The following is a 93,934-nucleotide window of genomic DNA, read 5'->3' on the forward strand; positions in this document are numbered from 1 at the left end:
TGGTCTTGTTTCCCTTTTTTTCCCCCTCCCTCTCCCTCTCCATTGTGTCCCACGCCCCCCCCCCCCCCCCCCCCCCCCCCCCCCCCCCCCCCCCCCCCCCCGGGACCGGGGTGCCGGTCAGCCGAAGTTCACGTCGCTGCACAGGTAGTACGTCTGGTCCATGTGCGAGGCCTTCCAGATCGTGTAGACGACGTGGTGGCCCGTACGGCCCGGGGCGCTGACGTCGTCGATCACGTAGTTCTGGCCCGGGGCGTAGCGGCCGGTCTGCTTGACCAGCTGCAGGTCGCTCCAGCGCAGTGCCTGGGTGGCGGGGTTGAAGCCCTGCTTGGTGACGTAGACGAGGAAGTAGTCGGCGCCGTGGCCGGCCTGGTCGAAGAGCTTGACCGTGAAGGTGCTCGCGACGTTCGTCGTCTTCCACGCGCCGACGGCGTCCAGGGCGTTGTAGCGGCCGCCTTCGGTCCGGCCGCCGCTGCACAGCTGCCCGTCGGGGATGGCCGCCTGGTGGTTGCCGCCGACGCCGTTGCGGTAGAGGCCGTTCCAGTTCCACATGGCGTTCGGGTTCGCCTGCCACGCCTGCCAGCACATGGGGTCCTGCTGCTGCATGGCCGGGTTCATGTGGTCACTGCCCCAGCGTAACCAGCAGCCGTAGTTGCGGGACGCCGGGTCGACGACGGACCCATGCGCCGAGGCGGTACCGGACCAGGGGACCAGGGCGAGCAGCGCGGCGGAGAGCAGGGTGAGCAGGTGCACCGTCCAGCGGGGGTGGCGGCGCGGACGGCCCGCAGTACGGGCCGGGCTGTCGAGATCACGACCAGTCATGTGTGCGGCTCCATCTTCCGGTTGAGTGGGGTTCCGGGGTGGATGGGAGCGCTCCCAGTCCTGGTGTACCCACCGCCGCACGGCGGAAAACCCGACGGCGTCCACCGCTCGTGGCCCGGTCAACGCCCCTCGCGTCCGAGTCCGGGCTGCCCGACGGCGAGGGGCGCGCGTAGGGTGGGCCGATGGAAACCGTCGATCTCGGCGCGTACGGCGAGGAGTTCAACGCCGACCCCTATCCGTACTACGCCAAGCTCCGCGCGAGCGGGCCCGTCCACCACGTCCGTACCCGCCTCGGGCACGAGGTGTGGCTGATCGTCGGCCACGCGGAGGCGCGGGCCGCGCTCGCCAACCCGAGGCTGTCCAAGTCGCCCGCCACCGCCGGTCTCGAGAGAATGCTCGACGAGCAGCTCATCGGGCCGCACCTGCTGGTCGTCGACCCGCCCGACCACACACGGCTGCGGAAGCTGATCGCCCGTGAGTTCACCGGGCGGCGCGTCGAGGCTCTGCGGCCGCGCGTTCAGGCGATCACGGACGACCTGCTCGACGCCATGGACGGACCCGAGCGGCGTGCCGACCTGGTCGACGCGCTGGCCTTCCCGCTGCCCATCACCGTCATCTGCGAGCTGCTGGGCGTGCCCGCCGCCGACCGCGCCCGCTTCCGCGCCTGGTCCACCGAGATCGTCGCCCCGACCGGAGCGGACCCCGAACTCCACGCCGTCCAGGCCCTCGGCGCCTACCTCGACGAGCTCATCGAGGACAAGCGCTGCTCCGGCCCCACCGACGACCTGCTCTCCGCGCTGCTGCGCACGCGCGCCGAGGACGGCGACCGTCTCTCGTCCGCCGAACTCCGGGCCATGGCGTACCTGCTGCTGATCGCGGGGCACGAGACGACCGTCAACCTCATCTCGAACGGGGTCCGCGCCCTGTTCGCCCACCCGGAGCAGCTCGCCGCGCTCCGCGCCGACTTCGGGCTGCTGGACGGCGCGGTGGAGGAGGTGCTGCGGTACGACGGGCCGGTCGAGACCGCGACGGCCCGCTTCACGCTGGAGGCCGTGCCGGTCGGCGACACCGTCATCCCGGCCGGCGCCTGCGTCCTCGTCGGCCTCGCGGCGGGCGACCGCGACGCGGCGAGGTTCCCCGACCCGGACCGCTTCGACATCCGCCGCGACACCGGCGGCCACCTCGCCTTCGGCCACGGCATCCACTACTGCCTGGGCGCCCCGCTGGCCCGCCTGGAGGCCCGCATCGCGCTCCGCGCCCTGCTGGAACGCTTCCCGTCCCTCGACCTCGACCCCTCCGCCGGGCCGCTCGACTGGCTGCCCGGCCTCCTCATGCGCGGCGTGCGCCGCCTTCCCGTCAGGTGGTGACGAACCAACCCATGAGCGGATTCGACCTCGACCTCGCCCGGAAGGCCCTCGACGGCCAGCCGTTCAGCCGGCTCCTCGGCGCCCGCATCACCGCCTTCGGCGACGGCGCCGCCGTCCTGGAGCTGGACATCCGCGAGGAGCTCCACCAGCAGAACGGCTTCCTCCACGGCGGAGTCCTCTCGTACGCCGCCGACAACGCCCTCACCTTCGCCGCGGGCGCCGCCCTCGGCCCGGCCGTGCTGACCGCCGGCTTCTCCATCCAGTACGTCCGCCCCGCCACCGGCCGTACCCTGATCGCCCGGGCGTCCGTGGTGCACGCGGGCCGGCGGCAGGCGGTGGTGCGCTGCGACCTGCTGACGGTCGATGGGGAGGGCGGGGAGGAGACGCTCTGCGCGGTGGCGCAGGGGACGGTGCTGTCGGCCGCCAAAACGGGTGGCTGACGCGCGGCAGCGCGCGGCTGGAGAGCGTGACGCCGAGGTGATGCTCTTCGCCGAGTGGCGTACGGCCCGGGTGTGCGGCGGATGGCCAACGTCACTCAGTGGGTGACGGGGAAACCAGCCCAGGCGAGCAAGCGTGAAGTACGGGCTCAGCGGATGTACCTGGCGACGGTGGGCGCGGTCGGTCTGGTCGGCCCGGCGCCGGTCTCGTTGCGCATGTCCGCGATCTCGAAGCCGGCGCACCCTGCGTAGTGCTCCAGCTCGCGGGGGAACAGAACCCGGCGCTGGATCAGCAGGCTCAGGACTTCGGGCGTCGCCGCCCGCCGCCCCCACCCGCCGCCTGCGAGAGCCGCGTTGTCAGTGGTGCCTTCCTACGTGAGGACCGGCCAGGCCGAGTACCAGGCGGAGCGCGTCGATCCGCAGCCGGACGGATGCGAGAGCCTGCAATGCAGGGGGACACCAGGACGTCAACCATCAACGACGCCTGGCATACCGGCGCGTACGGGTTGGCCATAGTGACGGTCGCCTCAGGTCGACTCCCAATGGCCCGCGTCTTACCGAGCCACTGTGCTTCTGCGCGGACGGCGCAGAGCCGTACGAGTTCGAACGCGGGGCCGCGATCTGATGGAATCTTTCTTCCGGCATGCGAGACGGCGAGTGTGATCAATAGCGCGTTTGGATGGGGGCCGGGTGCGTTAACTCGGGGTAAGCGAGCAGGGGTTGGCGGCCGACCGGTCAACTTGCTTTACCCGCCGCTTACTTGTGCCTAGTGTCCAGCGACTGTGTGCGGATTCGTACACGTGTCGCATTTTCCTCCAAGGGAAGGACGCGAGACTCGTGTCTCCATATGAAAGGCGGGCGTCGCGCAGACGCCTCACGCGGATGGCGGCCGGGGCCGCGCTGCTCTTAGTCGCCGAGACCGCACTCGTCGCGGGCGCGATCGTTTCCACAAGCGCCGCCTCCACGACCGGACCCGCTGCAGTGAAGCGGTCGCAGCCGTCGAAGGCGGACATTCTCGAAGCCGACTTGGCATGGGCCGCGAAGCACGCCAAGGGCTCGAAGGCGTGGGCTATCGTCGAGGCGAAGCGGACGGGGAAGGAAACCGTCGTCACTGACGAGACGACGCCCACCTCGTATACCGTCGCGAACCCGGACGGGTCGCTTACCACCGAGCTGACCCCAGGGCCCGAACGGGTGTGGCGGGGCGGGAAGTGGCAGAAGGTCGACGCCGCTCTGACCGTCGGGCCTGACGGTGGCGTCATGGCGAAGAATCACCCCAAGGGTCTACGTCTGGCGGGCAAAGGCGGCACCAAGGCGCCGTCTCTGGCCGCGGCCAAGGGCGCGAGCCCGAGGGACTTGGTGACGCTGGGGAGTGGCGACGAGGCGGTAACGCTTCAGTGGAAGGGCGGCCTCCCGGCGCCTGCGCTGGACGGCACGACGGCCCGCTACCGCGAGGCCGTGCCCGGGGCGGACGTGATCGTCGAAGCGACGCGTACGGGGTTCGAGCAGTTTGTGGAGATAAGGAAGCGTCCGACTGTCGGCGGATACTCGTACACGCTGCCGGTCAGGACTCCGGGCCTGACGGCGAAGGCGAACGCGGACGGGTCCGTATCGTTCACCGACAAGACGGGCGCCGTACGGGCGACGATGCCCGCGCCTGTCATGTGGGATGCGACTGTGGACGCTCGGTCGGGTGAGCACACTCGCCGAGCACGGGTCGGGATGAAGGTCGTGAACAAGGGGCGTGGCACCGTTGACCTGGTCGTCACCCCCGACCCCGGATTCCTCGCCGACCCGGACACCCGGTACCCAGTGACGGTGGACCCATCGACCTCCGCACTGGCGAACACGTTCGACACCTATGTGCAACAGGGTGAGACGGTCGACTGGTCGACGGACACGGAACTCGACTTCGGTAACCCCGGTACGAAGAACCCCGACGGCACCCCGCGGACGGCGCGGTCCTTCATCACGTGGAACACGTCGGCGATCGCGGACTCGCTGATCCTCGACACGAACCTCGCGCTGTACAACTTCCACTCTGGGAACGACGACTGCACCGCGCAGGGGTGGACCGTGTGGGACACCACCGCGTCGTCGACCGCCTCGCGTTGGACGGCACAGCCGACGTGGAAGCACGAGTATCACTCCTCCACGGAGACCAAGGGCAACCCGGAGTGCGGGGCCGACGGCTGGATCAACGCCGACGTCGATGCGCTCGTGCAGTCATGGGCCTCGGCGAAGGCGACCCGCGGCCATATGGGCCTGCGCGCCGCGAGCGATGACGTCCGCGGGTGGAAGCGGGTCAATTCCGCCAACAACACGGCGAACCAGCCGAAGCTCACGGTGAACTACAACTTCCGGCCCGAGACCGGCACCGCCCAGCAGGCCGGGCCGCCCTTCAAGTCGTATGCCGGTGTGTGGGCAGTGAACACGACCACGCCCATCCTGCGGGACAAGTTCGCCGACAAGGACGGCGACCTCGTCGACGGCACCTTCCAGATCTACGACGCGGCGACGAACACGCCGATCACCACACCGGTCGGGGACGGGGTGATCGTCTCCCCGTTCGTCAAGCCCGGCGAGTGGGCCGCCGCCACGGTACCCGCGGGCCAGCTCAAGAACGGCAAGACGTACAAGTTCCGCAGTTCCCCGTACGACGGCACGCATTACAACACCGAGTGGTCGCCGTGGCGGCAGTTCGTCGTCGACACCACCGCACCGGCGGCCCCGGCGAAGATCACTTCGACCGTCTACCCCGAGGGTGCGTGGACGACGAACAAGGGTGACGGCGCCTTCGACGTAACAGCTCCGTCCGGTGACGATGTCCGAGGCATCGAGAGCCGCACCAACGGTGGCGCCTGGACCACTGAGAAGCCCGCCATCGCCGGCCAGCCCACCACGGTTACGGGCACGCCTGTCGAGCGGGGCATGAACCGTACCGAGGGGCGTGCCATCGACCGGGCGGACAACAAGAGCCCGGAGAAGGTCTACGACTACGGCACCGGCAAGCAGCCGATCAGCGGCGACACCGCCATCCCGGACGGCGGAGCCAGCGAGGACCCCATCCCGGAGGAGGAGCCCTACGAGGCGGTAGACGTGCCCGAGAAGCAGCCGAGCCCGCATGGTGCTCCTCTGGAGCCCGGCAGCCGGGACAGTTGCTATAAGTCCGCAGATTCTGACATCGAGATGTGTCAGAGCCGTAAGTACGACGCCGGGATCGCAAGGGCGGCAATGGCGCTTGCGGCGCCCACTGACTCTCTCGTCCCCTGGTGCAATGATCCGTCGATCGGCGGATACACGCTCACGCGCCGAGAGGGCTGCCACAAAGTCGGCGTCGTGGCCGACTGGTGGCAGGTCAGCAACAACCAGCCGCCCAAGCACATCGGCACCGCCATCTTCCTCGTCCGTGAAGAGATGAAACTGGACAACAAGGGTGAGTGGCACCAGCGGAACTTCATCGCCCCACTTTCCATCGATGGTGCGCTGGGCACGGTGACCCTCGATTACTGGGACGCCACCTGTGGCGGTGACACCGTCTGCGAGCGGCAGTTCGTCGGCCCCGAGTTCACCGGACCCACGTCCTGGACCACCGTCTCGCCGGTCACCCAGCAGACCGTTCAAACCCGCAAGTTCACCTGGAAGACGGCCGCCCTCGGCACGTCCCAGGAGTTCGACCGGGGCAGCTTCCTCGGCTTCAAGGCGTCCGCTGCTCCTGCTTCGGTGAAGGTCACCGAGCCGAGCTGGGTGTTCTGGGACCAGATCCGTTGTGACCAGATGATGCCGAACCCGGCGTCTGTCGGCTGTGTCTTCCCCAAGTACACGCCGACGTTCGAGTTGAAGTACAAGTCCGCCGAGGGGGCGGCGCTGTACTACATGGAGATGCGCGACAAGCTCGACTGGCACCCTGGCAGCAAGGCGCACAACAGTCCGCTGCACCGCGAATTCGACTCGACCAGGCGAGACCGGAACCGCGCTGTCGTCTGCCCGGACAGCGGTCAGTACGCTCTGGTCCTGCATCCTCTGGCAACCGGCGACAGAAAGGGCACCCAGTGCGACGAGTACGCCTTCGCGGCCTCTAAGGAGAGCGGTGGGTCTCAGGCGGGCGTCAGCAACGGTACACAGTGTCTCCAAGCGTATGCCCGCAAGGACGCCGACGGCAAGTGGCGACTTTACGACGACCTGAGGCCGCCGAACACCGTACCCACCTACGCGGAGAAGTGCGCCCGCGCCACCATGGCCGGTGCCCAGAACGAGCGTGCCGGATCCCGCCTCGCGGGCTTCTACACCAGCCAGCGAATCCTGGACAATGATGCGTACTTCATCGATGTCCCCGGTCTGATCAGGCCGTAGCACGCGGTGACAGAAGCCCCCTCTCGCCAGCCTTCGGGAGGGGGCTTCTCGCTTCCTAGTCCCGGATCTTCTCCAGCTTCCAAATGAGGCATCCGGGCGAGCCTTCGTCCAGTCGCGGAACGCGCGAGTATTGGCGCGAGTACGGCATGGGGAGCCCGGACTCCAGGGACTCGGCCATCAGCCCGATCATCTCACTCAGACTTGTCCAGCGGACCGCGGTGACCTCATTGCCCTCATAGTCGATCTCGATGACGTTGCCGTAAGTGCTGCCGGGTCGGTGGTCGATGAGCAGGCTCTCTCCCGTGTGAGTACCGGCAATGGGCAGCCACATCGGGTTCGCCCACGGATCCAGAAGCCAGTGCTCGGGATTCTCTTCACGCTGCTCTCTGAACTCTTCGAGCATGTCCTCCATGTACTCGGGCCCGCCCTTGAGTACGTCAACGTCGTACGGGACATAACCGCCCGGCCAGACGGGGGCTTCGTACAGAGGGGCGCCGGCGTGGATGCCGAGCCACTGTACGAGGTGCGGGTGGAGCGGGTACGGGATGGCGTCCTGGAGGGACTGGATGGCCTCCGCCGAAGCAGGCGGGCGCAGTGCGGAAAGAGAACCCGCGCACTCGTGCTCCTGGAGCCAGGCCTCGATGCGTTCCCATGCGCGTATGAGATCGTCCATCAGCGCATCCTGACACGCGGCCATCAGAGCACCGACGCGATCTCCTCCAGCCGCACCGGCCGCCGCTCGCGGCGCGACAGTTCGCAGGCCTCGGCGATGCGCAGCGCGCGCAGGGCCTCGTGGCCGTCGCAGGGGTTGTCGCGGTCGCCGCGTGCCAGGCGGACGAAGGCGTCGAGTTCGGCTGCGTACGCCGGGGCGAAGCGTTCGAGGAAGCCCGGCCACGGTCTGTCGGCCGCTGGCGGGCCGAGGGGTTCGGTGGAGGTGAGGGGGGTGCGGTCGTCGAGGCCCACCGCGATCTGGTCGCGTTCGCCGGCGAGTTCCATGCGGACGTCGTAGCCCGCGCCGTTGCAGCGGGTGGCGGTCGCGGTGGCGAGGGTGCCGTCGTCCAGGGTGAGGAGCGCGGCCGCCGTGTCGACGTCGCCCGCCTCGCGGAACATGGCGTGCCCGGTGTCGGAGCCGGTCGCGTACACCTCGGTGACCTCGCGGCCGGTGACCCAGCGCAGGATGTCGAAGTCGTGGACCAGGCAGTCGCGGTAGAGGCCCCCGGAGAGCGGCAGGTACGCGGCGGGCGGCGGCGCCGGGTCGGAGGTGATGGCCCGGACGGTGTGCAGCCGGCCGAGCCGGCCGGCGCGCACGGCGTCGCGGGCCGCGCGGTAGCCGGTGTCGAAGCGGCGCATGAAACCGAGTTGGAGCGGGGTACCGGAGGCCTCGACCTCGCGCAGTGCGCGGAGGGTGCCGGGCAGGTCGAGGGCGATGGGCTTCTCGCAGAAGGCGGGCAGGCCGGCGCGGGCCGCGCGGGCGATGAGGTCGGGGTGGGCGGCGGTGGCCGAGGTGATCACGACGGCGTCCACGCCCCAGGCGAAGACGTCGTCGACGGTGGGGGCGGCGGTGGCGCCGGTGATGCCGGCGACCTCGGCAGCCCGGGCCGGGTCGGCGTCGGCGACCACGAGGGAACCGACCTCCGGGTGGCGGCTGAGCACTCCCGCGTGGAAGGCGCCGATACGTCCCGTTCCGATGAGTCCGATGCGCATGGCCCCCAAGGTGGGGCCGGGCTCGGTGCCATGTCAAGCGTTTGTCATGACAACCGGACTTCACGACTTTCCGTCATGATGCCAGGCGGCTACGCTCGGGCCGTGCCCAAGCAGACCCGAGAAGCCCGAGACATGCGCGGAAGCAGCGGACGCGGTGGCGGCGGCGGACGTGACCGCGGCGAGGCCGCCCCCGTCGCACGGCTTCCCCTGAGCGTCGACCGCACCAGCCCGGTCCCGCTCTACTTCCAGCTCTCGCAGCAGCTGGAGGCGGCCATCGAGCGCGGCGCGCTCACCCCGGGCAGCCTCCTCGGCAACGAGATCGACCTGGCCACCCGGCTCGGCCTATCCCGGCCCACCGTCCGCCAGGCCATCCAGGCCCTCGTCGACAAGGGCCTGCTCGTCCGCCGCCGCGGTGTCGGCACCCAGGTCGTACACAGCCAGATCAAGCGCCCGCTGGAGCTCAGCAGCCTGTACGACGACCTGGAGGCGGCCGGCCAGCGCCCCGCCACCATCGTCCTGACCAATCGCCTCCTGCCCGCCACCGCCGAGGTCGCCGCCGCCCTCGGCGTACCGGAGGGCAGCGACGTCCGGTTCCTGGAGCGGCTGCGGTTCGCGCACGACGAGCCCATGGCGCGGCTGCGCAACCACCTGCCGCCCGGCCTGCTCGAACCCGGTTCCGAGGAGCTGGAGGAGACCGGCCTGTACCGGATGATGCGCGGCGCGGGCATCACCCTGCATAGCGCCCGCCAGTCCGTCGGGGCCCGGGCCGCCACCGCGCTGGAGGCGGACCTGCTCTCCGAGGAGCCGGGTGCGCCGCTGCTCACCATGGAGCGCACCAGCTACGACGACACCGGCCGCCCCGTGGAGTTCGGCTCGCACATCTACCGGGCGTCGCGGTACGCCTTCGAGTTCCAGCTCCTGGTGCGGCCCTAGCCTCCCGCACCCGTGCCCGTGCCCGCACCCGTGCCCGTGCCCGTACATCACGTCGTCAGCGAGTAAGAATGTTCGGACAAAGTATTGACGGGTCGTCGCCACCGCCGTAGAAACGCACCCAGCCGCAACCGGGCGGCGCCGGGCACAGAAGGCGGACGACCACCATGCGAACCACCCGCACGGCGGCAGCGGCCCTGCTGGCCGCAGTCGTACTCACCCTCACCACCGCCGGATGCAGCGACTCCGGCGGCAAGAGCGCCGAGAACAAGCCCCCCGCCCCCAGCGGCGGCAACCCCGCCACCACCGCGCGCATGACCATCGCCATGGTCACCCACTCCGGCGAGGGCGACACCTTCTGGGACATCGTCCAGAACGGCGCCGAGCAGGCCGCCGCGAAGGACAACGCCGAGTTCCTCTACGCCGCCGACAAGGACGGCAAGGAACAGGCCCAGCTCATCGACTCGTACGTGGCGAAGAAGGTGGACGGCCTGATCGTCACCCTCGCCAAGCCCGAGGCCGTCAAGGCGTCCGTCGCCAAGGCCGTCGCCGCCGGCCTCCCCGTCATCACCATCAACTCCGGCGGGCAGCACTCCAAGGCCCTCGGCGCCCTCACCCACATCGGCCAGGACGAGAACGTCGCCGGGGAGGCGGTCGGCGCGGAGCTGAACGCACGCGGCAAGAAGAAGGCCCTGTGCGTCATCCACGAGCAGGGAAACGTTTCCCTCGAAGAGCGCTGCGCCGGCGTGAAGAAGACCTTCACGGGCACCGTCGAGAACCTCAACGTCGAAGGCACCAACATGCCCGCCGCCACCTCCTCCATCGAGGCCAAGCTCCAGAGCGCCGACGACATCGACGCCGTCGTCACCCTCGGCGCGCCCTTCGCCGCCGCCTCCGTCAAGGCCAAGCAGAGCGCCGGCTCCGGCGCCGAGATCGACACCTTCGACCTCAACGCGGCCGTCGTCGCCCAGCTCAAGGCCCGGCAGATCGGCTTCGCCGTCGACCAGCAGCCCTACCTCCAGGGCTACCTCGCCGTCGACGCGCTCCGGCTCCACAAGGACAACCTCAACGTCATCGGCGGCGGCAAGCCCGTGCTCACCGGCCCCGCCCTCGTCACCGAGAAGGACGCGGAGCGGCTGGAGGACCTCACCGCCCGCGGGACCCGATGAAAACCGGACACATCGCCATGACCGATACTTGCCCAGTCGTACGGCAAGGACAGCGAACAGAGCAAAAGGGGCACGGCGTCGTGGCAAGGAGTCCAAGGAACCCAAGGAGTCCAAGGAACCCAGGGAATCCAAGGAGTCCGAGGGGTTCGATAGGCCCAAGGGGCCCAAGGGACACGCAGGCGGCAGGAGCGGCGAAGCCCACCCAAGCACGCACCCGGGTACGGTCCCGGACCCGCGCCCTCCGCGCGGCCCTCGCCGCGGTGCTCGGTCTCACCCTCGCCGGCGCCCTCGCCGGCTGCAGCGCCACCGGCGGCAAGCGCGCCGAGGACGCCCGCAAGGCCGCCGCCGCCCAGGGCCGGGCCGCCGTGGACACCCCGCGGTGGACCATCGCCATGGTCACCCACTCCGGCGACGGCGACACCTTCTGGGACATCGTCCAGAGCGGCGCCAAGCAGGCGGCCGTCAAGGACAACATCACCTTCCTCTACGCCCACAGCGACGAGGGACAGCAGCAGGCCCAGCTCGTCGAGTCCTACATCGACAAGAAGGTCGACGGCCTGATCGTCACCCTCGCCAAGCCCGACGCCATGAAGGCGGCCGTCGCCAAGGCCGTCAAGGCGGGCATCCCGGTGATCACCGTGAACTCCGGTGCCGAGCAGTCCAAGGCCCTCGGCGCCCTCACCCACATCGGCCAGGACGAGAACATCGCGGGCGAGGCCGTCGGCGACGAGCTCGACCGGCGCGGCCGCAAGAAGGCCCTGTGCATCCTGCACGAGCAGGGCAACGTCGGCCACGAGCAGCGCTGCGCCGGCGTGCAGAAGACCTTCGACGGCGACGTGCAGAACCTGTACGTCGACGGGACCAACATGCCCGACGTCCAGGCGTCCATCGAGGCCAAGCTCCAGACCGACCGGTCCATCGACGCCGTCGTCACCCTCGGCGCGCCGTTCGCGGACGCCGCCGTCCAGGCGAAGAAGGCCGCGGGCTCCGACGCGGAGGTCGACACCTTCGACCTCAACGCCAAGGTCGCCGCCGGCCTCAAGGCCCGGCAGCTCGGCTTCGCCGTCGACCAGCAGCCCTACCTCCAGGGGTACGAGGCCGTCGACCTGCTGTGGCTGCACCGCTACAACGCCGACGTCCTCGGCGGCGGCAGGCCCGTCCTCACCGGCCCGCAGATCATCACCCAGCAGGACGCCGCCAAGCTCACGGAATACACGGAGCGGGGAACCCGATGACAGCGACCGCACCACCCGTACGGGACAAGGACCGCACGCCCTTCGGCGGTGACGAGCGGCTGCTGCGCACCTCACCGCTGCGCAGGCTGCTCGGCCGCCCAGAGCTGGGCTCCGTCGTCGGAGCCGTGGCCGTCTTCCTCTTCTTCGCACTCGCCGCCGACAGCTTCCTGCGCGCCACCAGCTTCGGCACGGTGCTGTACGCGGCCTCCACCATCGGCATCATGGCCGTGCCGGTCGCGCTGCTGATGATCGGCGGCGAGTTCGACCTGTCGGCCGGTGTGCTGGTCACCACGTCCGCGCTCATCTCGTCGATGTTCAGCTACCAGATGACCGCCAACGTCTGGGTCGGCGTCGCCGTCTCCCTCCTCGTCACCCTCGCCGTCGGCGCGTTCAACGGCGTCATGCTGACCCGCACCAAACTGCCGAGCTTCATCATCACGCTCGGCACCTTCCTGATGCTGACCGGCATGAACCTCGGCTTCACCAAGCTGATCAGCGGCACGGTCTCCACCAAGACCATCGCCGACATGGAGGGCTTCTCCTCCGCCCGGTCCCTCTTCGCCTCGCACGTAACCGTCGGCGGCGTCGACCTCAAGGTCACCATCCTCTGGTGGCTCGCCCTGGTCGCCCTCGCCACCTGGATCCTGCTGCGCACCCGCTTCGGCAACTGGATCTTCGCGGTGGGCGGCAACGCCGACGCCGCCCGCGCGGTCGGCGTCCCCGTCCGTACCACGAAGACCGGCCTCTACATGGGCGTGGCCTTCTGCGCCTGGGTGTCTGGACAGCACCTGCTGTTCTCGTTCGACGTCGTCCAGTCCGGCGAGGGCGTCGGCAACGAGCTGATCTACATCATCGCGGCCGTCATCGGCGGCTGCCTGATCACCGGTGGGTACGGGTCGGCCATCGGCTCGGCGGTCGGCGCGTTCATCTTCGGCATGACCAGCAAGGGCATCGTGTACGCCGAGTGGAACCCGGACTGGTTCAAGTTCTTCCTCGGGGCGATGCTCCTCCTCGCGACCCTGCTCAACGCCTGGGTCCGCAAGCGTGCGGAGGCAACGACATGAGCACCCCCCTCGTGGAGCTCGACGACGTCAGCAAGTACTACGGCAACATCCGGGCCCTGGAGGGCGTCTCCCTCGAGGTCCACGCGGGCGAGATCACCTGCGTCCTCGGCGACAACGGCGCCGGCAAGTCCACCCTCATCAAGATTGTCGCGGGCCTGCACGCCCACGACGGCGGCATCCTGCGCATCGACGGCGAGGAGACCGCCCTCGCCTCCCCGCGCGACGCGCTGGACCGGGGCATCGCCACCGTCTACCAGGACCTGGCCGTCGTCCCGCTCATGCCGGTCTGGCGGAACTTCTTCCTCGGCTCCGAGCCCACCAGGGGCGCCGGCCCCTTCAAGCGCCTCGACGTCGACCTCATGCGCGAGACGACCCGCGCCGAGCTGCTGCGCATGGGCATCGACCTGCGCGACGTCGACCAGCCGATCGGCACCCTCTCGGGCGGCGAGCGGCAGTGCGTGGCCATCGCCCGCGCCGTCCACTTCGGCGCGAAGGTGCTGGTCCTCGACGAGCCGACGGCGGCGCTCGGCGTCAAGCAGTCCGGGGTGGTCCTCAAGTACGTGGCCGCCGCGCGCGACGCGGGGCTGGGCGTGGTCCTCATCACGCACAATCCTCACCACGCGTATCTGGTCGGTGACCGGTTCGTGCTCCTGAAGCGCGGTGTGATGGCCGGCAGCCACACCAAGGACTCCGTCACGCTGGACGAACTGACCCGTCAGATGGCGGGCGGCAGCGAGCTGGAGGACCTCCGCCACGAGCTCGAACGGGCCCCGGCCCCGCACCCCGCCCCCTCCCGCGCCGACGCCCCCGCCACCCCCGGGTCCGAGGCGCCGTAACCCCGCCGCACCGCCGCCCCCGCCCCCGTACCTGGCAGAATCGGGGGCGGCGGGCGCCGTCCGCCGCCGGCTCCGGCGCCCCGCGCACCGCCCGGCCCACCCCCTGACCAGGGACGACAGGACACGTGAGCACGTACCGCGACCCCGCACACCGCGGCTCCGCCCGCGCCACCGTCCTGCGCACCGTCTCCGCCCGCGAACGCCGCTCCCACCTCACCGCGCCCCGGGTGCCCACCGTCGGCATCGACATCGGCGGTACGAAGGTGATGGCGGGCGTCGTCGACGCCGACGGCACCATCCTCGAGCAGGTCAAGACCGAGACGCCCGACAAGTCCAAGAGCCCCAAGGTCGTCGAGGACACCATCACGGAGCTGGTCCTCGACCTCTCCGACCGGCACGACGTCCACGCCGTCGGCATCGGGGCGGCCGGCTGGGTCGACGCCGACCGCAGCCGCGTCCTGTTCGCCCCGCACCTCGCCTGGCGCAACGAGCCGCTGCGCGACGCCCTCCAGGCCCGCCTCGCCGTCCCCGTCATGGTCGACAACGACGCCAACACCGCCGCCTGGGCCGAGTGGCGCTTCGGCGCCGGCCGCGGCGAGGACCACCTCGTCATGATCACGCTCGGCACCGGCATCGGCGGCGCCATCCTGGAGGACGGCCGGGTCAAGCGCGGCAAGTACGGGGTCGCCGGCGAGTTCGGGCACATGCAGGTGGTCCCCGGCGGCCACCGCTGCCCGTGCGGCAACCGCGGCTGCTGGGAGCAGTACAGCTCCGGCAACGCCCTGGTACGGGAGGCCCGCGAGCTCGCGGCGGCCGACTCGCCGGTCGCGTACAACATCATCGAGCGCGTCAAGGGCTCCGTCCCCGACATCACCGGGCCGCTCATCACCGAGCTCGCCCGCGAGGGCGACGCCATGTGCGTGGAGCTGTTCCAGGACATCGGCCAGTGGCTCGGCGTCGGCATCGCCAACCTCGCGGCCGCCCTCGACCCGTCCTGCTTCGTCATCGGCGGCGGCGTCAGCGCCGCCGACGACCTGCTCATCGGCCCCGCCCGGGACGCCTTCCGCCGCCATCTCACCGGCCGGGGCTACCGCCCCGAGGCCCGGATCGCCAAGGCCCAGCTCGGCCCCGAGGCCGGCATGGTCGGCGCCGCCGACCTCGCCCGGCTCGTCGCCCGCCGCTTCCGCCGCGCCAACCGCCGCCGCGTCGAACGCCACGAGCGGTACGAGCGCTACGCCCAGGCGCTCCGCGGCGCCCGCTCCACCGAGGAGCCGCAGCCATGACCACCCTTCTCGACCAGACCGCCCCCACGCCCGAGCCGGCCTCCGGGCGCCCCGCCGCGGAGGACCGGCGGCACATGATCCGCCGCCGCTGGGTGACCGCGGTCGTCATCGCCCTGCTCATCGGCATCCCGGCCGGCTACCTCGTCATCTCCGCCGAGCAGAGCCGCGACAGCGGCCGCGACAAGCAGGCCGAGTCCTCCGCCACCGGCCTGCGCGACAGCTGGCCGTCCAAGATGAAGCGCCGCGTCTTCGAGGTGCCGATCCCCGGCAACGCCACCGACGTGGCCTACTTCGAGACCAGCAACTGGAAGTCGAGCCGGCTGTACGTGCAGTTCACGACGGACGCCTCGGGGCTCGACGACTTCCTCCAGGACGTCGGCAGCAGCCGTTCCGAACTGGTCGCGGACCAGATCACGATCGGCGAGCGCGACGCCGACACGGTCGGCTGGAGCTTCCCCGACGCGCACGACTGGGCCGGAACCACGCACCGGCGGCCCGACCCGCGACCCACCCGCGACATCACGGTCGACCTCACCGACCCGGCCGCCCCGCGCGTGTACGTCGTCTCCACCGCGACCCCGTGACCAGGCCGCCGCGCGGCTACGAGCGGGGGATCTGGCAGGCCCCGCTGCCTTCCTGGCCCTTGGGCGGCGGGGCGCCCTTCGGCCAGGCGAGTCCGACGAAGGTCGGCCGCTCACCGCGTACCTCCGGATCGAGCCTGACCACGGCGACGGCCTTGTTGTAGGCGTTGCCCTTGTTGTCGATGCAGATCCAGCCGCTGACCCCGTCGACCTTGTGCACCCCCCGCAGGGCGTTCCAGTCGGTGCCGATCTCCCGCAGGGTGGGGATGTAGCCGCTCTTGCGGCCCTCCGTGTGCAGCCGGATCCCCGCGATGGCGGTCTTGGCGGAGTCGTGTACGGACACGGTGCGCGAGTCGTAGATGTCGGCGGGCCCGATCGGCCCGACGGGCGGCGGCGCCGCCAGCCGCCGCATCAGCTCGCGGACCACGGCCGGTGAACCGCCCGTCTCGGGCGGCCGGGGCTTCCTGCTGAGCCAGCCGTCGGGGTGCGAGACGGACGTGTACAGGACGGTCACCTTGCCCTCCCAGCTGCCCCCGTCCCCGCGCAGGCCGCGCAGGGCGTCCCAGTCGAGCTTCCGGTCCGAGTACAGCGTGGACGCCCCGGACCCGCTGACCACCGTGAACGGCTCCGCCTTGCACGGGCGGTTCCTGGCCAGCTCGTTGAGGAACTGCCGCAGATGGGTGGGCCGGCCGGCGAAGTAGACGGTGTTGACCTGCGGCCGCAGCACGCAGATGTCCGTGGCCATCCGCTTGAACTCGCCAGCCAGCGCGCCCTCGGCGTCCGTCCCCTCGGATTCGAAGGGCATCGGCTCGTGCGGCGACTTCCGCAGCTTCCCCTCGTACGCCTGCAGGAGCGACTCGTTGTACGGGTCCGACGGCCTGGTGTCCTTGACCAGGATGGCGTGTTCGAGGTCCAGGTTCCGATCGAAGTGCACCAGGGCGTCCGCCTGGTCGCTGTTGGTGGGCGCGATCCGGGCGAACAGGGGATAGCCGGTGAACTCGTCGCCGGTGATGGGCCCGCCGACGACCGGGATCTTCTTCACCTTGGTCAGGTACGCGATGGCCTCGGCGGTCGGCCGCACGCTGAGGTCGAAACCGAAGACGGTACGGAGGTTGTGCTTCTTGTCCGCGGCGAGGGCGGCCACCTGGTCGGCGACCGGCCGCCACTGGTCGCGGTCCTTGCCGGGGTTGGCGAGGACGAGGCGGATCTTGGGCTGTTCGCCGCCGCTCTGTTTCTCGGACGTGGTGGCGCCGTTGGCGAAGTACTGCGCGATGTAGGCGCCCTGCACCTCGTGCAGGATCTGCCGCCTGACCGGTTCGTGGTCGGAGGTCATCGGGATCATCAGGGCGATGGTGACGTGCGGCTGGCCGTCGATACGGTCGTTCTCCTCCTTGATGCGCTTCATGACCTCGGCGAGGTCGTCCATGAAGGGCTTGCCGCCGCCGTCGCTGACCCCGATGCACTCGCCCTTGGCGGTGTGCAGGCCCGGGCCGCACGGGTCGGGGTCCTCGGGGCCGTACCGGTCCCACAGGAACCACGCGCCCACCAGCGCGAGGACCACGCCCAAGGCGAGCGCCGCCATGGTCACCGGGCCGTGCCCGGGCCTGACCGGAGTGTCCGTCACCGCCCCTCCCCTGAGGTGCTCGGCCGTGCGCCGGATGCCGCCTCCCGCACCGTCACCCGCAGCAGCCGCCGCTCGCGCACGTCGCCTTCCAGGCGCAGGGTCCAGGTGTTGAGGAGGGCTTCGAGCTCGTCGAGGGGCGCCGCCGTGAGCGGCGCGCCCGCGTCGTCGTCGCTCACCACCAGGACCACGGGATGGGTGGCCGTACGCCGCCCCACGACGCGGCGCAGGGTCCGGTAGGCGGCGAGGTAGGTGTCGAGGACGGCCCGGCCCTGCGCGTCGTGCACCCGCAGGAGCATCAGCGGGGGCTGGTTCCGGTTGAGCCGGCGCAGCAGGCCGTAGTGGGCGTCGATGTCCGCGAGGAAGGCGGCGATGAGGAACTCGTTGCGGTTCTCCACGCGGGCCGCCTCCGCCCCGGCCTCCTCCGCGCGGACGTCCTCCGGGTCGTCGGGGCGGGGCGGGCGGGGGCGGAAGAAGTGGAACAGCCGGATGGCGATCGCCTCCCGGTTGGAGAACGCGCCGCCCTTCTGCACCCTCAGGGCCCGCCCCCACCACCGCAGGGCCACCCGGTCGGGCCGCGGCCGCCCGGTCAGGAAGCGCACCAGCGTGGAGAGCATCGCCAGGAGGCTGCCGACCGTGCCGGTGCCCGCCAGCGGCACCTCGAGCTCGCGTAACAGCTGGTCCCGCTGCGGCGGCTCCTCCTGCCGCCTCCGGCTCAGATCGCGCACCAGGGCGCGGTGCGCGTACTGCAGCCGGTCCAGGCCGAGATCGGCGTGGTCGGCGGCCCAGGTGTGCGCGAGGAGCCCGAGGTGCAGGCGCGGAAAGGCCGGGGCCCGCCAACCGGCGGGCCCGCCCAGCCCGGACATCCGGGTCGACAGGTACCAGAAGGAGTCCGCGACCCCGTTCTCGACCGGGACCTCGGGCACGTTCACCGGCAGCCGCTCCGCGTACGTGTGGCGCAGGCTCCACAGCAGGTCGTTCTGCTGCGTCCGGTCGAGCCCCACGACCTCGATGACGGGCGGCCCGCCCTTGCGCCGCAGCCTGCTCCCCACGCTCGGCCGGTTCCGCGGCTCCATCAGCAGCCCGGAGACGACGCGGGCGAGGACGCGCTCGTACGTCACCCACTTCCCCCGTCCTCGCGGCCGCCCCACCGAAGCCCCATGTGCACCGGCAGCCCCGCGTTGTTGGCGGCCATGTGTATCCGGAGCTCCCCGTACTGGCAAGGGGGAGGGAGCCGAGGCTCCGGTGATTGGCGCGATCTGGTGCCTGTGCCGGGCGCCCCGCGCGGCCGCGAACGGGTGCCTTCCGCACGCTCACCTGACCTGCCGGGCAGGAGTCGTCGACGTGGTGTCGGTCAGCGGCTTCCGGGAGTAGGAGCGGAGCACGAGGGACGTGGTGACGGGGCCGTAACGGGCGAGTGCGTCGACGACTTCTTCGAGGCGCCCCGCCTGCGGGCAGTAGACGTCGAACAGGAGACAGTCCTCTCCGGTGACCCGGAGGGTGGAGACGATCTCGGGGGTCCGGGAGGCGAAGTCCAGCGCGCGTGCGAGCTGGGCGTGCGTGGTACGCAGCCGGATGACCGCCTGGATGTTCAGCCCGAGGGCTGCCGGGTCGACCACGGCTCGGTAGCCGGTGATGACGCCGTTCTTCTCCAGCCGCTGGATGCGTGCGCTGGCCGCGGGCTGCGAGAGTCCGACGCGGCGTCCCACTTCCGCGCCGGTCAATCGGCCCTCGGTCTGCAGCAGGGCGAGAATGTCCCGGTCTATCCGGTCGAGTGATTCCATCGTTGTCCGCTTCATTTTCTTTGTGATCACTTGCGTCACTGCCGCCGCCTCGATGCATGCCACAGAATCTGCGCCGGGTGCTCCCGTGATCGTAGGGAGCGGCGAGTGGAAGGGTGGTGGGCAGTGACCGCGTACGTCGTCATCCCGGGCATCGACGGCTCGGACGGGCAGCACTGGCAGACAGTGTGGGAGCGGGAGTGGGGCGCCTCGGCGGTGAGGATCTCCCCCGCCTCGTGGGGTGCCCCCGATCTGGATGACTGGGTCGACGCCGTCCAGGTGGCGTACGACGATGCTTCCCGGCGGGGCGGCCCGGTTGTACTGGTCGCCCACAGCCTGGGCTGCTGGGCGGCGGCGACGTGGCTGAACGGGAACCCCTCACGGCTGACGGGCGGCGCCTTCCTGGTCGCGCCGCCCGACCCGTCCGGGCCGGCGTTCCCACGCCAGGCGGCCGCGACGTTCACCGGGGTGTCGGCGCAACCGCTGCTGTGCCCGGCCCTGGTGGTGGGCAGCGACAACGACCCGTACTGCACTCCCGGGGCTGCCGCAGGCTTTGCGGCGCGGTGGGGGGCCCGGTGGCACCTGGCGGAGGCGTGCGGACACATCAACTCCGCCAGCGACCTGGGCCCCTGGCAGCACGGCCGTGCACTCCTCGACTCGCTGACCGAGGGGTGAGTCCCCGGAAGGGGGGGTCTCTCCGGATTCGCCGGACCCGCGACGGACCGGCGGTCTACCGTACCGGCGTGCCGCGAGGCCTGCCGCGGTCGTGTGAGGAGGAATCGTCCTGTGTCATCGCCCTGTGACCCCGAGTACGCCCCCGCCGGTGATGTGGGCGCAGCCCTCATGATGATCGACTCTCAGCTCAAGGCCGTCTATGCCGGCAGGACCGAGATCGACGCCGAGCAGCGCGAGTTGATCGATCAGTACACCGCGTCCCTGACGCGCGGGGAATTCCACGACCTGCTGGACGGCGCGTGCACGCTCATCTACATGTTCATGAGGTGGCTGCGGATGGCCTACGAGAACCACGGCAAGGACGTCATCGAGTACGTCGTGCCGAGCCTCGTGGACACCATGCGCAACATGCCCAAGAGCTTCCCTCCCGAGAACATCCCCACCATGGCGGGCCTGGTCATCGCGGCGGGCACCGGCCTGAGCCCCAGCCTCTGGCGCAAGCACCTCGGGGACTGGCCCCAGGAGGAGATGACCTCTCTGGAAGGCACCGCCGTCCTGCTTGCGGAGCACATCAACCGGATCACCGACGACCACGACTTCGCCACCCGGCTGATCACGGGAGCCCTGTCCCGCGCCGGCGAGGACTGACGCGCCCTCGGCGGCCGCAGGGCCGCCCCGGCTCGCCGCCGCGACAGCGGCCTCCGCAGGGCCCGCTTGTACCATGCCCAGGCAAACCGGACGCGGAAGACCCGCGTCCGGCGCTGGAACACGGGGAGGCCTGGCGGGTGCCCCACCCCCGGCCGTGGGAGATCGTGAGATGTGGGAGCGTTAGCGGGTGAGTACGACGAAGACCGAAACCCTGCAATACCGCTTTGACGGCCCGGAAGACGCCCCTGTACTGATCATGGGGCCGTCCCTCGGTACCACCTGGCACATGTGGGACCGGCAGATACCCGAGCTCACCCGCCAGTGGAGGGTCCTCCGCTTCGACCTGCCCGGGCACGGCGGTGCCCCCGCCGAACCCGCGTCCGCGGTCTCCGAGCTGACCGACCGGCTCCTCGCCACGCTCGACGGGCTCGGCGTCCACCGCTTCGGGTACGTGGGCTGCTCCATCGGCGGGGCCATCGGCACCGACCTCGCGCTGCGGGCCCCGCACCGGCTCGCCTCGCTCGCGCTGGTCGCCTCCTCGCCCCGGTTCGGCACCGCCGACGAGTTCCGCCGGCGCGGTGTGATCGTCCGCACCAACGGCCTCGACCCGATGGCCCGCACGGCGCCCGAGCGCTGGTTCACGCCCGGCTTCGCCGCCGCGCAGCCCGCCATCGTCGAGTGGGCCGTGCAGATGGTGCGGACGACCGACCCCGGCTGCTACGTCGCCGCCTGCGAGGCGCTCGCCGCCTTCGACGTGCGTGCCGAACTCGGCCGCGTCGGGGTGCCCACGCTCGTGCTGGTCGGCTCGGAGGACACCGTCACCGGCCCCGCCGAGGCCCGGACCCTGGTCGCCGGCATCCCGGACGCCCGCCTCGCGGTGGTGCCCGGTGCGTCGCACCTGGCGCCCGTGGAGCAGCCCGCCGCCGTCACGGACCTGCTGGTACGCCACTTCTCGACCTCCTGGCAGGACACCATGGCCGCCCTCGCGGCGCCGCCCGTGATGCCCGCCATCGCCGCCACGGCCCCGCACGCCGGGCCCCTCGCACCGCCCGCGCCCGCACCGCCCGCGCCCGTCGTGCCGGCGCCCGTCGTGCCCGGCGCCGCAGTCTCCGCCGCCGCGCCGGCACCCGCACCGGGTGCGCCCGCCGCCCCGGTCACCGCCGTCGCCGTGCCGCCCGCGGCGCCGGCCGCCGCGTCGGCCGGCCCAGTCGTCACCGCGCCCGTCGTCGTACCCCCCGTCGCCCCCGTCGTCACCGCCCCCGCTGCCGCCGCGGCGCCGGAACCGGCACCCGCCGGGCGGCCCGACCCGTACGACGCGGGCATGAAGGTGCGGCGCGAGGTCCTCGGGGACGCGCACGTGGACCGTGCCACGGCCGCCGCCGACGACTTCACCCGCGACTTCCAGGAGCTGATCACCCGCTACGCCTGGGGCGAGGTGTGGACCCGCGAGGGCCTCGACCGCCGCACCCGCAGCGTGGTCACCCTCACGGCTCTGGTCGCGGGCGGCCACCTGGAGGAGCTCGCCTTCCACACCCGCGCCGCCCTGCGCAACGGCCTGTCGCCCGCCGAGATCATGGAGGTGCTCCTCCAGACCGCCGTCTACTGCGGCGTCCCGGCGGCCAACTCGGCCTTCAAGGTGGCCCAGCAGGTGATCCGCGAGGAGACGACACCACCCGAGGCGTAATCGTCCGAGGCGTAAGAGGATGCCCTCATGGAGCCGAAGCTGAAGCTGACCAAGAAGTCCCACGCCTGCGTCCGGCTGGAGAAGGACGGGCGGACCCTCGTCATCGACCCGGGCGGGTTCAGCGAGCACGACGCCGCGCTCGGCGCCGACGCGATCCTGGTCACCCACGAGCACCCGGACCACTTCGACGAGGACCGCCTCCGCGCGGCCCTGGAGTCGCACCCCGGCGCCGAGATCTGGACGCTGCGCAGCGTGGCGGAGCAGATCTCGGCGGCCTTCCCCGGCCGGGTCCACACCGTCGGCCACGGTGACACCTTCACCGCGGCCGGCTTCGACGTGCAGGTGCACGGCGAGCTGCACGCCGTGATCCACCCGGACATCCCGAGGATCACCAACATCGGGTTCCTGGTCGAGGACTCCCTCTTCCACCCCGGCGACGCGCTCACCGTGCCCGACCGGCCGGTCGAGACGCTGATGCTCCCCGTCATGGCCCCCTGGAACAAGATCTCCGAGGTCATCGACTACGTCCGCGAGGTCAAGCCGCAGCGCGCCATCGACATCCACGACGCCCTGCTCACCGACCTCGCCCGGCCGATCTACGACCGCCAGATCGGCGCCCTGGGCGGTACGGTCCACGGCCGGCTGACCCCGGGGGACTCCACCGACCTCTGACGGCCGCCGCCGGGTCCGCCAGCGGCTCCGCCGCCGGCTGTCGGTGCCCCCGGTTAGGCTTGCCGTCATGCGCATCGCCACCTGGAACGTCAATTCGATCACCGCCCGGCTGCCCCGGCTGCTGGCCTGGCTGGAGAGCAGCGGCACGGACGTGCTGTGCATCCAGGAGACCAAGTGCACCGCCGAGCAGTTCCCCACCGAGGAGCTGCGCGCCCTCGGCTACGAGTCGTCGGTGCACGCGACCGGGCGGTGGAACGGCGTGGCCTTGGTCTCCCGGGTCGGCCTGGAGGACGTCGTCCACGGCCTGCCCGGCGGCCCCGAGTACGAGGGCGTCGCCGAGCCCCGCGCCATCTCCGGCACCTGCGGCCCGGTGCGCGTCTGGTCGGTGTACGTGCCCAACGGCCGCGAGGTCGCCCACGACCACTACGCGTACAAGCTGCGCTGGCTGGAGGCGCTCCAGGCGGCGGTCGCCGAGGACGCGGCGGGCCCGCGCCCCTTCGCGGTGCTCGGCGACTTCAACATCGCGCCGACGGACGACGACGTCTTCGACGCCGCCGCCTTCGAGGGCTCCACGCACGTCACCCCGCCGGAGCGCGCCGCGCTCGCCGGGCTGCGCGAGACCGGGCTCGACGACATCGTGCCGCGCCCGCTCAAGTACGACCACCCGTTCACGTACTGGGACTACCGCCAGCTCTGCTTCCCGAAGAACCGCGGCATGCGCATCGACCTGGTGTACGGCAACAAGCCGTTCGCCGACGCGGTCAAGGACGGCTACGTCGACCGCGAGGAGCGCAAGGGCAAGGGCGCGTCCGACCACGCACCGGTCGTCGTCGACCTCGACGTGTAGCGACATGTAGCGACGTGTAGCGACGCGTGGCCCGACGCATAGCGCGCGCCCTGTAGTGCCGCCGACCGGTTCGGTGCGACGCTGGTCGGTATGGACATCCCCTTCCTGGACACCTGGCGCAAGCGGCGCGGCGATGGGCGCGCCCCCTCCGCCGCGGACGGCGGCGACCCGGACGGCGTGGCCAACATGCTCGCCGAGTGCGCGCTGCTGCGCGCCAGGGTCCAGGAGTTGGGGGTCCGGCTCGACGACACCCCGCGCTCCCTGGAGGCGATCGACCAGCTGCCGCCGCGCTGGCGCGACGACCCGGAGGAGCTGCCCTGGCTCGGCAACGACGCGGGCCTGTACCTCGGTACGGTCATCGTACGGACGGTGCCCGGCGCGTCCTGGCACCTGACGCCGGCCGGCCATCCGGTGGTCACGCTCGCCTCCGGGCGGGAGATCCATGTCGTCGAGGCCGGGCTGGAGTGGGCGATGAGCGGCTCGCCCCAGTTGTCCCAGGTGTACGCCGAAGCGGCCGAGGCCTGACAGGGCATCGCTCTGTGTAAATACGGCTTTTGAGGCTTACGCCGTCTTTATGCGTGTCGGTAGTGTGAAGTCCCTTTCGCGGCTGGATAGTTTGCGCTGACCTCGACACAGCGAGCAAGGGGCAGGGCAGCGCATGGCCGTCGATCCGTTGATCGAGCTGCGGGACGTCAACAAGTACTACGGGCAGTTGCACGTCCTGCAGGACATCAATCTCGCCGTCGGCCGCGGGGAGGTGGTGGTGGTCATCGGCCCGTCCGGCTCGGGCAAGTCGACCCTCTGCCGGACCATCAACCGGCTGGAGCCCATCGAGTCGGGCACCATCACCCTCGACGGGGAGAAGCTCCCCGAGGAGGGCAAGGCCCTGGCCGCGCTGCGCGCCGATGTCGGCATGGTCTTCCAGTCGTTCAACCTCTTCGCGCACAAGACCGTGCTGGAGAACGTCTCCCTCGCCCCGATAAAGGTCCGTCGGCGCAGGAAGGACGACGCCGACCGCCGCTCCCGCGAACTGCTGGACCGCGTCGGCCTCGCCGCCCACGCCGAGAAGTACCCGGCGCAGCTCTCCGGCGGCCAGCAACAGCGGGTGGCCATCGCCCGGGCCCTCGCCATGGACCCCAAGGTGATGCTCTTCGACGAGCCGACCTCCGCCCTCGACCCCGAGATGATCAACGAGGTCCTGGAGGTCATGCAGCAGCTCGCGCGCGACGGCATGACCATGGTCGTCGTCACCCACGAGATGGGCTTCGCCCGCTCCGCCGCCAACCGCGTCGTCTTCATGGCCGACGGCCGGATCGTCGAGGACCGCACCCCCGAGGAGTTCTTCACCGCCCCGAGCAGCGAGCGCGCCAAGGACTTCCTCTCCAAGATCCTCAAGCACTGACAGGGGGTGTACGACGATGACGCGCACGCGACACGCCCTCGTGGCCCTCGTGCTGGTGCTGCTCGCCACCGCGGCCACCGCCTGCGGCAAGGACGGCAGCCCCCCGGTCAAGGGGCCGCAGCCCGATGAGCTGCCCGTCTACCGGGTGGCGACCGGCTTCCGGCTGCCCGACTCGCCGACCTGGAACCGCGCCAAGCGCCGCGGCCACCTGGTCGTCGGAGCCAAGGAGGACCAGCCGTACCTGGGGGAGAAGGACCCGGCCACCGGCCGCTACTTCGGCTTCGACATCGAGATCGCCCGGATGACCGCCGCCTCCCTCGGCTTCGACCCGGACACCATCGAGTTCCGGACCATCGCCTCCGCCAACCGCGAGACCGCCCTCCAGAACGGCCAGGTCGACTACTACGTCGGCACCTACACCATCAACGACAACCGCAAGAAGCTCGTCGGCTTCGCCGGGCCCTACTACATGGCCGGCCAGTCCCTCCTCGTCCGCACCGACGAGGACGACATCGAGGGCCCCCGGGACCTCGCCGGCAAGCGGGTCTGCTCGGCCGCCGGCTCCACCCCCTACCAGCGCATCGCCGCCGAGTACCCCGACGCCGACCTCGTCGCGTACGACACGTACGCCGTCTGCGTCGACAACCTGCTGACCTTCCAGGTCGACGCCGTCACCACCGACGACACCATCCTGCTCGGCTTCGCCGCCAAGGCCCCCGACGAGCTGAAGGTCGTCGGCAAGCCCTTCTCCGAGGAGCCGTACGGCATCGGCGTCCCGCGCTCCGACAACGCGCTGCGGTTCGCCGTCGACGACGCCCTCGCGGCCAACGAGAGGAACGGCAACTGGAAGAAGGCGTACGACGCCACGCTCGGCCTCTCCGGCGTCCCGGCGCCGAAGCCGCCGGCCATCGACCGCTACCCGGCGAGCTGAGGAGGCAGCAGTCATGGACGTACTGACAGAGAACTGGTCCGTCTACGGTGAGGGGTTCCTCGGCACCGTCGAACTCACCGTCTACTCCTCGCTCCTCGCGCTCGTGCTCGGCTTCGTCATGGCGTCGTTCCGCGTCGCGCCCGTCCGCGCGCTGCGCGCCTTCGGCGCCGCGTGGGTGACGGTCCTGCGCAACACCCCCCTCACCCTCCTCTTCTTCGCCGTCCTCCTCGGCCTGCCGCGCTTCGGGCTGGTCCTTCCCTTCACGCTCTTCGCGGTCATCGCACTCGGCTGCTACACCTCCGCCTTCATCTGCGAGGCGCTGCGCTCCGGCATCAACACCGTGCCGACGGGCCAGGGCGAGGCGGCCCGGAGCCTGGGCATGACCTTCAGCCAGACGCTGGGCAACGTCGTCCTGCCGCAGGCCTTCCGCACGGTCATCCCGCCCGTCGGCTCCACCCTCATCGCCCTCGCCAAGAACTCCGCGATCGCGGGCGCGTTCAGCGTCACCGAGCTCCTCGGGACGTACCGCACCCTCAACGAGCTGGGCTACAGCATCATCTGGACCTTCATCTGGATCGCCGTGGGGTACCTGATCGTCACCCTCACCATCAGCACGCTCTTCAACGTGCTGGAGAAGCGCTGGGGAGTCGCCCGATGACCACCACCGCCCTCTACGACATCCCGGGGCCCAGGGCCCGGCGCCGGCACCTCACCTACGGGCTGGTCGCCACCGCCGCGATCCTCGCCCTCGTCGGCTGGGTCGTCCACCTGCTCTTCGACACCGAGCAGTTCACGTACGCCAAGTGGAACCCGTTCGCGTACGAGGGCATCCAGGAGCTCCTGCTGCGCGGGCTGGGCAACACGCTCAAGGCGTTCGCACTCGCGGCGGTGCTGTCGCTCGCGCTGGGCGCGGTGCTCGCCCTCGGGCGCCTCTCCGCGCACCGGGTCTTGCGCTGGGCGGCCACGCTCGTGGTCGAGTTCTTCCGCGCCATGCCCGTCCTGGTGATGATCTTCTTCATCTTCGTGGCGCTGCGGGTACACCCGCTGCCCGCGCTCGTCGCCGGACTGACGCTCTACAACGGCTCGGTCCTCGCCGAGGTGTTCCGTACCGGCGTCAACTCCGTGGAGCGCGGGCAGCGGGAGGCCGCGTACTCGCTCGGCATGCGCAAAACGCAGGTGATGACGTACGTCCTGGTGCCGCAGGGCGTGCGCGCCATGCTGCCCGCCATCATCAGCCAGCTGGTGGTCGCCCTGAAGGACACCTCGCTCGGCTTCCTCATCACCTACGAGGAGTTCCTCCACGCGGGCAAGCTGATCGCGTCCAACCTCGACTACGATCTGCCGTTCATCCCCGTGGTGATGGTGATCTCGCCGATCTACATCGGGATGTGCATGCTGCTCTCCTGGTTCGCCACCTGGGTGGCGCGCAAGGAGCGCCGCAGCCCCAAGACCGAGGGAGTGGAGGTCGCACCGCCGTCCGAACCGGGGCCCCTGCTCCCCGGGAGGCCCGCCAAGCCCTAGAGGGCCAACCCCGCCCGGCAGCGGCCGGAGATCACTCCTCGCGCAGCGGCACCGACACGTACGACGGGTCGGACGCCGGCGAGGAGAAGGTCAGCCGCGCGCCGGACGGGTTGTGCTCGATGTACAGCGGGTCGACCGTGTCGACGACCAGCGCGAGCCGGTGGCCGGCCGGCACGTCGTACGCCGTGGAGAACAGCTCCAGGTCCACGGCGAACGGCTTGCCGGGCGTCTTGTCGTGGAAGGTGTACGGCGCGTTGCTGACCAGCTTGCCCACGCCGAGCGGGCCCACGTCGTAGAGGTACGCGACGAGGGTGCCGCTCGACGCGGTGCTGGTGACCGTGGTGTGCAGCTTCGCCGTGCCCCGGACGCGCTGGGCGGAGTCGTACCGCTCGGACTGCCATACGCCGGCGAAGGCGCGGGGGAGGAGCGGGATGGAGGCGACCGGCGGGAGCTTGAGGAACTGGTCGAGGGCGTTGGACAGCATGACGATGCCGCCGTTGGCGCCCGAGTCGACGTTCGCGTACACCTTCTGGCCGTCCGCCAGGGCGATCTTGCGCTCGGTCGCGCCGACCGACTTCCAGTCGGGGTAGCCCTCGTAGCCGCCGCCGGAACGGGACTTCAGCTGGACCGGCCGCTCCCGGTCGATGCCGTTGGCCGCGCCCTTGAGGTGGTGGTCGAACCAGCGGTGGGCGTTGGTCCAGGTGTCGTTGGGAAGGCCCAGCAGGCCGGTCGCCTCGGCCGTGGCGTGGTCGCCGGGGCGCAGCTCCAGGCGCTTGGGGCCGGTGAGCTTCTCGTAGAAGGAGGCGTACTGGTTGGGCGGGAAGATGGTGTCGCCCCAGGCGTTGCCGAGCATGATGGCGGTGCCGTTGGCGTTGAACCGGTCGAGGTACGTGACGGGGGAGCGCTTGGCGCCCCAGGCGATCATCTCGTCCTCGCGGTCCAGGTTGGAGGCGAGGAAGTCCTTGAGCGTCTGCTGGAGTTCGGCGCTGGGGCGGCCGGTGAGGTAACCGGTGCCGCCGAGCATCGCGGCGGCCTGGAGGTGCTGCGTACGGCCGCTGTAGATCGAGTCGATGAGGTCGGCCCAGCCGCTCATCGCCACCACGGCCTTGACGCGCTTGTCGTGGGCGGCGGCGAGCAGACTGATGCCCGCGCCGTAGCTGACGCCCGCCATGCCGACGCGCTCGGGGTCGGCGGGGGTGTGGGCCAGCGCCCAGTCGATGACCTTGGAGGCGTCGGCGACGTCCGGCGGGCCCGCGACCTCGATGTGTCCGCCGGACTGCCAGAAGCCGCGCGAGTTGTAGCTGACCACCACATAGCCGGCGTCGGCGAGCTTCCTCGCCTGGGCGAGGTACTCGATCTGGGGCATGGACCAGCTGGTCGGCAGCACGATCACCGGGTAGCGGCGGGTGCCGTCGGAGTCCGCGGGCGTGACCACGTTGGCCTTGAGCACGGTGCCGCCGTCACCGGTGATGTCGACGAACCGTATACCGCCGGTCGTCTCGGTGGCGGCGGCGGTGGGCGCGAACCCCAGGGCCGTTCCGGCCAGCAGGGCGGCCGAGGCGGCGCCGGTCGTCGTCGTGCGCAGGGCTGTACGCAGGGCGGTGCGCGGCTTTCCCACGGTTCGTTCCCCCATCGTCGGTCAACGCTTGAAAGGTGAACCGAAGGAAAACACGGCGGGCTTACCCGAAGTAACCCGTCGGTAAGTTACGCAGTGGTAACGATTATTGGACGACGTGTCAACGAGGGGCGCGGCGGGCCCGGCCGCTGGCGGTCAGCGCAGGGCGCTCTTCGCCTGCCAGTCGGCCCAGGAGAGGTTCCACTCGCCGTAGCCGTTGTTCAGCGCCTGGGTGCCCTTCGCGTCGCCGCCCGTCACCTCGAACGGGTCGCCGACCTGCACCTGCTCGTACAGCGACCGGGCGTCGGCGGTCGTCATGCCGAGGCAGCCGGAGCTCTTGTTGGCGTTGCCCATGTAGCGGGCGTTCCACGGCGCGGCGTGCGCGTACATCCCCGACCAGGTCAGCCGCATCGAGTAGTCGACCATCTTGTCGTACGCGTCGCCCAGGCCGACCGTCTCGGAGCGCATGTTGATCGTGCCCTCCTTCGACATCAGGACCGTCTTGCCGCGCCACGACGCCTTCTCGCCGCCCGGCGTGCCGCCCGACATGGGCAGGTCCTTCACCACCTGGCCGTCCCGCAGCAGCTTCAGCCGATGGGTGTCGAGGTCGGCCTTCACCACCTGGTTCCTGCCGATGGTGAAGGTCGTCGCGTAGTCGCGTACGAACCAGCCGCCGGACCCGCCGGTGTCGATGCCGTTCAGCTCCGCGTTCAGGGTGACCTTGGTGCCGGGCTGCCAGTACTGCTTCGGGCGCCAGTCGACCCGGTCCTTGCCCGACCAGTCCTGCATCCAGCCCCACGAGCCGGTGGTGTTGTTCGACGTCGTCACCTTGAGGTGCTTCTCCACCTCGGCCTTGTTCTTCACCGGGTGGTCGAAGACGATCGACAGCGGCTGGCCGATGCCGACCGTGGTGTTCTTGCCCGGGGCCAGCGTCAGCTTGTTCACCTTGCCGGCGGCGGCGGTGGTGAAGCCCGCCGTGGCCGTGCCGCCGTTCGCGTCCCGCGCCTGGACCGTGTAACCGGTGCCGGGGGCCGCTTTCCGTGCCGACGTCCAGGACTTCCCGTCGGCGGAGAGCGTGCCGGTGAGCGTGGCGCCCTGGGAGTCGGTGACCGTGACCTGCTTCAGGGTGCCCTCGGCGAGCGTGACGCGGACCGGCTCACCCGCGCGGGCCTGCTCGCCGGAGAGGTTCACCGAGATACGGGTCGCGGGCTTGGCGCCCTTGCCGCCGCCGTCATCGGCCTGGGCGGCGCCGGAGCCGCCCGAGCACGCGGTCAGGGCGGCCATGGCCAGACCGGCGGTACCGGCCAGGACGGCGGTGCGGAAGGGGCGGCGGCGCGGGCGGGTGCGGCGGAGCAGGGTCAACGGGAACCTCCGGTGCGATCTTTCGTCCCCGAGTGAGAGGGTGATCAGAGGCGACCGGTTGCGTTAAATCGGAAGATTTCCGCCCGTGCCGGATGTGACTTATGCCGCGGTTTCGCCGGCCGTCCGCGCCGCCCGCGCCGCCCGCGTCACATCGGCGACCAGCTCCACCACGTCGGGACCGTACGCCTCCGAATTGACCACCTTCAGCAGGAGCACGAACGATCCGTCGGCGCCGTACGTGCGCGTCAGCTTCTCGTGGTGGCGCACCAGGTAACGGGTGGCCGCCTGGTTGGTGATCGCGCGCTGCCCGCAGAAGAGGAACACCGGCCTCCGGCCCTCGCCCGCCGTCAGCCGGGCGAGGAGCGCGTACTCGCTCACGCCCGGGTCCGCGCGGTAGCGCTCGGAGCCGATGGTGAACAGCGCCCGGTCCTCGACGGGCTCGGGAGCCGTGGAGACCGAGAGGCCCGGCAGCAGGGTGCGCAGGTGCGCCTCCATACGGCGATTCGACCCCGGCCCGCCGACGCAGAATTCGGTGCGCTCGCCGAAGCCCTGCTGCGCCGAGTCGTGCGACACGATCCGCGCGTGGGCGCCGCAGTCCTTGATGAGCGCCGCCAGTTCGAGCAGGGCGAACACGTCGAAGCGCCGGACGGCGCCGTCGGTGCCCGCGTCGCGGTTGACGACGAGCAGGCACTCGGCGTTCCCCGGCAGCCCGAAGAAGGTCTGCTTGCGGCGGAGCCCACGGCGCCACAGGGCGGTGCGGGCCACCCAGCCGAGCCCCGCGCTGACCCCGGTGGCTATCACGCCGAGCACGATGTTGAGCACGTCGTCATACATGGGCGCGCAGCCTAGCCGCACCGTGTCGGCGGGGTCCTGGCGAGGGGCCCTCCCCGAAGTTACGCTCACCGGACGGTCGTTCGACGGTCGTCTGACTGGAGGTACGGATGCGTCGCACCACGGTACGGAACCTCTCGCTCGTCGCGGTCACCGCGACGGCCCTCACGGTCGGCGCGGCCGCGCCGCCGGCGCCCGCATCCGACAGACCGCAGCCCGTCAAGTCCCCGGTGGCGGTGGGGTACGGCGGCGCCGTCGCCAGCGTCGACCCCGACGCCTCGGCCGCCGGCATCGAGGTGCTGCGGCGCGGCGGCAACGCCGTCGACGCCGCGGTGGCCACGGCCGCCGCACTCGGCGTCACCGAGCCGTACTCGGCGGGCATCGGCGGGGGCGGCTACTTCGTCCACTACGACGCCAAGACCCGCCAGGTGCGCACCATCGACGGCCGCGAGACCGCGCCGCTCTCCGCCGACGCCTCGCTCTTCCTCGGCGCGAACGGCAAGCCCCTGCCCTTCGACGAGGCCATGACCAGCGGGCTGAGCGTCGGCACCCCCGGCACCCCCGCCACCTGGAAGGCCGCGCTCGACGCCTGGGGCACCAAGCCGCTGCGCGACCTGCTGAAGCCCGCCGAGCGGCTCGCCCGCGACGGCTTCACCGTCGACGCCACCTTCCGCGCGCAGACCGCCGCCAACGAGGCCCGGTTCCGCGACTTCCCCGCCTCCGCCGAGCTCTTCCTGCCGGGCGGCCGGCTGCCCGAGGTCGGCTCGACGTTCAAGAACCCCGATCTGGCGCGGACGTACGAGAAGCTGGGCCGGCACGGCACCGGGGCGCTGTACCGGGGCGAGCTCGCCCGCGACATCGTCCGCACCGTGCAGGACCCGCCGGTACGGGAGGGCGCCCGGCGCACCGTGAGGGCCGGGGACCTGACGGAGCGTGACCTCGCCCGGTACGAGACGGTGTGGCGCAAGCCCACGAAGATGTCCTACCGCGGCCTGGACGTCTACGGCATGGCACCGTCGTCGTCGGGCGGCACCACCGTGGGCGAGGCGCTGAACATCCTGGAGCGCACCGACCTGTCGTCCCTGTCCCAGGCCCGGTACCTGCACCGGTTCATCGAGGCGAGCCGGATCGCGTTCGCGGACCGGGGCCGCTGGGTCGGCGACCCGGCGTTCGAGGACGTACCCGTACGCGGGCTGCTGTCGCAGAGGTTCGCCGACGCGCGCGCGTGCCTCATCCGCGACGACGCCGTACTGACGAGCCCCCTCGCGCCGGGCGACCCGCGCCACCCGCAGCCGTGCGCGGCGGCCGGCACCGCGGCCCCGACGACGTACGAGGGCGAGAACACCACCCACCTGACGGCGTCCGACAAGTGGGGCAACGTCGTCGCGTACACCCTGACCATCGAGTCCACGGGCGGCAGCGGCATCACCGTGCCGGGGCGCGGCTTCCTGCTCAACAACGAGCTGACCGACTTCTCCTTCGCCCCGGCGAACCCGGCGGTCCACGACCCGAACCTCCCCGGCCCCGGCAAGCGCCCCCGCTCCTCCATGTCCCCGACGATCGTCCTCGACGGCCACGCCCGGCCGGTCCTGGCCCTCGGCTCGCCGGGCGGCGCCACCATCATCACCACCGTCCTGCAGACCCTGACCGGCGTGGTCGACCGCGACCTGCCGCTGGTCAAGGCCATCGCGGCGCCGCGCGCCAGCCAGCGCAACCAGACGACGACCGAGCTCGAACCCGCCCTCTACGGCAGCCCCCTGCGCACCGAGCTGGAGGCGCTGGGCCACCGCTTCCGCGAGAACCCCGAGATCGGCGCGGCCACCGGCATCCAGCGCCTGTCCGACGGCCGCTGGCTCGCCGCCGCGGAGACGACCCGGCGCGGCGGCGGCTCGGCGATGGTGGTCCGGCCGGCCCCATAGGGCCGGCCGTCCAGGCCGCTACCAGGCGACCGGCAGCGTCTGCGGCCCCCGGATCAGGCCCTTGCTCTGCCACACCATGTCCTCCGGCTCCACCGCGAGCCGGAGGCCGGGGAACCGGTTCAGCAGGCTGGAGAGCATCACCTCCGACTCCATGCGGGTGAGCTGGGCGCCCATGCAGTGGTGCGACCCGTGGCCGAACGCCAGGTGGCCCAGCTCGCTGCGGTCGAAGTCGAGCGTGTCGGGGTCGTCGAAGACCTCCGGGTCGCGGTTGGCCGCGAGGTACGAGGCGTAGACCACCTCACCCGCGCGGATCAGGACGCCGCCGACCTTCAGGTCCTCCGTGGCCACGCGCGGCAGGCCCACGCCGTTGCGGTGCGGGATGAACCGCAGCAGCTCGTCCACCGCGCGCGGCAGCAGCTCCGGTTCGGCGCGCAGCCGCGCCAGGTGCGTGGGGTGCGTGAGCAGCGCGTACACCATGTTGGCGCTGTTGTTGCGGACCGCGTGCGCGCCGCTGACCTGGATCGCGGTGGTGACGGAGACGGCCTCCTCCTGGTTGAGCTCCCCGCGGTCCAGGGCCTCCGCCAGCACCGTCGCCAGGTCCTCCCGGGGCTCACGGCGGCGCAGCTCCAGCAGTTCGTTGATGTACGCCGTCAGCTCCGCCTTCACCTGACGGCTGCGCTCCGGACCCGGCCCGGTCGACATGATCAGGTCGGGCCAGCCCGCCAGCCGCGACCGGTCCTCCTCCGGTACGCCGAGGAGGTCGCTGACCACCGACAGCGGCAGCGGCCCGTGGAGCATCGCCATCAGGTCCGCGGGCGGCCCGTGCCGCTCCACCTCGTCGAGCAGGCGGTCCGCGGTCCGCTGCGCCAGCGGGCGCAGCCGCCTCATGCCCTGCACGGTGAACGCCCTCGCGACCACCTTCCGCAGCCGGGAGTGGTCCGGTGGGTCGACGTAGTTGAAGCCCGCGCTGGACGCGACCTGGTGCGCCGTCATCCCGGTCGCCTTCGCCGTCCGCTCCACCAGCGCCCGCCGGCTGAACCGGGGGTCCGACGTCACCAGCCGGACGTCCTCGTACCGCGTCACGAGCCACGCCTCGCCCTCGCCGTACGGCAGGCGGATGCGGGCCACGGGCTCCTCGCGCAGCAACTCCTCCAGCAGCGGGTCGAACTCCAGGCCGGGCAGGTCGTCGATCGCCCAGAAGCGCGCGGGCGGGGTCTCCGCCGTGGTGGTCTGTGTCATCCCGGTGCTCGCTTTCCCGTAGGTCCGTTCAGGCCGGAGACATCTGTTCCCGGACCGGCCGTGGGCCCCCGCGGCACCCGGCGGGCTCCCCCCGGACGGACCAAAGGGAAAATAAACACACTTGATCGTATGAATGGGTGACTGTGTGTCGGATTGCCGTGGGACGGGCCGGTCCACCGGGCAAGGACGAGCTCGTCGGCACGAGCAGCCACAGGAGATCCAGGAATGCCCAGAACTTCCCGCACGTCCCGCGTCGCCGTGCGCGGCGCGTTCGCCGCCTCCGTCATCGCCACGTCCCTGACGGCGTTCCCCGCCCACGCCGAGGACGCCCACAGCGCCCTCCCCAGCCACCAGTGCACGGTCAACGGCAAGGCCGTGGAACCCGGCGAGCGCGTCAACGGCACCAGCCGGGACGACAAGATCGAGTGCGAGAACGACATCGAGAACGTCATCATCTGGGGCGGTGGTGGCGACGACAACATCCGGGTCAAGGGCCTCATCCTCGACTCCCAGGTGCTCGGCGGCGACGGCGACGACACCATCCAGACCAGCCACCTGATGCCGCGCCACGGCTACTCGACCGTCCGCGGCAACAGCGGCCACGACACCATCATCGTCGCCACCGTCCGCGGCACGGCCGACCACGGCGCCACCGTCTACGGCGACATGGGCAACGACCGCATCACCGTCGGCAGCGTCCACGGCGCCCCCGGCGACTACGCCCGCGGCGGCGGCCAGGTCTTCGGCAACGACGGCACGGACCGCATCTCCAGCGGGACCATCGACTTCGGCGGCCGGGTCCTCGGCGGCTCGGAGAACGACCTCATCGAGGCCAAGGCCGTCGGCCCCGAGGCCGGCGGCACCATCCAGGGCGGCCCCGGCGTCGACACCATCCACGGCACCAACAACTCCGTCCTCTCCGCCGGCCCCGGCTGGGGCGTCGTGGACGGCGGCCTCGACGTCGACAAGTGCAAGGTCGAGCACGCCGCGCCGGACCGCGCCCGCAGCACCATCGCCAGCTGCCCGTGAGGCGCTGACGCGACACACTCTCGCCCCCGGCCGGTGCACCGGCCGGGGGCGAGCCTGTGGAACGGCCTTCCGGGCGAGCCTTTCCGTGGCGGGGGAGGTCGGGGAAGATGTGGGCAGCATCCATCTTGAGACACCCCGAGCGAGGAGCCCCCACCCAGATGCCCCCCTCCGGATCCGCTCCCGATCCCGGCACCGGTACCGGCAACGGCCCCGGCCCCGCCGTCCACCGGCCGCCGACGATCGCCGACGTCGCCAAGGCGGCCGCCGTGTCCCGTACGACCGTCTCGCACGCCCTCAACGGGATGGGCAAGGTCGACCCCCGGACCCGGGAGCGCATCAAGAAGGTGGCCGCCGAGCTGGGCTACCGGCCGAACCTGCGGGCCCAGCGGCTGCGGCGCGGCGAGGCCAAGGCGATCGCCCTCGCCTCCTCCATGCCGTTCGCGGTGGCCGGCGGCCCCTCGCGCCTCGGGTTCTACATGGAGGTCGCCGCCGCGGCCGCCGAGCGGGCGCTCGTCCACGGCTACGCGCTCGTCCTCGTCCCGCCCGTGCGGACCGGCTCCCCGCTGTACTCCGTCGACATCGACGGCGCCATCGTCGTCGAGCCCGACCGGGACGACGTGGCCGTGGCGCAGCTGCGCGAGCGCGGCCTGCCGTACGTGGCGCTCGGCCGGCCCGTCGCGGCCGGCGACGAGGCGCCGTACGTCGACCTGCGCGCCGGGCTCGTCGCCGGCCTGCTCCTCGACCACCTGCGCGAGCAGGGCGCGCGCCACCCGGCTCTCATCGTCGGCGCGGGCGCGCGGCACTCCACCGTGGACGCCCGCGCCGCGTACGAACGCGCCGCCGCCGAGCACGGCTGGGCGCCGGTCGTGGCGACCGCGCCCGAGCAGGGCGGCGAGGAGGCCGGTTACGCCGCCTGCGCCGCCCTGCTCGCCGAGCACCCGGACGTCGACGCGGTCTGCGCGCTGGTGGACGTCTTCGCCGTCGGAGCCGTACGGGCCATCCGGGACGCCGGGCGCCGCGTCCCGGACGACATCATGGTCGTCACCCGCTACGACGGGCTGCGCGCCCGCACCTGCGAACCGCCGCTGACCGCTGTCGACCTGCACCTGGACCGGGCCGCCGACGACGCCGTCGAGCTGCTGCTCGGCCGGCTGCGCGGCGAGCCGACGGCGCCCGTCGCCACGCCCCCGGAGCCGCGGGTGATCCCTCGCGCCTCGTCCCTGCGCCGCACACCGGGTGTCGCACCGGGGGTCACACCCCCAGCATGAGCACCGCTCCGGAGACGAGCGCGAAGACCAGCACGAACAGCCGCATCCGGCGGGCGTCCAGCCGGTGGTGCACCAGCCGGCTCAGCCACGCCCCGGCCGCCAGCGCGGGCAGCAGCGCCGCCGCCCAGCCCAGCTGGCCCACGTCGCCGCCGCCCGTCGCGAACAGCAGCGCCAGCGACGCCACTTCCCCGACGAGGAAGCAGACGGCGACCGTCGCGCGCAGCTCCGCCGGCGGCCGGTGCTGGTAGACCAGGGCGAGCGGCGGCCCGCCCACCCCGGTCGCGGTCTCCGTCAGGCCGGTGACCAGGCCCGCGCCGACGTACGCGCCCCGGCCGGGCGTGAAGGCGGGCGCGGCGAGGCTCACCACCGCCGCCAGCACGGTCGCCGCCCCGACGAACAGGCCGAGCCGCCGGTCCGGGATCACCCACAGCAGCATCAGCCCGCCGGGCGTGGCCGCGAGCCGCGCCGCCGTGATCCAGCCCGCGCCGCGCAGGTCGAGCGAGGCGCGCTCGCGCCACGCCACGTACAGGTTGAGCGGGATCATCGACGCCAGGACGAACACGGGGACCAGCCCCGGGTCCAGCAGCCCGGCGACCGGCGCGACGATCAGCGCGAAGCCCAGGCCGCTGGCCCCCTGGACGAACGCCGCGACGGCCACCGTGACGGCGAGGACGATCAGTGTCTCCGTGCTCACGGCCGGGCCGCCCACCCCTCGGCGGCCGTCGGGTGGACGCGGGTCACCGGTGCCCGGAGCAGCACCTCCTGGGCCAGCTCGGCCGCCCGCCGCACCAGCGCCGGGCCGTCCCAGTCGACCGGCCAGCCGTCCCACAGCCGCAGCCGTCCGGCCACGAACACGGCGCCGATCTGGTCGCGGTTGCCGCGCCGCACCAGCTCCCACGGCAGGTCCCAGCTCAGCCGTAGCTCGGGCGTATCCACGTTGACCAGCAGGAAGTCGGCCGCGGCGCCCTCGGTGACCGTGCCCGTACGGGAGGCGAGGCCGACGGCGTCCGCACCGCCCCGGTTGGCGCGGTCCAGCCAGGTCCAGCCGCCGCCGCACGACGAGTCGCCGGTGGCGAGCCCGTACGTGAGGCGCTGCGCGAACTCGGCCGCCTCGGCCAGCCGGAACGCGTCGCCGCGCGTGCCGTCCGTGCCGAGCCCGAAGCGTATGCCGCGCTCCGCCATCGTCGTCGCCGGGGCGACGGCGTTGCCCTTCCAGGCGCTGGCGACGGGGTTGTAGCTGACCGCCGCCCCGCTGTCCGCGAGGAGCGTGACCTCGCGGGGCGTGAGCAGGGTGGCGTGCGCGGCGAGCAACTGCGGGCCGAGCGCGCCGACTTCGTGCAGGTACTCCAGTGGCCGCAGCCCGTGCTGGACCAGCGAGCGCTCCACGGCCGCCAGGTGCTCGTTGACGTGGATCTGCACGACCGCCCCCGCCTCGGCGGCCAGGCGCGCGGTACGGGCCAGGGCGCGCTCCGTCGCCGCCTCGGGCACGGAGACGGCGAGGGACGGGTGGACCAGCTCCTCGGTGCCGTACCGCGCCAGATGCTTCTCGGCCGCCGCCAGCGTGGTGTCGGTGTCGCCGTCGAGGTCGTTGCAGACCAGCCCGAGGACGCAGCGGATGCCGGCGTCCCGGGCCGCCGCCGCGACCAGCTCGACGTCGACGGACGCACGGGTGCCCGCCTCGGCGACGGTGGTGAAGCCGCCGCGCAGCGATTCGAGGGCGGCCAGCTTCGCCGACACGTACACCGCCTCTTCGTCGAGCGCCCCTTCGAGCGGCACCCACACGCGCCGGAAGATCTCCGACGGCTCACCGAAGGCGAGCGCGGCGCCGAAGCTCTGTGTGAGGTGGTGGTGGGCGTCGACGAACCCGGGCATCAGGACGTACCCGGGCAGCCGGACCGGCCGCAGGTGCGGATGTGTCCGCTCCAGCTGCTGTACGGGCCCGACGGCGCGGAAGGTGTCGCCCTCGACGACGGCCGCGTAGTGGTCCATCAGCCCGTCGGGCGTGAGGACGGCGTCGGGCGCGAGCAGCAGTGCGCCGCCGTCGTCGGTGCGGAGGCGGTCGGGGGTCAGGTCTCTCATCGGTCGCTTTCGGTACGCGTACGAGTACGGGCCAGGGACAGGGACTGGGGCAGGCGGACGTGGTGGAACAGGACGTTGAGGACGGCGGCGACGCAGGCGCCGACGGCGACGCCGCTTTCGAGGAGGATCCGGGCGTTCGGCGGGAAGCCGCCGTACACGCCGGGGATGAGGATCGGCAGCAGCCCGAGCGCGAGCGCGACGGCGCAGATGAAGGTGTTGGTGTGGCGGTCGAGCTGGGCCCGGCCGAGCATCTGCACGCCCAGCACCGTGATCACGGCGAAGACCACCATGGCCGTGCCGCCGACGACGGCCGACGGGATGACACTGATGGCGCGCGTGACGGGCGCGAGGACACCGATGAGGATCAGGACGACGCCCGCGGCGGCGGTGACGAACCGGCTGCGTACGCCGGTGACGCGGACGATGCCGATGTTCTCGCCGCTCGTCACCATCAGCGGCAGGCCGAAGAACCCGCCGACGAGAGAGGTGACCGCGTCACCGCGGATGGTCTTCGGCACGTCGGCCCTCTTGTCGATCTCCTTGCCGACCGCCTCCGCGTTGATCACCGTCTGGCCGGTGGCCTCCGCCATGGAGGCGAGGCTGTACAGCATCAGCGGCAGCGCCGCGATCAGGTTGAACTCCGGCGAGCCGAAGGGCAGCGCCTGGGGCAGGCTCACCAGGCCGCCCTCGGCGGCCTGGCCGAAGTCGACGCTGCCGAGGACGAAGGCGAGGACCGTACCGGCGATCAGGCCGAGCATGACGGCGAGCTGGCGCAGGACGCCGCGGAAGAGGGCGTAGAAGGCGACGGTGAAGCCGATCGTCGCCATGCCGAGGAGCAGGTTGGTGGGGTCGGCGAAGCCGGGGGTGCCGGGGCGGCCCGTGACGAGCACGGCGCCGACCTTCACCAGGTTGACGCCGACGATCACGATCATCGTGCCGATGACGAGCGCGGGGAAGAACGCGAGCAGGCGCGAGAAGACGGGCAGGACGACGAAGTAGAACGCGGCGGTGAGGATCACCGCCCCGGTGGCGGTGGGCAGGCCGTGCTGCTCGGCGATGGCGAGGAAGAGGATGAGCGGCGCGCCGCCCGGCAGCATGACGAACGGCAGCCGGGGGCCGAACTTCCAGGGGCCGAGCGACTGGATCAGGGACCCGATCCCGGAGAGCACGAAGGCGGCCGAGAGCAGGTTGACGGTCAGGCCGGCGTCGAGCCGGAGTGTCGCGCTCATCAGGAAGATGGCCGAGATGGGGGTCGCGGCCATGACGAGCACGTGCTGCACCCCGAAGAGCAGGATGCGGCCGAGGGGCCGGGACTCGTCCACCGGATGGACGGCGGTCGTGGCAACGGTCGTGGCGGTGGCTGCGGTAGCGGTAGCGGTAGCGGTTGCAGGTGCCGTCGCGGCGTCGGGGGAGGGGGCGGTGGCCTCCGGTGGCGAGGGGACGGGGGGCGTGGGGCGGGGACTGGACACGGGCGAGCTCCGTTCGGCGCACTCCGACATCGGCTGAGGTCCGGCCCGGACGGGGGCCAAATCGATTTGGCCAATCGATGTGGCGGTCAGTATTGGGACCCCGCGAGGGTCACGTCAAGAGATGCGGACGGATGGAATGCCGGGGGTGCGCACAGGGCGACGCCCGGGGACGTACGAGCGTCGTCGTCCCCGGGCGTGATCGTGCGCCGGATGCGGATGCGGATGCGGATGCGGATGTGGATGCCGGATGCGGTTACGGGTGCGCGTCGACCCCGTCGTAGCCGCTGCGGCTCATTCCCTCGTTGGCGGCCTCGATGAACTCGGCGTGCTCCACGCACAGGTAGCGCAGATTGCGCCAGCGGGGGAGGTACTCGGGGTGGTCGGCGAAGTGCTGGGCGTTGGCGACCAGCCGGTTCCACCAGTGGGGCAGGTTCTGGCGCAGGGTCTGGATGTGGCCGGGCTGGTCGTGCCGGCCCGCGACGATCACCCGTCCCCATTCGGAGAGCATGTCGGCCAGGTGCACCGAGTCCGACACGGTGATGTCCCGCAGCCGGACGGCGGCGAAGTGCCCGTCGCTGCCCTCCTCCTGGGCGGCGATCATCTCGGCCAGCCGCGCCTCCAGGAAGCGGCGCAGCGGGTCGACGTCCTCGTACCGCAGGTCGTCGGAGAATTCCAGCACCACGGCGGGTGCCAGCAGTTCGGACTCGGTCGGGCGCGTGGTCATGGCAGTACTTCCCCTCCAGCCCGACGGGCCGGCGCCGTGGCGTCATAAACACCGATTTGTCGCTGAGGACATGGGGAGGCTAGCCGACCCCGGAACCCCCGCGCAGCCGGTTCTGGAGGAAGTCCCCGGATCAGATGGCGGTCCGAAAGACCTTCCGCCCTTGCGCAGGGATCTCAGTCCGCCACCGCGAGCTGCACCCGGCTGTGGCGCGGGGTGTCGATCTCGTCCAGCAGCGCGAGCGCCAGGTCCGCGTGCGCGAGGTGGCCCGGACCATCCAGCACCCGGCCCACCGCCGTCCGGTAGCGGCCCGTGCGGGGGCCCGCCGCGTCCAGGTCCAGCGGCGGCACCACCATCAGCCAGTCCAGCTCGGGACCGGCGGCCGCCGTGAGCAGCTCGTACTCCGCGACATGGCCCTGCGCGAACCGCCGGTACGCCTCCGGGAAACCGGGTGCGTCCATCAACCGCACACCGGGCGCCGTCTCCAGGGTGGTGGCGATGCCCAGCACCAGCAGCCGCCGCACACCCGCCTCCGGCAGCCCGGCCAGCAGCGCCTTCGCCGCCGCCGTGAAGTGCTCCTCGGACGGCACGTCCAGGCGCGCCGAGGCGTTCAGAGCCGCGTCATGCCCCGCCGCGAGGCCGGCGACCGACGCCGGGTCCGCCACGTCGCCCCGTACGACCGTGACGGAACGCCCGCCGAGGTCCTGGTACTTGGCGGGGTCGCGCACCACCGCCGTGACCCGGTGGCCGCGTGCCACCGCCTCCGCCACGGCCGCCCGGCCGACCCGTCCGCCCGCTCCGAAAATGATGATCTCGCTCATGGGAGGACCGTAGGACGGGGGTGCCTGGTTACTTCAACGGTACTGGGCTAGCTTCGGGCGGATGAGAGAACCGTTGCCCGCCGACCTGTTCGACGACCCGTACTGCGTGGAGCGGGTGCAGCCGTTCCGGGTCGGCGACAAGTGGTCCGGTGTGGTGCTGCGCTGCCTTGAGGGCGGTCCGCGCCGCTTCTCCGAACTGCGCGTTCCGCTGCACTGGATCACGCCCAAGGTGCTGACGGAGACGCTGCGTTCGATGGAGCGCAGCGGGTTCCTGACCCGTACCGTCCACGACGAGAACCCGCCGAGGGTGGAGTACGAACTCACCGCTCTCGGCCGCTCGCTGCTCGGCCCGATGGACGTGGCGTGCGACTGGGCCAGGCGGTACGGCACCGGCGTCGCCGAGGCGAGGGCGGCATACGACGGCACCTGACGCGGGCAGGGCCCGCCCGCCCGGCCGCCGCCCCGGTGCGGGCCGGGGCTGCGGGGGCTTGGGCCTGCCCGGCGAGGCCGCTGACCGGGCGGGTGGTCCCGGTGGGCCCGGGAGCCCCGGGTTTTCGGGCGCGGGGGCGCGGGGCGCGAGGGTCTTCGGGGGCATGGCGCCGGGGGTCTTCGGGCGCGCGCCGGGTTCCGCCGGGCTCGACCCCGCAGTGCCCGGGCCCGCCGCCGCCCGCGAGGTGCCCGCTGCGAAGGCGTTCCGCGGGCTCCAGCCGCCCGGCCGCCCAGGCGGTCCGGTCGCCCGCCCAGCGCTCCAGCCGCCCGGCCGCTGCCCGGCTCGCCCGGCCCGGCAGCCCCCGCAGGACGCGTCCGCACCGGCATCCGCCGGGCCGCCCTCGACGGAGACGCCCTCGGCGAGACGCCCTCGCCCAGCCCACCCGAAAACGCCCGAAAGGCACCGAGTGTCGACCACTCGGGTGCGAAACGTGATCGACTCCGTCGGTTCACGGCGGCGGTCTTGCCCCGTGATGTGACGAGGCTTACGTTCACTGTCTACGCACCGCGTCTACGTGCGTAGAGACTCGCAGAGGCTCGTCGACGCCGTGCCGAAGGAGCAGCTCATGTCCCACATCGTGCGCGCCGCCCTCGTCCAGGCGACCTGGACCGGCGACACCGAATCCATGATCGCCAAGCATGAGGCGCACGCCCGCGAGGCTGCCCGGCAGGGCGCCAAGGTCATCGGCTTCCAGGAAGTGTTCAACGCCCCGTACTTCTGCCAGGTCCAGGAGCCGGAACACTACCGCTGGGCCGAGCCCGTCCCCGACGGGCCGACCGTCACCCGCATGCGGGACCTCGCCCGCGAGACCGGCATGGTGATCGTCGTTCCGGTCTTCGAGATCGAGAGCCCCGGCTTCTACTACAACACCGCCGCCGTCATCGACGCCGACGGCTCGTACCTCGGCAAGTACCGCAAGCACCACATCCCCCAGGTCAGGGGTTTCTGGGAGAAGTACTACTTCCGCCCCGGCAACCTCGGCTGGCCGGTCTTCGACACCGCCGTCGGCCGGGTCGGCGTCTACATCTGCTACGACCGCCACTTCCCGGAGGGCTGGCGCCAACTGGGTCTCAACGGAGCGCAGTTGGTCTACAACCCGTCCGCCACCCACCGGGGCCTCTCCTCCCACCTCTGGCAGCTGGAACAGCCCGCGGCCGCCGTCGCCAACCTCTACTACGTCGCCGCCATCAACCGCGTCGGCCAGGAGGAGTACGGCGACAACGACTTCTACGGCACCAGCTACTTCGTCGACCCGCGCGGCCAGTTCGTCGGCGACGTCGCCTCCGACAAGGAGGAGGAGCTGGTCATCCGCGACCTTGACTTCCGCCTCATCGACGACGTACGCCAGACGTGGGCGTTCTACCGCGACCGCCGCCCCGACGCGTACGACGGGCTGGTGAAGCCGTGATGGGCAACAGCACCCCCGACCTCCACGCCCGCCACCGGGCCGTCCTCCCCGACTGGCTCGCGCTCTACTACGCCGAGCCGATCGAGATCACCCACGGCGAGGGACGGTACGTCTGGGACGCGAGCGGCAAGCGCTACCTCGACTTCTTCGGCGGCATCCTCACCACCATGACCGCCCACGCCCTGCCCGAGGTCACCAAGGCCGTCACCGAGCAGGCCGGCCGGATCCTCCACTCCTCCACCCTCTACCTCAACCGCCCCATGGTGGAGCTCGCCGAGCGCGTCGCCCACCTCTCCGGCATCCCCGACGCCCGCGTCTTCTTCACCACCTCCGGTACGGAGGCGAACGACACGGCGCTGCTCCTGGCCACCGCGTACCGCCGCACCAACCAGATCCTGGCGATGCGCAACAGCTACCACGGCCGCTCCTTCTCCACCGTCTCCATCACCGGCAACCGCGCCTGGACCCCGACGACCCTCTCCCCGCTGCAGACGCTGTACGTGCACGGCGCCGTCCGCAGCCGCGGCCCGTACGCCCACCTCACCGACGCGGCGTTCATCGAGGCGTGCGTCGCGGACCTGGAGGACCTGCTCGGGCACACCGGCGAGGTCGCCGCGCTGATCGCCGAACCCATCCAGGGCGTCGGCGGCTTCACCTCCCCGCCCGACGGGCTGTACGCCGCCTTCCGCGAGGTGCTCGCCCGGCACGGCGCCCTGTGGATCGCCGACGAGGTGCAGACCGGCTGGGGCCGTACCGGGGAGCACTTCTGGGGCTGGCAGGCGCACGCCGCGAGCGGCCCGCCCGACATCCTCACCTTCGCCAAGGGCATCGGCAACGGCATGTCCATCGGCGGTGTCGTCGCCCGCGCCGAGGTCATGAACTGCCTGTCCGCCAACTCCATCTCGACCTTCGGCGGCTCGCCCATCACCATGGCGGCCGGTCTCGCCAACCTCTCGTACCTCCTGGAACACGACCTCCAGGGCAACGCCCGCCGCGTCGGCGGCCTGCTCATCGAGCGGCTGCGCGCGATCGGAGCCGGCGTCGCGTGCGTCCGGGAGGTACGCGGCCGGGGCCTGATGATCGGCGTCGAACTGGTGCGGCCCGGCACGGACGAGCCCCACCCCGAGGCGGCCGCCGCCGTCCTGGAGGCGGCCCGCGAGGCCGGACTGCTCATCGGCAAGGGCGGCGGCCACCACACCACCGCGCTCCGCATCGCCCCGCCGCTCACCCTGACCGTCGCCGAGGCCGAGGAGGGCGCCGCCATCCTCGAACGGGCCCTGCGCTCGCTCTGAGCCCCACCCGAACCAGCCGCCGAAGGGGGCCGCACCATGAGCAACACCCGCACCCTCATCCGCAACGGCCTCGTCATCACCGCCTCCGACGAGACCCACGCCGACGTCCTGATCGAGGACGGCCGCATCGCCGCCCTCGCCGCCCACGGCACGGACATCGCCGCCTCCTGGACGGCGACCGCCGAGCGCGTGATCGACGCGACCGGCAAGTACGTCATCCCGGGCGGCGTCGACGCCCACACCCACCTCGACTTCCCCTTCGGCGGCACCTTCTCCTCCGACGACTTCGAGAGCGGCACGCGCGCCGCCGCCTGGGGCGGCACCACCACCGTCGTCGACTTCGCCGTCCAGACGGCGGGCCACGCGCTGCGCGAGGGGCTCGACGCCTGGCATGCCAAGGCCGACGCCAAGTGCGCCATCGACTACGCCTTCCACATGATCGTCTCCGATGTGAACGAGTCCTCGCTCAAGGAGATGGACCTGCTCGTCGAGGAGGGCGTCACCTCCTTCAAACTGTTCATGGCCTACCCCGGCGTGCTCTACAGCGACGACGGCAAGATCCTGCGCGCGATGCAGCGGGCCTCCGTCAACGGCGGCCTGATCATGATGCACGCCGAGAACGGCATCGCCATCGACGTCCTCGTCGAACAGGCCCTCGCCCGCGGCGAGACCGACCCGCGCTACCACGGCGAGGTCCGCAAGGTCCTGCTGGAGGCGGAGGCCACGCACCGCGCGATCCAGCTCGCGCGCGTCGCGGGCGCCCCGCTCTACGTCGTCCACGTCTCGGCCGAGGAGGCCGTCGCCGAGCTCGCCGCCGCCCGCGACAAGGGCCTGCCGGTGTACGGCGAGACCTGCCCGCAGTACCTGTTCCTGTCCACGGACAACCTCGCGGAGCCGGGCTTCGAGGGCGCCAAGTACGTGTGCAGTACGCCGCTGAGGCCGCGCGAGCACCAGGCGGCGCTGTGGCGCGGGCTGCGCACCAACGACCTCCAGGTGGTCTCCACCGACCATTGCCCGTTCTGCTTCACCGGCCAGAAGGAGCTGGGCCGGGGCGACTTCTCGAAGATCCCCAACGGCCTGCCGGGCATCGAGAACCGTATGGACCTGCTCCACCAGGGCGTGGTCGACGGGCACATCAGCCGCCGCCGCTGGATCGAGATCGCCTGCGCCACCCCGGCCCGGATGTTGGGCCTCTATCCGAAGAAGGGAACGATCGCCCCGGGCGCCGACGCCGACATCGTCCTCTACGACCCGCACGCCGAGCAGGTCATCTCCGCCGAGACCCATCACATGAGCGTCGACTACTCCGCCTACGAGGGCAAACGGGTCACCGGACGCGTCGAGACCGTCCTCTCGCGCGGCGAACCGGTCATCGAGGACCGCCGCTTCACCGGCCGCGCCGGGCACGGCCTCTACACGCCACGCTCCACCTGCCAGTACCTGAACTAGGAGGCCGGGACAGTGGACTTCGGACTCGTCCTGCAGACCGACCCGCCCGCGTCGCAGGTCGTCGGCCTGATGCGGCGCGCGGAGCGCAACGGCTTCCGCTACGGCTGGACCTTCGACTCCGCCGTGCTGTGGCAGGAGCCCTTCGTCATCTACAGCCAGGTCCTGGAACACACCCGGAAGCTGACCATCGGCCCGATGGTCACCAACCCCGGCACCCGGACCTGGGAGGTGACCGCCTCCACCTTCGCCACCCTCAACGACATGTTCGGCAACCGCACGGTGTGCGGCATCGGGCGCGGCGACTCCGCGATGCGTGTCGCGGGCCGCAAGCCCAACACCCTGGCCCGCCTCGGCGAGGCGATCGACGTCATCCGCGACCTCGCCGAGGGCCGGGAGGCGCTCGTCGACGGCAAGCCGGTCCGCATCCCCTGGGTGAAGGAGGGCCGGCTGCCCGTCTGGATGGCGGCGTACGGCCCGAAGGCCCTCGCCCTCGCCGGGCAGAAGGCCGACGGCTTCATCCTCCAGCTCGCCGACCCCTTCCTCACCGAGTGGATGGTCGCCGCGGTACGCAGGGCCGCCGAGGAGGCCGGCCGCGACCCGTCCTCGGTCACCATCTGCGTCGCCGCGCCCGCGTACGTCGGCGACGACCTGGCGCACGCGCGCGACCAGTGCCGCTGGTTCGGCGGCATGGTCGGCAACCACGTCGCCGACCTGGTGAGCCGGTACGGCGAGCACTCCGACCTGGTGCCCGAGGCCCTCACCTCGTACATCAAGCAGCGCGAGGGCTACGACTACAGCCACCACGGCCGCGCCGGAAACCCGTCCACCGACTTCGTCCCCGACGAGATCGTCGACCGCTTCTGCCTGCTGGGTCCTCCGGCCGCCCACATCGCGAAACTGAAAGCGCTCAAGGCCCTGGGCGTCGACCAGTTCGCGGTCTACGCCATGCACGACGCCAAGGAAGCGACGATCGACGCGTACGGCACCGACATCATCCCCGCACTCACCGGATGACATGACCGGTGGGTAGAGGGGCGTGCCAAGGGAAGCGTGCGCCTTGCGTACGTGCTGGTGGCCCGACATGGACGCTTGAGCCTGACCACGGCCATGCCGTGGTCAGGCATCGTCACCTCGCGGTGGCCCTTGGCGACTAGGGTGCGTCCACGAGCACGCGGCCGTCGGCCGGGGTGCGCGCTGCGGCGCCGCCCCCGTACGCGTTCTCGACCCGCGAGCGTTCGGCCGCGTCGGGCACCGCGTTACGGCAGCTCGTACCGGCGCTGGAGCCCGACATCAGCTGCGAGCAGGGGCCGGGCTTGGTGTCCGGCAGGCCCAGGTTGTGGCCGAGTTCGTGGGCGACGATGCGGGTCTTGTCGTAGCCCTGGGCGACGGCCTGGCTGCCGAGTTCGACCCGGACCTGGCCGCCCGGCCGGACCGGTCCGAGCGTGGCCTGCGGCCAGCCGGTGGTGGCCACGATCACGATTTCCGCCCGACTGCCAGGGGCGGCCTTGACCAGCTTGACGTTGCCGACGTTGCCGTTCCATGCGGCGACCCCGGCGGAGATCGCCTGCTCCCAGCCTCCCGCTCGGCTGTCGTCGTAGCGGAGCGTGACCTGCGCGGTCACGCGCTTCGCCGTGGTGGGCTCGGCCGCGGATGCGGCGTGCGCCGCCGGTACCGCGGTCAGGAGCACCCCCGCCGCGGCGCCGGCTATACCCAACCGTAGATAGTGCACCATCACTGTCCTTTCTCACGTGGGGGCTCGGACCCTGCGGGGACCGAGAGGGGAGAACAAGTGAAGTGACGCGGGCATGCCAACTTGCGTGTTTCAGGTTGCCTGACGGCTCGTGACGTGACAATGCGCCGGGCCAAGGCGGCTGCGCTTGTTCCCCTGCGGGGGTGCCGGGTGCCGGGTGCCGGTCAGCCGTTGGAGGCCGCGGACCGTATCCAGTCGGTGTACGCGGCGGTTGCCGTGTACCGCGAGGTGGACTGCCGGTCACTGGTGGAGGCCACTCCGACCACGACGCCGCCGACCATCGCGGGCCCGCCCGAGTTTCCGCCGGCCGCGACTCCGTCGACGCCCTTCAGACCGAGCTCAGGGTGATGCGCGCGGCGGCGGCTGTGGTGCCGCCGTGCCGGCGGCGCCGGTGGTGGCGTGCGCGGCGGCGGTATACGCCGGGGCGCCGGCGGGAGTGGGGGCAGCGCTGGCCTGACCGACGGCGCCGAGGGCGAGCGTTGCGGCAAGCCCGGCGCCGCAGGCGGCTGCGCTCAGGGGGAGTTTGCGAACCTGCATGGTGGGGGGTCTCCTCGCTACGTTGACTCGGGGTAAGCCGAGTGCGGTGCGCGATGAGTATGTGCCCTGGAAATGGCGGCTGGGGAGGCTGCTAAAGCCCGATAGGCCAGTGCTATCAGGTGGCAAGGCGTCGTTGAACCTGAGGGTGGTTCGCAGCCGCCAACCTCTTGGCGGATGTTGAATGGCGACCTACTCTCGCCCCATGGATTTGGAGATACGGCATCTACGCGTGGTGACCGCCATTGCCGATGCCGGCAGCCTGCACAAGGCGGCACGCGTACTGGGAGTGGCCCAGCCGACCTTGACCGCGCAGGTGCGCCGAATCGAGGAGAGCCTCGGCGGGGCACTGTTCCTCCGGCTGCCCGGCGGCTGCCGCCCCACGCTGCTCGGGCACCAACTCCTTGCCCGGGCCCGGTCCGTGCTGGCCGAAATGGCACATCTGACGGCCGAGATGAGGACGGCCGCCAGCTCCGCTCAGGCGCCACAGCTGCGCATCGGCTCCACACCCACCGCCGTGTTGCCTCTGTGGACGCGGCGTCTGGGCGAGCGGTATCCCGAGGCCCACATGACCGCCCAGGCCGACGTCTCCTCCAACACGCTGCTGCGGATGGTCGCCGCCGGCCAGCTCGACGTCGCCTTCGTGCACGAGGTCGAGGGAACGAACCTGCGCGTACCGGACGGGATGCGGCTGGGGGTCTTCCTGGAACGCGAGCCCGCGTTCCTGTCCATCTCCGAGCGTCATCCGGCGGCCAGTCGGCCGACCGTACGGCTTCAGGACCTGGCGGACGAACAGTGGATGATGGACAAGGCAGCCGACGGCGAATGGGAGAACCTGTCCCGGGTACTTCTGGAAGCCGGTCTGACACCCAGGATCCTGCACGGCGACTACTCGACCAGCAGGCTGCTGGTCGCCGCCGGGCAGGCCGTCACCTTGTGCAACGCCACCGCGACCGGCGGCGGCGGCGCAGTGACCCGCCGCCTGGAAGGCGACCCGATCGGATACCGCTGGCTGCTGGCGGCACGAAGCGACGCCCAACTGGAAGCCGTCTATGACGACCTGCTCGCCGCCTACCGAGAGGCGGTGGAACAGGTACCGCTCTACAAGGCGATGGGCCCCCTCACCTTCGCACGCACACCCTCCCCGCCGCGTCCCTGACATCCCCTCCGCTCACCGGAGCCGATGAGAGGGCGTCCCTGGCGGCCGCGCCCGCTCGTTCCACGCTTCGGCGACGTACCGGTCACTTACCAGTAACACCGTCATCACGCAAAGTAGCCTGGCGATCACCGGTGTTTTACGCTCACGCCAATGGGCGCACAGTACGAGTTCAAGTTCCTGGGACCTCTGGAAATCCTGCGGGACGGCGTTCCTGTGAGCGTCGGGGCCATGCGTCTTCGGATTCTGCTGGCCGTCCTGCTCACTCATGCCGGCGGGATCCTCCCGGTCGACACCATCGTTGACCGGGTGTGGGGCGGCAACGCACCGGCAGGGGCACGGAACACCCTGCAGAACTATGTGCTGCGGCTGCGCCGCGCCCTCGACCCGGGTCTCATCCGTACCCACCGCCGGGGCTATGGCATTGATGTCGAACCCTCGGCACTGGACACGCACCGCTTCACCGCGCTCGCGCGGCAGGGCGGAACAGCCCTGGAGGCGGGCGATCCCGAGCGTGCCGCTGTCCTCCTGCGTGAGTGCCTCGGTCTGTGGCGTGGAGATCCTCTGTCCGATCTTCCGAGCGAGCTGTTCCAGGATGTCATCCCCGGCCTCGTCGAACAGCGCGCCCAGGTACTTGAGTTGCGGATCGAGGCGGACCTGCGCCGCGGACGTCCGGGCGACGTGCTGCCCGAACTGCGCGCTCTCACCGAGAGGGACCCCCTGCGCGAACGGTTCTGGGTTCAGCGCATGCTGGCGCTCTACCAGACCGGCCGCCAGGGCGAGGCGCTGGCCTGCTACCGCGAGGTCGCCACGCTGCTCGCCGACGAACTGGGCGTGGACCCCGGGGACGAACTGCGCGCGATGCACCAGCGCATCCTGAACGCCGCACCGGAGCTGGCCGCGGCGCCGGCCCGCACGCGCACCGCTGGCAACCTGCCCGCGGAGACCACGACCTTCATCGGCAGGGAGAGTCAGCTCGCCCGTATCCACCGGCTGCTGGAGCTGTCCCGGCTGGTGACGCTCACCGGCGTCGGGGGCGTCGGCAAGACGAGGCTCGCATTGCGCGCCGCGCGGCAGGCGGCACCCGGCTTCAGCGACGGCGTGTGGCTGGCGGACCTGGCCACTCTCTCGGAGCCGGACCTGCTGGACCGGACGGTCGCCGACGCTCTCGGTCTACGTGACCAGTCGGCCAGGCCCGCGGCGGAGGTGGTGGCCGACCACCTCCGCGACCGCAGCGTCCTGCTCGTCCTGGACAACTGTGAGCACATGGTCGAGGACGCCGCCGCCCTGTCCCTCCGGCTCCTGGGGGCCGCCCCCGGACTGCGCATCCTGGCCACGAGCCGCGAACGCTTCGGCGTGCCGGGGGAACACGTCCTGCTTGTGCCCGGTCTCTCCCTCCCCGGGCCGCACGGCACCGCACCCTCGGAGGCCCTGCGCCTGCTCGCCGACCGCGCCGCCGCCTGTGCCCCGGTCTCCTCCCAGGCGTACGCGGACAGCGCCCCGGCCGCCGAACTCTGTCGACGGCTCGACGGCATACCCCTCGCCATCGAACTGGCCGCGGTCCGCCTCGCCTCCCTGACCGTCGAGCAGGTCCTGGAGCGCCTGGAAGACCGCTTCCGGCTCCTGGCCGCACCCCGCGCGGGCACGCCCCATCGCCACCAGCACACCCTGCGAGGCGTCATCGACTGGAGCTACGAACTGTGCACCTCCGCCGAACGCCTGCTGTGGAACCGGCTTTCGGTGTTCGCCGGCAGTTGCGATCTGGAAGCGGCCGAGGCCGTGTGCGCGGGTGACGGCATCGCCCCCGAGGACGTGCTCGACCTCCTCACCGGCCTGGTGCACAAGTCGATCGTGGTCGCAGAGGACACCGGCGGTACGGCCCGCTACCGCCTCCTGGAAACCATCCGTCAGTACGGCATCAGCCGCCTTGAGGAAAACATCGGCGAGGCGACGGCGGTGCGCCTGCGCCACAACGACCATTACCACCGCATGACCGTCCGTGCCGCCACGGAATGGTGCGGGCCGGCAGAGGTCCCCTGGCTGCTTCGGCTGCGAGCCGAAGTTCCCAACATCAGAGCAGCCCTGGAATTCTGCCGCACTCACCCCGGACGGGCCGCCGTCGGCGTGGAGATCGCCATCAACCTCACCCGCACCCGCTTCTGGTTCTTCGGGTGCACCCCCAGCGAAGGGCGCCACTGGCTGGAGAGCCTCGCCGGCGCGCAGAGTGACCTGCCCGACGAGCTCGACGTCCTGGCCACCGCGATGAAGGCGTGGATCGCGTTGTGCCAGGGCGACCGTCCAGCGGCACGGAGGTTCGCCGAGCACTGCCGCCGAACGGCCGGGGCGCACTCCACGACGGCACCGGCTCTCTACATCGAGGGCGCCTACGACTTCTTGGTGCACGGCAGCCCCGGTTGCGTCGAGCGGCTCGCCCTCGCGCGTGACGGCTTCCGCGCGGCCGGGCTCACCGGTGACGCCCACATGACGACCATGCTCTGGGCCATGGCCGCCGCCTTCCTCAGCCCCCGGGAGACGGCATGGCACGCCTGCCGCGCATACGTCACCGAAGCCGAGGCGTACGGAGCCGAATGGGCCCGCTCCTGGGCGACCTGGTGCACCGGGCTGACGGAGGTCCTGCACGGCGACCCGGCCCGCGCCCTCGGACCCCTGCGGGACGCCCTGGGGAGGCAGCAGGCCATCGACGACAGCTGGGGCCCGGTCTGGACCGTGGAGACCATCGCCTGGGCCGTCGGCGCCTTGGGACACCACCGGCGGGCGGCGCGACTCCTCGGGGCCGCCGACCGGCTGCGCGGCATCACGGGCGTCGCACTGACAGGACTTCAGCCCTTCTACACCCTCCACACGCGCACCGAAAGCCTCGCCCAAGACGGCCTGGGCCCGGAGGCGTACAACCGGGAACGGAACCGCGGCGCCGCGGCCGACGACGGCATCGCCCTCGCCCTCACCCTCATCGACGAGGTGTCCTCATCCCACGTGACCGAGAAGTGACCGAAGTGATAGCACGCCTCGGCAAAGTGGTGGGCGTCCGGGGCGCAGTCGCGTCCCGGGTGCGCAGCAGACGAGGAGTACCACCCCGATGGCCCCCACCGCCCCGGACTTCGGCCCCCAGATCGACGACTACGCGCCGTCCGAGCCCGCACGCGTCTGCGATCCGCAGGCCAAGCCGGGGCTGCTCGACTTCCGCGACCTGGTGCTCGCCGCCTACCCCGGCACCAGCAGCATGGGGATCAGCCGCGCATGCGGGAACACCATCGACAGCGAGCACAAAGAAGGGCGCGCCTGGGACTGGGGCGTTGACGTCCACACCCAGGGGCACATCGCCTCCGATGTGATCGACTGGCTCCTCGCCACGGACCGGCACGGCAACCCCCACGCCCTCGCCCGCCGCTTCGGCATCATGTACATCATCTGGAACCGGCGTATCTGGGAGTCCTACCGCCCGAACGCCGGCTGGACCCCGTACACGGGAAAGAGTCCGCACACCGACCACGTCCACTTCAGCTTCAGCTGGGCAGGCGCCCGCAAGGAGACCTCCTGGTGGAAGGCCACGCCGCGGGTGGTGCGGGTGGGTGTGGGTGTGCCCTCGGTGGTGGACCATGGTTCGGGCATGGTCGTCTTCGGCGTCGACCCGTCTGGTGGGGTGGTGCACCGGTGGCAGAACGCGGCGGGTGGTGCGTGGTCGGCGTGGACCGGGCTGGGCCGGCCGCAGGGTGGCGCGGTGGGACGACCGTGGGCGTTGGTGGGACGGTACGGGAAACTCGTGGTGTTCGTCCGAGGCGCGGACGGGGCGCTGTGGCACACCTGGCAGTCGGAAGCGGGCGCTTGGGCACCTGACTGGGTGTCACTGGGCGGGCGCCTCGCGGGCGACCCGTCGGTGGTGCTGAGCCCGAACGGTGCCCTGTCCGTCTTCGCCCGTGACCCGGACGGCCGAGTGACGCACACCTGGCAACGCGGCCCCGAACACGGTTACGCGTGGAATGAGGCCTGGGCCGACATGGAGGGCTCGATCGCGGGCCGGTTGTCGGTCGTGGTGGGCCGCGACGGTGGCATGGTGCTGTTCGCTCGTGGCTCTGATGGTGGTCTGCACCACCGCTGGCAGTCCGGAACCGGGGGGCCGTGGTCCGCCTGGACACCCCTGGGCGGGCGGCTCGCGGGTGATCCCTCGGTGGTGCTCAGCCCGAACAACGCCCTGTCGGTGTTCGCCCGTGATCCGGACGGCCGGGTGACGCACACCTGGCAGCGGGGCGCCGAACACGGGCACACATGGAACGACGCCTGGGTCGACATGGAGGGCTCCGTGCTGGGCCGTCCGGTGGTGCTGGTGGGTCGTGATGGCGGCATGGTGCTGTTCGCTCGTGGCTCTGATGGTGGTCTGCACCATCGCTGGCAGACCGGAACCGGCGGGCCCTGGTCCGCCTGGACACCTCTGGGCGGACAGCTCAGCGCCGACCCGGCCGTGGTCCTCAACCCCAGCGGTGATCTGTCCGTCTTCGGGCGCGACCCGCACGGCCGGATGACCCACACCTGGCAACGCGGCCCCCAGCACGGCCACTCCTGGAACGACACCTGGGTCGACATGGAAGGCGACCTCGCCCCCGACCCCAACGACACCACGGCCGCCCTCCCGAGACCGGCTGCCGCCGAACCAGCCGCCCCGCTTCGCATCGTCCCCTGACCGGCCCCACCAGCTGTGTGCCGCGCAGGTGGGAGGCCCAGGCGGGCCAGGGGTCCTCCGTTCAGGGAGCCGGTGCCCGTCCCACGTGGAGCTCACACGACCGCCCGTAAAGCCATCTACCCATCCACCCATCCATCTCATTGCACAGGAGTCACCATGCGCATCCGACGCACCCTTCGCACCGCCGTCACCTCCGCTGTGATGACGGGGGTGTTCGTCCTCGGCACCGGAGTCGCCTCCGCCAGCAGCTTCCTCAGCTGGGAGGGTCCGCAGAACACCGGCAGGGCCAAGGAGGTCTTCGCCTGCGGCTGCAACAACATCGACCCCAACTTCCGCGCGGCGTACCGCTTCAAGCACACCGGTCAGGACGCCACCATGTACAACCAGGACAACTGCCAGGGGCAGTCGCACTTCACCTTCCACGGCAGTCAGGAGAGCCGGGACCCCTTCGGCTGGCGGAGCGTGTTCTTCCACTGCTGACCCGAGCCATCCCTCTGGTGGGTGCCCTGCCGGTCCACGGCCGGCAGGGCCACCCGCCGGCACCCGCGTCCTCACCCGCATCCACGGAAAGCAAGCGTCATGGGCCCCTGCCACGTTCCTCCCGACCGGGATCTCGAAGTCACCAAGACCGTCTACACCGTCGGTCGCGATCTAGGGGTTTCGGACAAGGTGATGCTTGCCGGCTTCGAAGCCGGGTGGGTCGAATCGCACATGAACAACCTCGACTGCGGGGACCGGGACTCTCTCGGCGTCTTCCAGCAACGTCCCAGTCAGGGCTGGGGAACCCCCGAACAGATCCGGCACGTGCCGTACGCGGCCGAGCAGTTCTTCACCCGGGCGGTCCGTGTCGAGCAGCGCTCCCCACACCTCACTGCCGGTCAGACCGCGCAGGAGGTCCAGCGCTCCGGCTTTCCGGCCCGCTACGACGAGGCAGAAGCCAAGGCGCGCGCCCTCCTCGACGAGGCCAAGCGCGCAGTCGGGGCACCGCCGCGGGTGGTGCGGGTGGGTGTGGGTGTGCCCTCGGTGGTGGACCACGGTGCGGGCATGGTGGTGTTCGGGGTCGACGCATCGGGCGGGGTGGTGCACCGGTGGCAGAACGCGGCGGGTGGTGCCTGGTCGGCGTGGACAGGGTTGGGCCGGCCGCCGGGTGGCGCGGTGGGACGGCCCTGGGCGCTCGTGGGACGGTACGGAAAACTGGCGGTGTTCGTCCGAGGCGCGGACGGGGCGCTGTGGCACACCTGGCAGTCGGAAGCGGGCGCTTGGGCACCTGACTGGGTGTCACTCGGCGGGCGCCTCGCGGGTGATCCCTCGGTGGTGCTGAGCCCGAACGGTGCCCTGTCCGTCTTCGCCCGCGACCCGGACGGCCGAGTGACGCACACCTGGCAACGCGGCCCCGAACACGGTTACGCCTGGCACGGTTCCTGGGTCGACATGGAAGGCGCCGTGCTGGGCCGTCAGTCCGTGCTGGTGGGGCGCGACGGCGGCATGGTCCTCTTCGCCCGCGGCACCGACGGCGGCCTGCACCACCGCTGGCAGACCGGAACCGGCGGACCCTGGTCCGCCTGGACACCCCTGGGCGGACACCTCGCGGGCGACCCGTCGGTGGTGCTCAGCCCGAACAACGCCCTGTCCGTGTTCGCCCGCGACCCCGAAGGCCGGATCACTCACACCTGGCAGCGAGGCGCCGAACACGGGCACGCGTGGAACGACGCCTGGGTCGACATGGGCGGCGCGATGGCGGGCCGCCCGATGGTGCTGGTGGGGCGCGATGGCGGCATGGTGCTGTTCGCTCGTGGCTCTGATGGTGGTCTGCACCATCGCTGGCAGACCGGAACCGGCGGACCCTGGTCCGCCTGGACACCCCTGGGCGGACAGCTCAGCGCCGACCCGGCCGTGGTCCTCAACCCCAGCGGTGACCTCTCCGTCTTCGGGCGCGACCCGCACGGCCGGATGACCCACACCTGGCAACGCGGCCCCCAGCACGGCCACTCCTGGAACGACACCTGGGTCGACATGGAAGGCGACCTCGCCCCCGACCCCACCGACACCACCCCGAGCCTGCCTTCTCAGGCGCTGTCGGAGGCACCCCAAACCACATCGGGACGCCAGTGAATGTGCTGGTCCAAAGGGCCGACAGGTCGTCAGCAAGGAAATCGAGAGGTTCACGGTGACAACGCTCAGGGGGAACTCATGTCGGCCGAGCCATTGATGGCGCTCGCGGGGGCGGGCGCGACCGCCCTGATCGGTGCCATGGCCACCGACGCATGGCAGGGCGTCCGGGACGGGATCGTCCGTCTCTTCGGGCGCGGCCCGGGAGGGCCCGAGCGCGGGGAGCTAGTCGCGACGCGGCTCGATGAGGACGCGGAGCTGATCGGACGAAGTACGGAACCGGGCAGTGCCGATGAAGTCCGGCGCGAACTGCTCCCCGTGTGGCGGCGTAGGCTCGTCGTCCTCTTGCAGGAGCAGCCGGACGCCGAGGGCGCTGTGCGGGAGCTGATCGAGCGTATGCGGGGTCGGCTGGACGGCGACCGTGAGGCGTGGGTGCAGCACAACACCGCTCACGACCAGTCCACCCTGTTCGCTGTCCAGGGCGGGAACGTCCACTACCACCACACAGCAGGGGGACAGCTGCCGCCGTCGCCCCCTGCCGAGGAGTGACCGGGTGGCCCTCCGGCGGCACGACGTACCAGGAGGTCCGTGCGGCGGCCGGGTTCGCGTACGGTGCCGTCGGTGCCGACATCCATGTCTTCGGTGACAGCACCCCCGTCTATCTCCTCTACGTACACGCCCCGGGTCCATTCCTGGTGGGCGACACCGCCTCCCTGCGTGATCAGCCCAGCCGAATGCTGGACGCGCGCAGTGAGGTGGTGCCCTTCACGGGCCGGGAGGCGCAACTCGCCGAGCTGCGGCGCTGGCGCGACGCGCCCGGTGAACTCGCCGTGCGCTGGCTGCACGGTCCCGGTGGCTCGGGGAAGTCCCGGCTCGCCGCGCGCTTCGCCGCCGAGTGCGCGGATGCGGGCTGGCTGGTGGTCGACGCCGTGCACGGCACGGACGGCCGTCCGCCCGCCCCGGGCAGCCAGGACCTGCGCACCGAGGGCCGTCCGGGCGTGCTGGTGCTGGTCGACTACGCCGACCGGTGGCCGCACGCCCACCTGAGCTGGCTGTTCCACAACACGCTGCTGCGGGGTCGCTGCCCCGCCCGTGTGCTGCTGCTGGGCCGCTCCGTACAGCCGTGGCCAGGCCTGCGGGCGCAGTTGCACCGCCAGCGCCGCGGGGTGGGCGTGTCGGACCAGGCGCTCGGGCCCCTCTCGGCCGAGCCGGGTGCGCAGGACGAACGGCGCCGGATGTTCGAGGCGGCGCGGGACGGCTTCGCCGCGCACTACGGGAGGCTGGGCCCGCTTCCGGCACCGGGGGATCTGTCCGGACCCGATTTCGGCCTGGTTCTCGCCGTACACATGGCCGCGCTGGTGGCGGTCGACGCCCGGGCGCGTGGCCGTACCGCGCCCACGGACCTGACCGGCATGACGGCGTATCTGCTGGACCGGGAGCATCTCGCCTGGTGCCCGGGGGCCGGACGCGGTGGGGACGACGCGAGTACGGAGCAGGAGGAGGGCCGGGTGATGGGGCGGGCGGTGTTCACCGCCGTGCTGACCGGGCCGATGCCGCGCGAGGACGCCCTGCCGCTGCTGGACCGGCTGATGTTCGAGGACCCGGCCGGCGTGATCTCCGCCCATGCCACGGGCTATCCGGCGGCACGCGCGTCGGACGGCAGGGTGCTGTGGCCGCTGCTGCCGGACCGGCTCGCCGAGGACTTCCTCGCCCTCAGCCTTCCGGGTAGCCCGGTGAGCGGCTATCCCACCGATCTGTGGACGGCCACCGCGACGCGCCGCGTTCTCGAGCGGGACGGTGGCGCCGCCCCGCCCTGGACACCCCGAGCGCTGACCTTCCTGACCGCCGCCGCCGAACGCTGGCCGCACGTCGGTGAGCGCGTGCTCTTTCCCTTGCTGCGCCGCGATCCGGCTCTCGCGGTCCGGGCGGGCAGCGCGGTGCTCGCCGCTCTGGCCGAGCTGCCGACGGTCGATCCCGGGGTCCTCACGGCCATCGAACCGGAGCTGCCGGCCGGCGACGTACGGGTGACCACGGGAGCGGGGGAACTGACCGCCCGGATCGCGGCCGACGAGCTCCAGCGGGCCGCGGGCCCGCTGGAGCAGGGCCGGGTTCGGTTGAGGCTGGGCAGGGCGCTTGTGCAGGCCGGTCGGCGTTCGGAGGGGCTGGTCCATCTGGAGGAAGCGGTACGGCTCACCGAGCGGGCTTTCCACCGCGACCCGGCGCTGCGCGTGGAGCACGCGCAGGCCGTCCTGTGCGTGGCGATGTCGTTCACCGCCGAAGCCGACCCCGAACGGGTGATGACCTGGGCACGGCGGGCCATCGGGCTGCTGCGGGCGTCGCCCTGTCGGGGGGAGGGCGAGAGCGAACGGCTGAGCACGCTCGCACGGGCGTACACCCTGTTCGCCGCGGTGTCCGCCGGCACTGGCGACGTGCGGGCCGCCCACGCCGCCGCGGCCGAGGCGGCAGCGGCCTACGACGCACTGCGCGAGCGGGATCTGTGGTCCGCGTTCAACTCCTTACCCGACCAGAACGACCTGGTTCGGCTGCGGAGCCTGCTGTTGGCCTCCGACGGACGACAGGACCTGGCAGTGGAGTTCAGTGCGATGTCGGTCGCGAACGCTCGCCAGTTGGCGCGGATGGGCCCTGCCCGGTACGGCGCCGCTCTGGCCGGCCATCTCGCGCAGCACGGCGACCGGCTGTGGGACGTCGGCAAAAGGCGGGAGGCGGTGGCCTCCCTGCTGGAGGCCGTGCACCTGCTTCGCCAGATCGCACGGGTGCGGCCCGAGGACCGAGAGAGTCTCGCCGGAGCACTGGAGCGGACAGCCGACCTGCTGATCGCCCTCGGGCGGTGTGAAGAGGCGGTACCGCTCCTTGAGGAGGGCCTCGCCCTGTGGCGGGCCCTGGCCGCGGACGCCGCCGCGCGAGGAGACCGGGCGGCGGCCGCCGAGCACGAGGACGGGGCCGCCCGGGCACTGCGCCGCCTTCGGCGGCAGCACGCACCGTCACGGGGGCGGGGCGGCAGCGTCAGGGGTTTCGCGGCAGAGGGCCGGCGGCTCGTGCGCGAGGGGCAGCGGGAGCGGCTGTGGGAGCTGATCCGTTCCCAGCCGGTCGCCGACGCGGTCCGGCTCGCCCACCGGTTGCCCCGGCGTGCCTGGGACTTGGCGGTGCGCGGCGGCCCCGGGGACCGTGAGCCGGCCGACGTGCTGCTCTCCTGGCAGCCGCGTGCCGCTGCCCACGCGGTACGCGAAGCCCTCCGCGACGCGGTATGGGTGCCGCCCTGGCCCGGTGCGTCCGGTGCGTGCGGTGCGTGCGGTGCGTGCGGTGCGTCCGGTGTGTGCGGTGGCGCGGATGTGGCGTTCGCCGTGGCCGGCGAGGCGTGCCTGTCCCGCGAGGCCGACGAGCCGTCCCGGGCTGCCCCCGGGGACGCCCGGGTACGCGCCACCCGCATCGAGGTGTGGGACCTGGACACCCGTACGCTCCGGTGGTCGGCGCCCCACCAGCGCCTGGCCGCCGACCCGCCGCGCTGTCTGCGGCGTGACGCGGTGCTGGCGGTGCGGGCGCGAACCCGGCCCGAGGCCGTGCGGGGTGCGGGAATCGGACTGGACCTGGTGCTGTACCGGCCGGAGGGCGAGCGCGTACTGGCCGGCGATGTGCCGCTGTCGGGGGCGCGCATCGCCCCCACCGCGTACGGCTTCGTGGTTCTGTCCGCCACCGCGCGCCACGCCCTGGTCGGCACGGCCTCAGGGACGGTGGCACGAGCCCGGTGCGCCCCGGAGTCCTTCGGGCTCAGTCGGTGCGACCTGGTGGCCACCGATCCGATGGGGACCCGGGTGGCCTTCGGGTGCGGAAACCGGCTGATGATCACCGATGACAGGCTGGAAAAGGTCGTAGTAGCCGGGCATCGGCCGCTGCCCCCGGCGCTGGGACCGGTGCGCGAGGCGGTGTTCCTCTCCCCCGACGAGCTGGTGGTCACCGGCCCGGGAGGACGGTGGGGCCGCTTCGAGGTGGAGTCCGGCGAGCTGGTGCCGATCGCGTTGAGCGGGGACGGGCCGACCGGGCCGGGCCTCTTCGCGCTGCCTGCGTGGGGGGCCGTGGGCGGTCCGGGCAAGAACGGCCGGGCCCTGTGCCATGACGCCACGACGCTGGCTCCGCTGGCCCTGCCCGGCCCGCTCGCGTCGGCGGCCGGCGGCCGGCCGTACCGGATGACGGCATCGGCCGACGGCCGGTACGTGGTACACAGCGCCGCAGTGCCCCGGTGGCGGCGCGGCGGCGGCGACGCGAGCCGGGCCGTGGTGCACGACCTGGGCCATCCAGCCGCGCTGCTGACGCGGCCGGTGAGTTCGCTGAGCCCGGCCGAGACGGCGGCGCTGGCCGGTCACAGCGCGGGGTCCGCCGGCACCCGCGAGCTGATGCGACTGGCGGCGACGCTGGCGGGCGTCGCGCCCGGATCCGTACGCACACAGGAGAAGTGAGCCGATGGCGAGGAACTGGTTCCGCAGGAGGCGCCGGACGGACGGACACGGCAGCAGCGACTCCGCGGGCCGGTCGGCGCAGCGGCCGCCGCGCACCGGCGAAGACGCCCTGCTCGACCTGGGGTTGCAGCGTCCCGAACCCGGCGCACACCGGCTCCTGCCCGAAAACCTCCAAGCGCTGCGCCGACGACTGAACGAGCTGGAGCGTCAGCACGGCCCGGCGCACGAGGACACCATCGAGATGCGGAGCCGACTGGCCGCCCTGCTGACCGTCCTGGCACTGTCTCTCGAACGGTTGCGCCCCGGCGACACCACAGCTCACGAGCACGCCGTGGCGCTGCATGTGGAGAACATCGTCCACGCGACCCGTGCTCTCGGCGCGGACTCCTCCGACGCCCTGTGCGCCTGGGAAGGGGCGGGGTCCGTGGCGCTGTCGGCAGGGTGGACCGAGAAGGCCATCGGCTTCCTGGAGGAGGCCGTCGCGGGGTACCGGCGCGTCGCGGGGCCGGACGACGAACGCACCCAGTTCTGCTGGTCCCGACTGGCCGAGGCGTACGAGGCGGCCGAGCGAATGGACGAGGCGATCACCTTGTGGGAGCGGGTCGTCGAGACGGGACGGCGGACGCTCCGCCCGGGCGACGTGATGCTCGGCGAACGCAAGGAGCGGCTGTTCCGCGCCTACCACCGGGCGGGCCGGACCCTTGACGCCACCGCGCTGTGCAGGGAGATCATCGCCGACAAGGAGCAGTTGAACGGACCGGACGATCTGAGCGTGTTCATCTGGACGGACAACCTCGCCCACCTCCTGCACGACGCCAAAGACCTTGCCGGCGCCATCGCCTGCTACGAGCGCGCCATCCACGGCCTCACGGACATCACCGGCGCGCGCCATCCCGACCTCGCCTTCCGCCATCACAACCTGGCCCTCGCCCATCAGGAAGACGGCCATCCAGAGCGAGCGCTGCCGCACCTCGAGCGGGCCCTGGCCATCCGCGAGGGCGCTTTGGGACCGCACCACGCCGACACCCTCGACACGCTGCTGAAGCTGATCCCCGTCTGCGAGAAGGCCGACCGGCTGGACAAAGCCGTCGCTTGCGCCGAGCGCCTGGTCACGACCTTGGAACAGGTGGCTCCGGGGCACGCCCGGCTGCCAGAGCTACAGGCTTGCCGTGCGCGGCTGGCGCAGGCCCTTCGGGACACGGAGGGCGAGAGTGCCGTTGACTGACAGAGGCCCCGATGGTTCCGCGGATGCCCGAAATCCCTGCGGAGCTCGTCCCCGAGCTGGCGGAGGTCTCGGCGGCGTCGCTGTTCAAGCTCACCGGCAACGGTTCGGTACCGCGCTCCACGATCAGCCTGGTCCAGCTGCGTGCAGGTCAGATCGTCGGCAGCACATACCTGGCTGATGTTCGTGATCGGCCAGGTCGACTTCTTCATCCCCGTGGCGCTCATCGCCAAGCCGGTGCCCGGCCAGTGCTTCACCGACCCGTGGAAGTGAGGCCACCCGGGGCAGGTTCAGCGCGCACTCCCTCGGCCGGCGCACGGCCTCCAGTCCGGGCGGAGGACGAAGGGACGGAGAGGGGCGGAAGCGTCGTGCCGGGGTAGGCGGGGCCGTATGGGTGAGATCCTGATCGGTACATGTTCCTGGACGGACAAGGCACTTGTGGCCAGCGGGTGGTACCCGCCGGGACGGCAGGACCCGGAGGGACGGCTGCGGCACTACGCCGAGCACTTCTCCGTGGTGGAGGTGGACGCCACCTACTACGCGCTGCCCAGCACGCGCAACAGCCTCCTGTGGGTCGAACGGACCCCGCCCGGCTTCCGCTTCGACGTCAAGGCGTTCTCCCTCCTCACCGGCCACCCCACCCGCGACGCCGCCCTGCCCGCAGATCTGCGCGGCCGACCCCGTACCACCGGTGACACCGGACTTCTCGACGAGATCTGGCACCGTTTCAGCGACGCCCTCCGGCCGCTGCGGAACGCCGGCCGCCTCGGCACGCTGCTGTTCCAGTTCCCGCCCTGGTTCGCCCCCGGCGCGCGGTCCGAGGCCGCCCTCCGGCACACCCGGCTGCGCACCGGCGACTGGCCCGTGGCCGTGGAGTTCCGGCACCCCGACTGGTGGCGGGACGAGCACCGCGCCCGTACCACCGCCCTGCTGAGGGAGCTGGACACCGCCGCTGTGGCCGTGGACACGCCACAGGGACTGCCCACCTCGATACCGCCGGTCACCCCGGTCGCCTCCACCAACCTCGCGGTGGTGCGCTTCCACGGGCGCAGCCCCGAGTGGGGCAGGGGCAGCAAGGAGGACCGCTTCCGCCACACGTACGCGGAGGACGAGCTGCGGGAGTGGCGGCCGCGTCTGCGCGCCCTGGCCGACCGGGTCACGCACCTGCACGTCCTGTTCAACAACTGCTGCGCCGACGCCGCCGTACGCGCCGCCGCGTCCATGCGGGGCCTCTTGAGCCCGTGCGGACATCCAACGGACGTCTCCGGGTAGGAGGGCGGTAGACACAGACTTCAGGAGGTGCCATGTCCGGACTGATGACACGCATCCAGCGGTTCATCCGCAGCCCGCAGGGCCAGCGGGCCGTCGCCTCGGCGCGCCGCGCCGCCGCCGACCCGCGCAACCGCACCCGAGCCCGTGGGCTGCTCGCCCGGCTGCGCGGGCGCCGGTGACGGGGTAGGGGCTGAGGGCGTACCCGCGGCGGGTGCCTTGGGCACCGCCTCACCGACAGCGCGCTGCTCCTGTCTCCCGTCTGCTTGATCGTTTGCGGACCACGGGGAGAGAGACGACGATCGGCAAGACGGCGATATCCGTTCTGGTGGCGGGTGCGCTCGTGGGTGCCCAGTCGGGGTGCGATCCGGACGGCGGTGACGATGCGCACGGAGGCGGCGCGAGCGGTTCGAGTGGCGCGGGGGGTGCGGGTGGCGCCGGCGGTGCCGCTGATCGTCCTCAAGCTGAAGAGCTGATGATGCCGGGAGTCGAACGGGTGTCGGTACGGCGGCAGGGCGGAACCCTTCGCCACCACGGCCTTCAGCGCGCCGACGCCCGATCGGCCCCGGCCGCGCCACCCGCGCCACCCGCGCCACCTGCGCCGCACAGCGAGCAGCGTTCCCTGCCGTCCCAGTCCGCCCAGCCGAAGACGCCCGGCGACAGGGAGCGGCCCTCCAACTCGTCGCGGACCGCGACCCGGTAGTCCCACACGGACGCGATGTACGGGTGGTAGACGTCGTGAAAGGAGGGCTGGGACAGCAGGGCGCCCGCGGCGACGGCACGGCGCAAGGCGCGCAGCTGCTCGAACATCGCCTGCCCGGCGGCGGCGACCGGCGCGGCGGCGTCGATGAACAGCCGCTCCCGCACCTCGTAGATGTGCGCGTCGGCGAGGGCGGCACGGCTCGCCGCCTCCCGGTCGAGGGACGGGTCCGGGTCCTGGGCCAGCTCACGCAGCCGCGTATGGGCGGTGCCCGCAGCCGAGATGAAGTCGATGTACACCTCGCGCCTCAGCGCGCCGAGCCCCCGCCCCTCCTCCTGCCGGGTACGCAGCCGGTCGGCGAGCACCGTCCCCGCTATCGCGATGACCGCGCCCCCGAGCGTCGCCACCAACGTCAACCACTCCACGCCGAGCCCCCCTCGCCCTGCCGTGCCCCCTACGGTGGCGGCACCGTAACATCCGCCGCTGGCACCGCCGGTACCGCTTACCGCGGAATCGGTCCGCGCCGCGATGCGCGACGATGACCCTATGAACGGACAACGGGGAAGCATTGCAGAGGAGCCCATCGCGGACCTCGCCCGGCGGCTCGTCGCGGCGGACACCGGCGGCTGGACGCCCGACGGGGCGAGGGCCTTGGCGGCCGAGCTGGGCTGGGCCTGGGGCGGCACGCCGGAGAATCCCGTCCTGATCACCGGCCGGACGGCGGGGAACGCCCGACTGCGCCCGGTGGGCCGGTTCGAGAAGTCCTACGTCGACGGGGAGTCGTACGTGGAGCTCGCGGTTCCCGTGGCGACCGCCGCCCGGGAAGCCGCCGCTCAGGCCGCCGCCTTCCGCGCCGTCAGGAGGGAGGTGACCGCCGCGCTCGGTACGCCCTCCATCATGGGCTCGCACGGCGACTTGGGCCCCTACTACGACGGCGGGCAGTTCTGGGGAGCGCCCTTCCTGCGGTGGCGCGGCCGGGACGACACGCTGGAACTGCGCGCCGGGACCGAGGGGCCGGAGCTGGTCCTGCAGCCCACCGGGCCGGCGGAGAACTGGTTCTGGCGTCAGGGCATCGGCGAGGAGTACGCGATCAGCGGCTTCTTCGGCAGCAATCGCGACCCGGCCAACTCCGGCCTCGGTTTTCCCGGTGGCTGGACGGCCCGGAGCTGGGAGACCGTCACCCGGACGCTGGACGGCTTCCTGGGCGCGCTGCCCGCCGAAACGACCGCCCTCGGCATCAGGATCGGCATGCCGGTCTACGGTCGTACCGACCGCGGCGCACCCATCCTGTTCAACGTGGCATGCGGCGACCGGCTGACGATCGGCTGCTTCGCCCCGGACGACGTCGATCCGGCCTCCCTCGGCTGGGGGACACTCGCCCAGCACCCCGACACCGCGTCGGTCTACGGCGACGGCGGCCCGGTGTGGCGCGTGGACGCGGGCGGCCCCGGGGAGCCGAAGGGCCGTGCGCTCGCGGAGATGCTCGTGGCGACGGCCCGGGCGGTGGGCGTGAACGATCCGTCCGACCTGATCGTCGGCCGCGAGGCCGAGTACGTGGACGGCTACCACGTCACGTACTACGGGCTGGGCCTGCCGACCGGCTGACCATTCCCCTGACGCGGCTGACGCGGCTGGCGCGGCGCCTCGGCGTCGGGCGGGCGCGCGAAGTGGCGTTGCCGTGACGGCGGCAGGGTCCTCGGCGCCCACCGGCTGGCGCTCACCGTGTCCGACGGTGGGGGGCCTTCCGCGAGGGAAGGCCCCCCACCCACGCCGGTGAGTGGCGTTCGTCAGCGTGCGTTCATCGCCGGGACGCCCGGAGGCGTCGGCAGCGGCAGCCGCAGACGGGCCGGCTGGTCGGCGGCGGCCGGGGTGCGGCAGGTGAGGTCCTTCGCCGGGAGCTTGCCGGTGGTCAGGTAGGCCGTGGCGGTCTTGTCGGCGCAGGACTTGGTTGTGTAGACGCCGTGGCCCTCGCCTCCCAGGACCGTCACCATGCGCGAGCCCTTCATGGCCCGGTGCAGGCCCTGACCGCTGGTCAGCGGGGTCTGGGAGTCCCACTCGTTCTGCAGGATCAGCGCGCCGACCTTGTTGTCCACCGTGGTCGCGGGCTCACTGCCGTTCTTCCAGAACGCGCACGGCATGATGTTCGACGCGAAGTCGCCGTACAGCGGGTACCTGGCCTTGTCACGGATCGCGTCGCGGCGGTACTGCTCCGGGTCGCGCGGCCAGGCCCGGGTGTCGGCGCACACGACGGCCCAGAAGCTCGCGTCGCCGTTGTCCGCCGGGGCCTCCGCCCGGGCGAACGCCGGCGGTGCGGGGCGTTCGGGGCTCGGCGTCGCGTCGCCGTTCCGGGACGGGGCCGGCTTCTGGCCCGAGGCGGCCTTCTTCAGGTCGGCGACCCGCTCGGCGGCGTTCTGCACGTAGAAGAAGACGGCCCGCTCGGCGCGGATGTCGTCGCCGGTCATGCGCGTCCCGTCGACGTCGATGGGCTTGCGGTCGGCCCGGGCGACCAGGTCCCAGTACGTCTTGCGGACCTTGGCCGGAGTGTCGCCCAGCCGGTACGTCGTGTGGCGCTTCGCGGTCCACTCGGTCCAGCGCGTGAACGCGGGCTCGGCGCCCTCGGCCCACACCTGGATCATGCCCCGCCAGGCGCGCTGGGGATCGACGGCGCTGTCCAGCACGAACCGGTCCGCCCGCTGGGGGAACAGCTGCGTGTAGACGGCTCCGAGGTACGTTCCGTAGGAGAACCCCAGGTAGGAGATCTTCTTCTCGCCGAGCACGCCGCGGACGACGTCCATGTCGCGGGCCGTGTTGCGGGTGGTGAGGTGGGGCAGGAGCGCACCGCCCTTGGCCTGGCACTTGTCGGCGACCGTACGGGCCCACTGCACGTCCTTGGCGAACGTCGCCGCCTTGTACGGGCGCTGCCAGTTGAATTCGTCGTCCGCGAGGCCGCAGCCGACCGGGGTGCTCCTGCCGACGCCCCGCGGGTCGAAGCCGATGAGGTCGTACTGCTTCTTCACGGCCGCGGGCAGATCGGGCCCCAGGTACAGGGGCATGTCCAGGCCGGAGCCGCCCGGGCCCCCGGGGTTGAGCAGCAGCACACCGCGACGTTCCTTGGTACTGCTCGCCTTCAGCCGCGACACCGCGATGCCGATCTGCTTGCCGCCCGGACGGCTGTAGTCGAGGGGCACCTTGAGGGTCGCGCACTGCAAGGCGGCGGGGCTCTCGGCGTCACACCGCTTCCACTGCGGCTTCTGCTGCAGGTACCGCTGCAGAGGGTCCGCGGTCGCGGGACGCGAGGGCGACGCGGCGGAAGGGGCGGCGGAGGCGGTGGCGGGAGCGAGGGCGGGGATCAGGGTCGCGACGGCGCCCACGGCCAGGAGAGGGGCTATTCGTCTGCTGCGCACAATGATGCCGTTCCTTACGTAGGGGATGGCTGTGACCCACCCACCCTGTCGGACAAAGGGAGTTGGGCGAATCCGCCGCCGGGCCCCCGGCGTCTCCGACCGCAGGAGTAGGGAGCAGACCGGTGAATGGTCCCCCTGAAGGAGAACGCGAACTGCCGTTTTTCCGTCCGCGGTGGCCTTCGCGACGGATGCGGCCCCGGTTCGGGGGTGGGGAGCCGAGGCGGCACACCAACCCGCACGGTCGTCCACCGGCGTGGCACACTCGTCGCCTCAGCAGCCACGAGGTGAGACGGGGTATGCCACCGGCAGGCACCGACGAGCGGATCGCGCGCGGGAACCAGACCCTGAAGCGCCTCCTGGAGGCGGTCAACGCCGAATCCGTCCTCCACGACGACTCGGGCTGCTACGACAAGGCGGCCAAGGGCATCGGCGACCGCCTGCGCGACATCGCAGATGCGGGAACTTCGCCCTCCTCGGCTCGACTGACCCGCTGACAGCCTTACCGTCCAGTAAGCTCCGGCCATGTCCACCCCCGCCATAGCCGGACTCGCCGATTCCGTACGCGCCCTGACGGAGGGTCAGGTCACCTCCGCCGCCCTCGTCCAGGCCTCCCTCGACCGGATCGAGGCCACCCGCTCCACGGTGAACGCCTTCCGCCTCGTGCGCGACGCCGAAGCCGTCCTCGCGGAGGCCGCGGAGGCCGACCGCCGGCTCGCGGCGGGGGAGCGGGCCCCGCTGCTGGGCGTACCGGTCGCCGTCAAGGACGACACCGACATCGCCGGGCTGCCCACCGCCTTCGGCTGCCGCGGCGACCTCCCGGCCGCGAGCGCCGACGGGGAGGCCGTCCGGCGGCTGCGCGCCGCGGGCGCCGTCATCGTCGGCAAGACCAACACCTGCGAGCTGGGCCAGTGGGCCTTCACCGAGGGCCCCGCCTTCGGCGCCACCCGCAACCCCTGGCACACCGGCCACACGCCCGGCGGCTCGTCCGGCGGCTCGGCGGCCGCCGTGGCCGCCGGGCTGGTCCCCGCGGCGCTCGGCTCCGACGGCGCCGGGTCCATCCGCATACCGGCCGCCTGGACGCACCTGGTCGGCATCAAACCGCAGCGCGGACGCGTCTCCGTGCACCCGTACAACGACTGCTTCGAGGGCCTGACGGTGAACGGCCCCCTCGCCCGTACGGTCGCCGACGCCGCGCTGCTGCTCGACGCCGTCTCGGGCGCGCACCCCTCCGAGCGCCACCACCCGGCGCCCATCGACGCCTCCGCCGCCGCACGCCGCGAACCCGGCCGGCTGCGCATCGCACTCGCGTGGCGCTCCGCGTTCACCGCCACCCGCAACCCCCTGCACCCCGACATACGCCGCGCCGTGACCGACCTCGCCGAGGCCCTCGCCCGCCTCGGCCACACCGTCGAGGAGGCCCGCCCCCGCTACGGCCTCATCGGGCTGAGCTTCCTGCCGCGCGCCACCGCGGGCATCGCCGCGTACGCCGACCGGCACCCGGACCCGGCGCTGCTGGACCCGCGCACCCGCGGCACCACCCGCACCGGCCACCGCCTCGGCGGCCGCGCCCTGCGCACCGCCCGGGCACGCGAGGGCCGCCAGCACCGCCGCATCGGGGCCCTCTTCGCCACGTACGACGTCCTCCTGACCCCCACCACCGCCGCCCCGCCGCCCCGTGTCGGCACCTTCGACGACCTGTCGGCCTGGCGCACCGACCTCACCATGGCGGCCGCCTGCCCGTACGCCTGGCCCTGGAACGTCCTCGGCTGGCCCGGCGTGAACGTCCCCGCCGGCTTCACCACGACCGGCCTGCCGGTCGGCGCCCAGCTCCTCGGACCGGCCGGCAGCGAAGAACGCCTCATCTCCCTGGCGGCGCAGCTGGAGGCGGACCGGGCCTGGCACCTCCTCCGTCCGGCCCTCGACCCGATCTAGGAACTCCCGACGAACTGCTGCGCCGCGGAGAGCACGCCTGGCCGGCGGAGCTGGACCTGTTGGCACGGATCGCCGGGCTCGAGCGGGAACGTCGTGTCGCGGACTGGGACGGGGCTCCGTTCACCCGGGACTCCGTTCACCCAGGGCTCCGCGAAGCACGTCTCCGTGTGGCGCAATCCGGCCCAAGGCCGGTCACCGGGCTGTCCATGGAGGAGGCCGTGCCCGTCTTGAGGCTCCTGTCGGGAGCCGATCCAAGAGTTCTAAGGCACGCGGGCCGTCCACTCGGGGGAGGAGAACTTCCTCTCCGCCAGCTCCCTCGCCCGCGCCATCTCCTCGGCCGTGACCGCGCCGTCCGTCAGCCCGTACCGCTCGCGGAACGAACCGATCATCCGCTGGATGACCGTGGCGCGCGGCAGGCCCGTCTGGCGGCGCAGCGGGTCCACGCGCTTCTTCGCGCTCGTCGTGCCCTTGTCCGAGAGCTTCTCGCGGCCGATGCGCAGCACCTCCGTCATCTTCTCCGCGTCGATGTCGTACGACATCGTCACGTGGTGCAGCACCGCGCCCTCCCCGCCGACGATCCGCTTCTGCGCCGCGCCGGCGATCTTGCCCGCCTCGGTGGCGATGTCGTTGAGGGGCTGGTACCAGGCCTTGATGCCCATGTCGCCGAGCGCGCCCAGCACCCAGTCGTCGAGGTAGGCGTAGCTGTCCGTGAAGGACAGCCCCTTGACCAGGGCCTCGGGGACGGAGAGCGAGTACGTGATGGTGTTCCCCGGCTCGATGAACATCGCGCCGCCGCCGCTGATCCGGCGGACCACCGTGATGCCGTGCCGCTCGGCGGCCTCGGCGTCGACCTCGTTGCGCAGCGACTGGAAGCTGCCGATCACCACGGCCGGCGCGCCCCACTCCCACACGCGCAGCGTCGGCGGCCGACGCCCGGCCGCGACCTCGGCCGTCAGCACCTCGTCCAGCGCCATGTGCAGCGCAGGCGACTGCGCCGCGTCGTGGACCAGCTGCCAGTCGTAGTCGGTCCAGTCCGTGGCGTGCGCGAGGGCCCGCCGTACGGCGACGCCGATGCCTTCGCTGGTCAGCCCGAACATCTCCGTCCCCGGCGGGAGCGCCGCGTCGATGCGCGCGGCCAGCCCGGAGGCGTCGGTGTCGGCGGGGGCGCCCTCCAGGGCCCGGTCGATGGCGTCCAGCGCGTCGTCGGGCTCCAGGAAGAAGTCCCCGGCCACCCGCACCCGCCGCAGGACGCCGTCCTCGGCGTCGAGGTCGACCGTGATCAGCTTGCCGCCGGGGACCTTGTACTCACCGTGCACCGCGCGCCCTTCCTGTCGGGGCTTCCACGGTATCGGGGCCTGCCGACATCAAGGCCTGGCCGTCCTCCACGCCGGCTTCAGGGCCTGCCCTCCTCCTTGCCGGACCTCTCGGTCTTGCGGCCTCTCTCGGTGCCGCTCTGCCGTCCGGTGCGGTTGCCCTTCCGCTCCTCCTCCGGGTGGACGTCGTTCTCGCCGGTCACCCGCTCCAGCGGTGACTTGTTCCGGTCTTCCTGCCGTCCGCGTTCGCCCATGACGTCATTCCTTCCCTACCGATTCGGCTGTCGGCTGTCGGCGCCGGCTGTTCGCCGGGGTCGACGGGTTCCCCACCCGGCGCCCGTCACGCACCCAGCTCCCCGGCCATGGTGCGCAGGGTCGCCGCCAGCTCCCGCACCTGGTGGTCGGACGGCGACGGCGTGCCGATCCGGCCCACCAGGTCGCCGCGTGTCAGGAGCACGGCCGCTCCCTCGTACCGCGCGGAGGCGAGCCGGTCCGGGCGGACCACATGCGCCCGCCCCTCCATCAGGACGAGCGCGGCACCGTCGTCGGGCAGCGCGAGCAGCTCGCGTACATGGCTTTCGTCGATCATGCGCCCCGAGTACCCGATCCGTACGGCCCCGATCCGCCTCGGCACACACTCACTCGAAAGCGCGTACGCTCCGGCCATGTTCACCACCCGGCCCACCCTCCAGGGCACCTTCGGCATGGTGTCCTCCACGCACTGGCTCGCCTCCCAGACCGCGATGGCCGTCCTGGAGGACGGCGGCAACGCCTTCGACGCCGCCGTCGCCGCCGGGTTCGTCCTCCACGTCGTGGAGCCGCACATGAACGGCCCGGCCGGAGAGGTGCCCCTCATCCTGGCGCCCGCCGGCGGGGACGTACGGGTCCTGTGCGGGCAGGGCCCGGCCCCCGCCGGGGCCACCCTCGCGCACTACCGGTCCCTCGGACTCGACCTCGTACCCGGCACCGGCCCGCTCGCGGCCGCCGTACCGGGGGCCTTCGACGCGTGGATGCTGCTGCTGCGGGACCACGGCACCGCGTCCCTCGCCCAGGTGCTGCGGTACGCCATCGGGTACGCCGAGGACGGGCACGTGCCCGTGGCGGCGATCGGCGAGACCGTCGAGACCGTACGGGGGCTGTTCGAGACCGAGTGGACCTCCTCCGCCGAGGTGTACCTCGTGGACGGAAAACCCCCGGCCCCCGGCTGTCTCTTCCGGAATCCGGCTCTCGCGCGTACCTGGCGCCGGTTGACCGAGGAGGCGACGGCGGCCGCCGGGGAGGACCGGGTCGCGCAGATCGAGGCGGCCCGGCGCGTCTGGCGCACCGGCTTCATCGCGGAGGCGTTGGTACGGCAGGTAGCCCGCCCCACCATGGACACCAGCGGCACCCGCCACACCGGCACCCTCGCCGCCGGGGACCTGGCGGCGTGGTCGGCGGCGTACGAGGACCCGGTCACGTACGACTGGAACGGCTGGACCCTGTGCAAGGCGGGTGGCTGGAGCCAGGGCCCCGTCCTCCTCCAGCAGCTCGCCCTCCTGCCGGACCCGCTGCCCCCGTACGGCTCCGCCGACTACGTCCACCTGCTGGTCGAGGTCTGCAAGCTCGCCATGGCGGACCGCGAGGCCTGGTACGGCGACGCCGCCCACGTCCCGCTCGACGCCCTGCTGTCCCGCGCGTACAACGCCGAGCGGCGCGCGCTCATCGGCGACAAGGCGTCGTACGAGCTGCGCCCGGGCCGCCCCGGCGGGCGTACGCCGCGGCTCAGCGACCACGCGGCCCGGGCGGGCGCCGCCGCTCCGGCTGCCCTCGGGGCCGGTGAGCCGACCGTCACGGTGGACGGCGCCACGCGCGGCGACACCTGCCACCTCGACGTCGTGGACCGCTGGGGCAACATGGTGGCCGCCACGCCGAGCGGCGGCTGGCTCCAGTCCAACCCGGTCGTGCCCGAACTGGGCTTCCCGCTCGGCACCAGGCTCCAGATGGCCTGGCTGGACCCCGGCCTGCCCAACTCGCTGACGCCCGGCCGCCGCCCGCGCACCACGCTCACGCCGTCGCTGGCGCTGCGGGACGGGGAGCCGGTGATGGCGTTCGGCACACCGGGCGGCGACCAGCAGGACCAGTGGCAGCTGCACTTCTGGCTCGCCGTCACCCACGGCGGCCTCGGCCTCCAGGCCGCCATCGACGCGCCGAACTGGCACAACGACGCCTTCCCCAGCTCCTTCTTCCCGCGTGCCATGCGGCCGGGCTCGGTCACCGTCGAGTCGCGCATGGACCCGGCGGTGGTCGAGGAGTTGCGGCGCCGGGGCCACGAGGTGACGGTCGGCGGGCCCTGGACCGAGGGACGGCTGTGCGCGGTCGCGCGCGATCCGCGCACCGGGATCCTCTCGGCGGCGGCGAACCCGCGCGGCATGCAGGGGTACGCGGTCGGCCGCTGACGAGGCCGGCCGCCGGTTTCTGGGGGTTCGGTCGCCCGTTGTCAGTGGTCCGTGATTGGCTGGACACATGATCGATGAGCTTCTCGAGGGATCCGGTTCTCTGTCCTCGCGGGTCGAGGAGGCGGTGCGCGCGGCGGCGGCCGCCGAGATCATGCCGCGCTGGCGGCAGCTCGCCACGCACGAGATCCTCGAGAAGAGCGGCCCGCACGATCTGGTGACCATCGCCGACCGGGCCGCCGAGACCCATCTGACGGCCGCGCTCACCGCGCTGTTGCCGGGCTCGGTGGTGGTCGGCGAGGAGGCGGTCCACGCCGACCCGGAGGTGTACGAAGCGCTGCGCGGCGACGCGCCCGTGTGGATCGTCGACCCCGTCGACGGGACCCGGCAGTTCGTGCGCGGCGAGCCCGGTTTCTGCACGCTCGTCGCGCTCGCCCGCCACGGCGAGCTGCTGGCGGGCTGGACGTACGCCCCGGTGGCCGAGGAGATGGCCGTCGCGGCGCGCGGCCACGGCGCGCGGCTGAACGGCATCCCGATACGGTCCGGCTCGCCGGTGCCCGGCGAGGTGCTCCGGGTGGCGACGTCCCACCCCGACTACACCACCCCGGAGCAGAAGGCCGCCCTGCAGGGCCTCGCCACCGAAGGCGTCCACCCCCGGCCGTGCGGCTCCGCCGGCCTGGCGTACCTGGACATCGCCCGGGGCGTGACCGACGCGCTCGCGTTCACCTGGGAGTATGCCTGGGACCACGCGCCTGGCCTGCTGCTGGTGGAGGAGGCGGGCGGCACGCACATCACCCTGTCCGGCGAGCCCTTCCGCATCACCGGCGGCAACGCCCTGCCCTTCACGGCGGCCCGTGACCGGGCCACCGCCGCTCGTGTCCGCGACCTGCTGACCCGTCAGTAGGAGCCGGGACCTATCCTGAAGCCCTTGGCCGTCGGCTGACGAAGGAGTCCGAAAGGTGCCGTCGATGCTGGATGCCGTCGTCGTGGGGGCGGGGCCCAACGGGCTGACCGCCGCCGCCGAGCTGGCCCGGCGCGGGTTCTCCGTGGCCGTGTTCGAGGCCCTCGACACCGTCGGTGGCGGTGCCAGGACCGAGGAGCTCACGCTGCCCGGCTTCCGGCACGACCCGTGCTCCGCCGTCCACCCGCTGGGCGTCGGCTCACCGGCGTTCAAGGCCCTGCCGCTCGACCGGTACGGCCTGGAGTGGCTGCACGCCGAACTGCCCATGGCGCACCCCTTCGACGACGGGACGGCGGCCGTGCTGTCCCGGTCGGTCTCGGAGACGGCGGCCTCGTTCGGGCCCCGGGACGCGGGCACGTACCGGCGGCTCGTCGCGCCGTACCTCGGCAAGTGGGACACCCTCGCCCGCGACTTCATGTCCCTGCCGCTCACCGCGCTCCCGCGCGACCCGGTCACCCTCGCCCGGTTCGGCATCGACGGCCTGCCGCCGTCCACCTGGCTGATGCGCCGCTTCCGCGACGACCGGGCCCGGGCGCTGTTCGCCGGGCTCGTCGCCCATGTCATCGCCCCGCTGAACGGGCTCGCCACCAGCGCGATCGGTCTGGTCTTCGCACTCGCCGCGCACGCGGGCGGCTGGCCGCTGCCGCGCGGCGGCTCGCAGTCCATCTCCGACGCCCTGTCCGCGTACGTACAGGACCTCGGCGGTACGGTCCACACCGGTTACGAGGTCAAGCGCCTCGACGACCTGCCGCCGGCCCGCGCGTACGTCTTCGACACCTCCCCGACGGCTCTGGCGCGCATCGCCGGTCTGGGCCGGTTCTACGACCACTACCGCTACGGCGCCTCCGTCTTCAAGATCGACTACGCCCTGGACGGTCCCGTCCCCTGGACCGCGGAGGCGCCCCGCCGCGCCGGCACCGTCCAAGTCGGCCCCAGCAGCCGGGAGATCGGCACCGCGCTCACCCAGGCCGCCGGCGGCACGGCGCCCCGCACACCGTTCCTGATCACCGCCCAGCCCAGCCTCGTGGACCCCTCCCGCGCGCCCGAGGGCAAGCACGTCTTCTGGGCGTACGGCCATGTCCCGCACGCCTGGCGCGGCGACCTCACCGACGCCGTCGAGCGCCAGATCGAGCGCTTCGCCCCCGGCTTCCGCGACCTCGTCCTCGCCCGCGCCACCGCCGGCCCGCCCGAACTCGCCGCCCGCAACGCCAACTACGTCGGCGGCGACATCGCCTGCGGCGCCGCCAGCGGCCTCCAGCTCCTGCTGCGCCCGCGCCTCTCGCTCTTCCCGTACAACACCCCGCACCCCGCGGTGTTCCTCTGCTCGTCCGCGACCCCGCCCGGGCCGGGCGTCCACGGCATGTCGGGCCACAACGCCGCGAAGGCGGTCTGGCGCCATCTGCGAAAGGCCCGGCCGTGAGGATCACCCTGGTCCACGGAGACCTCACCGAGCAGCACGCCGACGCCCTGGTCAACGCCGCCAACTCCTCCCTCCTCGGCGGCGGCGGCGTCGACGGCGCCATCCACCGCAAGGGCGGCCCCGAGATCCTCGCCGAGTGCCGCCGCCTCCGCGCCTCCCACTACGGCCGCGGCCTCGCCACCGGCCACGCCGTCGCCACCACCGCCGGCCGGCTCCACGCCCGCTGGGTGATCCACACGGTGGGCCCGGTCCACTCGACGGAGGAGGACCGCTCCCCTCTCCTGGCCTCCTGCTACCGCGAGTCCCTCCGCGTGGCCGACGAACTGGGCGCGCGGACCGTCGCGTTCCCCGCCATCTCGACCGGCGTCTACCGCTGGCCGATGGACGACGCGGCGCGCATCGCGGTGGAAACGGTGCGGTCGACGGAGACGGCGGTGGAGGAGGTCCGCTTCGTCCTCTTCGACGAGCGGGCGTACGCGGCGTTCGCCGAGTGGGTCGGTAGCCTGTGACACGGAGGGATGCATTGCCCCCGCGCGGCGGTGTGGTCCTCGTCGATCAGTCGACCTCCATGAGCGACCTCATCGGCGGTGAAGATCTCAAGCAGAAGGCTGATGTCGTTGCCGACGCCATCAACCGGCTCCTCACCGAGCTCTCGGTCAAGGGTGCCAAGGAGGAGGGCGTACGTGACTGCTTCCATGTCGCGGACATCGGCTACGGCGCGACTGTCGGCTCAGCGTTCGCGGGCTCGCTCGCCGGCCGCGACATCGTTCCCCTAAGCGAGGTGGCGGACAATCCAGCCCGGGTCGACGAGCGAAGCAAGAAGGTGCCCGACGGCGCAGGTGGGCTGGTCGGGACCGCGGTCAACTTCCCCCTGTGGACGGACCCGGTCGCCCACGGCGGAACTCCGATGAACCGCGCCCTTCAGTATGCCGAGACTCTCGTCGCCGGCTGGACCGAGCGCTATCCGGCCGGCTTCCCGCCGATCGTCAGCAATCTCACGGATAGAGAGTCGACCGACGGTGACCCCACCGCGGCCGCCGAAGCCATCAGGTCTCCTTGACCGTGGGTGGGGTAAGCCCGTGCTCGTGCGACACGGGTGGCCACCCTTGTCCCCGCCCGGCATACGTCGACGGGCAGCCCCGGGCGCGCGCGGTCCCGGCGCGCGCCCGGCAGTGGTCGTCGGCGTCGGTCCCCGGTCAGCGTTGTGTCCGGTCGCGTACCTCGGCGACGGTGTCCTGGCCCGTCCGGCGGAGCCCTTCGGCGGTCTCCTGGCCGGCGGACCGGGTTTGCTCCTTTGTGGTGTCCACCGCTTCCTGAGCTGTGGATTTGACCGACTCGACCGCCTCGGCGGCCGGTTCGCGCAGCTCTTCCTTCACCTGCTGTACGGCTTGGGCGGCTTGCTGCTTCACCGGCTCGATCAGCTCGTCCGAGTGCTCGCGCAACTGCTGTCCAGCGCGTTCCTCGGCCTCCGTGGTCGGCAGCAGCGCGGCGGTGAGCATCCCGGCACCGAAAGCGATCAGCCCCGCCGCCAGCGGACTCCCCTGCGTCTGCTGTTTGGCCCGCTCCGGCGCCTGCTGCAGCGCGTCACCGACCTGGCTCGTGGCGTCCTGGGCCGTCTGGACCACGCTGCCGGCGGTGTGTCCTGCCGTGTCGGCCATGCCCTGTGCGGATTGCCTCATGCCGCCGACGGCGTCCCGGGTGCTCCCCATCACGCGCTCCTTCACTCCGGTCAGCCGGTGACGTGCCGCGCCGGCCTTTCGCCGCGCCACTCGTCCCGGGGTCACCTTGTCCGCCAGCAGGTCGACATTGCGGGCCAAGTGGGCGCGCCGGTATTCCACGTCGCTCCTCAGCTCCTCGGGTGTCGCGCCCATCGGGCATCCTCCTTCAGCGATTCCACGGTCTGTTCGGGCTTGAGGTTGACCGTGCGCAGGCGCTTGCGGCCGGTGGAGTACAGCACTGCGCCGACCACGGCCCACACGGCCGTGACGATGAGGGCCGCCCAGGCGATGTCCATGACGTTGGCCAGCGCGAAGATCACGGTGAAGCTGCCCAGCAGCAACACCAGATGACCGGCATACCCGGCCCCGCCGAGCATGCCCACGGCCTTGCCCGCCTTGGCCGACTCCTCCTTGATCTCCGCTTTGGCCAGTTCGACCTCGTCGCGGACCAACTGCGACAGGTCCGCGCTGATGTCACCGATCAGATCGCCGATCGACGTGTCCTCGGCCCTCGCGGGCGGCGTGGAGGGCGGCCGCGTCCGGACCCTGTCGTACTCCGACACCCGTGCTGTCACAGCCGGCCCCCTTCGCCCGAGGCCGGGGGCTGGGTGGGCGGTGCCGTGGGTGCCGCGGGGGCGGGAGGTGGCGGCACCGGTGAAGTGGTGGAGGTGCCGACAGGGGGAGTGGGCGGTACGGGAGGCGGGGGCGGAGCTGCGGGCATACCGGACGGGGCGACCGGTGCCGCGCCGGGTGACGCCTCCAGACCCGCGCGTCCCGCGGGCCGGGGCTGCTGGGCCCGGGCGCCGCCTCCACCGCTGCCGGATCCGTTGGAGCCGGCGGCGCTGACGCCCTTGCCGGCGCGCGCCACGACGAAGCCGGCCAGAGCCGCCCCCGCCAGGAAGACACCCGGGCGACGCCGCGCGAAGTCCTGCAGGTCACTGACGAGGCCATCGGGTCCGCGCCGCTCCAAGCGGGAGGCGACCTGGTTCCCACCGTCGGCCACCTGCCGCACCATGCCCGCGACGCCGGAGTCCGGCTTGCCGTTCTCGCTCATCTCGCGCAGCTCGTCCGACAGCCGACGCACATTCTCCGCCAGCCGCCGGGTCTGCTCCTGCGCCTGTCCCTGGAGTTGCTCCCGCAGGTTCCCCACCAGGTCACGAGCCTGGTACGTAGCCTCCTGAGCCACCCCCGCGGCCTGCTCCCTGGCGGTGCCGGCCACCTCGGCGGCCTTGTCACCCACCATCCCGGCGCCCTCCACCGCCTTGCTCTGCGCCGTTCGCGCCACCGCTCCAGGTGTGCCCTGGCCGCGGCCCGGCCCTTCGAAGTCGCTCATGGATCCTCCTGATCGAAGGAAAACGTTCCGTCTGCCACCCCCGCGTACCCCCATCGCGGCCGGTCACCATCGCATCACGGCATCAACCCGAAATTTCCGGCGCGGCACGGGCTGGGCCAGCGCGTCATCGACAGGGCGCCCCGGTCCGGCGTTCGTGATCATCCAGCTGGGGCGGCCTGGCCGGTACGAGCCCTCGGCGCCGCCGGCCACCCGGGCCGACGATCACCGCACCCGCGCGGCGATGGTCCTCGCGCACTCCAGCGCCTCCGTGTGCGTGGTGTCCACCTCCAGGTCGTAGGTCACGCCCTGGTGGACCACGTCCGCCTGGGACGCCGCCATTCCGATCGCCCGGTCGCCTCGGGCGATCTCGCGGCCGGCCGCCACCGCGGCGTCACACATGACGCCGACCCACAGCACGCCCAGTCCGTCCAGAGCCTTCCGCCAGCGCTCCTGTGAGTACGTGCCGCCGAGGAAGACCTCGTCGACGATGACCCGGGCGCCCGCGCGGGCCATCGCCGCGACGCCCTCGATCCACGCCGCTTCCAGCGTCCGGAACTCCGGGCCGACGATCACCTCCCCGTCCGGTCCGAACTCGATGCCATCCTCGGACGTCTGCAGGGACGCCGGCATGGCGTCCACCAGCGTGTCCGTCCCGAGCGCCAGCCATGGCTGCGGGAGGACCGCCTGGAGACACCGGATGATGCCGGACTTGCCCGAGCTGGAACCACCGTTGAGAACGATCACCTGAGTCATCACCGCGCCACAGTAGCCATCTCGCGAACCCCACCGCCGAGCAGCCCTGACATGCTGGGCGGCATGGCCACACTCGACGGACAGCCCGTGACCCCCGATGACCTGCTGCCCCTCGCGCTGACCAACCTCGGTCACTTCACCACCATGCGCGTCGACGCCGACCGCCGCATCCGGGGTCTGTCCCTGCACATGGAGCGCCTCGTACGGGACTGCGAGGCCGTGTTCGGCGCGGAGCTGGACACCGGGCGGGTCCAGGCGCACGTCCGGGAGGCCCTCGACGGGACGGAGGGGCCGGACGGCCCCTGTGTCGTGCGCGTCACCGTCTACGACCCCACGGTCGACGTGGCCCGCCCCGAGGACGCCGACCGCCCGCGTGTCCTCGTCAGCCTGCGGCCCGCCGGGGCGGTGGCGCCGCCGCCGCTGCGCGCCAAGACCGTGCCGTACGAGCGCGACCTGCCCGAGGTCAAGCACACCGGGCTCTTCGGCACCCTGTACGCCCGCAGGGCCGCGCGCCGGCAGGGTTTCGACGACGCCCTGTTCTTCGGGGCGGGCGGCCGGGTGTCCGAGGGCGGCACCTGGAACGTCGGCTTCATCACCGACGACGGCGTGGTGTGGCCGGAGGCCCCCGCGCTGCCCGGCGTCACCATGGCCCTGCTCCGGCAGCATGTCGACCACCGGGTCGCCCCGGTCACCGTCGCCCAGGCGAAGACGGCGCGGGCCGCGTTCGCCACCAACGCCTTCATCGGCGTACGCGCCCTGTCGGCCATCGACGACGCCCCCCTGGCCGTCGAACACCCGCTTCTGAAGACCCTGCGCGAGGCGTATGAGTCGATCCCGGGTGAGGAACTGTCAGGAGGCTGAGCGGCCCGCCCGGGGGCGGGCCGCTCCACGCCGACGGCGTCAGCCGGCCGCGCGTACGGGCCTCAGCGGTTGTCGTCCAGCTCCTGGTGCATCTGCGGCTGGTCGTCCTGGTCGTGGGTCACGGCGTAGCGCATCATCTCCCGGTAGGCACCGGAGGCGATGCCGAGGACGTCCTTGTACGGGTTGACGCCCGTCGCCTTCTCGGCGGCGCCGCCGAACAGGCCCCCGCCCACCTTGCCGGCCAGGCCGTGGCCGGTGGCGATCGGCTTGGCGGCGAGGTCCAGGACGCCCCTGTCGAGACCGGCCATGTCGGCGTACTTGTCGGTGAGGGCGGTACGGACCATGGCGATGAAGGCGTCGTGGGACGGGCCGGGCAGGAACTTCTTGTAGTACTTGACGGCCTGAGCCGTCATGTAGACGCCGTCTTCGGTCTTCTTCCACTCGTTGTCGCGTTCCTTGGTCCACAGGCGGTCGACCTCGTCGGCGTCCTTGGGCAGGAGCCACTTCTCCGGGGTGCCGAGGTAGTGGTTGACGTAGTGCCAGGCGCACACGAAGCCGTGGGCGTCGTCCTTGGAGACGTCGATGCCGAGGTTCCGCATGGCCTGCAGGACCTGCACGCTGAAGACGCAGGCCGCGCCGGTGGTGTACTTCTGCGAGACCGGCTCGCCGTGGGTGGCGTAGTCCCACTTTCCGCTCTTCTTGTGCAGCTGGCGCACGGAGGCGTGGACCAGGCGGACCTTGGTGACGTTCGCGGCGAGCTTCCCGCTGGTCATGGCGTCCGGTTCGTCCATGTCGATGAACAGGCGCGAGGACTGCGACAGGCGCCGGCCCGGGCCTTCGACGCCGCCGAGGCGGCCGGTGGAGCGCAGCGTGAAGGCGCCGGTCGGGGAGAGGTAGGTGCCGATCAGGCCCACGGTGCCCTGCAGCATGGACACCTCGCCCTTGTGGCGGCTGAAGAACTTCTGCGCGGCCTTGACGTCGGCCGGGGTCCAGCCCGGCGGCTCGGCCGCGGCCTTGTCCAGGAACTCGGCCAGCCGCGGGGGCAGGTGCGGGTTGTCCTGGCCGGGCCTGATGGTGCCGATCGTGCGGAACAGGGCGTTGACCCCGTCGATCTCCTGCTTGTCGATCAGGTCGGAGACGAGGGCGTCGGCCTCGGGGTCTCCGGCCTTGCTCGCGGCCTCAAGCTCCTGTGTGACGTACTGCGCGGACAAGGGCACAGCGGCTCTCCTTCACTCGGAAGTCGGTGGGCGGGGATGCGCTCGTGATCTTGCCCGGAGGGAGGTACGCCTTCCATTACCCGATGGGGTTACCCGGAGGTGCGCCGGGCGCACCCAGGGGGCGCGCTCAGCCTCGTGGCGGCACCGTCCGCAGGTAGGCGGCGAGTGCGGCGATGGCGGCCGGGTTGCGCGGGCTCTCCACCAGGTCGGCGTAGTCGAGCGTGAAGATCCGCCGGTGCTTCACCGCGGACACCTGCGCCAGCGGCGGGTAGGACAGCAGGAACGCCTTCTTCTGCTCGGCGGTGGTGTCCCCGTAGTCGTTGACGACGATGACCTCGGGGTCCCGCTCCACGACGCTCTCCCAGCCGACCGCCGTCCAGGAGTCGTCGAGGTCCCCCATGACGTGGTCGCCGCCGGCCAGCGTGATGATGTCGTGCGGCGCGGCGAAGCGCCCCGAGGTGAAGGGTTTGTCCTGGCCGCTGTCGTAGAGGAACACCGTGGGCCGGTCGGCGCCCTTCGGGGCCTTGGCCCGTACGCCGGCGACCTGCGCGCGGAAGTCCGCGATCAGCCGCGCCGCCCGGTCCTCGACGCCGAAGAGCTTCCCGAGGTTGGTCAGGTCGGTGTACAGCGCTTCGAGCGGCGGCATGATCCCCCGGGCCTTGCCGCGGCCGTTGCGGCAGGACTCGGTGAGGACGTACGCATCGATGCCGAGGCCGCGCAGGGTGTCGGGGGTGAGGCCCCTGTCCTCGCCGAAGCCGTAGTTCCAGCCGGCGAAGACCATGTCGGCGCGGGCGTCGAGGACGAGCTCCTTGGTGATCTCGTTCTTGGACAGCCACTTCGCCTTGTCGTAGCCGGACTTCCACGGGATGCCGGACACGTCGCCCTTGTCGTCCGGCATCACGAAACCGGCCATGCGGTCCTCCAGACCGAGCGCGAACATGATCTCGGTGATGCCGACGTCGTTGGTGACCACCCGTTCGGGCCGCTTGGCGAAGGTCACCTTCCGTCCGCAGTTCTCGAGGGTGACGGCGGTGGAGCGGCCGTCGTCCCGGGCGGCGGGGGACGACGACACCTCGGCGCCGCACCCGGAGAGGGTGAGGAGCAGGGCGAGGGCGGCGGCCACGGCGGCGGCCGGGCGGGAGTGCGTCATGTGCGTCACGGGCGGTGTTCCTGTCCCTGGTCGTGGAGACGGTCGAAGAGGAGCTGTACGGCACCGGTCCGGGGGTGCCGTACAGGGTGGGCGCTGACGCCGAACACGTCGGCCAGCAGCTCGGGGGTGAGGACGTCGTGCGGGGCGCCCGAGGCGACGATGCGGCCCCGCGCGATCACGTACAGCACGTCGCAGTGGAGCGCCGCGAGGTTCAGGTCGTGCAGCGCGGCCAGCACCGTCGGGCCGGCCTGGCGCACCAGCGCGAGGACGTCCAACTGGTGGGCGATGTCCAGGTGGTTGGTCGGCTCGTCAAGGACGAGCACGCGCGGCTGCTGGGCGAGCGCCCGGGCGATGAGGACGCGCTGCCGCTCACCGCCGGAGAGGGAGAGGAAGCCGCGCTCCGCGAGATGCCCGGCGCCCACCCGGGCGAGCGCGTCCGCGCAGAGCGCGCGTTCGTCCACGGGCCCGCCCGGGCCGCGCCGCCGGTGCGGCAGCCGGCCCATCGCCACGACCTCCGCGACGGTGAAGTCGAACTCCGCCGACGACTCCTGCGGCAGCGCCGCCAGCCGGCGGGCGCCCTCCCGCGCACCCAGGGCGTGCAGGTCGTCGCCGGCCAGCAGGACCCGCCCGGCCGCCGGGCGCAGCGCCCGGTACACGCAGCGCAACAGGGTCGACTTGCCGCTGCCGTTCGGCCCGACCAGGCCCACGACCTGTCCCTCGGCCGCCGTGAGCGTGATGTCGTGGACGAGCCGGGCGCCCGCGACCGTGACCGACAGGTCCTCGATGTCGAGACGCATCAGCGGCCCCCGAAGGCGTAGCCGCGACGGCCGCGCATCAGGAGCAGGAAGCACGGCACGCCCACCACCGCGGTGATCACGCCCAACGGCAGTTCGGCCGGGGCGAGCAGTACGCGCGAGAGGACGTCGACCCAGATCAGCAGCACCGCGCCCACCAGCGGCGCCACCGCCAGTACCCGCCGGTGCCCGGCGCCCACCACCATCCGTACGAGGTGGGGCACCATCAGGCCGACGAACCCGATGGCCCCGCTGACGGCCACCACGGCCCCGGTGACGGCGGCCGTGACCACGAACAGCTCTCGGCGCAGCAGCCCCGGGTTCACGCCCAGCGTGGCCGCCGTCTCGTCGCCCATGGCCAGCGCGTCGAGCCGCCGTGCCGAGACGGCGAGGTACGCGGTGCCGCCGAGCACGGCCGCGGCCGCGAACGGCAGGGAACCCCAGCTCGCGCCGCCGACGCTGCCCAGCAGCCACATCATCACCGACCGGGCCGCCTCGCCGCGCTCCGCGTTGAAGACCATCAGGGTGGTGATCGCCGAGAAGCCGTAGCTCATCGCGCTCCCGGTCAGCACCAGCCGCAGCGGCGTCAGCCCGTGCGCGGTGCGCGCGGCCGCGTAGACGAGGACCATCGCGACGAGCGCCGAGGCGAACGCCGAGACGGACAGCGCCCACACGCCCAGTGCGGACAGTGCGCCGAGCAGGATGACGGCGTTGGCGCCGACCGCCGCGCCGGAGGAGATGCCCAGGACGAACGGGTCGGCCAGCGCGTTGCGCACCATGGCCTGCACGGCGACGCCGGTGACCGCGAGGCCGGCCCCGACGACCGCCGCCAGCACGGTGCGCGGAAGCCGGATCTCCCACACGATGGTGTACGCCGAGACCTCGTCGGGCCGGATCGTGGAGCCGGTCAGCCCGGCCCGCAGGAAGTGCGCCACCTCCCCCCACGTCAGGCCCGACGCCCCCAGTCCCACCCCGCACACCAGGGAGCACAGCAGGACGGCGCCGAGTACGACGGTCAGGGGCAGCAGCGGGATCCGGCGCGGGGGAGCGGGGCCGGCCGCCTGCACGGCCGGGGTGGCGGTCGTCACCGTGGTCAAGGGTGGTCCTCACGCGTCGGGCGCCGTGTCCGTACGCGTACGAGGAAAGGCCCGCACTCCGCCGGTGGGGGCGGGGCCCGCGCGCATCCCCTCTCGCAGTCCACGGCGAGTGGTCGGGAAGTCGAGCCGTCCCCCGGGTGATCGGGCTCACGCGACCGCCCCCGCGGAACGAGGGCGCTCACGTTTACCGTTGCGGGTCAGCGCCGGACTCTCACCGGACTTCCCCCACGGGACGCGATCCGCAGCGTAGCAAGAGCCTCAGGCGTAGAAGCGGGAGAGGCTCCGCAGCACGGCGGCCGGCTTCGCGCCGCCGTCGATCTCGAGCGTGCCGTCCACGGTGATCTGCACCCCGCCGGGTACGTCGGTGACGTCGGCGAGGCGGGCGGCGAGCCGGAGGCGGGAGCCGACGGTGACGGGAGCGGGGAAACGCACCTTGTCGAGGCCGTAGTTGACCTTGGTGGTGACGCCCTGGACGTCGAGGAGGCCGGTGAACAGGGGGATGAAGAGGGAGAGCGTGAGATAACCGTGGGCGATGGGGACGCCGAAGGGGCCCTCCTTGGCGCGCTCGGGGTCGACATGGATCCACTGGTGGTCGCCGGTCGCGTCGGCGAAGGTGTCGATGCGTTCCTGGGTGACCTCGATCCAGTCGCTGGTTCCGAGGTCGCTGCCGGCCAGGGCCTTGAGTTCGTCCAGGCCGTTGACGGTGACGGTCATCGCTGCGTGTCCTTCCGGGGTCCGGGGCTTGCGTGGCTCGCGTGGCTTGCGTGGCTTGCGTAGCGCGTACGGAGCTGGTGTTTGAGGAGCTTTCCCGAGGCGTTGCGGGGCAGTTCGCGGACGACCACCACCGACTTCGGGATCTTGTACTTGGCCAGGGAGGGCACCAGGAACGCCCGCACCCGCTCGGGGTCGAGCCGGGCACCGTCCCGGGGGACGACCACCGCGAGGCCCACCTCGCCCCATCGGCCGTCGGGTACGCCGATGACGGCGCACTCGACGATGTCGGGGTGCGCGAGCAGGGCGCTTTCCACTTCGGCGGGGTAGACGTTCTCGCCGCCGGAGATGTACATGTCCTTGATGCGGTCGGCGATGGTGACGTAGCCGTCGGCGTCCACCCGGGCGGCGTCACCGCTGTGCAGCCAGCCGCCGGCGAAGGTGGCGGCGGTCTCCTCGGGCAGCCCCCAGTAGCCGGGGCTGACATGGGGCCCGCGTACGACGACCTCCCCCACCTCGCCGACGTCCACCTCGCTCATGTCGGGCCGCACCACCCGTACGTCGCTGAAGAAGTGCGGGACGCCCGCCGATCCGGCCTTGGGGACGGCGTGTTCCGCGTCCAGGAACAGCACGCCGGGCGCCGCCTCGGTCATGCCGTAGCCCTGCTGGAAGACCAGCCCGCGCCGCTCGTACGCGCGGATGAGCGGTACGGGTACGGGCGCGCCGCCGCAGTTCAGCAGGCGCAGGGAGGACAGGTCCGCCGACTCCCAGGCGGGCTGGCGGCTCATCAGGTCGAACATCGTCGGCACGCCGAACATGAACGTGACGCGGTGCCGGGCGATGGTCTCCAGGGCCCGCGCCGGGTCGAAGCCGTCGGTGAGGACGCAGGCGCCGCCCTTGAGCAGCACGGGCAGGGTGAGCATGCTCAGCCCGGCCGCGTGGAAGAGCGGCGCGGCCACCAGGGCGCGCTCGTCGGCCCGCAGGTCCTGGTCGATGAGGACGTTGACGGCGTTCCAGGTGAGGTTGGCGTGAGTGAGCATGGCCCCCTTGGGCCTCCCCGTCGTGCCCGAGGTGTACATGATCAGGCACAGGTCGTCGCCGGTGACCGTCTCGTCGATGGGGTCGGTCGACGAGGCGGCGAGCCGGGACTCGTAGTCCGGGCCGAGGGGCAGGAGGGTGTCCGGCCGGGCGGTGGCCAGGCCGTCGACGACGTCCTGGTGGCCGGGCGCGTACACCAGGACGCGGGCGCCGCTGTCGTGCAGCTGGTAGTCGATCTCGGCGGCGGCCAGCCGGGTGTTGAGCGGCACGAAGACGCCGCCGAGGACGCCGGCCGCGAACAGCGTCTCCAGGAAGGTGTGGTGGTTGGGGCCGAGGTAGGCGACGCGGTCGCCGCGCCGGACGCCCCGCGCGCGCAGGGCGTGGGCGAGGCGGGTGGTGCGCTCGTGCACCTGGGCGTAGGTGAGGGTGATGTCATCCTGGGTGCCCTGGGTCTGGACGAGCGCCGGGCGGTCCGGGGTCTTGCGGGCCCTCCGTGCGGGCCAGGACCCCAGTCCCTCGTTGCGCATGGGCCGCTCCTTGGTCGCGGGGGTTCAGGTCAGGCCGAGCAGCCGGGCGGCGTTCTCCTTGAGGATCTTCGGTCTCACCTCGTCCTTGATCGGCAGCTTGTCGAAGTCGGCGAGCCACCGGTCGGGGGTGAGGACGGGATAGTCGGAGCCGAAGAGGACCTTGTCCTGGAGCAGGGAGTTGGCGTAACGCACCAGCGAGTCCGGGAAGTACTTCGGCGACCAGCCGGACAGGTCGATGTGGACGCCCGGCTTGTGCGTGGCGACGGCCAGGGCCTCGTCCTGCCAGGGGAACGACGGATGCGCCAGGATGATCTTCAGGTCCGGGAAGTCGGCGGCGACGTCGTCGACGTGCAGCGGGTTGGAGTACTTCAGCCGGATGCCGCCGCCGCCCGGGACCGAGGCGCCGATGCCGGTCTGTCCGGTGTGGAACAGCGCGATGGCGCCGGTCTCCTCGATGACCTCGTACAGCGGGTAGGCCATCCGGTCGTTCGGGAAGAACCCCTGGATGCTGGGGTGGAACTTGAACCCCCGTACGCCGTGTTCCTCCACCAGCCGCCTGGCCTCGCGGACGCCCGCCCGGCCCTTCCAGGGGTCGACGCTCGCGAAGGGAACGAGCACGTCCGCGTGCGCCGCGCAGCTTTCGGCGATCTCCTCGTTGGAGATGCGGGGGTGGCCGGTGGCGTGTTCGGCGTCGACGGTGAAGACCACCGCCGCCATGTTCCGCTCCCGGTAGTGGGCGGCCATCTCGTCGATGGTGGGCTGCCGGTGGCCGTGGGCCTTGAAGTACGCCTCCGACGCCGCGAACAGCTCGGGGCTGAGGGCGCCGTGGCCGTCCTTGGAGACCTCGGCGTGGGTGTGGACGTCGATGGCGGTCAGGGCGCCGACGTCGATACGGGCCGTCTGCTCGGCGGAGGGCATGGACCTACGCCTCCGGGATCCGGGGCGCGGGGATGCCGACGCTCTGCGGTTCGCGTCCGACCGACGTGTCCCACGCCGCCGCGATGCCTTCCGGGGTCCAGCCGCCGTCCGCGTACGCCACCGCCGTCTCCTGCGGGTGCGACCACAGGGCGAGCCGGTCGCCGCCGATGCCGACGCACTGTCCGGTGACGCCGCGCGCGGCGTCGGAGGCGAGGAAGGGCACCAGCGCGGCGCAGTCGTCGGCGGTGCCGAAGCCTTCGCCCTTGCGCAGGAAGTCCGGCAGCGGCCGGCCCTGTTTCAGGGCGTCGACGTACGGGGCGAAGGCGGGGATGGTCTCGGTCATCGCGGTGGCGGCGACCGGCACGATGGCGTTGACGGTGATGGCCGACCGGGCCAGCTCCATGGACCAGGTCCGCACCATCGCGGCGATGCCCGCCTTGGCCGCCGCGTAGTTGGTCTGCCCGAAGTTGCCGCGCTGGCCCGCGGGGGAGCCGACCAGGACGAGGCTGCCGCCCTCGCCCTGCTCCCGCATCCGTACGGCCGCGGCACGGGCGCAGGTGAAGGTGCCGCGCAGATGCGTGGTGACCACGGCGTCGAAGTCGTCGTCCGTCATCTTCCAGAGCACCCGGTCGCGCAGGATGCCCGCGTTGGTGACCATCACGTCCAGCCGGCCGAACTCCTCGACCGCCCGGCCCACCAGGTGGTCCGCCGTTTCCGTAGTGCCCACGGCCCCGGCCTGGGCGACCGCGCGGCCGCCCGCCTCGGTGAGGGACTTCGCCGCGGCCTCGGCCGCGTCGGCGTCCACGTCGTTCACCACGACCGCGGCGCCCGCCCGGGCCAGTGCGGCGGCGTACGCGTACCCCAGGCCGCGTCCGCTGCCGGTGACCACGGCCACCTTTCCCGTCAGATCCACGGACATCGCCCACCTCGTCTCGTCGAACGGAGGCGCGCCGAGAGGCGCGCTGAAAAGAAGCTAAGAGCAATCATTGATGTCGTCAATGGTTGTTGTGATGACCTGTCTATGGGAGGGTGAGCGTGATCCACGTCCTCGTGGCCCCGCGTCACCACGGCTGCCGAAGGAGCCCCCCGATCAGCGACGACATCACCGGCGCCCCCTGGATGCGCGCGCTGCACGCCGACACCGGCTACCTCCTCTACCGGCTCGGCCTGCGCTCCGGCAGCCTCTTCAACAGCGCCCTCGAACAGCACGGACTCCGCCTGCGTCACTACGCGCTGCTGCGCTACCTCGCCACCGTCGAGGGCGCCCGCCAACGGGAACTGAGCAGCCGGCTCGGCTACGACCCCAGCGCCATCGTCGGCCTCGTGGACGACCTCCAGCGCCTCGGCCTCACCGAGCGGCGCCCGGACCCGGGCGACCGCCGCAACCGGATCGTCGTCCTCACGGAGGAGGGCCGGAAGCTGCTGCGGGACAGCGACCGCGACGCGGCGCACGTCACCGAGCAGCTCCTCGCCCCCCTCGACGAGGAGCAGCGCCGCGCGCTCCACGCACTGCTCCTGCGCGTCACCGAGGGCCGGTCGGATGGTCAGTCGACGCTGTAGCAGCGGATGACGATGTGGCCGTCCTCCTCCCGGGCGAGACCCACGAAGACCGTCTCGGCGAGCCAGCGGTGCGCGGGCGCGTCGGTGCGGAAGACCGGGGCGGTACGGTCCCGGTGGAGCCGCTGGCGACCATCAGCCCCCACTCGGCGGTCGGCGGCTGGGTGCCCAGGCCGATGAACGAGAACGCGGCCACGTCGAGCAGGACGTACCCGAAGGCGGTCGTCAACTGCACCAGCACCAGCGGCAGCAGGTTGGGCACGAGGTGACGCAGGCAGATCCGCCACCCGGACATGCCGAGCATCCGCAGCGCGGACACGTACGGCATCCGGCACTCGCGCCGCGCCGCGCCGCGCACGGTACGGGCGATGTACGGCAGGTACGCCAGCGAGAGCGTCGCCATCGCCACACCCAGGCCGGCCCCGAGGGCGGCGGCCGCTTCGAGGAGGAGCTCGTCCTCGACGCCGCTCAGGCCGTCGAGGACCGGGCGCCGGTGGTCAGCCTCTGGGCGTAGCGGCGGCCGGGGGGTGAGGCCCGCCGCCCGGGCTGTTCCGGGGCGGCGGACCGCAGGAGGACGGTGGGTCTCTCAGGTGAGTGTCCGGCTCACGCGGCCGTCCAGCCGCCGTCCACCGGCACCGCCGCCCCCGTCACGAACGAGGAGCGGTCGCTGCACAGCCAGGCGGCGGCCTCGGCCACCTCGGAGGGGGCGGCCATCCGCTTCTGGATGGGGCGGGCGAGGAAGCGTTCCTCCAGCCCCGGCGTCTCCGCCAGCACCTCGTCCATCAGCTCGGTGAGGGTGTTGCCGACCACCAGCGCGTTCACCCGCAGCCCGCGCTGCCCGTACTCGGCGGCCGCTGCCCGGGTGAGGCCGATGACCGCGTGCTTGGCGGCGACGTACGGGGCGACGGCACCGGTGGCGAGGACGCCGGCGACGCTGGAGGTGTTGACGATGGTGCCACCGGAGGGCGAGCGGAGCAGGACCGGGATCTGGTGGCGCATGCAGTTCCACACGCCCCGGACGTTGACGTCCATGATCTGCTGGAAGACCGTGTCGTCGGTCTCGTGCAGCTCCGTTCCGACCGTCGCCCAGCCGGCGTTGTTGAAGGCGCCGTCCAGGCCGCCGTACGTGTCCACCGCCAGGGCCACCGCGCGCTCGACCTCGTCCGGCCGTGTCACGTCGGCCGGCGCCGCCGTCGCCCGGCCGCCGCTGTCGGCGATCTCCTTCTCCAGGGCCCGCAGCCGTTCCTCGCGGCGGGCGACCAGGACGACCGCCGCGCCCTCCGCCGCGAACAGCCGGGCGGCGGCGGCTCCGATGCCGCTGGACGCGCCGGTGATCATGATGACCTTGTCGGTGAGCAGTAAGTGAGTGGTTGTCATGCACCCATTCAACTGTCCGGGTGTCGTCACCACGCGACGGTTACGACATCCTCACGTACACCGCGGTCCGTGAGCTGCGCGACCAACGGCCGGTTACGCGGCCAGGAAGTGGCCGACGTGGTCCCGCGCCCAGGCCCGGAAGGACGTGGGCGTCCGGCCGAGCAGCCTCTCGACCCCGGGGGCCACCACGGCCTTGCCACCCGCCGCCTGACGGTCGCTCATCTCCAGCAGGGCCCGCACGAGAGGCTCCGGGTAGCGCCGCCGCCAGGCGTCGCGGGCCTCCTCGGGGGTCAGCTCGACGAAGTCCAGCGGCCTGCCGACCGCGGAGGCCAGTTCCGCGCACTGCTCCCGGGCGGAGATCGCGGCCGGACCCGTGAGGGAGTACGCCCGTCCTGCGTGCGGCCCGGGCGTGCTCAGTACGCGCGCCGCCGCCTCGGAGACGTCCCGCGGATCGACGCAGGCGATACGCGAGTCGCCGTGCAGCGCCCGCACCACCGACTCCCGGGCGATCGACGGGGCCCAGTCGCGCGTCTTCGACATGAAGGCGCGCGGGCGCAGCAGGGTCCACTCCATGCCCGTGGCGCGTAATCGCTGCTCGTTCTCGCGCTGCCAGCGGGTCACCAGGTCCTGGGCCTCCGGATCCGTCACGGCGAGCGCGGACACCTTCACGATGTGCCGTACGCCGCAGGCCTCGGCCGCCGCGAGCACGTTGTCCTCGTGGTCGGGCCGGAGCGGGTCGCTGGTGACGAGAAGCAGCGCGTCCGCTCCCCGGCAGGCGCGGGCCAGGGACACCCGGTCGGCGAAGTCGGCGCCGACGATGTCACCCGCAAGTCCCCGGCGGGCGGCCCGGGCCGGGTCCCGGGTGAGGGCGCGCACCCGGTGGCGGGATGCCAGCAGGGCGGAGACCGTGTGGCCCACGGTGCCGCTGGCACCGGTGACCACGATGGTCGGCCGCTTGCCGTCGTTCCGCTGCGACTCCGCCGCGCGCGGTGCCGTGCGGAGTCCGTCGCGGGTGGGGGTGCTCACGCCGGCCTCGCGCGGTCGGCGTCGAGCACGATCCGCTCCGCGACGGAGGGAACGGCGATCCCGGGGAGGAGGTTGCGCCACATCCCCACGGTCCGCTGGGGCAGGTCGGCCCGTCCGCTCACGAGCTGGGAGTAGAGCTGGATGCCGGTACAGGCGCCCACGACGAACTCGGCCACCTCCACCGGGTCCACGGAATCCCGGAGCTCGCCGTCGTGCCGCGCTTCGAGCAGGCAGTCCGTCATGATGCGGACCCACGTGCGGTACGACGTGTCGTCGCGCATCCCGAAGGCGCCCTGTTCCACGGCCAGCCGCACGGCGGCCCGCAGCATCGGGTCCTGCTGGATCTGCCACGACCACAGCAGGGTGATGTCCACCAGCCGTTGCAGTCCGCGGGAGCGGAGCATCGGGACGATGGTGTCGGGCTGGGCGTTCATCACCGCGAGCGCCAGCCCCTCCTTGGACTTGAAGTGGAAGTACATGGCCCCGGTGGTGGCGCCGGCCCGTTCCGCGATCTTGGTGATGCTGGCGCCGGCGAAGCCGTACTCGTCGAGGACCTCGGCGGCCGCGCGCAAGATCGCCTCGCGGGTCCGAACGGCTCGCTCCTGCTTCGTCCGTGGCATGCACCCTCCCCTTAAACGTAGAGAACGCTCTCTATGGTATCTGCTCGCCATGTGGGACGACAGCCCGAACATCCCTGCGTTGACCTGCGGTTGGCGAAAGTTCTCATGGTTTCCCTCGACAAACAAAAAGAACACTCTCTATTTTATGAGCGTGCGGGCACGACATCGCCGTACAGGACGGTCTGTCACACACATCGGACATCAGGGGGAAGGTTCCGCATGTCTCACACCACCCGGCAGCCGGTCGCGCCCAGCGCGTCCACACCCGTGCTCACGCCCACGCTGACCTACGCCGTTCCGAGGGAGTACGTGCACCGCGCGGCCATAGCCGAGGTGTTCCTCACCGGCTGGCGACCGACCGGACCCGACTGCTTCGCCGTCACCGCCCAGTGGCCCCGCCAGCACAGCTTCTACCTGACACAGGAGGGGACGCAGGACCCGCTCCTGCTGAGCGAGACCATCCGCCAGACCCTGCCCCTCCTGTCGCACGCGGCGTACGACGTCCCCTTCGGAACCCGGCTCAGCTGGGACTTCTTCCGCTACACGCTCAACCCTGCGGCACTGGCCGTGCAGTTCGTGCCCGCCGAGCTCGAATTAACCGTCACCGCCTCCGACATCAGGCGCCGCGGCGGCCAGCTGGCCGCCGTGACCATGAACTTCGACGTCTCGCGCGACGGCATGCCGCTGGCCACCGCCGAGACCCGCTTCGGCTGCTACACCCCGGCGGTCTACCAGCGGCTGCGCGCGGGCCGTGCCGACCTGGACGAGGTCCTCGCGAGCGCCCTCGCCCCCGCACCGCCGGTGCCTCCGGCCCTCGTGGGCCGCGACCGGCCGCAGGACGTGGTGCTGTCCGCGCCCGACGCGGACCGGGGCTGGCGGCTGCGCACGGACACCGCCCACCCGGTGCTCTTCGACCACCCGGTCGACCACGCGCCCGGGATGCTCCTGCTGGAAGCCGCCCGCCAGGCCACACAGGCCCTCGACCCCGCCCGTCGGGCGCTGCCCACCGGCATGGACATCGCCTTCTTCCGGTACGTCGAGTTCGACTCCCCGTGCTGGATCACCGCCGAGCCGGACGCCCCGGAGCGGCACGACGAGCAGGGCCGTCAGCGGACGAAGGTGACCGCCTGGCAGGAGGAGCAGGTGGCCTTCTCCGCGACGGTGACGACGGAGACGGTCGCCCCTCGCTGAGCCGGGAGCCCAACGGGCGGGGGGGGGGGGGGGGGGAGGGAGGGGGCCATCCCCCCCCACACCAGTGTGCCGCTCGGTTGGGGGGGGGGGGGACGGAGGGGGGGGGGACCTGCTCTTTTAGTCG

The 93,934-nt window shown here is 72.0% G+C and carries 87 protein-coding genes and 3 pseudogenes; 50 read left to right on the top strand and 40 right to left on the bottom strand.

The window, feature by feature from the left end; all coding sequences use genetic code 11:
- Positions 1-117 precede the first annotated feature (117 nt).
- Entirely contained in the window at positions 118-819 is a 702-nt protein-coding gene (locus ACZ42X_RS13860; protein ID WP_468288435.1) for a lytic polysaccharide monooxygenase auxiliary activity family 9 protein, read from the bottom strand.
- Between the two features lie 182 nt (positions 820-1,001).
- On the opposite strand from ACZ42X_RS13860, the gene ACZ42X_RS13865 reads away from it, so the two are divergent.
- The 3 genes from ACZ42X_RS13865 to ACZ42X_RS13875 all read left to right on the top strand — a co-directional run bounded on the left by ACZ42X_RS13865 (position 1,002) and on the right by ACZ42X_RS13875 (position 6,976).
- The gene (locus tag ACZ42X_RS13865; protein ID WP_468288438.1) at positions 1,002-2,186 is read left to right on the top strand and encodes a cytochrome P450 family protein; all 1,185 of its coding nucleotides are present in this window, start codon (positions 1,002-1,004) and stop codon (positions 2,184-2,186) included.
- A gap of 11 nt (positions 2,187-2,197) precedes the next feature.
- Positions 2,198-2,626 (top strand): PaaI family thioesterase, encoded by a 429-nt coding sequence (locus ACZ42X_RS13870; protein ID WP_468288440.1) that lies wholly within the window; start codon positions 2,198-2,200, stop codon positions 2,624-2,626.
- A gap of 879 nt (positions 2,627-3,505) precedes the next feature.
- Positions 3,506-6,976, top strand: coding sequence for a DNRLRE domain-containing protein (locus ACZ42X_RS13875; RefSeq protein ID WP_468288442.1), 3,471 nt, complete (start codon positions 3,506-3,508; stop codon positions 6,974-6,976).
- 55 nt (positions 6,977-7,031) lie between these two features.
- On the opposite strand, the gene ACZ42X_RS13880 is transcribed toward ACZ42X_RS13875, so the two are convergent.
- Together ACZ42X_RS13880 and ACZ42X_RS13885 are read right to left on the bottom strand one after the other, a co-directional pair.
- Positions 7,032-7,649 carry an SMI1/KNR4 family protein gene (locus ACZ42X_RS13880; protein ID WP_468288445.1) on the bottom strand — a complete coding sequence of 206 codons (618 nt, stop codon included), beginning with the start codon at positions 7,647-7,649 and terminating at the stop codon, positions 7,032-7,034.
- 23 nt (positions 7,650-7,672) lie between these two features.
- Positions 7,673-8,680, bottom strand: a complete 1,008-nt coding sequence (locus ACZ42X_RS13885) for a Gfo/Idh/MocA family protein (RefSeq protein WP_468288448.1) — start codon at positions 8,678-8,680, stop codon at positions 7,673-7,675.
- Positions 8,681-8,812: 132 nt separating this feature from the next.
- Between ACZ42X_RS13885 and ACZ42X_RS13890 the strand changes: the two genes are divergently transcribed.
- The 7 genes from ACZ42X_RS13890 (at position 8,813) to ACZ42X_RS13920 (ending at position 15,781) form a co-directional block, all read left to right on the top strand.
- Positions 8,813-9,613: a GntR family transcriptional regulator gene (locus tag ACZ42X_RS13890; RefSeq protein WP_468288451.1), complete on the top strand. Its 801-nt coding sequence runs from the start codon at positions 8,813-8,815 to the stop codon at positions 9,611-9,613.
- A 164-nt stretch (positions 9,614-9,777) separates the two neighbouring features.
- On the top strand, positions 9,778-10,779 hold the full coding sequence (locus ACZ42X_RS13895) for a substrate-binding domain-containing protein (RefSeq protein ID WP_468288453.1): 1,002 nt from the start codon (positions 9,778-9,780) through the stop codon (positions 10,777-10,779).
- Between the two features lie 260 nt (positions 10,780-11,039).
- Positions 11,040-12,014, top strand: a complete 975-nt coding sequence (locus ACZ42X_RS13900) for a substrate-binding domain-containing protein (RefSeq protein WP_468288456.1) — start codon at positions 11,040-11,042, stop codon at positions 12,012-12,014.
- Positions 12,011-13,078 carry an ABC transporter permease gene (locus ACZ42X_RS13905; RefSeq protein WP_468288459.1) on the top strand — a complete coding sequence of 356 codons (1,068 nt, stop codon included), beginning with the start codon at positions 12,011-12,013 and terminating at the stop codon, positions 13,076-13,078. Before ACZ42X_RS13900 ends, ACZ42X_RS13905 begins: the two co-directional genes overlap by 4 nt.
- The gene (locus ACZ42X_RS13910; protein WP_468288462.1) at positions 13,075-13,914 is read left to right on the top strand and encodes an ATP-binding cassette domain-containing protein; all 840 of its coding nucleotides are present in this window, start codon (positions 13,075-13,077) and stop codon (positions 13,912-13,914) included. The genes ACZ42X_RS13905 and ACZ42X_RS13910 overlap by 4 nt, the downstream gene beginning before the upstream one ends.
- Positions 13,915-14,039: 125 nt before the next feature.
- Complete coding sequence (locus ACZ42X_RS13915; protein WP_468288465.1) at positions 14,040-15,197, top strand: ROK family glucokinase; 1,158 nt, start codon at positions 14,040-14,042, stop codon at positions 15,195-15,197.
- On the top strand, positions 15,194-15,781 hold the full coding sequence (locus tag ACZ42X_RS13920) for a hypothetical protein (protein ID WP_468288468.1): 588 nt from the start codon (positions 15,194-15,196) through the stop codon (positions 15,779-15,781). Before ACZ42X_RS13915 ends, ACZ42X_RS13920 begins: the two co-directional genes overlap by 4 nt.
- 16 nt (positions 15,782-15,797) lie before the next feature.
- On the opposite strand, the gene ACZ42X_RS13925 is transcribed toward ACZ42X_RS13920, so the two are convergent.
- The 3 genes from ACZ42X_RS13925 to ACZ42X_RS13935 all read right to left on the bottom strand — a co-directional run bounded on the left by ACZ42X_RS13925 (position 15,798) and on the right by ACZ42X_RS13935 (position 19,183).
- Positions 15,798-17,402: a type 1 periplasmic-binding domain-containing protein gene (locus ACZ42X_RS13925; RefSeq protein ID WP_468288471.1), complete on the bottom strand. Its 1,605-nt coding sequence runs from the start codon at positions 17,400-17,402 to the stop codon at positions 15,798-15,800.
- A complete protein-coding gene (locus ACZ42X_RS13930; RefSeq protein WP_468288474.1) occupies positions 17,399-18,520 on the bottom strand; it encodes a hypothetical protein in 1,122 nt (373 codons plus the stop codon). Before ACZ42X_RS13930 ends, ACZ42X_RS13925 begins: the two co-directional genes overlap by 4 nt.
- A 192-nt stretch (positions 18,521-18,712) precedes the next feature.
- Complete coding sequence (locus tag ACZ42X_RS13935) at positions 18,713-19,183, bottom strand: Lrp/AsnC family transcriptional regulator (protein ID WP_468288477.1); 471 nt, start codon at positions 19,181-19,183, stop codon at positions 18,713-18,715.
- 123 nt (positions 19,184-19,306) lie between these two features.
- On the opposite strand from ACZ42X_RS13935, the gene ACZ42X_RS13940 reads away from it, so the two are divergent.
- The 10 genes from ACZ42X_RS13940 to ACZ42X_RS13985 all read left to right on the top strand — a co-directional run bounded on the left by ACZ42X_RS13940 (position 19,307) and on the right by ACZ42X_RS13985 (position 27,560).
- Positions 19,307-19,855 (top strand): RBBP9/YdeN family alpha/beta hydrolase, encoded by a 549-nt coding sequence (locus tag ACZ42X_RS13940; RefSeq protein WP_468288480.1) that lies wholly within the window; start codon positions 19,307-19,309, stop codon positions 19,853-19,855.
- 111 nt (positions 19,856-19,966) lie between these two features.
- Complete coding sequence (locus ACZ42X_RS13945; RefSeq protein WP_468288482.1) at positions 19,967-20,503, top strand: hypothetical protein; 537 nt, start codon at positions 19,967-19,969, stop codon at positions 20,501-20,503.
- Positions 20,504-20,690: 187 nt separating this feature from the next.
- Positions 20,691-22,187, top strand: a complete 1,497-nt coding sequence (pcaDC, locus tag ACZ42X_RS13950) for a bifunctional 3-oxoadipate enol-lactonase/4-carboxymuconolactone decarboxylase PcaDC (protein WP_468288485.1) — start codon at positions 20,691-20,693, stop codon at positions 22,185-22,187.
- Positions 22,188-22,226: 39 nt separating this feature from the next.
- Entirely contained in the window at positions 22,227-22,859 is a 633-nt protein-coding gene (locus tag ACZ42X_RS13955; protein WP_468288791.1) for an MBL fold metallo-hydrolase, read from the top strand.
- Between the two features lie 67 nt (positions 22,860-22,926).
- Positions 22,927-23,706 carry an exodeoxyribonuclease III gene (locus ACZ42X_RS13960; protein ID WP_361416174.1) on the top strand — a complete coding sequence of 260 codons (780 nt, stop codon included), beginning with the start codon at positions 22,927-22,929 and terminating at the stop codon, positions 23,704-23,706.
- 90 nt (positions 23,707-23,796) lie between these two features.
- Positions 23,797-24,231, top strand: a complete 435-nt coding sequence (locus ACZ42X_RS13965) for a DUF6278 family protein (RefSeq protein WP_468288488.1) — start codon at positions 23,797-23,799, stop codon at positions 24,229-24,231.
- Positions 24,232-24,364: 133 nt separating this feature from the next.
- Positions 24,365-25,108, top strand: a complete 744-nt coding sequence (locus tag ACZ42X_RS13970; RefSeq protein ID WP_468288491.1) for an amino acid ABC transporter ATP-binding protein — start codon at positions 24,365-24,367, stop codon at positions 25,106-25,108.
- 16 nt (positions 25,109-25,124) lie between these two features.
- A complete protein-coding gene (locus ACZ42X_RS13975; RefSeq protein WP_468288494.1) occupies positions 25,125-26,039 on the top strand; it encodes a glutamate ABC transporter substrate-binding protein in 915 nt (304 codons plus the stop codon).
- 13 nt (positions 26,040-26,052) lie between these two features.
- Complete coding sequence (locus ACZ42X_RS13980) at positions 26,053-26,697, top strand: amino acid ABC transporter permease (protein ID WP_468288497.1); 645 nt, start codon at positions 26,053-26,055, stop codon at positions 26,695-26,697.
- Positions 26,694-27,560 carry an amino acid ABC transporter permease gene (locus tag ACZ42X_RS13985; RefSeq protein WP_468288500.1) on the top strand — a complete coding sequence of 289 codons (867 nt, stop codon included), beginning with the start codon at positions 26,694-26,696 and terminating at the stop codon, positions 27,558-27,560. Before ACZ42X_RS13980 ends, ACZ42X_RS13985 begins: the two co-directional genes overlap by 4 nt.
- Positions 27,561-27,591: 31 nt before the next feature.
- Here the strand turns inward: ACZ42X_RS13985 and ACZ42X_RS13990 are convergent, their stop codons facing one another.
- The 3 genes from ACZ42X_RS13990 to ACZ42X_RS14000 all read right to left on the bottom strand — a co-directional run bounded on the left by ACZ42X_RS13990 (position 27,592) and on the right by ACZ42X_RS14000 (position 31,371).
- Positions 27,592-29,178 (bottom strand): CocE/NonD family hydrolase, encoded by a 1,587-nt coding sequence (locus ACZ42X_RS13990; protein ID WP_468288503.1) that lies wholly within the window; start codon positions 29,176-29,178, stop codon positions 27,592-27,594.
- Between the two features lie 153 nt (positions 29,179-29,331).
- Positions 29,332-30,537, bottom strand: coding sequence for a L,D-transpeptidase (locus ACZ42X_RS13995; RefSeq protein ID WP_468288506.1), 1,206 nt, complete (start codon positions 30,535-30,537; stop codon positions 29,332-29,334).
- 99 nt (positions 30,538-30,636) lie between these two features.
- Positions 30,637-31,371: a hypothetical protein gene (locus ACZ42X_RS14000; RefSeq protein WP_468288509.1), complete on the bottom strand. Its 735-nt coding sequence runs from the start codon at positions 31,369-31,371 to the stop codon at positions 30,637-30,639.
- A gap of 107 nt (positions 31,372-31,478) precedes the next feature.
- On the opposite strand from ACZ42X_RS14000, the gene ggt reads away from it, so the two are divergent.
- Positions 31,479-33,287 (top strand): gamma-glutamyltransferase, encoded by a 1,809-nt coding sequence (gene ggt, locus ACZ42X_RS14005; protein ID WP_468288512.1) that lies wholly within the window; start codon positions 31,479-31,481, stop codon positions 33,285-33,287.
- Positions 33,288-33,305: 18 nt separating this feature from the next.
- On the opposite strand, the gene ACZ42X_RS14010 is transcribed toward ggt, so the two are convergent.
- Complete coding sequence (locus ACZ42X_RS14010; RefSeq protein ID WP_468288515.1) at positions 33,306-34,526, bottom strand: cytochrome P450; 1,221 nt, start codon at positions 34,524-34,526, stop codon at positions 33,306-33,308.
- A 225-nt stretch (positions 34,527-34,751) separates the two neighbouring features.
- On the opposite strand from ACZ42X_RS14010, the gene ACZ42X_RS14015 reads away from it, so the two are divergent.
- Both ACZ42X_RS14015 and ACZ42X_RS14020 read left to right on the top strand, forming a co-directional pair.
- Positions 34,752-35,555 carry a hypothetical protein gene (locus tag ACZ42X_RS14015; RefSeq protein WP_468288518.1) on the top strand — a complete coding sequence of 268 codons (804 nt, stop codon included), beginning with the start codon at positions 34,752-34,754 and terminating at the stop codon, positions 35,553-35,555.
- Between the two features lie 158 nt (positions 35,556-35,713).
- Positions 35,714-36,823 carry a LacI family DNA-binding transcriptional regulator gene (locus tag ACZ42X_RS14020; RefSeq protein ID WP_468288521.1) on the top strand — a complete coding sequence of 370 codons (1,110 nt, stop codon included), beginning with the start codon at positions 35,714-35,716 and terminating at the stop codon, positions 36,821-36,823.
- Here ACZ42X_RS14020 and ACZ42X_RS14025 read toward each other — a convergent pair.
- From ACZ42X_RS14025 to ACZ42X_RS14045, 5 genes are all read right to left on the bottom strand, one after another.
- Positions 36,807-37,517 carry a sulfite exporter TauE/SafE family protein gene (locus ACZ42X_RS14025; RefSeq protein ID WP_355353084.1) on the bottom strand — a complete coding sequence of 237 codons (711 nt, stop codon included), beginning with the start codon at positions 37,515-37,517 and terminating at the stop codon, positions 36,807-36,809. The genes ACZ42X_RS14020 and ACZ42X_RS14025 overlap by 17 nt on opposite strands.
- Positions 37,514-38,902 carry an amidohydrolase family protein gene (locus ACZ42X_RS14030; protein ID WP_468288525.1) on the bottom strand — a complete coding sequence of 463 codons (1,389 nt, stop codon included), beginning with the start codon at positions 38,900-38,902 and terminating at the stop codon, positions 37,514-37,516. The genes ACZ42X_RS14025 and ACZ42X_RS14030 overlap by 4 nt, the downstream gene beginning before the upstream one ends.
- Complete coding sequence (locus tag ACZ42X_RS14035; RefSeq protein ID WP_468288528.1) at positions 38,899-40,224, bottom strand: uracil-xanthine permease family protein; 1,326 nt, start codon at positions 40,222-40,224, stop codon at positions 38,899-38,901. The genes ACZ42X_RS14030 and ACZ42X_RS14035 overlap by 4 nt, the downstream gene beginning before the upstream one ends.
- A 400-nt stretch (positions 40,225-40,624) precedes the next feature.
- Positions 40,625-41,095, bottom strand: a complete 471-nt coding sequence (locus ACZ42X_RS14040) for a hypothetical protein (protein WP_468288531.1) — start codon at positions 41,093-41,095, stop codon at positions 40,625-40,627.
- 173 nt (positions 41,096-41,268) lie between these two features.
- On the bottom strand, positions 41,269-41,913 hold the full coding sequence (locus tag ACZ42X_RS14045) for an NAD(P)-dependent oxidoreductase (RefSeq protein ID WP_468288534.1): 645 nt from the start codon (positions 41,911-41,913) through the stop codon (positions 41,269-41,271).
- 61 nt (positions 41,914-41,974) lie between these two features.
- On the opposite strand from ACZ42X_RS14045, the gene ACZ42X_RS14050 reads away from it, so the two are divergent.
- The 5 genes from ACZ42X_RS14050 to ACZ42X_RS14070 all read left to right on the top strand — a co-directional run bounded on the left by ACZ42X_RS14050 (position 41,975) and on the right by ACZ42X_RS14070 (position 47,566).
- Entirely contained in the window at positions 41,975-42,343 is a 369-nt protein-coding gene (locus ACZ42X_RS14050; RefSeq protein WP_468288537.1) for a winged helix-turn-helix transcriptional regulator, read from the top strand.
- A 625-nt stretch (positions 42,344-42,968) separates the two neighbouring features.
- Entirely contained in the window at positions 42,969-43,811 is an 843-nt protein-coding gene (locus ACZ42X_RS14055) for a nitrilase-related carbon-nitrogen hydrolase (RefSeq protein ID WP_468288540.1), read from the top strand.
- On the top strand, positions 43,811-45,103 hold the full coding sequence (locus ACZ42X_RS14060) for an aspartate aminotransferase family protein (RefSeq protein ID WP_468288543.1): 1,293 nt from the start codon (positions 43,811-43,813) through the stop codon (positions 45,101-45,103). The genes ACZ42X_RS14055 and ACZ42X_RS14060 overlap by 1 nt, the downstream gene beginning before the upstream one ends.
- A 36-nt stretch (positions 45,104-45,139) precedes the next feature.
- Positions 45,140-46,552, top strand: a complete 1,413-nt coding sequence (gene hydA / locus ACZ42X_RS14065; RefSeq protein ID WP_468288546.1) for a dihydropyrimidinase — start codon at positions 45,140-45,142, stop codon at positions 46,550-46,552.
- Between the two features lie 12 nt (positions 46,553-46,564).
- Positions 46,565-47,566 carry a TIGR03842 family LLM class F420-dependent oxidoreductase gene (locus ACZ42X_RS14070; protein ID WP_468288549.1) on the top strand — a complete coding sequence of 334 codons (1,002 nt, stop codon included), beginning with the start codon at positions 46,565-46,567 and terminating at the stop codon, positions 47,564-47,566.
- Between the two features lie 136 nt (positions 47,567-47,702).
- Here the strand turns inward: ACZ42X_RS14070 and ACZ42X_RS14075 are convergent, their stop codons facing one another.
- The 3 genes and pseudogenes from ACZ42X_RS14075 to ACZ42X_RS14085 form a co-directional block, all read right to left on the bottom strand.
- A complete protein-coding gene (locus ACZ42X_RS14075) occupies positions 47,703-48,284 on the bottom strand; it encodes a snapalysin family zinc-dependent metalloprotease (protein WP_468288552.1) in 582 nt (193 codons plus the stop codon).
- Between the two features lie 182 nt (positions 48,285-48,466).
- A pseudogene (locus ACZ42X_RS14080) lies at positions 48,467-48,625 on the bottom strand (trypsin-like serine protease); the annotation flags it as partial.
- Positions 48,626-48,641: 16 nt separating this feature from the next.
- Positions 48,642-48,839, bottom strand: a complete 198-nt coding sequence (locus tag ACZ42X_RS14085; protein ID WP_468288809.1) for a hypothetical protein — start codon at positions 48,837-48,839, stop codon at positions 48,642-48,644.
- Positions 48,840-49,041: 202 nt separating this feature from the next.
- Between ACZ42X_RS14085 and ACZ42X_RS14090 the strand changes: the two genes are divergently transcribed.
- The 10 genes from ACZ42X_RS14090 to ACZ42X_RS14135 all read left to right on the top strand — a co-directional run bounded on the left by ACZ42X_RS14090 (position 49,042) and on the right by ACZ42X_RS14135 (position 63,942).
- Complete coding sequence (locus ACZ42X_RS14090) at positions 49,042-49,995, top strand: LysR family transcriptional regulator (RefSeq protein WP_468288555.1); 954 nt, start codon at positions 49,042-49,044, stop codon at positions 49,993-49,995.
- Positions 49,996-50,223: 228 nt separating this feature from the next.
- Positions 50,224-53,001: an AfsR/SARP family transcriptional regulator gene (locus tag ACZ42X_RS14095; protein WP_468288558.1), complete on the top strand. Its 2,778-nt coding sequence runs from the start codon at positions 50,224-50,226 to the stop codon at positions 52,999-53,001.
- An 88-nt stretch (positions 53,002-53,089) separates the two neighbouring features.
- Complete coding sequence (locus tag ACZ42X_RS14100; RefSeq protein ID WP_468288561.1) at positions 53,090-54,688, top strand: PLL family lectin; 1,599 nt, start codon at positions 53,090-53,092, stop codon at positions 54,686-54,688.
- A 156-nt stretch (positions 54,689-54,844) separates the two neighbouring features.
- Positions 54,845-55,168 carry a MiAMP1 family antimicrobial peptide gene (locus tag ACZ42X_RS14105; protein ID WP_126889571.1) on the top strand — a complete coding sequence of 108 codons (324 nt, stop codon included), beginning with the start codon at positions 54,845-54,847 and terminating at the stop codon, positions 55,166-55,168.
- Positions 55,169-55,399: 231 nt separating this feature from the next.
- Positions 55,400-56,800 carry a PLL family lectin gene (locus ACZ42X_RS14110; RefSeq protein ID WP_468288565.1) on the top strand — a complete coding sequence of 467 codons (1,401 nt, stop codon included), beginning with the start codon at positions 55,400-55,402 and terminating at the stop codon, positions 56,798-56,800.
- Positions 56,801-56,878: 78 nt separating this feature from the next.
- Positions 56,879-57,346 carry a hypothetical protein gene (locus ACZ42X_RS14115; RefSeq protein WP_468288568.1) on the top strand — a complete coding sequence of 156 codons (468 nt, stop codon included), beginning with the start codon at positions 56,879-56,881 and terminating at the stop codon, positions 57,344-57,346.
- Positions 57,343-61,269: a hypothetical protein gene (locus tag ACZ42X_RS14120; RefSeq protein ID WP_468288571.1), complete on the top strand. Its 3,927-nt coding sequence runs from the start codon at positions 57,343-57,345 to the stop codon at positions 61,267-61,269. Before ACZ42X_RS14115 ends, ACZ42X_RS14120 begins: the two co-directional genes overlap by 4 nt.
- A gap of 4 nt (positions 61,270-61,273) precedes the next feature.
- Positions 61,274-62,494, top strand: coding sequence for a tetratricopeptide repeat protein (locus ACZ42X_RS14125; protein ID WP_468288574.1), 1,221 nt, complete (start codon positions 61,274-61,276; stop codon positions 62,492-62,494).
- 387 nt (positions 62,495-62,881) lie between these two features.
- Positions 62,882-63,763 carry a DUF72 domain-containing protein gene (locus ACZ42X_RS14130; protein ID WP_468288577.1) on the top strand — a complete coding sequence of 294 codons (882 nt, stop codon included), beginning with the start codon at positions 62,882-62,884 and terminating at the stop codon, positions 63,761-63,763.
- Positions 63,764-63,795: 32 nt separating this feature from the next.
- Entirely contained in the window at positions 63,796-63,942 is a 147-nt protein-coding gene (locus ACZ42X_RS14135; RefSeq protein ID WP_468288580.1) for a hypothetical protein, read from the top strand.
- 358 nt (positions 63,943-64,300) lie between these two features.
- Here the strand turns inward: ACZ42X_RS14135 and ACZ42X_RS14140 are convergent, their stop codons facing one another.
- Positions 64,301-64,885, bottom strand: coding sequence for a CchlQ (locus ACZ42X_RS14140; RefSeq protein WP_468288583.1), 585 nt, complete (start codon positions 64,883-64,885; stop codon positions 64,301-64,303).
- 121 nt (positions 64,886-65,006) lie between these two features.
- On the opposite strand from ACZ42X_RS14140, the gene ACZ42X_RS14145 reads away from it, so the two are divergent.
- Positions 65,007-66,065, top strand: coding sequence for a hypothetical protein (locus ACZ42X_RS14145; protein ID WP_468288586.1), 1,059 nt, complete (start codon positions 65,007-65,009; stop codon positions 66,063-66,065).
- Between the two features lie 182 nt (positions 66,066-66,247).
- Here the strand turns inward: ACZ42X_RS14145 and ACZ42X_RS14150 are convergent, their stop codons facing one another.
- Positions 66,248-67,864, bottom strand: a complete 1,617-nt coding sequence (locus ACZ42X_RS14150; RefSeq protein WP_468288589.1) for an alpha/beta hydrolase — start codon at positions 67,862-67,864, stop codon at positions 66,248-66,250.
- Between the two features lie 296 nt (positions 67,865-68,160).
- Here ACZ42X_RS14150 and ACZ42X_RS14155 point away from each other — a divergent pair, with 296 nt between their 5' ends.
- The 3 genes and pseudogenes from ACZ42X_RS14155 to ACZ42X_RS14165 all read left to right on the top strand — a co-directional run.
- The gene (locus tag ACZ42X_RS14155) at positions 68,161-68,358 is read left to right on the top strand and encodes a hypothetical protein (RefSeq protein WP_468288592.1); all 198 of its coding nucleotides are present in this window, start codon (positions 68,161-68,163) and stop codon (positions 68,356-68,358) included.
- Between the two features lie 28 nt (positions 68,359-68,386).
- On the top strand, positions 68,387-69,796 hold the full coding sequence (locus tag ACZ42X_RS14160) for an amidase (protein WP_468288595.1): 1,410 nt from the start codon (positions 68,387-68,389) through the stop codon (positions 69,794-69,796).
- 23 nt (positions 69,797-69,819) lie between these two features.
- Positions 69,820-70,027 (top strand): annotated as a pseudogene (locus tag ACZ42X_RS14165) (hypothetical protein); the annotation flags it as partial.
- Between the two features lie 29 nt (positions 70,028-70,056).
- On the opposite strand, the gene ACZ42X_RS14170 reads toward ACZ42X_RS14165, so the two are convergent.
- The 3 genes from ACZ42X_RS14170 to ACZ42X_RS14180 form a co-directional block, all read right to left on the bottom strand.
- Positions 70,057-71,112, bottom strand: coding sequence for a lipoyl protein ligase domain-containing protein (locus tag ACZ42X_RS14170; RefSeq protein ID WP_468288597.1), 1,056 nt, complete (start codon positions 71,110-71,112; stop codon positions 70,057-70,059).
- Positions 71,113-71,189: 77 nt separating this feature from the next.
- Positions 71,190-71,363, bottom strand: a complete 174-nt coding sequence (locus ACZ42X_RS14175) for a hypothetical protein (RefSeq protein WP_468288598.1) — start codon at positions 71,361-71,363, stop codon at positions 71,190-71,192.
- Positions 71,364-71,449: 86 nt separating this feature from the next.
- A complete protein-coding gene (locus ACZ42X_RS14180; RefSeq protein ID WP_468288600.1) occupies positions 71,450-71,698 on the bottom strand; it encodes a hypothetical protein in 249 nt (82 codons plus the stop codon).
- A 76-nt stretch (positions 71,699-71,774) separates the two neighbouring features.
- On the opposite strand from ACZ42X_RS14180, the gene ACZ42X_RS14185 reads away from it, so the two are divergent.
- The 5 genes from ACZ42X_RS14185 (at position 71,775) to ACZ42X_RS14205 (ending at position 76,982) form a co-directional block, all read left to right on the top strand.
- Positions 71,775-73,544 (top strand): gamma-glutamyltransferase family protein, encoded by a 1,770-nt coding sequence (locus ACZ42X_RS14185; RefSeq protein ID WP_468288602.1) that lies wholly within the window; start codon positions 71,775-71,777, stop codon positions 73,542-73,544.
- Positions 73,545-73,611: 67 nt separating this feature from the next.
- Entirely contained in the window at positions 73,612-74,445 is an 834-nt protein-coding gene (locus ACZ42X_RS14190; protein WP_468288604.1) for an inositol monophosphatase family protein, read from the top strand.
- 55 nt (positions 74,446-74,500) lie between these two features.
- Positions 74,501-75,922 (top strand): phytoene desaturase family protein, encoded by a 1,422-nt coding sequence (locus tag ACZ42X_RS14195; RefSeq protein WP_468288607.1) that lies wholly within the window; start codon positions 74,501-74,503, stop codon positions 75,920-75,922.
- Complete coding sequence (locus ACZ42X_RS14200) at positions 75,919-76,431, top strand: O-acetyl-ADP-ribose deacetylase (protein WP_468288609.1); 513 nt, start codon at positions 75,919-75,921, stop codon at positions 76,429-76,431. Before ACZ42X_RS14195 ends, ACZ42X_RS14200 begins: the two co-directional genes overlap by 4 nt.
- A 59-nt stretch (positions 76,432-76,490) precedes the next feature.
- On the top strand, positions 76,491-76,982 hold the full coding sequence (locus tag ACZ42X_RS14205) for a hypothetical protein (protein WP_468288612.1): 492 nt from the start codon (positions 76,491-76,493) through the stop codon (positions 76,980-76,982).
- A 136-nt stretch (positions 76,983-77,118) separates the two neighbouring features.
- On the opposite strand, the gene ACZ42X_RS14210 is transcribed toward ACZ42X_RS14205, so the two are convergent.
- The 4 genes from ACZ42X_RS14210 to cpt all read right to left on the bottom strand — a co-directional run bounded on the left by ACZ42X_RS14210 (position 77,119) and on the right by cpt (position 79,726).
- Positions 77,119-77,793 (bottom strand): DUF3618 domain-containing protein, encoded by a 675-nt coding sequence (locus ACZ42X_RS14210; RefSeq protein ID WP_468288615.1) that lies wholly within the window; start codon positions 77,791-77,793, stop codon positions 77,119-77,121.
- Positions 77,769-78,215, bottom strand: coding sequence for a phage holin family protein (locus tag ACZ42X_RS14215; protein ID WP_468288618.1), 447 nt, complete (start codon positions 78,213-78,215; stop codon positions 77,769-77,771). Before ACZ42X_RS14215 ends, ACZ42X_RS14210 begins: the two co-directional genes overlap by 25 nt.
- Positions 78,212-78,973 (bottom strand): hypothetical protein, encoded by a 762-nt coding sequence (locus ACZ42X_RS14220; RefSeq protein ID WP_468288621.1) that lies wholly within the window; start codon positions 78,971-78,973, stop codon positions 78,212-78,214. The genes ACZ42X_RS14215 and ACZ42X_RS14220 overlap by 4 nt, the downstream gene beginning before the upstream one ends.
- 222 nt (positions 78,974-79,195) lie before the next feature.
- On the bottom strand, positions 79,196-79,726 hold the full coding sequence (gene cpt / locus ACZ42X_RS14225; RefSeq protein WP_468288794.1) for a chloramphenicol phosphotransferase CPT: 531 nt from the start codon (positions 79,724-79,726) through the stop codon (positions 79,196-79,198).
- A gap of 63 nt (positions 79,727-79,789) precedes the next feature.
- On the opposite strand from cpt, the gene ACZ42X_RS14230 reads away from it, so the two are divergent.
- Complete coding sequence (locus ACZ42X_RS14230; RefSeq protein WP_468288624.1) at positions 79,790-80,587, top strand: aminotransferase class IV family protein; 798 nt, start codon at positions 79,790-79,792, stop codon at positions 80,585-80,587.
- Positions 80,588-80,649: 62 nt separating this feature from the next.
- Here ACZ42X_RS14230 and ACZ42X_RS14235 read toward each other — a convergent pair whose 3' ends face one another.
- From ACZ42X_RS14235 to ACZ42X_RS14270, 8 genes are all read right to left on the bottom strand, one after another.
- On the bottom strand, positions 80,650-81,804 hold the full coding sequence (locus ACZ42X_RS14235) for an oxygenase MpaB family protein (protein WP_468288627.1): 1,155 nt from the start codon (positions 81,802-81,804) through the stop codon (positions 80,650-80,652).
- A 127-nt stretch (positions 81,805-81,931) separates the two neighbouring features.
- A complete protein-coding gene (locus ACZ42X_RS14240) occupies positions 81,932-82,954 on the bottom strand; it encodes an ABC transporter substrate-binding protein (protein WP_468288797.1) in 1,023 nt (340 codons plus the stop codon).
- 5 nt (positions 82,955-82,959) lie between these two features.
- Complete coding sequence (locus ACZ42X_RS14245; RefSeq protein ID WP_468288630.1) at positions 82,960-83,751, bottom strand: ABC transporter ATP-binding protein; 792 nt, start codon at positions 83,749-83,751, stop codon at positions 82,960-82,962.
- Positions 83,751-84,845: a FecCD family ABC transporter permease gene (locus ACZ42X_RS14250; RefSeq protein ID WP_468288633.1), complete on the bottom strand. Its 1,095-nt coding sequence runs from the start codon at positions 84,843-84,845 to the stop codon at positions 83,751-83,753. The genes ACZ42X_RS14245 and ACZ42X_RS14250 overlap by 1 nt, the downstream gene beginning before the upstream one ends.
- A 258-nt stretch (positions 84,846-85,103) precedes the next feature.
- Positions 85,104-85,559 (bottom strand): MaoC family dehydratase, encoded by a 456-nt coding sequence (locus tag ACZ42X_RS14255; protein ID WP_468288636.1) that lies wholly within the window; start codon positions 85,557-85,559, stop codon positions 85,104-85,106.
- The gene (locus ACZ42X_RS14260) at positions 85,556-87,121 is read right to left on the bottom strand and encodes an acyl-CoA synthetase (protein WP_468288639.1); all 1,566 of its coding nucleotides are present in this window, start codon (positions 87,119-87,121) and stop codon (positions 85,556-85,558) included. The genes ACZ42X_RS14255 and ACZ42X_RS14260 overlap by 4 nt, the downstream gene beginning before the upstream one ends.
- Before the next feature lie 24 nt (positions 87,122-87,145).
- A complete protein-coding gene (locus ACZ42X_RS14265; RefSeq protein WP_468288642.1) occupies positions 87,146-88,039 on the bottom strand; it encodes an amidohydrolase family protein in 894 nt (297 codons plus the stop codon).
- 4 nt (positions 88,040-88,043) lie between these two features.
- The gene (locus tag ACZ42X_RS14270) at positions 88,044-88,958 is read right to left on the bottom strand and encodes an SDR family oxidoreductase (RefSeq protein ID WP_468288645.1); all 915 of its coding nucleotides are present in this window, start codon (positions 88,956-88,958) and stop codon (positions 88,044-88,046) included.
- Between the two features lie 200 nt (positions 88,959-89,158).
- On the opposite strand from ACZ42X_RS14270, the gene ACZ42X_RS14275 reads away from it, so the two are divergent.
- Entirely contained in the window at positions 89,159-89,599 is a 441-nt protein-coding gene (locus ACZ42X_RS14275; RefSeq protein WP_468288800.1) for a MarR family winged helix-turn-helix transcriptional regulator, read from the top strand.
- On the opposite strand, the gene ACZ42X_RS14280 is transcribed toward ACZ42X_RS14275, so the two are convergent.
- The 5 genes and pseudogenes from ACZ42X_RS14280 to ACZ42X_RS14300 all read right to left on the bottom strand — a co-directional run bounded on the left by ACZ42X_RS14280 (position 89,584) and on the right by ACZ42X_RS14300 (position 92,619).
- Positions 89,584-89,742, bottom strand: coding sequence for a DUF3237 family protein (locus tag ACZ42X_RS14280; protein WP_468288647.1), 159 nt, complete (start codon positions 89,740-89,742; stop codon positions 89,584-89,586). The genes ACZ42X_RS14275 and ACZ42X_RS14280 overlap by 16 nt on opposite strands.
- A gap of 32 nt (positions 89,743-89,774) precedes the next feature.
- Positions 89,775-89,999, bottom strand: a pseudogene (locus ACZ42X_RS14285) (ABC transporter permease subunit); the annotation flags it as partial.
- 200 nt (positions 90,000-90,199) lie between these two features.
- Positions 90,200-90,973: an SDR family NAD(P)-dependent oxidoreductase gene (locus ACZ42X_RS14290; protein WP_468288649.1), complete on the bottom strand. Its 774-nt coding sequence runs from the start codon at positions 90,971-90,973 to the stop codon at positions 90,200-90,202.
- A 93-nt stretch (positions 90,974-91,066) separates the two neighbouring features.
- On the bottom strand, positions 91,067-91,999 hold the full coding sequence (locus tag ACZ42X_RS14295) for an NAD(P)H-binding protein (RefSeq protein ID WP_468288651.1): 933 nt from the start codon (positions 91,997-91,999) through the stop codon (positions 91,067-91,069).
- Positions 91,996-92,619: a ScbR family autoregulator-binding transcription factor gene (locus ACZ42X_RS14300; RefSeq protein WP_355353314.1), complete on the bottom strand. Its 624-nt coding sequence runs from the start codon at positions 92,617-92,619 to the stop codon at positions 91,996-91,998. Before ACZ42X_RS14300 ends, ACZ42X_RS14295 begins: the two co-directional genes overlap by 4 nt.
- A 219-nt stretch (positions 92,620-92,838) precedes the next feature.
- Here ACZ42X_RS14300 and ACZ42X_RS14305 point away from each other — a divergent pair, with 219 nt between their 5' ends.
- Entirely contained in the window at positions 92,839-93,810 is a 972-nt protein-coding gene (locus ACZ42X_RS14305) for a ScbA/BarX family gamma-butyrolactone biosynthesis protein (RefSeq protein WP_468288653.1), read from the top strand.
- The last annotated feature ends 124 nt before the right edge of the window (positions 93,811-93,934 follow it).

It is taken from the genome of Streptomyces sp. NPDC030862 (genome assembly GCF_055571835.1).

What these genes read in the sequence shown, in the direction of transcription:
- ACZ42X_RS13860 (WP_468288435.1), bottom strand. Translation starts at nt 819, where the DNA reads ATGACTGGTCGTGATCTCGACAGCCCGGCCCGTACTGCGGGCCGTCCG.
- ACZ42X_RS13865 (WP_468288438.1), top strand. Translation starts at nt 1,002, where the DNA reads ATGGAAACCGTCGATCTCGGCGCGTACGGCGAGGAGTTCAACGCCGAC.
- ACZ42X_RS13870 (WP_468288440.1), top strand. Translation starts at nt 2,198, where the DNA reads ATGAGCGGATTCGACCTCGACCTCGCCCGGAAGGCCCTCGACGGCCAG.
- ACZ42X_RS13875 (WP_468288442.1), top strand. Translation starts at nt 3,506, where the DNA reads ATGGCGGCCGGGGCCGCGCTGCTCTTAGTCGCCGAGACCGCACTCGTC.
- ACZ42X_RS13880 (WP_468288445.1), bottom strand. Translation starts at nt 7,649, where the DNA reads ATGGACGATCTCATACGCGCATGGGAACGCATCGAGGCCTGGCTCCAG.
- ACZ42X_RS13885 (WP_468288448.1), bottom strand. Translation starts at nt 8,680, where the DNA reads ATGCGCATCGGACTCATCGGAACGGGACGTATCGGCGCCTTCCACGCG.
- ACZ42X_RS13890 (WP_468288451.1), top strand. Translation starts at nt 8,813, where the DNA reads ATGCGCGGAAGCAGCGGACGCGGTGGCGGCGGCGGACGTGACCGCGGC.
- ACZ42X_RS13895 (WP_468288453.1), top strand. Translation starts at nt 9,778, where the DNA reads ATGCGAACCACCCGCACGGCGGCAGCGGCCCTGCTGGCCGCAGTCGTA.
- ACZ42X_RS13905 (WP_468288459.1), top strand. Translation starts at nt 12,011, where the DNA reads ATGACAGCGACCGCACCACCCGTACGGGACAAGGACCGCACGCCCTTC.
- ACZ42X_RS13910 (WP_468288462.1), top strand. Translation starts at nt 13,075, where the DNA reads ATGAGCACCCCCCTCGTGGAGCTCGACGACGTCAGCAAGTACTACGGC.
- ACZ42X_RS13920 (WP_468288468.1), top strand. Translation starts at nt 15,194, where the DNA reads ATGACCACCCTTCTCGACCAGACCGCCCCCACGCCCGAGCCGGCCTCC.
- ACZ42X_RS13935 (WP_468288477.1), bottom strand. Translation starts at nt 19,183, where the DNA reads ATGGAATCACTCGACCGGATAGACCGGGACATTCTCGCCCTGCTGCAG.
- ACZ42X_RS13960 (WP_361416174.1), top strand. Translation starts at nt 22,927, where the DNA reads ATGCGCATCGCCACCTGGAACGTCAATTCGATCACCGCCCGGCTGCCC.
- ACZ42X_RS13965 (WP_468288488.1), top strand. Translation starts at nt 23,797, where the DNA reads ATGGACATCCCCTTCCTGGACACCTGGCGCAAGCGGCGCGGCGATGGG.
- ACZ42X_RS13970 (WP_468288491.1), top strand. Translation starts at nt 24,365, where the DNA reads ATGGCCGTCGATCCGTTGATCGAGCTGCGGGACGTCAACAAGTACTAC.
- ACZ42X_RS13975 (WP_468288494.1), top strand. Translation starts at nt 25,125, where the DNA reads ATGACGCGCACGCGACACGCCCTCGTGGCCCTCGTGCTGGTGCTGCTC.
- ACZ42X_RS13980 (WP_468288497.1), top strand. Translation starts at nt 26,053, where the DNA reads ATGGACGTACTGACAGAGAACTGGTCCGTCTACGGTGAGGGGTTCCTC.
- ACZ42X_RS13985 (WP_468288500.1), top strand. Translation starts at nt 26,694, where the DNA reads ATGACCACCACCGCCCTCTACGACATCCCGGGGCCCAGGGCCCGGCGC.
- ACZ42X_RS14000 (WP_468288509.1), bottom strand. Translation starts at nt 31,371, where the DNA reads ATGTATGACGACGTGCTCAACATCGTGCTCGGCGTGATAGCCACCGGG.
- ggt (WP_468288512.1), top strand. Translation starts at nt 31,479, where the DNA reads ATGCGTCGCACCACGGTACGGAACCTCTCGCTCGTCGCGGTCACCGCG.
- ACZ42X_RS14010 (WP_468288515.1), bottom strand. Translation starts at nt 34,526, where the DNA reads ATGACACAGACCACCACGGCGGAGACCCCGCCCGCGCGCTTCTGGGCG.
- ACZ42X_RS14015 (WP_468288518.1), top strand. Translation starts at nt 34,752, where the DNA reads ATGCCCAGAACTTCCCGCACGTCCCGCGTCGCCGTGCGCGGCGCGTTC.
- ACZ42X_RS14020 (WP_468288521.1), top strand. Translation starts at nt 35,714, where the DNA reads ATGCCCCCCTCCGGATCCGCTCCCGATCCCGGCACCGGTACCGGCAAC.
- ACZ42X_RS14030 (WP_468288525.1), bottom strand. Translation starts at nt 38,902, where the DNA reads ATGAGAGACCTGACCCCCGACCGCCTCCGCACCGACGACGGCGGCGCA.
- ACZ42X_RS14040 (WP_468288531.1), bottom strand. Translation starts at nt 41,095, where the DNA reads ATGACCACGCGCCCGACCGAGTCCGAACTGCTGGCACCCGCCGTGGTG.
- ACZ42X_RS14045 (WP_468288534.1), bottom strand. Translation starts at nt 41,913, where the DNA reads ATGAGCGAGATCATCATTTTCGGAGCGGGCGGACGGGTCGGCCGGGCG.
- ACZ42X_RS14050 (WP_468288537.1), top strand. Translation starts at nt 41,975, where the DNA reads ATGAGAGAACCGTTGCCCGCCGACCTGTTCGACGACCCGTACTGCGTG.
- ACZ42X_RS14055 (WP_468288540.1), top strand. Translation starts at nt 42,969, where the DNA reads ATGTCCCACATCGTGCGCGCCGCCCTCGTCCAGGCGACCTGGACCGGC.
- ACZ42X_RS14060 (WP_468288543.1), top strand. Translation starts at nt 43,811, where the DNA reads ATGGGCAACAGCACCCCCGACCTCCACGCCCGCCACCGGGCCGTCCTC.
- hydA (WP_468288546.1), top strand. Translation starts at nt 45,140, where the DNA reads ATGAGCAACACCCGCACCCTCATCCGCAACGGCCTCGTCATCACCGCC.
- ACZ42X_RS14075 (WP_468288552.1), bottom strand. Translation starts at nt 48,284, where the DNA reads ATGGTGCACTATCTACGGTTGGGTATAGCCGGCGCCGCGGCGGGGGTG.
- ACZ42X_RS14085 (WP_468288809.1), bottom strand. Translation starts at nt 48,839, where the DNA reads ATGCAGGTTCGCAAACTCCCCCTGAGCGCAGCCGCCTGCGGCGCCGGG.
- ACZ42X_RS14090 (WP_468288555.1), top strand. Translation starts at nt 49,042, where the DNA reads ATGGATTTGGAGATACGGCATCTACGCGTGGTGACCGCCATTGCCGAT.
- ACZ42X_RS14095 (WP_468288558.1), top strand. Translation starts at nt 50,224, where the DNA reads ATGCGTCTTCGGATTCTGCTGGCCGTCCTGCTCACTCATGCCGGCGGG.
- ACZ42X_RS14100 (WP_468288561.1), top strand. Translation starts at nt 53,090, where the DNA reads ATGGCCCCCACCGCCCCGGACTTCGGCCCCCAGATCGACGACTACGCG.
- ACZ42X_RS14105 (WP_126889571.1), top strand. Translation starts at nt 54,845, where the DNA reads ATGCGCATCCGACGCACCCTTCGCACCGCCGTCACCTCCGCTGTGATG.
- ACZ42X_RS14110 (WP_468288565.1), top strand. Translation starts at nt 55,400, where the DNA reads ATGAACAACCTCGACTGCGGGGACCGGGACTCTCTCGGCGTCTTCCAG.
- ACZ42X_RS14115 (WP_468288568.1), top strand. Translation starts at nt 56,879, where the DNA reads ATGTCGGCCGAGCCATTGATGGCGCTCGCGGGGGCGGGCGCGACCGCC.
- ACZ42X_RS14125 (WP_468288574.1), top strand. Translation starts at nt 61,274, where the DNA reads ATGGCGAGGAACTGGTTCCGCAGGAGGCGCCGGACGGACGGACACGGC.
- ACZ42X_RS14130 (WP_468288577.1), top strand. Translation starts at nt 62,882, where the DNA reads ATGGGTGAGATCCTGATCGGTACATGTTCCTGGACGGACAAGGCACTT.
- ACZ42X_RS14135 (WP_468288580.1), top strand. Translation starts at nt 63,796, where the DNA reads ATGTCCGGACTGATGACACGCATCCAGCGGTTCATCCGCAGCCCGCAG.
- ACZ42X_RS14145 (WP_468288586.1), top strand. Translation starts at nt 65,007, where the DNA reads ATGAACGGACAACGGGGAAGCATTGCAGAGGAGCCCATCGCGGACCTC.
- ACZ42X_RS14155 (WP_468288592.1), top strand. Translation starts at nt 68,161, where the DNA reads ATGCCACCGGCAGGCACCGACGAGCGGATCGCGCGCGGGAACCAGACC.
- ACZ42X_RS14160 (WP_468288595.1), top strand. Translation starts at nt 68,387, where the DNA reads ATGTCCACCCCCGCCATAGCCGGACTCGCCGATTCCGTACGCGCCCTG.
- ACZ42X_RS14175 (WP_468288598.1), bottom strand. Translation starts at nt 71,363, where the DNA reads ATGGGCGAACGCGGACGGCAGGAAGACCGGAACAAGTCACCGCTGGAG.
- ACZ42X_RS14180 (WP_468288600.1), bottom strand. Translation starts at nt 71,698, where the DNA reads ATGATCGACGAAAGCCATGTACGCGAGCTGCTCGCGCTGCCCGACGAC.
- ACZ42X_RS14185 (WP_468288602.1), top strand. Translation starts at nt 71,775, where the DNA reads ATGTTCACCACCCGGCCCACCCTCCAGGGCACCTTCGGCATGGTGTCC.
- ACZ42X_RS14190 (WP_468288604.1), top strand. Translation starts at nt 73,612, where the DNA reads ATGATCGATGAGCTTCTCGAGGGATCCGGTTCTCTGTCCTCGCGGGTC.
- ACZ42X_RS14205 (WP_468288612.1), top strand. Translation starts at nt 76,491, where the DNA reads ATGAGCGACCTCATCGGCGGTGAAGATCTCAAGCAGAAGGCTGATGTC.
- ACZ42X_RS14210 (WP_468288615.1), bottom strand. Translation starts at nt 77,793, where the DNA reads ATGGGCGCGACACCCGAGGAGCTGAGGAGCGACGTGGAATACCGGCGC.
- ACZ42X_RS14220 (WP_468288621.1), bottom strand. Translation starts at nt 78,973, where the DNA reads ATGAGCGACTTCGAAGGGCCGGGCCGCGGCCAGGGCACACCTGGAGCG.
- cpt (WP_468288794.1), bottom strand. Translation starts at nt 79,726, where the DNA reads ATGACTCAGGTGATCGTTCTCAACGGTGGTTCCAGCTCGGGCAAGTCC.
- ACZ42X_RS14230 (WP_468288624.1), top strand. Translation starts at nt 79,790, where the DNA reads ATGGCCACACTCGACGGACAGCCCGTGACCCCCGATGACCTGCTGCCC.
- ACZ42X_RS14240 (WP_468288797.1), bottom strand. Translation starts at nt 82,954, where the DNA reads ATGACGCACTCCCGCCCGGCCGCCGCCGTGGCCGCCGCCCTCGCCCTG.
- ACZ42X_RS14245 (WP_468288630.1), bottom strand. Translation starts at nt 83,751, where the DNA reads ATGCGTCTCGACATCGAGGACCTGTCGGTCACGGTCGCGGGCGCCCGG.
- ACZ42X_RS14255 (WP_468288636.1), bottom strand. Translation starts at nt 85,559, where the DNA reads ATGACCGTCACCGTCAACGGCCTGGACGAACTCAAGGCCCTGGCCGGC.
- ACZ42X_RS14260 (WP_468288639.1), bottom strand. Translation starts at nt 87,121, where the DNA reads ATGCGCAACGAGGGACTGGGGTCCTGGCCCGCACGGAGGGCCCGCAAG.
- ACZ42X_RS14265 (WP_468288642.1), bottom strand. Translation starts at nt 88,039, where the DNA reads ATGCCCTCCGCCGAGCAGACGGCCCGTATCGACGTCGGCGCCCTGACC.
- ACZ42X_RS14270 (WP_468288645.1), bottom strand. Translation starts at nt 88,958, where the DNA reads ATGTCCGTGGATCTGACGGGAAAGGTGGCCGTGGTCACCGGCAGCGGA.
- ACZ42X_RS14275 (WP_468288800.1), top strand. Translation starts at nt 89,159, where the DNA reads ATGCGCGCGCTGCACGCCGACACCGGCTACCTCCTCTACCGGCTCGGC.
- ACZ42X_RS14290 (WP_468288649.1), bottom strand. Translation starts at nt 90,973, where the DNA reads ATGACAACCACTCACTTACTGCTCACCGACAAGGTCATCATGATCACC.
- ACZ42X_RS14300 (WP_355353314.1), bottom strand. Translation starts at nt 92,619, where the DNA reads ATGCCACGGACGAAGCAGGAGCGAGCCGTTCGGACCCGCGAGGCGATC.
- ACZ42X_RS14305 (WP_468288653.1), top strand. Translation starts at nt 92,839, where the DNA reads ATGTCTCACACCACCCGGCAGCCGGTCGCGCCCAGCGCGTCCACACCC.